Raw genomic sequence first — 91,465 nt, forward strand, 5'->3', positions numbered from 1 at the left:
AAGCATGTCAAAACCAGAGCGAACCATCAAACTTAATTTCTTTGTAAAATCATAGGTTGCCGACATGTTTGCAACAGTTTTATAATTATTAACAGCGTTAGTCATTTCATAAGCAATCAAAAATGGATTATCAATGAATGAACTAAAGGGATGTATTTGATCAATTTGCTCTAAACCAGGTCTCCAAATTGGTCTGTACCAATCAAGATTGACATTCGGATTTTGGAAGATCATGAAATAGGAGAGCGATTGATTATTATATCCTGTAGCGGGAAGGTTATCGCTAGTTTTATTTGTGAAATTAACTTTAGAGTTTATTCTCAATTTTGGAGAAAGTTTGAAATTTAAACTAAGAGCTGCTGTTAAACGTTCGTAACCTGTATTTGGCATAATCCATTCGTTTTTTGAATGTGTTATGGATGCCCTTGCGCTTGCATTTTCGTTTCCTCCATCAAAAGAAACACTATTTGTGAGGGTTGATCCTGTTCGCCAAAAACTTGATATGTTATCAGTGTAAGGTACCCATGGTAAACGCGTAGCTGATTGTCCGCCAGTTACTGGATCATATTGGAAGTAGGATTGACCATTGAATTTCGGTCCAAAAGCACTACTTGTATTTGATGTGCTCGCACCATCTGCCGAAGCTCCATAAGAATAGTACAATTCGCTATTAGGTCTAATCGCAGTACCTGTTCCCTGTCCATATTCATATTGAATATCTGGCAGTCTAAGAATGTCATTATAGCTGTAATTTGAATTTAGTGTTACTCCAATTCCTTTGCTTTTTTTGATCCCCGACTTAGTTGTTATGATTAAGGCTCCATTCGCTGCACGTGTACCATATAGAGCGGCTGCGCTAGCACCCTTAAGTACAGTTACACTCTCAATGTCGTCAGGGTTAAGGTCTGAGATTCCATTACCAAAATCTACCGGAACATCATTGCCAGAACCAGCACCGTATGCATTATTTACACCAGATGATGTTAATCCTCCACTAACAGGCACACCATCTAAAACTATCAAAGCACCATTATTATCCGAATTCATAGAAGTTTCACCTCGTAGTATAATCTTGGCAGAATTTACTGGTCCCGAACCTGGAGAAACAATGTTTAAGCCCGCAACTTTACCAGATAATGCTCCAACCCAGTTATTTGATCTAGCATCATTTAATGCGTTTTCTTTTAAGGTTTGTGTAGCAAATCCTAATGCTTTTTGCTCTCTTTTAATACCTAATGCAGTTACTACCACTTCATTTAAAGTGCTGGTAGATTGTGCTAAAAATATAATTAGATTATTTTCACTCTCATTGTAAACCTTGGTCAAAGTGGTATACCCAATCATAGAGAAACTTAAAGATGTTCCTCTTGGAACGTTTAGTGTAAAGCTTCCATCCATACCTGTTACCCCCAAAGATTTTTTGTTCGAGTCAGTAATGCTTATTCCTGCTAACCCCTCTCTATCTTTGCTATCTACAACCGTACCTTGCAAAATAATTGTTGATTGTTGTCCAATGCTTGAGCTAATCGATAATAGATTAAAACTTAATAATAAAAGACATTTGACAGCAATAAGCTTTTTTGAATTGAAATTCCAAATTGGGTTAAATTCTTCGAAAAAGCCTTCTATGGATTTTGTCGATTTTTGCAAAAGCTTACCGAAATGATCAGTAAAAATTTTCTTCATAATTTAAAGTTTAAGATTTTGACGTTTGTTTTTATTGATTTCGTTTTATTTCAAATAAAATCATTTATCTTCTTTTATTCTTTTAAAATATTTCGAATAATATTTATTTTATAATAAAACGAAACTATAAACAATTATTCAAAATATAAAAAAAACTTTTAATTATAATAATTACTTAATCCATGGCTAATATAAAGGCACTTTTTTATTGAAAACTTAACATTCTCGTAATATGGTTTATTTAAATAAAAGGATTTCATGTTTACCTTAATTAAACATTTTGCCAAATTGTTAAACTTTTATCCAGGATAATTACCTGATTTTTACCCCTAAAAAAGTATTTTTGTAGCATGAATGAAAACAGCGCTTTATTGCATGCAATTATTGAAAATGCGATAGATGGTATTATTACTATTAATGAGCGTGGACTTATCGAATCGATAAATCCGGCCGCATGCGCGCTATTTGGTTATTCACATGAGGAGGTAATAGGTAAGAATGTTTCAATTCTGATGCCTAAGCCAGATAAAGACCAGCATGATCAATATATCTCACGTTACCAACAAACAGGTGCTGCCAGTATTATTGGGAAAGGTCGTGATGTAAAAGGACAGAAAAAAGATGGAACTTTATTTCCTTTCCGCTTAGGTGTAAATAAAGTTAATTTTTCAGGAAGGACAATCTACGCAGGCTTTATTCATGATCTTTCGAAAGAAAAGGAAGCTGAGGCAAAAATTCTTCATTATGCATCTCAACTTGAGAAATTGGTTGAAGATCGAACACTTTCACTTCAAAAATCTGTAACTGAGCTTCAAGCTGCAAAAGAGACTGTCAGCAAATCTCTCGAAAAGGAAAAAGAGCTCAATCAGCTTAAAAGTCGCTTTGTTTCCATGGCTTCACACGAGTTTCGTACTCCTTTAAGTTCTATTACCTTGTCGGCCTCACTGATTGAAAAATATAAACTCCAATCAGATGATTTAAATGTGAGCAAACATGTCAGTAAAATAAAAAGTTCAGTAGCTAATTTAACCACTATTCTCGACGATTTCCTTTCATTAGAACGTTTGGAAGCGGGTAAAATTGAGACTAATCTTGCCAATTTTGATATCGTAAAACTTTCGGAAGAAATTACTGAAGAAATGCAGTTAATGGCCAAAAAGGATCAAAACATTATTTACCAACATACAGGTACTCATTGCATGGTTTTACTTGATCAAAACCTGCTTCGTAATTGCATCGTCAACTTGATTTCAAATGCTATAAAATATTCTGGCGAAAATACTTTTATTGAATTTAATACAGAATTGACTGATAATGAGTGTGTTGTAACAGTTCGCGACAATGGAATTGGTATTCCTGAAATTGATCATAAACATCTTTTTGAACCATTTTTTAGAGCAAATAATACAGGTAATATTCCAGGTACAGGTTTGGGTTTGAATATTGTTACTCGATATGTTAAACTAATGGGCGGTAAAGTCAATTTTAGTAGCCTAGTTAATCAGCAAACAGTTTTTACACTTAACTTCTCACAATAAATATTTATGAAGAAAAAAATTCTAATTATTGAGGATAACGAAGATATCAGAGAAAGTTCGATGGAGATTCTAGAACTTGCTGGTTATGAAGTGCTACAGGCTGATAATGGTAAAATAGGAGTGGAGCTTGCCCAACAACACCTTCCCGACATGATACTTTGTGATATTATGATGCCTGAGCTTGATGGTTACGGTGTTTTATATCTGCTTTCAAAAAATCAAAGTACTGAAAATATTCCCTTTATCTTTTTAACTGCCAAGGCTGAACGTGCCGACATGAGAAAGGGTATGGAAATGGGTGCGGATGATTATTTAACCAAGCCTTTTGACGATATAGAATTGCTCAATACCATTGAATCACGTTTCAATAAACATCAAAAATTGGAATCTTTTTACAGCCAAAATTTTGAAAATCTGAAACATTTGGCCAATCAGAATCATGGATTAGATGAGCTCAAAAAAATAGTTGCCGATAAAAAGGTTAAACATCTAAGGAAAAAGCAAATCATCTATTATGAAGGGGATAGCATTTCTGGCATTTACTTAATTTTAAGTGGAAAAGTAAAGGCAATTAAATTGAATGAGGATGGACGAGAATTTGTAACTGGAATGTATGGGCCGGAAGATTATATCGGTATCCAAGCCATGTTATCTGGAGATCAATATAATGAAACAGTAGAGGCCGTTGAAGATACCACCATTTGTTTCCTCCCCAAAGATACTGTTCATCAGTTATTAGATAATTATACCGATATCGGGCAAAAATTCATTAAGGTTCTTTCTAGTAATCTCGTTGAAAAGGAAGAACAATTATTGCAGCTTGCCTATCATTCTGTTAGAAAGCGCATGGCCGAAATACTTCTACGCCTAGCAAAAAGTACCTCGGATAGTGAAGATCAATTATCATTTCGTATTTCACGTGAAGACCTAGCTTCCATGGCGGGAATGGCTACTGAAACTGTAAGTCGTACCTTAAGTGATTTTAAGGATGAGGCCATTATTGAGAAAAAAGGGAGCGTTATTCAAATTCTTGATCAATCAAAACTCCAAAAAATGAAAAATTGATCTAGATCACTTTTCTGTGTGATGTTACTCATTAGAATTAGCTTTTCCATTCTTTAATTTTGGGAAATAGCTATAAATAATGAAAGTTGTTGCCTACAGTATTAAAGAATTTGAAAAGGAGTTTTTAGCTCGTGCTAATAATAAACAGCATGATATTACTTTGATTTCCAATTCATTAAGCCTTGAAACGGCTATGTATGCAGAAGGTAAGGAAGCTGTTTTAGTTTTTACCAACGACGATGTTTCTGAAGCTGTTATTAATAAATTAGCTGATCTTGGAATTAAATATATTGCTACCAGATCTTTAGAAACAGATCATATCGATCGGAAGGCAGCAAGTTTAAGGCAAATGAAAGTCGCAAATGTGCCTTCATTTTCGCCTGAATCTATCGCTGAATACTCAGTTATGCTCGCTTTATCTTTGAGCCGAAAAATAGTTCCAACGGTAAACAGTAGTAAGGAATTTGATTTCAGAATTGACCATCATATCGGGTTTAATTTCCATGGTAAAACTGTTGGGATTATCGGACTAGGAAATGTAGGTAAGGCCACAGCAGCAATTTATAAAGGGATGGGCTGTAGAGTATTAGGCTATGATATTAATTATCCCGAATTAATTCAAGGAGTAGAAAAAAGTACTTTAGATACTCTTCTAGAGGAATCTGACATTATTTCTCTTCATGTTCCAATCGGAACTGAAACAAAGCATCTCATTAATAATCAAAGTCTTAGTAAGATGAAGAATGGTGTGATGTTGATTAATACTTCTAGTGGCGAATTAATTAAATCAAGCGATGTTATCAACGCTCTAAAAAGTCGTAAAATAGCATATTTGGGGTTAGATGGTTATGAATTTGAAAAGAGTCTTTTCTTTACTGATCATCGAAATAGTCATAATAAAGACAATATTTTAGAGCAATTACTTGCCTTCCCTAATGTTATCATCTCTCCTCATCAGGCTTTTTTAACCAAGGAAGCTTTACAAGAAATTTCAAATCTTACCATAAAAAATCTAGATAATTGGCATGCAGGAAAATGCTCAGGAAAAGCTTGTGCTTGTTATGATGGATGCAGAAAAAGCACTCTCAAATTCTTCAATGATTAATTGAAATATGATTACCCAACAACTCATTAATAAGTATCATGTAGCAGCACCACGTTATACAAGTTATCCTACGGTTCCTTATTGGGATACAGCTGCCCCAGATTTAAATAAATGGAAAGAATCTGTCAAGTTTTCTTTTGATCAAAGCAATGCCAAGGATGGCATTAGTTTATACGTTCATCTACCTTTTTGCGAGAGTTTATGTACTTATTGTGGTTGTAATACCAGAATTACAAAAAATCATCAAGTTGAGAATCCCTATCTACAAGCAGTTTTAAAGGAATGGGAGCTATATCGTGATATCTTAGGTGGAAGACCACTAATCCGTGAAATTCATTTGGGAGGCGGCACGCCAACTTTTTTTAGTGCCGAAAATCTTTCTATTTTAATCAGTGGATTAATGGAGGGGGCTGATCTTCACAGCAATGCCGAGTTTAGCTTTGAAGCACATCCTAATAATACTACTGAAGCCCATCTAAAGACTTTATTTAATTTGGGATTTCGGCGTTTAAGCCTCGGGATTCAAGATTTTGATCCTAAAGTTCAATTGATTATTAATCGTGTACAAAGTTTTGAACAAGTTGAGGAAGTTACCATAAAAGCACGCCAAATTGGCTATACATCTATCAATTTTGATCTAATTTACGGTCTTCCACTTCAAACTCTTGAAGGTTTGAGAGATACACTCCTTCAAGTTAATAAATTAATGCCTGATCGTATTGCTTTTTATAGCTATGCACATGTGCCATGGATTAAACCAGGACAGAGAAGTTTTACTGAGAATGATCTTCCCAATGCAAGCCAGAAACAAAAACTGTATGAATTGGGACGTGAAATGTTTACCTCCATGGGTTATGAGGAAATTGGCATGGATCATTTTGCTTTAAAAACTGATAGCTTATTTAAAGCCGAATTTTTAAAGAAGCTACACCGTAATTTCATGGGATATACGCATCAATATACTCAGTTGATGATTGGCTTGGGTGTTTCTTCCATCAGTGATAGTTGGATTGCATTTGCTCAAAATGTAAAAAAAGTAGAAGATTACTACGATTTAATAGCCAAAGGCGAACTGCCAATTTTTAAAGGACATCATTTAACTGAAGAAGATCTTCTGATTAGAAAGCATATACTTAATCTAATGTGTCAGGGAAAAACATCTTGGGATCATACTTTTTCAATGAATAAAGTGCTAATTGATGGATTAGAGAGATTAAAGGTGTTGGAGGATGACGGTCTCGTAAAAATAGGAGACAACAGTATTTTAGTTACTCCTTTAGGTAAAAGATTCTTAAGAAATATTTGTATGACACTAGATGCTCGCTTGTGGGCTGATCAGCCTGAAGCACAATTGTTTAGTATGGCGGGATAGTTCCGGATCTTCGTCCGGAAAGACAGGGGGTAAATAAATGCTATCGTTTTCCGGATCTTCTTCCGGAATGACAGGTGTTTCTTAGATGTTTTTGCTGTCCTTCCGGAATGATCCGGAATGGAACAAACCTCAACACCACTCTCCACTTTTTTAGGACTTAAATAGGGGATGTCTAAGTTTAAACCTCTTAACACAAACCATAATCCCAATAACAACATCACAAAAGGAATTGCATTATTTATTCGCCTACGAAAGATAGGGCTTATGAAACTCGTACTTATCATTGCCGCAAACATCAATGGCATTGTCCCTAAGCCGAAAAATAGCATGTATTGGGCTGCAGAGACAGCATTTCCTGTATTTAATGCACCGACCATCGCCAAATAAACAAATCCACAAGGCAACAAGCCATTTAAGATTCCAGTAATCAAATGCCCAGATTTATGTTTTAAAGCATAGGATAGCATTCGATTAAAGGGCTGAATCATTCTTGTGGCCCACTTCCCATTTCCAATGGAAATATTAAAAATTCTGGAAAATGCTGCAAAAATGATTAAAATACCTGTTATAATACTTAAAGATTGCTGTACACCTGCTAGCCACAGTTGCTGCCCAACTAAGCCAATAATTAAACCTAAAAAAGTATAAGTTAAGGTGCGACCAATATTATAAACTAATTTATCGAATAAAATTAGCCAAGCTTGTTCGCGAAAACTTGGAATGGCAAAAGCCAGCGGACCGCACATGCCAACACAGTGAATGCTACCAAATAATCCGGTAAAAAATGCTAGCTCATTATAATTCATTTAGCTATTGCAATTTGCTTTTTATCAGTCAATTAGAATATCTTTTTCAAATAAATATTCCTTTCCTTCACTTTTCCATTCTAAAATAAGCTTCCAATGCCCTTTTGAAATCTCGTTTAGTGGGAAAACGAATTCATTGTTTTCACGAGTTTCCATATTTAGTGTGCGGTCATTCTTATTATCTGAAGGATGAAGAAAGCGGATGCTTCCTATTGCAGGCTTTTTGAATATAATTTTTAAGCTATCTCCAACATAAATAGATGGTTCCGATTTGTCTTGATAAACTCGATTTTTTTGCGTATATTCCTTATCATATTCAATCCCCTTTTGATAATAATCCTTATCTACTAGGTCATCCGAATCACTTCTCATCATAAATACCACTAGTGTGATTATGAAGGCCATAAATAAGCCCATGCCTATAACTAATTTTGTTCCCCAGTTCATCTTCATTAATTTGGTGGTGCTATAAAATTTGTTTTTATTTCGTCTATTTTCTTGCCGTTTGAATAGATGTCAATCTCAATCTCTGACTTATATTTTTTAATGTCTTTTTGAGGTATAATTACAAAGAAAGTGACTTTTACAGATCCTCCTTTTTTTATACTATCCTCCTTTCGGATGTATTGAATTATTACATTTTTATCTTCTGGCTTCATCTCAAAAACAACATTTTCGGTGGTTTTATTCACTAATTCTGCATTATAAAGATTACTTACAGTGCCATTATCTCGCATTTGGTATAAAGTCCCGCCCGCCCGTAAAACAGTAGTTTCTATTGCACTTCTACTAATTAATAGATAGCTTAACACACTTACTAAAATCAGGAATACAAGAGAGTAGGCATAAACTTTTTTACTCAACTTAAAGGCTGATTTTGATTTAATTTGATCTTCCGACATAAATCCGATGAGTCGTGTAGGGCGATGCGTTTTTTCCATCACCATATCACAAGCATCAATACATGCAGTACAGTTTATACATTCAAGCTGGGTGCCATTGCGAATATCAATGCCTGTAGGGCAAACATGAACACATAGTTTACAATCTATACAATCACCTAAATGTTGCTCAGCGTTTTTACTGATTTTGCCCCTAGGTTCGCCTCGTTCATAGTCATAGGCCACAATCATACTTTGATTATCTAAAAGCACGCCTTGGAGTCGGCCATAGGGACAAATAACCGTACAAACCAGTTCCCTAACGTATGAAAACACTAAATAAAACACAAAAGTGAAAATCCAAATTGAAATAAATCCGGATGTATGTTGTTCAATTGGCTCAGTCATAATTTTTATTAATGCATCCGAACCAATGATATATGCCAAAAAGACATTCGAGATAAAAAAGGATATTAAAATAAAAATAAAATGTTTCGCACCCTTTTTTAAGACTTTTTCAGGGCTCAAAGGAGCCGCATCCAGCTTTTGCTGTTGAATATAATCCCCCTCAATCCAATTCTCAACCTTCCTGAATACCATTTCCATAAATATGGTTTGCGGACAAGCCCAGCCGCACCAAACCCTTCCGAAAATTGCCGTAAACATCACAATAAATACCATGAATGTTAAAATGGCTAAAACAAAAAGGTAGAAATCTTGAGGCCAGAAAATAACCCCAAAAAACACGAATTTACGCTCAATAATATTAAGTAATATAAGCTGCTCTCCGTTAATTTTTATAAATGGACTTCCAAAAAGTATCAAAAGAAAGAAATAGCTCAAATTATCACGGTAATGATATAATTTACCTTTTATGATTTGAGGGTACATCCACTTCCTCTTATTTTCAGTATCACTGATTGAAGGAAGATGATCTCGGAAATTAGGTACGTCAGCCATTTAAATTATTCCAATTTTTATGTTATTTCCGCTTTTGCGATGAAATCTTATAAAGGTAATTTCTGTAAAAGTCCACATAAGAAAGATTTTATAACATGATCTATGTCATTTTAAAACATAATAAACATCATTTAATTCTGATTTAATTCAATGCATCTTCGTAACCAGGAATGATCTTTTTAAGCAATGATCAAAACCAATATGATTCTTAATAAATTAATTTTATGATAATCAAGGATTATGTTTTAAGGCTCAAGAACCTCAGCATCGCCGATTCGCCTGAAGTTGGAACAAAAAATGCTTTTTTAGGTGAGATTTTTACTCATCCCACGCTTCATAACATTAAGGTGCCAGATGGATTTGCCATTACTGCAACAGCCTTTCATCGATTTATTGAATACAATAAGTTAGATGGAGTTCACGAAAAACTAATGGCTTCTTTAGATAATGATAATTTATCCAGCATTGAAAAAGTTGGGAAAAAGGCTAGAGAATTAATACTCGGTGCCCGAATGCCAGGAGATATTGAAAATGCTATTATTGTAGCCTATCACGAACTTTGTTCTGAATCCTTAAGCAAAGTTGCTGTTCGAAGTAGTCCGATTAGTATCAATCCACTTCAAACATATTTCAAAGATGTTCATGATGCCTTCCTTAATGTGAAAGGTGAAATAGAATTAATAAATAATGTTAAAAAATGTTTTGCATCTCTGTATTCTGATGAAGCATTGAAGGTTTACTCAAGTTCTTCTCCAAAATCGATCTCCGTTTGTGTTCAAAAAATGGTGCGATCAGATAAGTCATGTTCTGGAATGGCCTTCACTTCAGATCCGGAAACTGGTTTTTTGGATGTGGTTCATATCAGCGGAGTGTATGGTGTTTTAGATAAAAATTATCAAAATGAACTCAATCCAGATGAATTTATCGTTTATAAACCCAATATTTCTCTGGGAATGAGTTCCATTATTAAGAAAAAAATGGGATTGAAAAATCAGATGCTCACTTTTAATAAAAAATCTGAATTATATCCTTCTGATACCCCAAAGCCATTGCGAAATCAATTTATTTTAATGGATGATGAAATACTTGATTTAGCTGAATGGGGCTTGACTCTTGAAGATTATTATGGAACAGCCATAAGATTTGAATGGGCAAAAGATGGTATTACAGAGGAGCTATATTTATTGCAGGCTAGGCCTCAAAATATTAAGAAATTTTAAAATTAATTTATAAAAATGACTAAATCTGAGATTAAATTTCTTAGCGGACCGCAATCACGACTCAAAGAATTTCTTTTTACAATCAGTATTGTTCGCCAATTTATCAAAGGATTTAGAGAACTACATTTTATCGGTCCATGTATTACTATTTTTGGATCTGCTCGATTTGATGAAGATCATGAATACTATAAATTAACTCGGAAGGCTGCCGGAGAGTTTGCCAAGCTTGGTTTTACAATTATGACTGGCGGTGGACCCGGAATTATGGAAGCTGCCAATCGTGGAGCTAAAGATGTTGGTGGCCGCTCAGTAGGATGTAATATTCAACTCCCTAGAGAGCAAAAACATAATCCATATCTAGATAAATGGGTAGAAATCAAACATTTCTTCGTCCGAAAGGTTCTACTTGTTAAATACTCTTTTGCTTTTGTGGTTATGCCTGGCGGTTTTGGTACTCTTGATGAATATTTTGAAGCAATTACTCTAATTCAAACAAATAAAATTGGTGATTTTCCAGTAATTATCTTTTGTAAGGATTTTCATCAGAAGTTAATTGAACATACCCATGTTATGAGAATGCAAGGGACTATAGCAGAAGCTGATTTAGGCCTTTTTCTTGTAACTGATTCAATTGAAGAAGCTATTGCATTAATTAAGGAAGAGGGTATTAAAAAACATGGATTAAAATTTGAAGAAAAGATGAAGCCCTTTAGATGGCTATTCGAATCGAAATTTAAATTCTAATTGCGAATTACATTTTTTACATGATGAAATTATCCAGAAGGATGATCGTTATATTAATATACGAATTTTTAAATGATTTTCCAAATACGATCTTTTTATTTAATTCTTGCTTATCTCTCGCTAAATAGCCTTTATGCACTGAGCCAGACTAGTAATCAATCTGCTATACTTGATAGGGATAGCTCCATAAATAAAAATCAAACTCATGTAAGTTGGGGTTTTGTACGTTTTTTTGGAAGTACTACAAAAGTTAGATTTGAGAACTACGAAATTGACAAATTCCTAAAACAATACCCCAAATTTTTACCATTTGAAGAGAATATCCAGATATTTTATAAGCAAAGGAAAATGGCTTATACTTGGTTTGATCAAAAAGGATTAATCGAACAAGCTGATAACCTATACAATAGGGTTTCTAATTTGGATCCTCAAAATTCGGAGGAGATACCTTACCAGAACTCTCTAGATTCTTTGATGAATCCTGATTTGCCCTCCAGATTTACAGGAGCTCAAAAAATTAAGCTTGAACTCATGCTTACCGCTCAATATTGTGTGCTTTCTGAAATCCTTGCTTCTGAAAAAAAACCAGATTTGCTTAATGATATTAACTGGAAGCCTAAAGGACAAAAATTGTCTTTCGAGGCTTACCTTGATCAAGTTTTAAATGCACCAATCCAACAGATAGGACTAGGAGAATCACCAATTAATAGACAGTATGAACTATTGAAAAAGTATCTCGAAAAATATCGTGAGCTTGATAAAAGAGGCGATTATTTTAAAATTAAGCTCGAAAAAATATCTTATAAACTAGGAGATAGCTCTGAAATTGTTAGGCAAATAAAATTACGTCTCAATGAGCTAGGAGATCTTCAAGATAAAAACCCTAATTCCATCTTCAATCTTCAACTAGAGAATGCGGTTAAACAATTTCAAATTAGACATGGACTTCTTGATGATGGTATTGTGGGCAAAGGAACTATAACAGAGCTAAACGTTCCCTACAAGCAGCGAATTAAGCAGCTTATTGTGAATATGGAACGATGTATGTGGGTTCCGGAAAATGTTAATACAGATTATATTGCAGTTAATATTCCTGAATTTAAACTACATGTTTTTAGCAATAATCAATTGCAGTGGAGTTGTAAGGTGGTGGTAGGAAAGGTCATGAATAAAACGGTGGTTTTTAATGCCGATTTAAAATATGTGGTTTTTAGTCCCTATTGGAATGTTCCTCAAAGTATTGTGAGAAATGAAATCCTCAAGGATATGCGTAAGGATAGAAATTATTTGAGCAAACATCACATGGAGATAACAGCTTATCGTAATGGTTTGCCCGAAATTAGACAAAGGCCAGGCCCTTTAAATGCCTTAGGTAAAGTGAAGTTTCTTTTTCCCAATAGCTATAATATTTATTTGCATGATACCCCCAGTAAATCTTTGTTCAATGAGCCTATTCGGGCATTTAGTCATGGTTGCATCCGCGTAAGCGAGCCCTTTAAACTTGCTCAATTCTTATTAAGAAACCAAGCTAATTGGGATGATGCAGCTATTCAGTTAGCAATGGATTCTGGCAAAGAAAAATATGTAAGCTTGACCGATAAAGTTTCGGTATTCATCGTATATTTTACCTCTTTTGTCGATGCTGAGGGGAAAATTAACTTCCGTAAAGATATTTATGGTCGGGATGAAAGATTAGCAGAAATGATCATGGATTTTTAGAAGCACTCTGCTTGTTTTCTATTTTTGAATGATAAATATTATTTATAAGCTTAATTTTTATCACTAAAGCTGAGTATCAATTTATAAATTTAAAAAGACCACTATTAAATAGCTTGAAATAAAAAACCCGGATTCATCTTCATAATCCGGGTTTACTTTATATAATTCTATTAGAGTTGAGTCCCCTGCGGTTCTTTCGGGTTTGCAGGTTTCGTGCCTTTTAAAGTGAGTATGAAGTTAGACAAATCAGCGGTTTGTTTTGCTGTAAGTGTTTTTTCCCATGAAATCATTCCCTTTTCAGGAACTCCGTATTTAATGGTTTTAAAGATACTATTGATTGTTCCTCCATGAATCCAATATTCGTCGGTTAAATTCGGACCAACAGATCCACCACCATCCGCAACATGACATGCTACACAATTTTGCATGTAGACTGCTTTGCCGGCGGCAATTACTGCGGGACTATTATCAACTTTTACACTGTTTTCATCAATTAGATTTCCTGCTTTTGCCAAGTAGGCTGCTTTTTCTACCTCAGCTGCCTTCATTTCTATAGCATATTCTTCATCTTGAAGCGGGCTCCACTTAAATACATGATAATTAAGCAGATAAACCGAGCCAAATAATATTGATCCATAAAACAATACATTAAACCATGCTGGAGTAGGATTATCTAATTCGGTAATTCCGTCAAAATCATGATCTAACATCATGTCTTTTTCTTCGGAAAGAGGTCTTAATCCCATTAATTTCGTCCAAATGCTTGGCTGAGTGCTTTTTGCAGACTTTTCAGCAGCTTCCCACTCATGATATTCCAACATTTTGGCTGGTTCTGCAGCTAGAATTTGTGTTGGTGATTTTATTTCGGCTGCCATTATGCGCACTGTTTTAAGCAAAACAAGTGCAACAATCAATAGGAGTAGCGCTACAAGAAACAAAATTACTATTGTTTCCATATAAAAATTACCTGTACTCCCTCCAGTATTTGCCTCTGCTGCCCAGCTGATATTGCCAGAAAACAATAGGGTGATTATAAAAATTAAGCGTTTCATAATTCTAAGCTTTATCGTCATTTAATGGTAGCTCACTCATATAGTTTACGTGTTTTTTTTTCATGGTAAATAGTAATACCGTAACAATAATGAAAAAAACCATAAATATTCCTAGCGAGGTGATCAGATAAACATCTGCACCAGATGTTTTATCTATAAATTGTCTAAACATAAATTCTTATTAATGGTTCAATGTATTATTTTGATGGTGTTAAAGCCACATTACCCACTTTGATGTCTGTTCCAAGGCGCTGTAAGTATGCTATAATTGCAATTATTTCTTTATCGCTGCTTATTTTAATATTGTCTTTAGCTAGGCTTGCAACAATTCCCTCAGCTTGTTTTTTAAGGTCGGAATTGGCTTGTTGCTCATATAGAGGCGCGTAGGGCACTCCAAGTGTTCGCATGGCATTTATCTTAGCCACGGTGGTAGTAGTGTCTAAGGTCTGTTCTCCAAGCCAATCATATGCAGGCATAATACTTCCTGGCGACATGCTTGTTGGGTCCATCAGGTGATTGTATTGCCATGCGTTTGAATATTTTCCACCTTCGCGATGTAAGTCGGGTCCCGTACGTTTCGAACCCCACAAAAATGGATGATCATAAACAAACTCTCCCGCCTTGCTGTATTCGCCATAACGCTCGGTTTCTGATCGAAATGGCCTAACCATTTGTGAATGACAATTTACACAGCCTTCTCGGATGTATAAATCGCGCCCCTGTAATTCAAGGGGTGTGTATGGTTTAACACTTGCAATGGTAGGTATGTTCGAAGAAATCATGAAGGTTGGCATCATCTCTACCATTCCACCAATTAAAATTACAATAAGGGATAGTACAAGAAAAGTCATTGGCTTGCGTTCTAATGAACGATGCCATGTTTTTTCGGATGAACTTGGTGCATATGCAGGTTCTAATGCCATAGCTTCTGCTGGTTCATCAGCCACTAGTTTACCGCTTTTTGCAGTTTTAATTAGGTTATAGGTCATTACGATAACACCAGTTAGGTATAATGTGCCTCCAATAGACCTAAAAATATGCATCGGCAAAAGTTGAAGTGTTGTTTCTAAGAAGTTTGGATATTTTAACAATCCTTCAGGAGTAAACTCTTTCCACATTAAGCCTTGTAAAAATCCAGATAAATACATCGGTATGGCATAGAAAAGTATTCCTAAAGTGCCTATCCAAAAGTGGAATGCTACAAGCTTTTTAGAGAAAATTTCGGTTTTATAAATTCTCGGGATTAACCAATATAAAATGGCGAAAGTTAAGAAACCATTCCATCCTAATGCGCCTACATGCACGTGTGCAACTATCCAGTCGGTAAAGTGGGCAATTGCATTTACTTGTTTTAAGGATAACATAGGCCCCTCGAAAGTTGACATACCATAGGCCGTGATACCTACAACCATAAACTTTAGGTTTGTATCTTCTCGTACTTTATCCCATGCACCTCTTAAAGTTAATAAACCGTTAATCATACCTCCCCAACTTGGTGCAATAAGCATAATTGAGAATGCAACGCCCAAAGATTGAGCCCAATCTGGAAGCGATGAATATAATAAGTGATGCGGACCAGCCCAGATATAGATAAAGATCAATGACCAGAAGTGTAGAATACTAAGTTTATAAGAATAAACGGGTCTCTGCGACATTTTAGGTAGGAAATAATACATCATTCCTAAATATGGTGTGGTTAAAAAGAACGCAACCGCATTATGCCCGTACCACCATTGTACAAGTGCATCCTGAACACCAGCGTATAAATAATAACTTTTAAATGCTGAAATTGGTAACTGAAATGAATTGACTATGTGCAGCACTGCAACAGTAACAAAGGTTGCAATGTAGAACCAAATAGCTACATACATGTGTCGCTCACGACGCTTAATAATTGTACCGAACATATTTATTCCGAATACCACCCAAATAAGGGTAATCGCAATATCAATTGGCCATTCTAACTCAGCATATTCATGTGAAGTTGTTAATCCCAATGGTAAAGTAATTGCTGCTGCTACAATAATCAGTTGCCAACCCCAAAAATGGATGCTGCTCAGCTTATCGCTAAACATTCTGGCTTTTAAAAGGCGCTGTAGCGAGTAGTAAACGCCCATGAATATTCCATTTCCCACAAATGCAAAAATTACTGCATTGGTGTGTAAAGGACGAATACGGCCGAATGTAGTGTATTGATTGCCTAAATTCATCTCCGGCTTAAAGAGTTGAAGGGCTACCAAAAGGCCGACAAGCATTCCCACAAGTCCCCATATGACTGTGGCAATGGCAAAATTCCTTACAATTTTATTGTCATAGTTAAATTTTTCAAGCATACTATCGGGTTTTTATTTATGGTGTAAATCTAATTTTCAGGCTGTGACAATCAAGTGACAGAACATCGAAAAAAAAGTGATTCTAGTCACTTTTCGGCTTCCTTTGGGATGTCATCATCGAATAAAATTCGAACACCTGGTGTATAGGTATCATCGTTTTGTCCATTTTTCATCGCCCAGAAAAAAGCGAATAAAAAAATCAGTGCTAAGAATACACTACAACCAATCAAAAAGTATAAGATGTTCATATTAATTTATTTTTTCTAGCAAACACATGTGTTGCAATGCTGGTGAATGAAATGATAGTTACCGTGCTTAGTGGCATTAAAATAGCTGCAAAAAGGGGTGATAATAAGCCTTGCACCGCAAAAAATAATCCCACCACATTATATACTAGGGATATGCTGAAACTGATGTGTATCACCTTTACAGCATCTTTAGCTTGCTGAATGAATTGGGGTAATTTTTCGAAACTTGCCCCATCAAGAATGGCATCACAACCGGGCGAAAAATTATTGATATTGTCGGTAACGGCTATGCCTAAATCACTTTGTTTTAGTGCTCCTGCATCATTTAAACCATCTCCAAGCATCATTACTTTATCGTTTTTTTTCTGAAGTGCTTTGATATAGTCTAACTTATTCTGCGGACTTTGAGAGAAGTGCATTTGACTTTCCCAAGGAAATGCAGGAAGGAGATACTCCCGTTCTGTATCTTGATCTCCTGATAGTAAATGCATGTTTAGTTTGCTTCCTAAATGCGAAAAAAGTTCTTTTAACCCCTTTCGCCAGCCTTGCCTGAAGCTGAAATATCCGGTATATCGCTCAGAAATCTGTATGTACACTGTTCCGGAGTCTTTTTTCTCGGATTTTATATTGATAAATGACGCACTGCCAATGCGTACCATTTTGCGATTTACAATACCCTCAATTCCTTTGCCTGGAATTTCTTTGTATTCACTTACCGTAAAATATTCATTGATTTTCATCCATTTAACAAGCTCTCTACTTAATGGGTGTCCCGAATTACGTGCTAATGAACTAATCATGCACTGTTCCTCATAACTGAGGTCGCCCTCAAAGCTAATTCTAAAACCCTCAGGAGCCGTAATTGTTCCAGTTTTGTCGAAAACAAGTGTATTTATTTTTGCCATCTGCTCCACAACAGCAGTATTTTTGAGATAGAATTTATTTTTATCGAAAATACTCAGCACCGCCGAAAGGGTAAATGGTGAACTTAATGCCAAGGCGCATGGGCAGGCAATAATTAATACAGCAGTAAATGCTTGCCATGCTTTAGCACTATCATCAAACATCCAAAATGCGGCAGATCCAAAGGCAATAGCTAGGAGAACTACACTAAAATATTTGCTTACAGTGTCACTAAAAGTGTCAATTTTCTTTCTTTTCTCATCAAAAATCTCATTATTCCAAAGGCTAGTTAAATAACTTTGCGATACAGGCTTAATTACCTCAAGCTCAATGGCTTCATTAATTTGTCGCCCACCCGCATAAACCACCTCACCTAAAACTTTTTGTATTGGCGCCGATTCTCCTGTAACGAAACTAAAGTCAATCACCGCATCACCCTTCATAAGTATGGTGTCTGCAGGGATAATTTCATTATTTCGAATTAAGATTCGATCACCAACCTGCAATTCATCCATCGGGATAGGTTTTTCACCTGCTTCACTAATTAAGGTAACTGCAACTGGGAAATAGGAACGATAGTCGCGTTCAAAAGATAGGTGATGGTAAGTACGTTGTTGCACCCATTTGCCTATCAATAAGAAAAATACAAGCCCGCAAAGTGTATCCACAAAGCCTGCTCCACTACCACTTAAAATTTCATAAAAGGAACGAATAAACATCACCGCAATTCCAAGTGCTAAAGGGAAATCTAGATTTAATACCTTGTTAGTCAGGTTCTTCCACGCAGAAATAAAATAGTCGCGGCCACTATAAAATACCACAGGAATGGCGAAAATCAAATTAAGCCAACCAAAAAATGTCTTGAATTGCTGCTCAAATGCGGCCATCCCAAAATATTCGGGGAAGCTTAAAAGCATGACATTCCCAAAACAGAAACCAGCAACTGCAATCTTTTTTATAATATCTCTATCCGAAACTTTGTTTTGCTCTTTTACTACATCTTGCAAACTGATAAGTGGCTCATAACCAATGGCGCCAAGCATTTTCACAAGTTCACGCAACGAAAACTCCTTGTGTTTAAAGCTAATCACCACCTGTTTTTTCAGGAAGTCAATTCTTGAATTAACGATTGATGGATTAATCTTATAGAGATGCTCTAATAACCATAAACATGAACTACAATGTATGGATGGAATGTAGAGGGTGATGATGCTAATATTCTCATCAGAATAGTCGAGAAGAGATGCAGCAATTTTAGGCTCGTCTAAATAATCATAATGAGATGAAATTACATCTTGCGTTGTTCCAGGAGTATTATTGTAACTATAATAATTGCAAAGTTGATTTTCTGACAGAATCGTATATACACTCTGACAACCTATGCAGCAAAAATCTTTCTCATCGTAATGGTAATCTTGATCTGGGCAGTCATTCCCACAATGATAACATTGTTTTAATTTCTCAGCTTGTTTTTGAGTATCGAGAGTATCCATAACTTCAAAAATCACTTGATTTTCAAAGTATTACAATGATTTGCATTATTAAAGAAAGTGATATCAATCACATTCTTTATGATAATTAGCTGTTTTATCTCTGTTTTCTCCGCATAATTTTGAAAATTTCAATCCACATCACACCGATAAAGGCTGCAACAAAGCAATAAACTAATTCTGTAAATGATAGTGGAACAAATTCAAAAATATTTTGAATCGGCTTAAAATAAATCGATAGTAGTAAAATGAGGATAGAAATGCTGAGCACTAAGGGAATTAATGCATTTTTATATCTGATTGTGGTAAATATGGAGTAATAAAATGACCTATTGGCAAGGGTTAAGAAAATATTGCTGAAAATGAGCGTGCTATAAATGATAGTACGTACCTCTGCAATTTCATAACCATTTTCCATGTAATAATAACCCATCCCCAAACATGAAGCTGTAATGATAAGTCCCTGAATAATACTTATTGATAACTCATTAAATGAGAAAAAAGTCGCGCTAAGTTTTCGCGGTGCTTTTTTCATTGAATTTGCTTCTATAGGCTCATTTTCGAAGATTATTGAGCAAGTGGGACCCATAATTAATTCTAAAAATATCACATGAACCGGTGAGAAAAAATTAGTGTATTTCCAGAAAAGGAGTAGGGGCACAGTAACAATTAAAATTATAGGAATGTGGATAGAAATAATGTACTGTATAGCTTTTTTAAGATTTTCATAGATTCTTCTGCCGAGAGCAATGGCTTCTACCATGTGGACTAAATTATCATCTATGAGGATGAGTGATGCGGCTTGACGCGCAACTTCAGAGCCTTTTTTACCCATTGCTATGCCGATGTGCGAAGATTTTAATGCCAAACTATCATTCACCCCATCGCCAGTCATGGCCACCACGTGGCTTTTTTGCTTTAAAATATTGATTATTCTAAGTTTTGCCTCCGGAAACATCCTTGTATAAATATTCACATCATCTACTATGCTTAAGAGTTTTTCATCACTCATTTGTATCAAGTCCTTTCCTTCTAAGGTTTTTTCAGCGCCTTTAAATCCGCATTGTTTTGCAATAGCTGAAGTTGTAATTGCATTATCGCCAGTAATGATTTTTACCCCAATTCCCGCTTGATAAAATTGCTTAAAAACCTTGTTTATATTTTCTTTTGGAGGATCGTAAAATGCAAGTAATCCTAAAAAAGTGAAGGAGAAATCCTGCTGCTTTTTAGGAAATTCATTACCCTTTAAATCAGTTTTCCCGACGCCTAATACCCGATACCCCTGTGATGCAAGACTTTGAATTTTTAAATTAATTTCAGTTTTTTCAGCATTGGTGAGCTCTGAAACATTCATTATTGCCTCGGGTGCGCCTTTTGCAGCAATATGGCGTTCTCCTTTTCCATTTTCAAAAATGTGGGTCATCATTGGTGGCTGACCGTCAAGAGGATATTCGTGTATCATCTTAAAATCCTTACGTTTATCCTTCGGAATTAGTTTTTTATAGTGGTCGTGAAGTGCAATCTCCATTGGATCGAAAGGAATTGGCTCACTCGCCCACATACCATATTCAGCCACTTCATTTAGGTTTTTTTGCTCCTTAATTTGCTCTTTATCAAATAATTCCTTGTTTTTGTGAAGGTAAATGGCTGCTAACTCCATTTTGTTCTCGGTAATGGTCCCTGTTTTATCAATACAAATAACTGTTGCCGCACCAAGAGTTTCAACCGTATTAAGTCCTTTGACAAGAATGCCTGTTTTTGAGAGTTTCCATGCCCCCAATGCCATAAATGTTGTGAACGCAACGGGAATCTCTTCTGGAAGGATAGACATGGCCAATGTTAAAGCCATTAGGAGACTATCCAAGAATTTATGTGTTTGGAAATAGTAAAATATTAAGACCAATAAAAAGCAAATTAGCCCCACAATGGTCATGGATTTTACGAAACTTAATATTTGTTTGTATAAAGGGGGTTTTTCTGTTTTAATTTCCTTGGCTAATTTGGCTAATTGCGCCGCTCTACTTTGGTCTCCGGTTGCAGTTACTCTATAAACGGCTAATCCTGAAACAGCTAAAGTGCCTTGAAATACATTATTTTGATCCTTAGCACTACTTTTGCTCTGCGAAAATGATTCACCAGTTAATACAGATTCATTTACGGCAAAGTCATTGCTATGTACTATCTCTCCGTCGGCTGCTATAACTGAACCTTCTTCTGAAATTAAAAAATCACCTAAAACAATTTCTTCAGAGGCAATTTCAATGATTTTATTATCTCGAATAACTTTAGTTTTTGAAGCAGTTAATACTTGCAGTAATGAAAGTGCTTTTCGTGTTCTAAAGCTTTGAAAAAAAGAAATGGTTGAGACTAAAAGCACTGCCGATAACAGGAATATTGCTTCCGAAAATTCACCCAATAAAAAATAAACAAGTGCCGAAGCAATTAAAAGTATAAAAATGGGTTCAAGAACCATTTCCTTCAGGATGATAATGAATTCGCTCTGCTCTTTCCCTGAAATTGAAACATCTTTTTTTCGTAACTCAACATCGGCATTACTTAAGCCATGAAAGGGGAATGGATTTTTTGTCATTGTATAAAATTTCACCATATAAACTTCTCTTAAATTAAGCATTTTGATTGGTTTATTAGTCATATTTATGAATATTGACGAGCGTCATATTTTTTGATTTTTGAAAAGTGTAAATTGCTGTCCATGACAATAATTCGAACATAATAGGTATTCGAATCTGGATAGTTAACGTACAATTTCACTCTTTAACCCAATAAATATGCTTAAAATTCTCGCCACAACCGATTTCTCCGTAAACTCAAAGGCAGGTATTCGCTTTGCCATTCAACTAGCATCCCAGCAAGCATGTGAAATTACTTTTTTTCACTCCTACCATATTATGAAGCCCAGTATTTGGGATGCAAAGAGATTTACTAGCTATGAAAAGAGTGAAACGGTAAAGATTAAAAACAAATTGGAAAAGTTTGTTGCTGCTATTTATAAAGCCTTAGATACCAAACCTGAAAAAGTACATTATGTAATTAGTAGTTCCTTTGTTACTGATAGTAATATCATTAAATATGCTACAGATCATCAATTTGACTTAATTTGTATCAGTAGAAGAGGAGAAGGGAAGCTGAAAAAAATATTCGGAACCAATACCACAAATTTAATTCAGCGTTCAACAGTGCCAGTTATGGCAATTCCACATAATTATAAAAGCATGAAGATTAATTCGGTGCTCTACGCCTCCGATTTAGCCAATTTAAAGCATGAAATGGATAAAGTTGTAGCTTTTGCAAAACCTCTTGGAGCAACAATCGAACTTCTTCATCTAAATTATCCTTCAGATACATCTGATAATATGAAAACCATTGAGGATGTGATTAAAGATTATCCAAAAACAAACATCACCTACCGATTAGAAAATATTGATCTTATTTATAATCTAGTTTCTAATTTGGAGCAAGTAATAAAAAAGACTAAACCATCTATTTTAGTCATGTTCACAGATCAAGATCTTGGTTTTTTTGAGAAATTATTTCTTTCAAGTAGTACCGCTGACTTTTCATTAAGTGCTTCTGTACCATTGCTTGTGTTCAAGAAATAGTGTGAAATGGATCAATTTTAATCCATCTCAATAATGACGAAGCTTTCTTTTTAAATAATAAAATCGATAAAGAATAGTATCGAAAATTAATGCAATAATTAAGCATAGCGAGGCAATAAGAATGGCAAGCATACCCAATATTTTATAGGAAAATCCACCAATTATACATCCCATAAAGAAAAATATGATGATTATCATTCTCAACTTAATACTTCTAAATAGTTTTTGAAGTTCATTTTCCTTTCTATAAAAAAACAATTGAGATAATTCAATTCCCAGATCAGTGAATAAACCAGTTAAATGAGTTGTTCTTACCAAAGAATTTGACACATTAGTAACCAGTGCATTTTGTAAACCCATGGCAAAAAGTAACATAAAAGCTATTGTTTGAGGAGCTAAACCTTCATTTAACCAATAAGTTGATCCGATACCTACCAAGCTAAGGATAATGATTTCGAGCCCCATTGGGATAGTATGCGCAATTAATGGGTTCTTTTTTAAACTGAGTTCAATCAGTATACTAGAAATAAATGCACCAAATAAAAATGCCAAAATGTATAGTAAAAAATTAAGGGCATTTAAATATCGATTGTTCACAATCTCTTCTGCAAAGAAAGCGAAATGACCTGTGACATTTGTTGTAAGTGTTTGGATAGATAAAACACCTATAATATTGACAATGCCAGCTGTAAATGAAAGTATGGCTGCTAAACGGCGATTGTGAATAAATGTTCTTCCTTTACCTTTGTGGCGAAACATAGTGTTTTTACCAATTTACTAATTTTTTAGGATACTTTGTTTAATTAGCTAATAAAAATGTTTGTAGCCCAAATCAAAATATTGGATCATCTAGGCTATTTAAATTCACTGAAAACTAATTTTACCATTTTCTAATTTTTATCTTTAACAATTATAAAATGAGCATATGGAGATTGGTACCTCTCAATTTTCTGATTTAAATTTAGATCATCTAGTCGGCCTGGCTAGTAGCATTGGCATTGGCTTCCTGATTGGGATGGAACGCCAGTTTTCAAAAGAGGCAATAGAGCATCAGGAGCAGTTTGCAGGTATCCGAACCTTCACCATGGTGTCTATGTTTGGTTTTATTTCTGCGCTTTTATCAACTTTGGTAGGGGATTGGGTATTCGGATTAACCTTAGCATGTGTTTTTGCTTTCGTAGTGGTATCCTATGTTCAAATGTCTAAAGTGCCAGGTAATAGAGGAGGAACTTCCGAATTTGCGCTATTAATTACCTTTACTTTGGGTGCATTAGTGTTTTATAAGATGATTCTTTTTGCGCTCATCATCATGGTCGTGATGTTGCTTTTATTGGCCTTTAAGCCATCTTTACACCTTTTTGTTGAGAAGCTAAAACGCCAAGAATTACTTGCAATTATTCTATTTGTGGTCATGTCGGCACTCGTAATTCCTTTCCTTCCCAATGATAATTTTGGACCCTACAAACTTTGGAATCTAAAAGAAATTTGGCAAATGGTCTTGCTTGTATCTGGAACTAGTTTGGTGGGATATATGATTGCTAAATTCATGGGGCAAAAAGGTACAGTCTTAGCTGGCTTAATTGGAGGCTTCGTTTCTAGCACCTCTGTAGCACTTGCATTTTCTAGAAAGAGCAAGGAATCAAAATCATCATCCTTTTTTTATGCCGTAGGAATTATAGTTGCTTGCACAATTATGTTCCCAAGGATACTTTTTGAAGTTTATATCGTTAACGCCAATTTGGCTAGTCAGCTGCATATACCTATTATAATAATTACTTGTGCAGGTTTTGGGACAGCAGTACTCATCTATAAAGTGGAAAATGGGAATCATAGCAGCAATGAAATTGCTTTAAAAAATCCATTAGACTTCCTAACTGCCCTAAAGTTTGCCTTATTGTTTGCTGCTGTACAATGGCTTGTGAAATATACAAGCATCCAATTTGGAGATAATGGCTTTTATCTTGCTGGTGCCATTTCTGGGATTACTGACGTGGATGCCATTACCCTGTCAATGGCCAAAATTGAAAAAGCTGGGGGCAGCACAAAACTAGCCATCCAAACCATACTCATTGCGGCGCTATCAAATACACTTGTAAAATTATTCATCGTTGTTGTTTTGGGAAGTATTGAATTGAGAAAAACTACTCTCTGGGGCTTTTTTGCCATATTTATTTCGGGATTTGCTTATTTTTTCGTATCTTATATCTATTAGATTGTTTTTCTTGATCTAACTCAACGTTATTTTTTATCCTATATCATGAATAATCATCTTTTTGAGGGTTAATTTTGTAAATCATCAAAAGAAAATATCATGTCTGGTTTAGGTACTTTCAAGAATTTTACTCAAAGTTTAACGGATAAAGGCTTTGTAATGCCCGCATTATTTATTGGTCATGGATCCCCAATGAATGGAATTCAAGACAATGAGTTTTCTCGTCGCTGGACTAAAATTGCTCAAGAAATTCCTGAACCTGCTGCTGTACTTGTTATTTCTGCACATTGGATAAGTAATGGGACCAAAGTAACTGCAATGGATTTTCCTAAGACTATTCACGATTTTGGTGGATTTCCACAAGAACTATTTGATGTTCAATATCCAGCACCAGGCAGTATAATCATCGCAAATGAAACAGTCAAACTTCTACATTCAGTGCATGCAGAACTTGATCATGATTGGGGACTTGATCATGGCGCTTGGACAGTGGTTAGAAATATGTATCCCAAAGCAAATATCCCCGTGCTTCAATTAAGTATTGATTATAATAAAGCACCGCAATATCACTATGAATTAGCCAAAGAACTTTTATCTCTTCGCAAAAAGGGTGTTTTAATTATAGGAAGTGGAAATATGGTGCATAATTTAGGAATGGTAGCTTGGGATAAACTAAGCGTTCCAGGTTTCGGATTTGATTGGGCTCATGAATTGAATACGAAATTCAAAAATCTTATCGCTAACGGTGATCATCAAGCACTCATCAATTACCAAAGTATTAGTTCCGATATTAATTTAGCTATTCCCACTCTAGAGCATTATCTGCCCTTGATTTATAACTTAGGGCTACAAGACAAAAATGAAGAAGTCTCCTTTTTTAATGATATGGCGGTGGGTGGCTCATTAACTATGACTTCGGTTAAATTTGGTTGATAGTAGCTAAACAAAACTGTATTTTCTTTTAAAGAACTATTGTGTTGATTTTAGAAATATTTAGAAAAATAAAAATCATTGAATTCTCTTGTTAATAAAACATTCTGAATTAGTATAATTGTATTATAATCCTTTAAATACATGATTATTTCATTTGATTTACATCATTTGAAAATGTAAAAAGGTAATTTTATTATCAATTGAAATTTAGAATCGTATGGCTAAAAACAAGTATTTCTTCCCCTTTATCATGGTTACTTCCCTGTTTTTTATGTGGGGATTTGTTCATAACCTCGACCCGATTCTAATTCCTCATCTTAAAAAATCATTTAGTTTAACTAATCTACAATCATCTTTAGTCGACTCCTCAGTATTTATAGCTTATTTTTTGATGGCTATCCCTGCCGGCTTGGCAGTTAAGAAATATGGCTATAAAAAAGGAATCATTTTTGGTTTATTGCTGTTCGCCATCGGCTCATTTTTATTTATTCCTGCAGCAGATACAGGAGAATATGTTTTCTTTTTAGGGGCATTATTTATAATTGCATGCGGATTAACCATTCTGGAGACCGTTGCCAATCCCTATGTTTCCTTGCTTGGTGATCCGGAAACGGCAACAAGTCGTTTGAATTTTGCTCAATCATTTAACGGACTAGCAGCAACATTGGCGCCCATAATTGGCGCTCGCATTATTTTAACGAAAGGTTCCTCAGATGAAGAATTAAATGCCATGAGCGAAAGTGCAAGGCAAATCGCACTTGCTGCTGAAGCCTCCAGCGTGAAAGGGCCTTATTTTGTTTTGGGGAGCATCATCCTACTAATTGCAGTCATTTTCTATTTTCTTCGTCTCCCAGAAATTGAGCAAAATGATAATCAAACTGAAAGTAAAAATGTGTTTCAAGCCTTGCGTCATAAACATTTATCTTGGGCAGTTATCGCTCAATTTTTTTATGTTGGTGCCCAGGTTTGTGTATTCAGTTTCTTTATTTTATATGCTGTAGAGGTTGCCCAAATTGATAGGGTGGTGGCTGCAGATTATTTAGGCTGGGGCTGCGGATTAGCATTTATGCTCGGCAGATTTATTGGTGTATTTTTTATGCGTTTTATCAAATCAGAACGCCTCCTAGCAATCTATTCAATCATTTGTATTTTATTGTGTATTCCTGCAATTTTCCTGCAAGGTATAATTGCAGTTTATTCTGTAATTGGAATCGCATTTTTTATGTCAATTATGTTCCCAACTATATTTTCTTTGGGTATCAAAGGACTAGGCAAAGATACGGAGTATGGAAGTAGCTTAATTGTGATGGCTATTGTAGGTGGTGCATTTTTACCTCTCGCTTTTGGATATATTTCTGACCTAAGTGGTACGCTTCAATTTGGCTATATTGTTACCTTAATCTGTTTTGTAGTTATTCTTGCTTTTGCTCTTAAAGGGCATAAAATCGAAAAAAAGGAATTGTCAAATGGATAGATTTTGCTTAACCCTCGACTTAAAAGATGATCCTGCCTTAATTGCAGAGTATGAAACTTGGCATAAAAATGTATGGCCAGAAATTATTGAAAGTATCCGTACGTCTGGGATCGAAAATATGCAGATTTATAGATTTTCAAATAGACTTTTCATGATTATGGAGGTTAATGAGACTTTCAGCTTTGACAAAAAAGGAACAGCCGATGCTGGAAACGAAAAAGTTCAAGAATGGGAAACACTCATGTGGAAATATCAACAGGGAGTCCCAGGTGCAAAACCTGGTGAAAAGTGGGTCTTGATGGATAAAATATTTGAATTATAATTGAACATGAATACTAAGGAAGAAGCTAAGGGGTATCGATTTTTGCAAATCCATCCGGATGATAATGTTCTGGTAGCCCTTCAAAATCTGAGCAAGGGGGAAGAGATTGTTTTTGAAGGTAAAAGCTTTCATTTAAGTACAGATGTATCGTCAAAACATAAGTTTAGTCTGCAAGCTTTAAATGTTGAAGATAAGATCTTTATGTATGGTGTTCTTGTAGGTAGGGCGAGCAAAGCTATTGCTCAAGGCGAATCTTTACGAGTTGATAATGTACACCATGATGCAAACGATTTTGTGCTTTCTGATCGAAAATTAGATTGGCAAAAGCCAGATGTTTCGGAATTTGCTGGAAAAACATTTAATGGTTTCCATCGTGCTGATGGTTCTGTTGGGACTTCAAACTATTGGTTGGTTATTCCGCTTGTTTTTTGCGAAAATCGTAATGTAACCGTACTAAAAGAGGCTTTGGATGAGAAATTGGGCTATAAAAAGGCAAAAAGTTATGAAAATGAGGTTGAAAGTTTAATTTCTCTGTATAAAACAGGAAAATCTACCCAAGAAATCCTTCATGCTGATCTCCAATCTACCCCCGAAGGTTTAAATCAAAGTAAGTTATTCCCAAATATTGATGGTATTAAATTCATTACTCATGATATGGGATGCGGCGGAACACGAATGGATTCGGATGCACTCTGCGGACTCATTGCTGGCTATATCACTCATCCAAATGTTGCTGGTGCCACTGTTTTAAGCCTTGGTTGTCAGCATTCCCAAATAAGTATTCTCCAAAATGAGATTCAAAAACGTGATCCTTCTTTTGCTAAACCTCTAGCAATTTTAGAACAACAGGATTTAGGAACTGAACAAATTTTGATGCAGGAGGCCTTAAAACGTACTTTCGCTGGTTTAATTGAAGCCAATAAAGTGAAACGTGAACCAGCTCCATTGTCTAAATTATGTATCGGATTAGAATGTGGTGGATCAGATGGTTTTTCAGGAATATCGGCTAACCCAGCTCTTGGATACCTTTCAGATATCTTGGTGAGCCTTGGTGGATCAGTTATTTTATCCGAATTTCCAGAATTATGCGGCGTTGAACAGGAGTTAAGTGATCGTTGTGTGGATGAGAAAACTGCTGATCGTTTTATGCATTTAATGCGTACTTATAATGCAAAGGCTGAAGCGGATGGCTCTGGTTTTTATGCAAATCCTTCACCCGGAAATATTAGAGATGGATTAATTACTGATGCCATGAAATCGGCTGGCGCAGCAAAAAAAGGGGGTACGTCCCCAGTAACAGCTGTGCTCGATTATCCTGAAAAAGTAACAAAAATGGGGCTAAACCTTCTTTGTACCCCAGGTTCTGATGTGGAAAGTACCACAGCAGAGGTGGCTTCAGGTGCTAATATTGTATTGTTTACTACGGGTTTAGGAACTCCAACAGGTAATCCCATAGCGCCAGTAATTAAGCTGAGTACCAATACCAATACTTTCCTCAAAATGCCTGATATCATTGATATTAATTGCGGAACTATTATCGATGGTTCAGAAACTATCCAAGAAAATGCGCATAGAATTCTTAACTATGTAATTAGCGTGGCAAATGGTGAGATTCAACCTAAAGCTGTTCAACTGGGACAAGATGATTTTATTCCCTGGAAACGTGGAGTTTCACTTTAAAATTGATTTAAATAATGAATATGTTTAGTTTAAAAGGGAAAATAGCAGTAATTACGGGTGGTGGTAGTGGTATCGGTAGAGGAATTGCTAATGTGTTTGCAAGTCAGGGTGCTTTTGTACATATTGTAGAGCTTAATCAGGATGCCGGTCTGACTGTTTGCGAAGAAATTGAAAAAAATGGGGGTCAAGCCGCCGTTCATGCTTGCGATGTTTCGAATCAAGAAAAAGTTGTTAGCTTATTTAATAGCATCAAACACATTGATATTTTAGTAAATAATGCTGGCATTGCGCATGTTGGAAAAGCGGATACAACTAGTGCCGCCGATTTTGACCGAATTTATAATGTGAACGTGAAGGGTGCCTACAACTGCCTATTTGCAGGTATTCCTCTAATGAAAGCACAGGGTGGTGGCGTAATTTTAAATCTAGCCTCCATTGCCGCTATCGTGGGCGTTGCCGATCGATTTGCCTATTCCATGAGTAAAGGTGCTATTTATGCCATGACGCTCTCGGTGGCCAAAGATTATCTTGCCGATAATATTCGCTGCAATAGCATTTCTCCTGCAAGAGTGCATACGCCTTTTGTGGATGGCTTTATCGCCAAAAATTATCCTGGTAAAGAAGCAGAAATGTTTGAAAAATTATCGAAATCTCAGCCAATAGGCAGAATGGCTAATCCTGATGATATTGCCGCATTAGCGCTCTATCTTTGCTCGGATGAAGCAAGTTTTATCACCGGAAATGATTATCCTATTGACGGTGGATACATTAAATTAAATAGTTAAAATCGAATATAAATTAATTTAAACAATAAAATTGTTCTTTTAAATAAAAATAAGCATACAATGAAATTAATTAGGTGGGGTAAAAACGGTCAAGAAAAAACAGGTGTACTTATCGACGATAAAAAATATGATACCTCGGCTTTTGGGGAAGATTATAATGAAGCTTTCTTCCAAAACAACGGTTTGGAGCGCTTGGCTACTTTTTTAGAGGCAAATCAAGGTAAACTACCTCTAATTGCTGACGATCAACGCCTAGGATCACCTATCGCTCGTCCCTCAAAAATATTATGCATTGGCCTAAATTATGCTAAGCATGCGGCTGAATCAAACATGGCGATTCCTGCAGAGCCAATTTTATTCATGAAGTCAACTACTTCTTTATCTGGCCCCTTTGATCCAATTATTATCCCTAAAGATTCAGTAAAATCGGATTGGGAAGTGGAGCTTGCATTCGTAATTGGTAAAAAAGCAAGTTATGTTTCAGAAGCTGATGCAATGGATTATGTGGCAGGGTATGTGCTTCACAATGATGTTTCGGAGCGTGAATGGCAGTTGGAACGTGGCGGCACCTGGGATAAGGGTAAAGGCTGCGATACTTTTGCTCCTCTTGGCCCCTTTTTAGCCACAAAAGATGAAATTGCAGATCCTCATAAATTGAGATTATGGTTAAAGCTTAATGGCAAAATATTGCAAGATAGTAATACCGACGATCTCATTTTCAACATTCCTTTCCTCATTTCTTATGTGAGCAAATTCATGACTCTTTTACCTGGAGATGTGGTTTCTACTGGTACTCCGGCGGGAGTGGGTTTGGGACTTAATCCGCCTCTCTTCCTAAAGCCTGGCGATGTAATGGAATTGGGTATCGATGGTTTAGGTATCTCGAAACAGGAAGCAATAGCTTATGAAAAAGCTTGATTCTCATCAACATTTTTGGAAGTTTGACCCGATAAGGGATCAATGGATAAATGATGAGATGGAAGTTATTAGACGTGATTTCCTGCCATCGGATCTTAAGCCTATTCTTGATGCAAATGGAATAGATGGATGTATTGCCGTTCAAGCTGATCAATCGGAACAGGAAACGGAGTTTTTACTAAATCTGGCAACCGAAAATGATTTTATTAAGGGGGTTGTGGGCTGGATTAATCTTTGTGCCGAGAATATTGATGAGCGCTTAGATTATTATTCTCAATTTCCATTATTAAAGGGTTTTAGGCATATTTTACAAGCTGAACCGCTCGAATTTATGCTCAAACCCGAATTTATACGTGGTTTAAGGGCTTTAAAGTCTTATGGATTTACCTATGATGTTTTGGTTTATCCGCAACATCTTCCCGCATTTCTCAAAATAATGGATGATCAAGCCTTTGTAATTGATCACTTGGCAAAACCTGATATAAAAAATGCTGTTTTTTCTCCTTGGGATAAAGATTTGAAAGAAATAGCCTCATTTCAAAATGTGTATTGTAAACTTTCAGGAATGGTAACGGAAGCTGATCTTAAAAATTGGAAGAAAGAGGATATTTATCCCTTTATGGATAAAGTTTTGGAGCTTTTTGGTCCCGAGCGACTCATGTTTGGCTCTGATTGGCCAGTCTGCTTGCTTGCAGCCGAATATTCGGTGCTTTGTGATCTAGTGGCTGATTATCTCGCTAAATTGACGCCTTTGGAGCAGGAATTAATATGGTCAAAAAATGCCTCAACTTTTTACAAACTGTAATAATGGAAATTTCGATTAAATGGATCGTATTTCTTATTCGATAATAATTGTAGATTTAATTCATGGATCTTAAACTAACAGATAAGGTAATTATTGTAACAGGTGGTGCTAAAGGCATTGGAGCTGGAATTGTTAAAGTTTTAGCCCAAGAGGGTGCAATACCGGTAATTGTTGGACGAAACGAAGCTGATAATCTGAAATTATTATCTGAAATTGAATCGCTTGGCGGTAAAGCATTCCAAGTTGTAGCTGAATTAACAGAACCAGAAGAATGCGAAAAGGTTGTTAAAATTACACTCCAAAATTTTGGTAAAATTGATGGATTAGTCAATAATGCTGGGGTAAATGATAGCGTCGGACTCGAATCAGGGAATTATCAGAAATTTGTAGATAGTCTCCATAAAAATGTGATTCATTATTATTTAATGGCTCATCATGCTCTGCCTGCATTGAAAGCCTCTAAAGGATCTATTGTAAATATTGGCTCAAAGGTTTCTGAAACAGGGCAGGGTGGGACTTCTGCCTACGCTGCTTCCAATGGTGCTAGAACTGCCTTAACCCGCGAATGGGCCGTAGAACTCCTAAAAGATGAAATTCGGGTAAATGCTGTCATTGTCGCCGAATGTTATACGCCCCTCTATGAAACTTGGATTAATAGTCTGCCCAATCCTGAAGAAAAACTTCAAGAAATAATCAGCAAAATTCCTCTTGGCAAACGCATGACCACAGCGAATGAAATCGCGGATGCTGTAGCATTTTTACTATCACAAAGATCTTCACATACAACAGGGCAATTGATTCATGTTGATGGAGGCTACGTGCATTTAGATCGATCGATAAATCAATAATTTATCTTATATAGAAACATTATTAATTTATAATTTAATTATTATCGATTTTTATTGCATTTATCTATAGAAATTGATTGTAGCAGTATCTCTTATCGCTCCATTATCATCTCTATAAATAAAATAAGCATCTAGTTTTTTATGCTTCTTAAGGAATTGGAAAGCTTTTTCAATGCCCATTCCAATTAATACATTATCATATCCATCAGCATTCATGGCATTTTTTGCTCTGACTGTTACGCTGATAATCTCATTTTGGAGTGGCTTACCGCTTTTTGAATCCATTAAATGGGATATTTTCTTCGATCCACTCTCTATAAATCTCCTATAATTTCCAGAGCTTGTTATAGCACCTTTCTTTAATTCTAAGACCTTTTGGATGATGCTTGTGTCATTAATATTTTGCGTGGCTTGCTCTATCCCAATACGCATGGCTTGTTTATTCGGTTGTTTGTAACCTTTTACTCTGATTTCTCCGCCAAGTTCAATCAGGTAATTTCTCACCCCTCTTTTTTCTAAATGTGCCGCTATTTGGTCTACACTATAACCTTGAGCAATACCGTTTACATCAATTTTTAGGCAAGCCTTTGTTTTTACAAGCATTCTGCCTTTAATTCGGATTTTATCAGAACCAGAACAATTAAGTGCTTGGGCTATTTCTAAATCATTGGGCTGTTTACTATGCTTTAAGGCTCCAAATCCCCAAAGATCTACTAAATTTAAAATGCTAATATCAAATACTCCTTCACTTTGTTTCCAGATTTTAATCGAACGTTTTACCACCGTTGATAGATGCTTATCCATCAATACACCCTGTTCTGAATGATTAAATTTATTGATTAGTGAATAGGGTTTATAAATAGAAAGTGAACTATCTAATTCGCTAAATAATTGATGGATAGATTTACTGCTAACGATCGGATTTTTAGCATAATATGTAATTTGATAACTTGTTCCTTGCGCAAAACCTTCAATGGTAAAAGCTCTTAATTCTACTTCCTTTTTTTTAGGAGTTGAAAATGAGCTTAGCGATAAAAAAAATAGCAATAAACCTAAAAATGAACGCATTGATTCATAACTTAATTAATTCAATATGTATTTCAATCTTCTGACTTTTTTTGATTTATAACATAGTCATAAATCATTTTTGAAATTTTGGCCATGCTTTTAATTGCAGCTTTATCATCTTCCAAATTTTTGGCATGGAAAACCAATACATATTTACGTCCATCAGGAAGAAAAACTATTCCTGCATCGTGGTTTACTCCTGTTATCCAGCCAGTTTTATGAGCTACTTTCACATTTTTGGGTAATTTGGCAGGTATTTTATCGTTGAATTCTTGATCGAGCAAAATTTTAATCATTTCATCAGAAGAAGCTTTATTTACAATTTCTCCTTGTGCCATTTTCGCGAAAATCAACATCTGATCATAAGCTGTACTCGTATTATTTAGGCCTTTTCTAAATGCTTTGCCATCTTCAACCCCACGTAAAACCTGAATATCCTTTGCTCCAATCTCACGCATGGTATTATTGGCATTTTGTGCTCCTACAAGATCAATGATGATATTTGTAGCCAAATTGCTACTTTTTATAATCATGAGGTAAAGAAGATCGTAAATTTTGACCTTGCTACCTATTTTTTCATAGAGTTCAGTATCGCTATCATCTTTGGGGTCTAAAGAGAAAATACTCCCATCTGCAATGCTCTTAAATTCATTTTTGACTGTTAAATAATCATCAATAGAGAACTTTTGCAATGCAGCTTGCTTATATGCTTCAATTAAAATGGGTGTTTTCATGGTACTCGCTGCATGGAAACTTTCCTTCTCATTGATTAAAATTTCTTCACCGCTTGTAAGATTTTTAAATGCTATGGCAAAGGTGCCCTTGTTTTTAGCTAATTCTTTCTGTATTTCCTTTTTTAGATCTTCACTATTGTGATATGTTTGACCACTTATCGGTGTTGTAAATAGCATGATTGATATCAGAAATGTGAACATTTTTCGTTTTTAATTGCTAATAAATTTAAACGAATATAGGAAATGTAAATTTTGTATTTTTATCAATTAATTATTCATTTATGGATTTCAAACGTATAATCTTCACGGCCTTTCTTTTTATTATCGTTCAATTTGGTTTTGCTCAGGATTCTTTAAAAGCAAAAACTGAGCTGGATCAGATTTGGGATAATTATGATCTTTTTCACGAGGCAACAATTCAAAATCGATTTATAAAGCATGCTGATGTGGTTCAATTGATACAGAAGCATGTTAATTCGGGACTTTTTATCAATGAGGAAATCGGTAAATCTGTTCGTGGAAGAAGTATTAATCATTTATCCTATGGTAGGGGTAAGACTAAGGTTTTACTGTGGTCGCAAATGCATGGAGATGAATCAACTGCCACCATGGCTTTGTTTGATTTATTTAATTTTTTATCAGGGAATGATGAATTCGATCCTCTACGTAGGTTGATTAAAAATAATCTGGAACTTCATTTTGTGCCAATGCTAAACCCTGATGGTGCTCAAGAATGGAAGAGAAGGAATGATCTTGAAATTGATATCAATCGTGATGCACGTTTATTAGTGACTCCTGAAGGAAGAACTTTAATGGATATCGCTAAGCGGATTGAACCTCAAATAGCCTTTAATTTACATGATCAGAGTACGCTTTATGCTGCTGGTCGCACCGATAAAACCGCCACAATCTCCTTTTTGGCTCCAGCTTATAACTATCCCAAAGATATGAATGAGAGTAGGAAAAGGGCCACACAATTGATTCTAGAGATGAATGATGTCTTGCAAAGTAAATCCCCAGGCAATGTTGCTAAATACGATGATGCTTTTGATCCTCGTTGTTTCGGCGATACTTTTCAGGCTATGGGTATTTCAACTATTTTAATTGAATCGGGTGGCTTTCGAGCTGATCCTGAGAAACAATTTATTCGCAAGCTCAATTTTTACGCTTTAATAAGGGCTTTAGAATCGATAGCAACTAATTCTTATCAAAGCCAAAGCCTTGCAAAATATGATGCCATTCCAGAAAATAGTCGCTCACTTTATGATCTTCTTATTCGTAATGTTAGCATCACAAAAGAGGGAATAGCATTTAGAACTAATCTTGGGATAAACCTAGCACAAATAAAGGGGCCAAATTTTGCCAGCATGACTTATAATGGTCGTGTGGAGGAGATTGGTGATATGGAACTTAGCTATGCTCATCAAGAAATTGAGGCTTCTACCATGAATCTTGTACCAGGGAAAGTTAAATTTTTAATGAAAGCTGAATGGGATAGCTTGAGTCGTGATGAAGAATTTGAACTTCTAAAAGAAGGTTATTTATATGTAAAACATACAGATTCTCAATCTTCTAGCGGATCAGTAAGCGGAAGAATATTACATCTCACTAATCAGGATAATAGCCCCGTACAAACCGCCACAATCGGTCAGCAGGCTCAATTTATTCTTATTGAAGGTTCAAAACCTCGATATGCCATTATCAAAGGTTTTGTAATTGATTTAACAAAGGAATTACAAGATTTAACATTCCCAGAATAGACCTGGGAATGTTAATTTTTTTTAGTTTGGATAAAATTCTCTAACTCTTTTTTCCTCTTGTAAGGCTTCATCAATTTTGCCTAATTTGTTTAAAATTTCAGCTCTGTATTTATGGCATTCTCCAGCAACATAAGAATCTGGAAATGATTTGGCAGATTGTGTAAATAGATCAAAGGCTTTTTGAAGGTTTTCTTTGTTCTTGCTTTTCATCAATTCTTTAGCATCAAGATAATCTTGGTACCAGCGTTTTGCAATAGGGCTCATGCGCTCTGCCTCTTGAAGTGTAGCAAATGGTGTTGGAAAATCTGATGAGATTTTGGGTTGAATAAGAGGGATACTTCCTGTAAAAAAGTCCTCAATTGCCACCGCAAAGGCAAATGCCTCATTATAATTATGCTCCTTCTGTTTTAAACGTGATTCTTCTTCTGGGTTAGTAAATAATGATGCCTCAGCTAAAACCCCCGGAATGCCATATGTGCCTCGTAGTACAGACGATCCTGCAGATGAAAACACGGTAAAATCTGAAACTATACTTACCGGTACTTTTGTTTTGTACATGTATTTTACCAAGTTTTTAGCTAATTCTTTACTAAAGTTCAGTCCGGCTTTATTTGAGGACGCTAATCCGTGATAATAGATGATCGGAAAATTGACACTAGAATCAGCAGTAGCATTATGATGAATCGAAACGAAGAAATCAGCTTTATTATCTACGGCTAATTTGGATCGAGCATCAAGTGGGACAAAAACATCGCTTGTGCGAGTCATTAAAACTTTAGCTCCCTTGGCCTCCAGAAGATCTTTTAGAATTAATCCTACTCTAAGGTCAATCCATTCTTCACGTTCTCCTGTTGGCCCCTGACGATAACTATCTGTTGCAGCCGTACCACCATGACCGGGGTCAATAACAATAACTTTTCCCTCTAATACAGATGGTTTTTGTGCAAATACTAAATTAAGCGACAAGATTAATGTCAATGCTGTGAAATATAGTTTGGAACTGCGCATGGGTTGAGGTATTATTTGAAATAGTAAATTTTCGATTTATTCGTTTTTTCTTTGATTTTTCATGTTTTTTTCGTATATTAAAATATACAGATGCAATATAAGTGTAAGGATTCAAAACTATTCATAAAAAGTATTAGTGTTAAAAATTTTACCATACGTTGAATCTATAATTTCCTCAGCCTTTATTAGTCATTGCTTTAAATAATTGTTTATTATTGTTTAGGCATTTTTCAGCCTTTATTTTAATGTATAATTTTTGAAATAATGAATAAACTTCATGTATGGCTTAATAATTCTTTAATTCTTGCAGATGAAGCCCAGTTAAGTATCACAGATCTTGCCATTCAGAGGGGCTATGGAATCTTTGATTTTCTCAAAACAATTGATAACAAGGCTATTTTTTTAGAGGATCACCTCGATCGTTTCTTTCATTCTGCAAAGTCAATGCGCTTGGACTTTAAAACAAGTAGAGATGAGCTTAGAAATAGGATCTTAAAGCTTATAGCTATTAATAATTTAGGTGATTCGGGCATTAAAATTATCCTAACAGGCGGTTTTTCTCCCGATGGTTTCACAATTGCTGAACCCAATCTAATTATTAGTCAGCAGAGTTTTCATATCCCAAATAAACTCAATGAAGAGGGGATAAGCCTTATTACTGATGAGTATCAAAGACAATTCTCTGGTGCAAAGACGCTCGATTATCTTCATGCTATTTGGTTACAGCCTGTATTGAAAGAGAAGAAGGCTGACGACGTTTTGTATCATAGCAAAGGATTTATTCGGGAATGTCCAAGGGCCAATATTTTTATTGTTAATAAGGATAATCAGGTATTAAGTCCCGAGTTTGAAATGCTGAAAGGAGTCAGCAGAAAACATGTTTTTCAGCTGTCACAAACTCTATTTAAAACAGAAGCTAGGGATATCAGCTTGGAAGAGCTTCACCAAGCCAAAGAGGTTTTTATTACAAGTACAACCAAAAATATTTTACCCGTAGTAAAAATTAATGGAAAATTGATTGGCGATGGCAAGCCAGGAGAAGTTACACGTACTCTTTCTGAGAAATACATGGAAAAAATTGCTAATTCTTGAATTGGGAATAAAAAAGGGATGTCTTGAGCAATCAAAATATCCCTTTTTTAATAATAATTGAATTAGACGCTTACTTTAACAATAAGCTTTTTAATAACATCATCTCCAATCATGGGTGCATGTACATCCTCAGGAAAGAAAATAGCAAATTGATTGTCAGTTAATTCAAAATACATGTCTGGACCATCATCGTAAAATAGTACATCCTTTTCTGAATTATATTCACCTCTTGGTGATTTGCAGGATTGCCGCGACTTCCAACCCATTTTTTCTTTACCGGTAATGCATAGTTGGATATCAATATTTTGATTATGACATTCAAATTTTGCAGTAGATTCCTCTGTTGTCATTCCTTCTTTTTCGGCAACAATTATTTTTAACCCTTCTTTGAGGTCGGTTTTGCCGATTTCAGCGTTTTTTAAATCGATCGACTTGATGTATTTGAAGGCTTCAGCAAAAAGGGGATGAATGCTGCTATATTTTTCAGCATTTTCTAAACTATCTATGATCATAATTCTATTTTAATTAAAAAAAATCCGCCCTTTTGAGGCGGATTTAAAATGAGTTTATTTATCTCTGAACGCGACCAGAGCCATCGCCACCAACCAGATCTTTAACTTCTGCTAATGTTGCATGGTTTAAATCGCCCGGAATAGTATGCTTAATAGCTGATGCGGCAACGCCAAATTCAGCTGCATCGCTCATCTTCATTCCAGTTACTAAGCCGTAAATGAAACCACTGGCAAATGAATCTCCACTTCCAACACGGTCAACAATTCTAACTTCATAAGATTTGGTATGATAGAAATCAGTACCATCATATACTAATGCTGACCAGCCATTATCAGAGGCACTATGGCTTTCTCTTAGAGTAGAAGCAATATATTTAAAGCCAAATTTTGCTTTCATCTGCTGAAAAACATCTTTGTAACCATCTAAATTAAGCTCACCTTTTGTAACATCTGTTCCTTTACTTGTAAAACCTAATGTAGTATCTGCATCTTCTTCATTACCAATGCAAACATCTACATACTGGCAAAGGCGAGTCATTACTTCTCTCGCTTTTTCCTTGCTCCATAATTTTTTACGGTAGTTAAGATCGATGCTAGTAGTAATTCCTCTAGCTTTAGCTGCTTTTAATGCTGCCTCAGTTAATGCTGCGGCCTTATCGCTCAAAGCAGGGGTAATTCCTGTTGTATGAAACCAATCAGCTCCTTCAAAAATTTTGTCGAAATCAAATTCAGACGCATCAACATCTGCAATAGATGCATCAGCACGGTCGTAAACTACTTGAGATGCGCGCATGGATGCACCAGTTTCAAGAAAGTAAATTCCTAATCTATTGCCACCTCTAGCCATAAATTGTGTATCAACACCATAGCGGCGTAAATGGTTAATTGCCGATTGCCCTAAAGGGTTATTAGGCACTTTTGAAACGAATGTTCCATTGAGTCCGTAATTACATAATGCAGCAGCAACATTCGCCTCGCCACCACCATAAGTAACATCAAAACTATCACTCTGTACAAATCTCTTGAAATCAGGAGTGGATAATCTCATCATTATTTCTCCAAGTGTTACGACTTTCTTAGCCATGATTTATTTTATATTTATATGAAAAAAAGCTTGTTAAAAATTCTTGTTCGTTATAACAAAAATACACTAATGAGCGACAATTAAAAGTCTTAAGCATCTTAAAATCGCATTTTCACTGTAAATTGTTACGAAAAGCTAAGCTTGTTAAGATTGTTTTAATTTATTAATTATTTAAATTAGAGGCGTACTTAGAATCTAATAATACAATAATGAGTAAAAAAACAGAACTTTTAAAATTAATCCCAGAGCAGGGTATATTGCCATTATACTTCAATAAAGATGAAGAAACAAGTATTGAATTATTAAAAGCTTTGTATTCGGCAGGAATTCGCGCCGTAGAATATACCAATCGGGGAGAAGCGGCGCTTGCTAATTTTAAAGCTATGCGTAAGGTAGTTGATTCAGAGCTTAAGGGAATGTATCTCGGAATTGGTACCATAAAAGATGGTAAAATGGCTCAAACATTTATTGATGCGGGTGCCGACTATATTATTTGTCCCGGTTTAGTAGAAAGCGTTGCTGATGTAGCTGATAAGTATGATTTATTATGGGTGCCGGGATGTATGACACCGAGTGAAATTATAAAAGCCGAGACATTGGGTGCCAAAATGGTTAAACTATTTCCTGGCAATATTCTTGGTCCAGGTTTTATGTCTGCAATAAAAGAATTGTTCCCAAATTTATTATTTATGCCTACAGGTGGTGTTGAGCTTGATAAAGCTAATATTGAAGCTTGGTTCAAATCAGGTGTTTGTGCCGTTGGAATGGGAAGTAAATTGGTGAGTAAAGATGTAATGGAAAATAAAAAATATGCCGAACTTATTGCTTCAACCAAAGAAGCCTTGGCGATAATTGATTCTATTAAAAAATAAACTGGTTTTATTATATTTTTTAAAGGCCTAGAGATTTTTCTTTAGGCTTTTTAATATTATAAAAAATTAATTATTTTTTAATTTTAAATTAATATAAAATATATAATTTATTGATTATATTTATAAAAATTAATTACAAAGAAATATTTTATTGATTTTGTCGTTAATTCTGTGTTTTTTTAAAAATATGTCGCTGAAACAAAAATATAATTCACATTGTTTTTATTAAACAAATTTGCTCTTTATATTATTTATTGAAACATTATTTACTACCTTAATCCTGAAATTTAAACCGCAAAGGTTAATATGACAGGGATGAGTAACAGACTCAAAAATTATAAGGATGAATAAAGCGGTAATAACAATATTCTGTATTTTTTTTGGCTTTGCAGCAAAGTCGCAGCAGAAACCACAGTACACACAATACATTCTAAATAATTTTGTCTTAAATCCAGCAATTGCAGGTATAGAGAATTACATTGATGTAAAAGCAGGCTATAGGAGTCAGTGGCAAGGCTTAAGTGGCGCTCCAGTTACTTCCTATGTATCTATACATGCTCCATTGGGTAATAATTTTCGTTATGGGACTTCCACTTCTGTTGCTCAGGGTGGGGGATCAAACCCCAATAACCGCTCATATCTTCAAAATTATATGGCTTCCGAGCCTCATCATGGAGTTGGATTTACTGCGGTTTCAGATAAAGCAGGTCCTATTTCACGTACTGATGTGAATTTAAATTACGCCTATCACATCGGAATAACGGAGCAGATTAATGTTTCTGTTGGACTTGCTGCAGGAGTCTCTAAAATATTCCTCGATAAAACACAGATTCAACTTGAAAACCCAACTGATCAGGCTATGGGTAAGGATAACTTTAATCAGTTTAAGCCTGATATGAGTGCTGGAATATGGTTATATGGTCCGCGTTTTTTTGCAGGTATTTCAGCTCAGCAATTATTAAAAAACCCCATTGGTTTTAGTGATGATCCTGTTAATTACAATCAAGGCAAGAATGTTCCTCACTTTTTTGCAAGCTTAGGGTATAAACTCTATTTGGGTGATGATTTTGCTGCGATGCCTTCAGCATTAATTAAATCAGTAAATCCTGTTCCTGTATCTGTTGATGTAAACCTTAAACTTGCTTACAAAGACCGATTATGGGTAGGAGGAAGTTTTCGTAAAGATGATGCATTTGCCGGAATGGCCGGATTTCATTTAGGTTCTTTTATGAATGTTGGTTATTCTTACGATTTTACAACTTCTGGTTTAAATCGAGTAAGTAATGGTAGCCATGAAGTTGTATTAGGAATATATCTAAACAATAGATATAAGGTTACTTGTCCTCAAAAAAGTTGGTAAGAAAAGCTCAATATTAAAGTTCTTTTCTCAACCTCGCTACAGGTATGTTCATGGCTTCACGGTATTTAGCTACCGTTCTTCTAGCAATATTATAACCTTGTTCTTTTAGAATTTCTGTCAGCTTTTCATCCGCTAATGGGCGTCTTTTATCTTCTTTTCCAATACATTCTTCAAGAATTTTTTTCACTTCTTTGTTAGAAACCTCTTCTCCGCTTTCCATTTGTATAGCTTCTGAGAAAAAAGATTTTAATAAGAATGTTCCAAATTCAGTTTGTACATATTTTGAATTCGCAACTCTCGAGACAGTAGAAATATCCATCCCTATTCGATCTGCGATGTCTTTCAAAATCATTGGCTTTAGATTTTTATCGTCGCCGGTTAAGAAATAATCATATTGATAATGCATGATGGCATTCATCGTTTTAAGTAAGGTTTGCTGACGTTGTTTGATAGCATCAATAAACCATTTCGCAGAATCTAATTTTTGCTTTACAAATTGTACCGCTTCCTTTAGTTTTTTATCTTTTTGAGCCGATTTATCATAATGCTCAAACATGTCTTGGTAAGATCTGCTAACACGTAATTCAGGAGCATTTTTTGAATTTAAGGTCAAAAATAATACGCCATCATTGTTGCTTATATGAAAATCTGGGATAATTTGAAGCTGCTTTGTGGTTACCGCATTCGAATCACCCGGCTTAGGATTTAGTTTAAGGATCTCATGAATTACTTCTTTAAGCTCCTCAGAATCCATATTTAAGGCTCTCTCAAGCTTGTCATAATGTTTTTTGGTGAACTCATCTAAGTAATCTTCAACCACTCTTATTGCTTTTACAACAGATTGTGTTTGCTCTCTTTTTTGAAGCTGTATCAATAAACATTCTTGCAAATCTCTTGCGCCAACTCCCGCTGGATCAAATGTTTGAATAACTTTTAATATTTCTAATACCTCCTCCTCCTCAGCAAATACATTTTGTGAAAAAGCAAGGTCATCAATTAGTGAGTTTATTGGCCTTCTTAAATAACCATCATCATCTAGGCTTCCTATAATCTGCTGACCAATTCTAAAGTCCTTGTCTGATAAGGGTTCTAGATCCAGCTGTGCTTGTAAACTTTCGAAAAATGAATTTTGTACCGCAATGGGAATTTCCTTTCGCTCATCATCATCATCACCGTTTTGTTCATATTTTGATCCAAAGTCATTAATGTTGTCGTCTTGTAAATAATCATCAACATTAAACTCATCCATGCTTTCTTGACCATCTTCCGAATTGAAAGTATCATCTGGATCGCGATCAGGATACTCTTCAATGGGTTCATTCATGTTCGCCAAACTTAAATCTTCAAGGGCAGGGTTTTCTTCAAGCTCCTCTTTAATTCTTGTGTCAAGTGATACAGTGGGTACTTGCAACAACTTGATGAACTGAATTTGTTGTGGAGAAAGTTTTTGAAGAAGCTTTTGCTGGAGATTTTGTCTTAACATGATAGAAATTCTAATACAAAATTACACAATTAATGGCGTATGGAATAGATAAATTGTAATTTTTGTAAACATCTTCACAGCAAATTGTTTTTGTTTAAGTTAAATAAAAAGTTTATAATTGTAGATTATAGTAAAAAATATTAAAATAATTATGGCAATTGTTAAAGAGTTTAAAGAATTTATATCTAGAGGTAATGTGGTTGATTTAGCTGTCGGGGTGATCATTGGAGCCGCATTTGGAAAAATTATTACCTCATTAGTTGATGATATTTTGATGCCACCATTAGGTTTTTTAATTGGTGGGGTTGATTTCTCTGAAAAGAAACTTGTTTTAGTTTCAGCAGACGCTATTAATAAGGTAGAAGAAGTTGCTATTCGTTATGGTAATTTTATTAATGCAGTTATTCAGTTCTTAATTGTTGCATTTTGTATTTTTGCGGTTATAAAAACCATTAATACGCTGAAACGTAAGGAAGAAGCCGCACCAGCAGCCGCTCCTGCACCTGGTCCAGAAGAAACACTTCTTGCAGAAATTAGAGATTTATTGAAACAACAAGCTAAATAATTAAGGGCTTTTGCTTAATAAAGCTTTTTTTAAAGAGCGAAAATTTAAAATGATGGATTTTTATTTCATTAAATCCATACAAATGCCTTTTTGAAAAAACATTTGCTTATTTTAAATCTTTGTTTGAATTGTGAAAAATCAAGCTTATATTTGCATTCCTGTTTTTTAGAGTAATAATAGATTAAAAAGTCATGAAAAGAACATTCCAGCCTTCTCAAAGAAAAAGAAGAAATAAGCACGGATTTAGAGAGCGTATGAGCAGTGCAAACGGAAGAAGGGTATTAGCTTCTAGAAGAGCTAAAGGTAGAAAGAGACTATCAGTATCTGACGAACGTCGCCATAAAGCATAATTTTGATTGTATTTTCGTAGTCTTTTACGATCTTGTAGATCATTATCTGCTTGATTATAGGCTAATTAAACAATCAAAATGAACAGTTTTAACAAAGAAGAACGATTATGTAACGTAAAGCTTATTGATAAGCTTTATCATAATGGTTCTTCTTTTTTAGTTTATCCTTTCCGTATTATTTGGTTAGTTGCCGATTCAGATCTGCAATTTCCAGCTCAAATACTGATTAGTATTCCCAAAAAAAGGTTTAAGAAGGCTGTAGATCGAAATTTACTCAAACGTCGAATTCGTGAAATTTATCGTTTAAATAAGTCTGAACTGCTTTATTCATTCCTCAATCAACGTTCAGAAAAAATAATTTTCGGTATTAATTATATTGGAAACGAAATAGCTGAATATCCATCTTTAGAAAAGAAATTTATCAGCGCTATTCAACGTTTAAAGAAGAATATTTCTGAATCAGTATGATAGGTAAATTAATAAATAAGTCTTTCTCTGCACTGTTCCTATTGCTGATTAAATTTTATCAGTATTTAATCTCTCCAATTCTTGGTCAATCCTGCCGATTTAATCCAACTTGCTCCCAATATGGTTTGGAAGCAATTAGGAAACATGGACCATTTAAGGGTGGCTGGTTAACTGTTAAACGTATCGCTCGCTGTCATCCTTGGGGCGCTCATGGCCATGATCCTGTACCTTGATGTTTTTTATCTGTTGATAATTTAGCTCCTTTGCAAATATGAAAAATCCTTTGATCTTACTTATCGAAACTGCTACAACTACTTGCTCAGTAGCATTAAGCGAAAATGGACATATAATTGCCCTTAAGGAGCTCAATGAATCTAATATTCATGCCGGTCAAATCACACTTTTTATCGAGGAAGTGATGTTAAACGCTGAGAAAAACTATTCTGATTTACAGGCTGTTGCGGTTAGTATGGGCCCAGGTTCTTATACCGGATTGAGAATTGGTGTTTCTACAGCTAAAGGACTTTGCTATGCTCTTGATATTCCCCTAATTGCAATTGATACCATAGAAGCAATGGCCTCTGGTTTGTTAAAATCTGTTGATTTTCCAGAAAATAGTCTTTTAATACCGATGATAGATGCCAGAAGGATGGAGGTTTATACAGGTATTTATCGAAAAGATTTGAGCCCTGTTGAAGCCGTAAGCGCCAAAATTATTGATGATAACTCATTCAGAGAATTTGATAATTATGAGCTATTCCTTTTTGGGAATGGTTCAGATAAATTTAAAACATTATTCTCAGGTCAAAAAAACATGCATTTTTTAGATTTTTCAACATCAGCAGCACATTTAAATGCCTTGGCATTGCAAAAATTTAACCAAGTACAATTTGAAGATGTAGCTTATTTCGAACCTTTTTATCTGAAGGATTTTCTAATTACAAGTCCTAAGAAAAGCAATATTTAATCTTTCTTCTTAACTAATCTCTTTAAAAATCCCCCATTAGGATTTTTTGTAAAGCCCGGAATTTGAGTCGCGTTGGCAGAATGCTCCATGACTCTTCCAAATTTTACAGCAAATCCTAAATAAAATGATACTCCAGTATAGCCACTAGGATAAGTGCTTTGATTTTTAAGGCTATTCTTGAAGAATTCAATTGATTTTATGAAATGATCACTGCCGCCATAGAATTCAACATTAGGCTTTTTAATCATAAACTGTCCGCCTAATTGTAAAAAACCATTCGTATTATAATTTGCCAAGCCTGTAAACACATACTGTTTTACATGGAAATTATTTACCAAGGCGATATCTCCTCCCTTGTAGTAAACGCTTTTCGATAGAATTAAATTCGGACGGTAATTGCCAAAATTTTTATTGATTAAAAGCTCTGCTTTACCATTTAATACACTCGCATATGATTTATTTTTAGATAGCGCACTTATATTTTTATCAATACTATCTGCAAGTCGCTCATCTGCACTTTCATTTGAAGCATTATTAATTATCATTTTTCCTGTGTCAAAATCATATTGATAGGAATCTTTATTCCACTTAATGAATCCCACATCTTTTAAATTTCCCATTATAAACCAGCCATCACGCAATTTATAGCTCGCACTTGCGGTGACTGATAATCCGGGATTTTTAAAGTTGGGTTTAAGCATTTCATTTTGAAACTTGTTAAACTTGAAACTTGATCTTAAGCTTCCAGCCAATGAAACCTCCATGATATCGGCTAATTCATCAATTTCAATATCTGATTTTGAAACTTTTAAATTACTATAACTAATACCACTTAAGACACTAAATTTTGCTCCAATAGCCAATCGTTTTGTAGGATTTTGTCGGTAGGATAAACTAAATTGATGATAGTTTTGATTATAAGCATTTACATTAAATAGGTCGTCTACAGAATTGCCATTGAATATCCGATAGTCATCAAATACAGCAAATACCTCATTTGTTACTTCGGCTCGTGTATCACTTCTAATTTGCCATGATACACCTATTTCTTGGTACTTCTTGACCGATTTTAATATTCGAAGCATCGCTATATAATTATTCGAATTTAAAGTAAGGGTGTTTTTTCTGTTTTGTCCTAAAACAAGATCTCGCCCATTAAATAAACCATTGTAAATTAATTTCTTAAACGCAGATTCTGCAGGACCAGAAAAGGTGGTGTTGAAACTAATCGTGGGAATAAAAAAATTGAAGGCTATTCGTTTACTGGTATCCACTTGATAGGCTCTTTGGGATGGGTTTTCGAAACTATCATAGAGCGTGCGACTATTATAAAGGGAAAATTGTTGTGCATTTGCCGTAATAGCTGACAATAAGATAAAGGTAGCTAAAGTGAAAAAAATTCTCAATAATTTCTGTTGGAATTGAGTTTTGCTCATTTAATTTTAATTAATGTCTAAACTATCTACGTTTAAAACAGATTCTTGTATTGTTGATGATTTGTACCCGGTATAAATATTAGTCAAAAAATGACTTTTATTACTTGTTAACTGGTAAGAAAAGGCATAAAGATCACTAATCCCACTTTTATTTGTTCCAAAATTTCCAGCATAATTCCTTTTCAATAAATCCTGCAACAAGCTTCCCGAATTACTGAAATGAAGTAAGAATGAAATATTACTTTGATCGCTGACATATTGGTCAAACTGCTTATGCGTATCCATATTTACAAGAAATCTATTAGAATTATAATCCTTTACATATCTCTGTAAGGTGCCAGGCGAATTTGAAAGTATCAGTAAATTGTCTTGAATCATGTAAAATGGCTTCACGTATTTTTTTAATGGTTCGCCCCAATAATAATAAAATATGTCGCCATAATTCATTTTTTTTATATTTTCAGAATAGGATGAACTTAAAATCTCCATGAAAAATTGCATTTGTGTGCCGTTTTTCAGTTTAATAATTGCTAAATTCTCAAATGTTGAAAGCTGAATAATTGAAAATTCATTGCCCCATAATTTTTGAATGTCTCGATCGGGATTTAAGCCTGTCTCCAATGTAATTTTTTTCATCTGCTCCCCTAGCTTTTCCAATTCTTTATTCTCTTTGAATAGTGCTCTTAGATCAGATTGATATGCTTTAAAATTGGATAAACCATAAATGATTGAGTTAGCAGTATTATAAGGTATAATCTGTTTTAGGCTATTCTTTACGGGCGATTGATTCAAAAATAACTTTATATATGCACCTTGATTAGGTTCAAGACGGCTTTCTCCATTGAACATTAAAGCATCTTTTTTATAGTTTAAAGTAAGACTCGAATAGCCTGAAAAACTCTCAAATAATGCGAAATTACCACTAATCGTTCTCTTTAAAAACGGACTTATTAAGGCCCTTTTATTATAATTTATAAAAAGATTTACTAATGCATTTTCATCTTTTTTAATGCCTTCATTAATAATTTTAATGAATTCGGAATTAATTTTAGTTGATTTTTTGTTAACACTTCTAAGTAGTAAATCCTTATTGGAGCTTCCTCTGGCAATCCCTTGATCAATTATGAAATAAAATGGATATTCAGGATACTGGGTTTCAATTCGAAAGATACTTAAGCCATTCTCTTTTAGTTCCTTAAGTTTGTATTCATTATTCAGGTTTAAAAGTTTGATTATGTCATCTTTTTTTTGTATATTAATGGTGTTGATTGACCATAAATAGTGTACGCCATTAGTGTTGGAGGGATGAAATGATAAGAATACCAATTGATTTTTGGTTAGGGGTTCTAAAAAGGTGTTTTTTGCAATAAATTTTCTTAAAAATCCTATCTCTGCCTTCTTTTGTGGACCTGCAATGGTATCGAAAAGTGTGTTCTCATTCAGTATATCGAATAAATCTTGCTCATGTTGGAATTGCAAAATTAAGCTTGCATCAGATGGTATTTCAGATAATAACCTAGTATTATTGCGGCTATCAACGTGCAAATTTGAGAAGTATAAATATGCAAAGACTCCCACAGTAATTAATAAAACCGTGATTAGTCCAATAATTTTTTTCATCGATGGTAATTTAAGCAAATTTAAATTTTTATGAATCAAATAAGAATTGCAAACATGTTTATTAAATTAGCAATCAAATTAATAACATGAATAAACGTATAATTATTGCCGCCTCCATCTTTGGAATGATTGCTGTGATTTTAGGAGCTTTTGGAGCTCATACCCTAAAAGGCCGTCTCAGCTCATCCGAGCTTGAAGTATGGAAAACAGCAGTTGATTATCATTTCTACCATACTTTTGCACTTTTGTTCTTATCTACTTTTTCAAAGAAAAATAGTCGTGCTATCAACTTATCTGCCTGGTTTTTTACTATAGGAATAGTCCTTTTTTCTGGTTCTTTATATTTAATATCTACGAAAGAAATTTTAAATATTTCTCAGATTAGTATTATTGGTCCGATTACACCCATCGGGGGACTCTTTTTTATTATGGGATGGGTAAGCCTTCTTGTTGCCACGCTAAAAAATAAATAATGCTTGAGTTTAATGAAAATGAAGGCATTGTTCGAAAGACAATTTTTATTGAGGTAATTCTACCATTAGCAATTTCCAAAACCTATACGTACCGTGTTCCACATGAATTAGTGGAAAATATTGCCATTGGAAAGCGCGTAGTTGTGCAATTTGGTCGTAGTAAAATTTATACTGCTATTATTTGCCTGATTACTGAAACACCACCGGCACTTTATGAAGCAAAATATATCATAGATGTTCTTGATAATGAGCCCATTGTTAATGAGTATCAGTTAAAATTATGGCAATGGATGTCGGATTATTACCTCTGCCATCTGGGTGAAGTGATGCAAGCTGCGCTTCCCTCTGCCTTAAAACTTGCCAGTGAAACTAGAATTGTCCTCAATACTTCTGAAGAAATTGACAAGAGTATCTTATCCGATAAGGAGTTCCTAATTGTTGATGCTCTTGAGCTTCATCCTGAGTTAAGTGTGAGCGATATCAGTAAGCTTCTAGGACAAAAGACGGTCTTTCCATTGCTTAGGGCACTTTTTGAGAAGAATGTAATCATCATCTCTGAAGAAATATCCGATAAATTTAAACCTAAAAAGAAGGCTTTTATCATTCTAAATCCTCAATACAAAGAAGCAGAAAATAGAAAGGCTTTATTTGAAGTATTAGAGCGTGCCCCAAAGCAATTAGAGGTCTTACTCGCATACTTCAAGCTTGAAAAACAACAAGATGAGATTTCTAAAGCAGATCTTATTGAGACATCTGGGACTTCTGCTTCTGTTATTAAAGCATTGATTGATAAGGAGATATTTATCCAAGAGGATAAGGTGGTTAGTCGTTTAAGTTCAGTTGATCTAGAAGATATCCGCAACTTTGAACTAAATGAGGCTCAGTCTTATGCTCTTCAAGAAACGGAGCAATTACTCAATGAAAAGGGGGTGGTTTTACTCTATGGTGAAACATCATCTGGCAAGACTCAAATTTACATTCGTTTGATTGAGCAAATGTTGCTTAAAGGGGATCAAACATTATACCTTCTTCCTGAAATTGCCTTAACTACCCAGGTTATAGAGCGCTTGAGAGAGCATTTTGGCGGACAAATTGGTGTTTATCATTCTAAATTTAATGATAATGAGCGTGCAGAGGTATGGCAAAAGGTTTTAAAAGGGGAGTATAAAATCGTTTTGGGTGCCCGCTCATCTATTTTCCTGCCTTTTAAGAATTTAGGTTTAATTGTAGTAGATGAAGAGCATGAATCTTCCTATAAGCAATATGATCCTGCTCCACGATATCATGCGAGAGATACCGCAATTTATCTAGCACATTTACATAAAGCTAAAATTGTTTTGGGATCAGCCACTCCAAGTATGGAGAGTTTTTATAATGCAAAAATCAAAAAATACGGTCTAGTTACTCTAAAGGGACGTTTTGGAGGGGTTAAATCTCCTTTAATTGAAGTGGTTAGTATTGCTGAAGAGACTAAGCGAAAAACCATGCAATCGCATTTTACGTCGGTTTTAATTAAAGAAATTAAAGAAGCTTTGGAGCGGAAAGAGCAAGTTATTTTATTTCAAAATCGCCGTGGTTATACTCCCGTTTTATTATGTACTACCTGCGGATATACTCCAAAATGTATTAATTGTGATGTGAGCTTAACTTTTCATAAAAGCAGTGCCAAGCTACATTGCCATTATTGCGGATATAAGCAGGATATCTTAAACGCTTGTCCCGCTTGTGGTTCTACACGAATAGAACAAAAGGGCTTCGGTACCGAAAAAATTGAGGATGAGCTGCAGCGGATATTTGAAAATGCGCGTATAGCACGTATGGATCTTGATTCAACACGTACTCGTAACAGTTTTCAAGTGCTTTTAAATGATTTTGAGGAAGGTAAGATTGATATTTTGGTCGGGACTCAAATGGTTGCAAAGGGCTTAGATTTTGGAAATGTGACTACCATTGGCATTATAAGTGCAGATAGCATGTTAAATTATCCTGATTTCAGGGCTTTTGAGCGAAGTTATCAGATGCTTGCACAAGTATCCGGTCGCGCAGGCAGACGTGCAAAGCAGGGTAAAGTGATTATTCAGGCTTATGATACATCCCACAGGATTATAAGTCAAGTGATTAAAAATAATTACGAAGAAATGTTCGATACAGAGATTTTGGAGCGTAGAAATTTCCATTATCCACCACTTTATCGCTTAATTCAGCTGGATGTGAAGCATAAGGATATCTCAAAACTTGTTGTAATTGCAAATTCATTGGCTAAAATATTAAGAGCGCAATTTGGGGATCGTGTTTTAGGTCCTGAAGCTCCAATGATTAGTAGAATTCGTAATTATTACATCCAAACTATTTTAATTAAGGTTGAAAGGGAAGGAGTGTCGATTCAAAAAATCAAAGAAGCGCTTCAACAAATTTTGATTCACTTTGATAGTCAGCCAGTTAATAAAGGCGTTTATATGCATATTGATGTTGATCCTTATTAAAAAACATTCTTATTTTTCTGACTAATTAATTTCCATAAACAAGCAATAAGCGTATTTTTGTGTACAGATGGCACATAAATTAGTTGATAGATACCGCGAGAAGGGGGCAAGGAAAAAGTTGGTGGAATATCTCAGAGAGCGGGGTATCGCCGATGAAAATGTGTTAAATGCCATTGGGAAAGTCCCGCGCCACTATTTCTTTGACGAAACCTTCTGGAATCAAGCATATAAGGATATCGCATTTCCAATCGGCGATGGACAGACTATCTCTCAGCCCTATACCGTGGCCTATCAAACAGAGCTATTGCACATCAAATCGGGTGATAAGGTATTGGAAATAGGAACGGGTTCTGGCTATCAAACCTGTATTTTAATCGAATTGGGAGCTAAAGTCTTCACCATTGAAAGGCAAGAAAATCTTTATAATCGTACACGTCAGGTTTTGCCTCATATAGGTTATCAAGCAGAGTTTTTTTATGGAGATGGATCTAAGGGAATCGCAGAACATGCACCTTATGATAAAATAATTGTTACGGCAGGAGCACCACTTGTCCCAGAAATACTCTTAAAACAATTAAAAATAGGCGGTATTTTGGTAATTCCTGTCGGGGATGAAAAATCACAGAAAATGATTACCGTTTTAAGAGTTGGTGAAAACGATTTTGAGCGATATGTTTTAGACACCTTCCGATTTGTACCGCTGGTGGGGGAGAAGGCTTGGTAAGTTATCAGTTGTAAGTTATCAGTTGTCAGTTATCGGTTATCAGTTGTCAGTTATCGGTTGTCAGTTGTCAGTTGACTGTTGTTAGTTGGCAGTTATCGGATTCTCGTTAATATAGACATTGATTCTTGATTATTAATAATTAGCAAAGAATAAAGACAAATTCAAATAACTGAATATGGTTATATTCATTGAGTTAGGCAAAGAATAAGGACTGAAAATGTCTAAAAATGTTTTTTGATTTCCTAGAAGAATACAGCTAGATTTGAATCGATTTTAATCGTCTCTTTTGCTTTGAAGGGCAAGGAGCTTAATGACAATGACACAGTTAATTGAGCACTACCTTAAAAAAAACCTAAACATTATTTTAATTAGTTTACTCTCCGCCCAGCCTGAAAACTGTCAACTGCTATCTCATATTGAATCAAAGTATATGAAATAATTCGACTAATCTTATTTTTCTTAGTAGTTCCACTCTCCGTCCAGCCTGACAACTGCTAACTGACAACTGCAAACTCACCTACCTCTTCATCGCCCTACTCATCTCCAATTTCGCATCTCTATCTTTAAGGGTTTCACGTTTATCATAAATTTTCTTACCCTGGGCTAGGCCAATTTCGAGTTTAGCAAAGCCTCTTTCGGAGGTGAATATCTTTAGTGGGATGATGGTAAAGCCTTTTTCCTCAATATTTGTTCTGAGTTTTGCTAATTCTTTCTTATTTAATAGAAGTATTCTGTCACGTTTTGCTTCATGATTATAAAATGACCCATGCGAATATTCAGCTATTTGCATGTTGCGCACATAAAGCTGTCCGTCAATAAAAGTGCAAAAAGCATCATTTATATCTGCCTTACCCTCACGAATCGACTTGATTTCTGTCCCGAGCAACTTAATACCCGCCGTATAAGTATCTAGAATATGATACTCAAAATAAGCTCTTTTGTTTTTTATACTGATTCCACTCCCCATAAGAATACAAATATCCGAAAGATTATCTACAAGAAGAACTCTTAATCTTTCGAATTGAAAACAAATTGAAAGCTTTTATGAATTGAACAGCAATATCAGTTTCATTAGTTTATCCAAAAGAGAAAAAATAATTCTTTTAAAGAAATTTTTAATCCAATTTTCAGTGTGTTTTAGTGATTTTTCTGTGAAATTCAGTTCCAAAAAATCAAATTTTCTGTTTTTCTTCGATGAATAGTAAAAAATACCCTAACAAAAAATAATCAATAATTTGGTTTTGAGGGTCTATTTGACACTTCGAGAATTGAAAATCAAACAAATGAGTTCACAAACTTAAAATTGGACAACTTTTAAGTATTTGTACTCATTTTTATTAACTATAATCCTCAAATTTGCAGGCGTTTGTGAAAAGCATGTGATTTAAAGGAGATCACAAATAAATTATCCTTTAAATTAATTTTTTATTGCTGTAATTATAATAAAGCTCTGGATTCGGGGTACAATATAGTAAAGTATTTTTAAATTAAAATTATTAATTAAAAAAATAATAAATGTATCAATTAAAAATTTATTTAACTTCATTATTGGTTTTAGTTATGTTTGGACTAGGTTTTGCTCAAACAATACCTGTTTCAAGTTTTACGGTAGATCCTTCTGTAAATGCAACTTGTCTTTCCAATGGTTCCATTAAAGTAAATATCCCAGCACCTACTAGTCCGAATACTTATGAGACTGGTTGGCTTGTAGAATTATGGAATTTGACTAATACAAACTCTACTGCCTCAAGTCAGGCTGTTCCTGCTAATGGAGGTGTCGTTACTTTTAGTAGTTTGTCTGCTGCAAACTATAGAGTTATTGTAAAAAATGCATCTTCTACCTCGCTTACACCAGTTGAAAGGACAATTACTACTTCTTATGTATTAATGGATGTTCCTAACGCTTCCATTATCGCCACTGCTCCAGGTTGTTCTGCTGGGACCGATGGGACTTTAAAACTTAGCGTAACGGGTGGGGTAGGTCCTTTTATCTATTCATTAAAATCTACGGATCCTATTACTAAGGCAGTGATAGCCGGTGGGACAAATATCGTTTCGGCGTCTACTAATGATAGGACATTTACATTTACTGGATTGAAAGATGGGGACCATGTGACTTATACCATCACAGATGCATGTGGAACACTTATTAAAGCGGACAGATTTTTAGCTAAGAATACTGCTGCTGATTTGAAGTTCGCTCTAATGGAATCTAACTTCTTTAGAGAATGTACTACACTTCCTGATGGTAGCACCACTGATTGTAACGCTATGAAGATGTTTATCAATCTGGATATCAGTACCATGACTGCTGATAGACTTGCGAGCATTCAGATCCCAGGTAATTCTACCATTAAAATTAATGGAACAGTTTATAATCTTACTTATGTAGGCCTTCTTCCAAGTCAAGCCTATAGGTTTACCTATGATGCCGCGGCTGTTGGTCGTCCGGCTTTAAACAATAATGATCTTATTGAGCTTTCTTTCAATTGGGGATGTAAAACTTTGAAGAAAACCATGAGTGTGCCTATGCCACTTAACGCTTTTGGTATCACTGCAACTCCACGAATAAGCCCGACAACCTGTCAAATTGAATATTCTATTTCTGTATTTGGATCTGGTGGTAACCCTGATCGTAGCATTTTTTATTGTCCGGCTACATCTAAGATAAAAATTGAGCGAGTTATTTCTGGTGGGAATGTACAAGTTTTTCCTACAAGTGGTGAATGGGGAAGTTTTCCTAGTGCTAACCAGAACGATATGTTCACTTCTATCTCTGTTGGTACTGCTGTACCAGATCCTGGGCTATACCGAATTACTGTTTCCGATGGTTGTCAAAATACTTTTAAGGATATAAACATTCAAGCGGCAGCTAATCCAGTTTCTGGAATTCAGATAGGTATCATCAATGGTGTTTCAGAAGGGACAGCTGGAATTAGCTTCGGCGGAATGTCAAATGGATTGGAGTATAAGGTTAAAATTACACCTAATGGTGCTACCCCCCCTACATCCATTACCGTACAATCAGGTACTGCACCTTTGGATTATACTGCTCCAGCAAAAACTATAACTTTCCCTTTTGAAGCATCTTTTACTGGTCCTATAGATATTATAGATCTTCCTATAGGGTCATACAAAGTTGAATTGTCTCCAATAATTACGGGTGGTCCTTCAGGTGTTGTTTGTTCTGGTGGAGTTGCCAAAACGCAAAACGTAAATCTGGTAAATGGAGCTTCCTATAATCCTACTTTTTCTGTTGTTGAAGCTTGTGCAAATAGTAATTTAATTAACTATGCTTTAAATCCTCAAAATGCATTAAACCCAACTGGAGTTGCATTATTCAAAATAAATTCGAACGGTACTGAAACACAAATTGCTACTAATAGTTCTCCTTCTGGTCAGTTCTCTAATCTAGCAAGTGGTGATTATTCTCTACGTTTTTCAAGGGGAGGAAATTCTTTTTATTCAGCGCTGCATAAAAGAAGAGGGACTTTTTCATATACCAAAAAACTCACAATCGCACCTTCTTCACCTATTAATCTAGGTATTACTACTGTTTTTTGTGATCCTGCAAGTACAAGTTCAAATTCAGGAAATATTAGTGTTACAGTTGCTTCAGGGACATTGATTTATCCGCTAACCATGACTTTATATGATGTCACTAGGACTAATGTTGTACGTGCCACTGTTACTTTGGCATCCCCAGTTAAAGAGCATGTATTCTCTGGACTTGCAGCAGGTAATTATATTGTTAATGTTGTGAGTGCTTGTTCTGGACTTGATTTTAATGTTGAACTAAGTACGGTTAACTCGCCACCAATGGCAACTGCTTCTAATTTGCCAATATGTAAGGGTGCTTCTACTAATTTGTCGGCAGATAATGCTACTAACTCACTTTATAATATTGAATGGTTTATTTTAAATTCAAATGGCACATTAGGTACAAAAGTTGGTGAGGGAATACCTATAACGGTTAGTCCCGCAGTTACAACAGAATATAGAGGAGTATTTACATTAAAATCAATTTTTAGTTGTCCAGTAGATGATAGTTTTAATTATACATCAGATATTAAAGTTGGCGTTCCTGAAGATCCAAAATTAGATCTTGCAGTTTCGGATATTGATCTTTGTCCTGGTTCAAGTAGATCTGTCACTATTTCAAATTCAGAAAAAGACTTCAGGTATGAAATACTAGACAAACTTGGTAATTCTTATAGCCCTAAGGTTGAATTTGATGGAGATTTAAATGGAGGTGATTTAACCTTTATTCTTCCTTCTCAAGTAATACTTACTCCTGGAGAATCCTTAATGGTTCGCAGTACTCGTATTTCCTTGGGTTGTACAGGTATTTTGACTGATAAAATAAATATTTCAAAAAGTGCACTGAGTGCAAGTCTTGATGTTGAAGGGTCGGCAAGCTGCTCAAATACAGCGGGTACTATTACCATCAAAGCTGCTCAAGCAGGGGTTACCTATACGGTTTTAAAAGCAGGACAGCCCTTATCTCCATCTCTTAGTGGCGTTGGAACTGGAGCTGATCTTAACTTAAGCGTTCCTGCTTCTAATTTAACTGCTGCAACAAACGAATTCTCTATTCGCGCTTCTGGTTCAGGATGTAATGATGTAGAATTAAGCGAAAAAGCAATTATTACCATTCTTCAAGTCCCAACAACTTCTGAATTAGTTCATGCTGTATGTGGCGAGAAAAAAGGTAAGATTGTGCTTAGCGCGACTGGTGGAAGTGGTAATTATGAATATAGTATTGATAATAGCACTTGGTTTGCCAGCAATACATTTACTGAATTAAATCCAGGTACTTACACAGTTTATGTAAAAGATTTAACACTTAATTGTACCGTTCAAAGTACTGTAGAGATATTAAACCACTGCATTGAAATAACAAAAACTAGTACAACAGATCCGAATAACTATCAAAAGGAAGGTGATGTATTAAGCTATTCAATAAGTGTTAAGAATAATGGTACGGCTGATTTAAGCAGTATTATTGTAAAAGATCCACTTACGGGAATGGATGAGACTATTGCTTCACTGGCGGTAGGTGCTGTTCAAAGCTTTACAACAAATTATACTATCACAGCAGCTGATGAGGGTAAAGAAAAAGTAGATAATACAGCCACGGCTACATTTAGTTATGAAAGTGTTGATTATGAGAAAAGTGCAAGTGCATCAGTTCCGAACGGATTTGTAATTGATGATTTAGACTGTTCTGCCAATTCATACAGTATTTCAGCAGGTATTGCTACTACACTAGACGTACTGATTCCATATACAGGTGGTACTGCTGCTTCCTACCCGGCTGGTCAGACAATAAATTTAGGAAATGGTACGCTCACTGCTACACTTCAGGCTGGAACAATCAATCCAAGTGGAGGTAATTTGGTTTACCGAGTAGAAGGAGTTTCAGCTACAAATAATAAAGTTATTTTACCTGTTGTATTTGGGGGTAAATCATGTACAGTAGAAATCTTAATCCTTGAGCCAAACGTTTCCTCAATCGATTTCACTGTAAATACTTATAACGATAAGAATAAAAATTGTGTTAGAGATGCAGGAGAATCGCAAAGCGATGTAAATACCAATGGATTATTTATAAAGATTTATGATCTAGATAATAAGTTAGTTTATTCTAATGCTGCCCTTTCTGGTCAGTTTGATGTTCAGAGTTTCAACGGACTAAGTGATGTGATTTATTATTACATTATTGATACGAACAATACTGAAGCTGATACAACACCAAATGTTTTAAAAGGCTGGACTACAGGTATGCCTGCTCCATCTTTGAAACGTTATTTCCACTTATCGGCGGGAACGATATACTTTAATACTACCCCAGTAAGTAATCTTTCGGCTTCTTCGTGGAGCGCTGATTTGCAAACTATTTGTATGAGTCAGGAAGAGGGTAGCATTACTTCTCTAGACTGTGCTAATGCAGTATTTTCAGCAGCAATAAGAAAAGATGAGGTAGCTTCAGGCACTTTATCTGTAAATTATACAGGAGCTAATGGGGGCTTTTATGGCGCTCAAACATTAAGTTCAACAGGAATTACGGGTTTAACAGCAACATTAAATGCCGGCTCTTTCAGTGCAGGCTCAGGTACGCTAAGTTTCACTTTAAGTGGCACTGCAACAGTTGGAGGGACTGGTAAATTTAGCTTGAGTATCGGCGGACAAAGCTGCGAGATTAATTTTACAGTTCAAGTGCCGGGTTTAAACATCAAGAAAGAAGCTAAGCAAAGTTCATTCAAGTTGCCAGGCGAAATCTTGGAATATGTTATCACAGTTGAAAATACTGGTACTGCAGACTTGTCAAATATTCAAGTTACAGATCCGCTAACAGGTATGAATGAAACGATTGTTAGCCTTGCTGCAGGTCAAAGTAAAGCACTTACAACCAATTATACTGTTAAGCAATCAGATTTAGATGCCGGCAAAATTGATAATACAGCAAAAGCAGCTTATACCTTTGCTGGAGAAGCGAAAGAGCTAACAGCTAATAAATTGCTTAATGCAATCTACCCAAGCATTACTATTGCTAAAGAGGCTACAAAAAGCTCTTACAAAGCGGTAGGTGATTTGTTGAACTATACCATTACCGTTAATAATACGGGTGCTATCGATTTAACAAATATTCAAGTAACAGATCCACTTACTGGTATGGATCAAACGATTTCTAGCCTTGCAGCAGGTGAAAGTAAAGTACTTACAACCACTTATACTGTTAAGAAATCAGATTTAGATGCAGGTAAAATTGATAATACGGCAAAAGCATCTTTCACTTATGGTGGCAAAGCCCAAGAGAAAACTGCTACTAAGACAGTGAATGCAGTTTACCCAACAGTTAGTATTATTAAAAAGGCTACTCAGGCAAGTTTTAGTCTTGTAGGCGATGTATTAGAATATACTATTACGGTTAAAAATACAGGAAATGTGGATTTAGTAAACATTAAAGTTAGCGATCCTCTTACAGGTATGAATCAAACAATTTCTAATCTTTCAATTGGAGAAAGTAAGATTTTTAACACTAGCTATACTGTAAAGCAAGCTGATATAGATGCCGGAAAAGTAGATAATACAGCCAAGCTTGACTATCCTTTTGATGGTACTAACTATAATCCATCAGTAATTGAAACTGTTAATTTTGTTAAGCCTAAATCTCTTATTGAAGCTTCAAATGATGATTATAGTAATAAGCCATTAAATATTCTTGAAAGTGGCAAATTAGGTAATGTGCTTATTAATGATAAGTTGAACGGTATTACTGTTAAAGCTTCGGAGGTTAATGCTACTATTTCTAGTACAGGAGGTTTAACTGGCTTGAGTATCGATGCGGATGGAAATATGAATATTCCAATTGGCTCAGCAGCTGGCACATACACAATTAAGTATAGCATTTGTGAAAAAAGTGATCCAAGTAATTGTTCGGAAGCTAGTGTTACATTGGAATTAATTCATGGTGTTAACCTACGTATTTTCAAGTCGATAGAATTTGCTTCATGGTTTGAAGGTAATGAGATGGAGTTTTTACTAAAGGTTGAAAATAATGGTACAACCAATGCTACTAATGTGGTGGCTGTTGATAATCTTCCAGATGGCTTACGTTATATTTCTTCGACTGTTATAGGTGCTACGGCATTAACTGCGGTTAGGGATCAACAGATTAGTTGGACATTCGCGGGATTAGCAGCTGGAGCCTCTGCAGAGATTAAGGTGCGTGTAAAGGCTGCTCCATTGACCAATGGATTGGGTAAAACTATTGTTAATACGGCAAAAGTATCCTCAAAAGATACTGAGCTTAGCCCGAGTGATAACAGTGCATCGGCTACTGTTAGAATTGATCCATTCTTCATTCCAAATACAATTACCCCGAATGGAGATTTAACCAATGATACTTTTGAAATTCCAGGTCTATCTAGATTTGTAAGCAATGAGTTAGTTATTTTCAATCGCTGGAATGATCAGGTATTTCAAACAAAAAATTACCAGAATAATTGGGCCGCAGCAGGCTTAGTTTCTGGAACGTATTTCTATATTTTGAAGACTGTAGATGAGGATGGGAAAGTTCAAGATTATAAAGGATTTATACAAGTAGTAAAGGAGAGTATTAAGTAATTAACTGATTTTTTTACATAGCCAGCGCTTGCTGGCTTTTTCTAATTAGAGTAATAAAAATAAAAAAATGATTAAAAGGAGTATTTTGAGGATATTTTGTATGATAGTAGTGTTGCATCTTTATACAGCAACACAAGCTCAGCAACTTCCTCAGTTCAGTCAATACATTTTTAATGGCTTGCATGTCAATCCAGGTTATGCAGGTTATAAAAATGAAGGCTATGTTCAGTCAACTTATCGCAGTCAGTGGGTAAATTTACCAGGCGCACCTAAAACAATGTCGGTTACAGCTGATTTAAGTGCCAATGAAGGCAAAATGGGTTTCGGTGTTTCTTATGTTAGCGATAAAATTGGTTTGACCGAAAGTAATTTAGGAATGCTAACCTATGCATACCGTATCAATACGGGCGATCAAGGTCGTTTATCTTTGGGTGTGAGTGCAGGTATTTCTCAAAATATTTTTGATCCATCAGGCATTGTAACAGTTGATCCAGATGATGCTTACCTTCCTGAGCAACGAATATCACGTATTTCTCCAAAGGTGAATACTGGTCTATTTTACCATAATGATTATTTTTATGCTGGTTTAGCTGCTTATAATTTAATAGGTAGTCGTTCAGCTAAATTGCAACAACAAGATTTTGCTACATCATTTAATGATACTCATTATTTTTTAACAATGGGTGGCTTGGTGCCAATTAATGATGATGTCAAAGTTAAGCCATCTGTACTAGTAAAACATGTAAAGGGTTCTCCAACAAATTATGATCTTAATGCCATGGTGTTATTTATGGATAAGGTTTGGTTAGGAGGATCATACCGATCTAATTTTCGTTTGTTAAATGACCAATTACAAAGTGATTTAAGTAAGCGAAATGCAGTTGCTTTTATTATGGAGTATTTTGTTACTTCAGGTGTTCGTGTAGGTTATGCCTATGATCATAATCTAAATACTTTGAGTAGCTACAAACACCAATCACATGAACTCTCTATTGGTTTTTATTTAAAGAGTAGGAAAGAAATTGTTTATAATCCAAGATGGTTTTAATGAAGAATATGAAAAAAATATTGGTGCTTTTATCGATTCTATTGGTATCAACTAGCGCTTTGGCACAACGTAACTTATTACGTTATGCAGATATAGAATTTAATTTAAAACGGTATGAACATGCCGGTTCTCAATATGCAAAGGCATATCAAACTAAGAAGACTTATTATGCAGCAAAGCGTGCAGCTCAAAGCTATGATTATATCCAGTCTTATGAGAAAGCATACGAATGGTGGTCTAAGGTTATAGATTTTGAGCAAACAGATCGTTCCGACTACATTTCTTATGCACGTGCAACCATTCTTTCTGGTAGAGATTTACAAAAATCTTCTATTGTTTTAAGTGAGCAAGAGCGTGCTTTAGTTTATGGAAATGCTTCTATTCCCATGAACAAGGGTATTGAATTTCGTCCTTTGGAACGATACAATCAGTTGGGATCGGATTACGGACTAAGTACTGTAAAGGATGGAGAATATTATTTTGTCTCAGATCGAGCAATAGAAGCTAAAACACAAAAGAAGTCTTTGCGTTTGGATGCTCGTAAGCGTATGTCAACACAAGAGCGCTACCGTTTGAACGATCGTGGTTACCATGGTATATTTCGTGATTCTGGGAATGGGTCTATTGCACCTGTATCTGTTGATTTAGATGGGGTTTATCATTTAAGTATGCCTTCGTTTTTTAAGCAACAAGATGTGAAAGAAAGTAAACAAGAGGTTATTTTTACTGCTGTTTTACGTCAAAAGCAATCCCGAAAATCGACCATCACGGAAGCTTATCCAGCTTTATATCGTGCTGAAGTTGACGAAGATGGGAGCTTTGTTAGAGTGAGTAGTCTCCCATTCAATCAGCCCAAAACATATGGTGTAATGCATGGTATTGTGCATGATAATAAACTTTATTTTAGTTCAAATATGCCCGGTGGTAGTGGTGGTTTTGACTTATACTATGCTGAACTTATAGGTGATGCTTATGGACCGGCCGTTAATTTAGGTTCGCAGATTAATGGACCAGCCAATGAGGTATTTCCATATATTCATCAGAATGAATTGTACTTCTCTTCTGATCGTTCAGAAAGTCTTGGAGGTTTAGATATTTATACCACAAACTTGAATTTGCAATCGCAAGTTAGAAATATGGGAATTCCTTATAATTCTAAACAAGATGATTTTGGTTATTTCGTGGATGGTGCAGGCGAAAAATACATAAGTTCAGATCGAGGTAAGAGCGAAAGTAGGGATGATATTTACAGCTTGGTAATGCTTTATGATCGCTATAAAATGCGCGTAATGACTGAGGGTGGAGGAATATTAGATGGGTCGCAGGATTTAGAATTGAAGATCCTAGGTGCAGATGGAAAGGAGTTGCTAATGAAAATTACCGATGGTAAGGTGTCAGAACTTGAAGCAGGAGATTATACAGTATCAATTAAAAAGAAAGGTTATTTCCCTGCTCGAATACCATTGAAAGTGCGTGGTGAGGGCAAGGAGCAAGAGGTTAACTATACTTTAATCCCTATTCCTTACAAACAAGTTATTGCAATTGATACCATTTATTATGAGTTAGATAAACATGCTATCCGTGAAGACGCTGCATTAAAACTTAATGTAGCATCAGATGTTTTAGGTTTGTTTAAGGACTTTGGTATGAATATCACTTCGCATACCGACTCTAGAGCATCAGATGCCTATAACGAACGATTATCAAAGAAAAGAGCACAGTCTGCTGCTAAATACCTGAAAAATAAGGGTGTTGATGAAAATGTTATGACTCTAGAATGGCGTGGTAGGAAAGAATTGGTAAATCCTTGTGGGGTAGGTGTAGATTGTCCTGAATTATTGCATGAGCAAAATAGACGTAGTATTCTTTCTTTGCAACTTTACCCGGATGTTAATAAGGATTATGAACTTCCTGAAGGACTCACATATATCACAAGTACTGAACAGCTTATAGAGTTCCTTCGCAAGAAGATTATAGCTGCAAAAGATAGTTTAAAAGCTGCTCAAAAAGTAGAAGACAAAGTAACTCAAAAACCAGTACAAAAGTTACAAGAAAAACCTGCTCAAAAAGTAGAAGAAAAAGTAACTCAAAAACCAGTGCAAAAGTTACAGGAAAAACCTAGTCAAAAAGTAGAAGAAAAAGTAACTCAAAAACCAGTACAAAAAGTAGAAGATAAATCAGCTCAAAAAGCAGAAAAATCTTCTGAAAATAAGTCTCAAGTGTTAGCACCTAAAGTAGAGCAAAAAACCAAAGAAGGACTTAAGCCAAATAGAGTTACTAAATATTCATCAGATACCACTAACGCCTCAGTAGCTTTGGTTAATGAGTCTAATCGTGGAGGCTACTATTTAGTACAAGAGAGCTGGGAAACAGAACAAGTTGCTGTAAAACGTGCTGATGAGCTATCTAAGGAGTTAAACACTCTTGTATATCTTATAGCACCATTACAAGATAAAAGTAAGCACTATAAATTAGCAATTGCTAAATATGAAAGCTATGAGGAGGTGCATAAAATCATCAATAAGATGAGAGAGAAATATAAAAACAAGAAGATGTGGATGCTTGATTATCAATAACGTTATTCCAATCTTAATTGTACAATAAAAGGGCAGATTCAAAACAATGAATCTGCCCTTTTTATTTGGCTTCAATTACTTCACAATTAAAACAGGTATTTTGACCTGGTGACGCACCTTTTCTACTGTAGTGCCAAATATTAAATCGCTAATACCTGAATGCCCGTGGACACCCATGACCAGAAGATCTAATTCTTTTGCTTTTACCACCTCACAAATAGCCTTTGCCGGACTTCCATAACCGATAGCTATCTCAATTTTATAACCTAAATCAACTAAGTTTGATTTATACTTTTCCAAATTCTCGGTATCACTTTGTGTCTCAAAATCTAATACCTTTTCACCATGAAATCTGGCACCTGCCGTTTCTACAATATGGATTAAATGATACTCTGCATCTTTACCGCCTTGTAAAAGCGCATGTCTTAATGTATTTCTATCATTCTTGGAAAAATCAACGGAAACACCAATTTTATTATAAGTAATAGGTTTTATTTCATCAATTTCTAAAGCTTCGCCATGTGGTACATTTGATGACAAGAGCTCAGGTTTCTTGAAAAATGGCATCAAAAACACATAAACTAGCAATGCGAAAACTAAGGAAATAACTGGTATAACTAATAAATAAATCCACCATATATTTATAGTTGTACTTTTTATCCAAGATCCAATCTCTTCAACAACTAATTGTACATTTAAACTAACTATAATTAATGCGGTTAGCCATGCGACTACCCTTACCCAAGGTTTAATCGCAAATTCTTTCATCTTTTCTTTGTCTGAATTGAAATGTATAAGGGGTATGACCGCAAATCCCAATTGTAAGCTTAATACTACCTGACTTAACACAAGGAGTCCGCCAAGTGCATCTTCCCCGAAATGAAGTATGGTATAGAATGCTGGCACAATAGCCATTAATCTTGTCAATAATCGTCTAATCCAGGGTTGGATTCTTAGTCTCAAATGTCCTTCCATCACAATTTGTCCTGCCAAAGTTCCTGTTATGGTAGAGCTTTGCCCCGACGCTATTAATGCAATGGCAAACATGGTTGGTGCTACAGATCCAAAAATATGGTCAAGTAGTTTATAGGCATCTTGAATCTCAGCCACCTCAAATAATCCGTTTTTATAAAAAGCAGTAGCAGCCAAAATCAAAATGGCAGCATTTACAAAAAAAGCTAGATTCAAGGCAACAGCAGTATCAATTAAATTATATTTTAATGAATCTTTGATGCCTTTTGTTGTCCGCTCAATTTTTCTTGTTTGAACTAGAGATGAATGTAAATACAAATTATGAGGCATCACAGTAGCACCAATAATCCCAATGGCTATATATAAAGCATTGCCCGATAAAATGGATGGCTTAAAGCCTGAAATAACTTCATCAATTGCAGGTTTAATAATAAACATTTCAGTTAGGAAGGAAATTCCCACAATAAATACCATTGAAACGATAAATACTTCCATCATTCTCATTCCTTTATTCATTAAAAAAAGTAAGAGAAAGGTGTCTAGAATAGTAATCGAAATTCCCCAAATTAAGGGTAAGCCAAATAAAAGATTTAAACCGATGGCCATACCTATGATTTCTGCTAAATCACAAGCAATAATGGCAATTTGTGCCAAAACATATAAAGGGTAATTGATATAATTGGGATAGGTATTTCTAGATGCCTGAGCTAAATCAAGTCCCCTAACAATGCCTAACCTAGCGCTCAATGATTGCAGTAAAAGCGCCATCAAATTCGACATAAGTAGCACCCAAATCAGTTTATACCCAAACTGACTTCCACCAGCTATGTCGGTAGCCCAATTCCCTGGATCCATATAACCTACACTGATTAAATAGGCAGGTCCAATGAATGCGAATAATTTTCTCCATCCTGTTTTTCCAGCAGTGTTTACTGAAGCATGAACTTCACTTAAGGACTCATCTTTATTACTCATAGCATAATTAAAATATTTTTGGCAAGCTCGCGACTAATTGTTTGATCAATTTGCTCGTTTATCTGTATGATGACTGAGCCATCAAATTCAATTTTTTCTCTAACTAAAACATGTGTTCCGAGTGTTAGGCCTAGTTTATCTAATAATTTCAAAAATATTGAGGAGTGCTCACTTACTCCTGAAATAATTCCACATTCACTCTGATTCATTTCCGATATCCGTATCATTTTTTTCTGCTGAATAGCACCCTTACGATCGGGAATAGGATCCCCATGAGGATCTGCAGATGGATTTCCTAAAAAATCGTCCAAACGATTTATTAGCATTTCTGAATTTATATGTTCCAACTCTTCTGCAATGTCATGTACTTCATCCCATTTAAAGCCAAGTTTCTCGACTAAAAACACTTCCCATAAACGATGTTTCCTGATAATATTTAAAGCGGCATTTTTGCCGTTTTCTGTTAATGTAACTCCTTGATAACGAATATAATTGATTAGCTTTTTGTCGGATAATTTCTTCAACATATCGGTTACAGAGGCTGCTTTGGTATTAGTTATCTCTGCAATTTGATTTGTGCTCACCACCAAGCTGTTAGTGGTACTTAAATGGTAAATCGTTTTTAAATAATTTTCTTCAGTGAATGAATGCATATAATTAGACTTAAACAAATCTAATTATTTTTTTAGACTAATCTAAAAATTTAAAACGAAAAATATATGCTAATTTTATGGGCTATTTTTAAAATTAAATTTGGCTTTATGCTTTAAAACTTTTATTTTTGTTTTATTATGGCAATCGAACTTGATAAAATAGATCTTAGAATTTTAAAAATTTTACAAGAGAATGGAAGGATAACTAATCTTCAACTTTCTCATGAAGTAGGTCTATCGCCAGCTCCAACGCTCGAGCGTGTAAGAAAATTGGAGCAATCAAATTATATTAAGAGTTATCATGCTCTTGTAGATGAAGAATTGCTCGGTTTAGGAATAAAAACCTTTATTCAAATTCAACTTGATTTTCATAAAAACAATACTATTCAGGTATTTCTTGAAGAAATTGCAGCTATTAAGGAAATTACGGAATGTCACCACGTTACCGGTCAATGTGATTTTTTACTTAAAGCTTATGTAAAGGATATTAAATCTTATGAACGTTTAATTATGGATAAGATTAGTAAAATATCGGTTGTAAAAACTTTCCAAACCATGATGATTATGTCGACCAATAAGAAGGAGCCGGCAGTCCCATTAGAATATTAATTATAATTTTTACACTTTACTCCTAAATTAGCTTAATTGCCAATTTATTGGTGTTATCCCAGCTTTTTTTAAGATTTCGTTGGTCTTGATGAAATGTTTGCATCCCAAAAATCCTTGATATACAGAAAGGGGAGAAGGATGTGGCGCAGTTAATATTACATGTTTTTTTGAATCAATTAGATGTGCTTTTGCTTGTGCATATTTTCCCCAAAGTAAAAAGATGATCCCTGTCCGTTTTTCTGATAAAACTTGAATCACTCTATCAGTAAATTGTTCCCAGCCTTGATTTTGATGCGATCCTGCTAAAGATTCTTCAACGGTAAGCGTTGCATTTAATAATAAGACACCTTGGTCTGCCCATGAGCTCAAATCTCCATGTGTGGGATATCTAAATTCTGGATATTCTGATTGAAGCTCCTTAAAAATATTTTTTAGTGAGGGCGGTATTGCAACTTCTTTATTGACTGAAAATGCTAATCCATTTGCTTGATTTAATCCATGATATGGATCTTGTCCAAGTATTACTACCTTTACTTTTTCAAATGGAGTGTGTTTAAAAGCATTGAATATCAGTTGTTTAGGAGGTGAAATTTGAATTTCTTTATCGTATTTCTCTTGGATAAAGTGTGCCAATTTTTTCATGTAATCTTTTTCAAATTCATCCTTCAGGATAAGCTTCCAGCTGCTTTCAATTTGAAATTCCATATTTTATTAGATAGATATTGGTTAAACGCTCAAATAAACGGATATTTGTGCTCAAATAAAAAGATAAAAAGATAATGCCTAATTACATCAGATTGATATTTGCAGCCATTGTGTTGGGTGCAGCAGTAGCTTTAATGGTTTTTGGATTTTGGGGTTGGGGAATTCTCTCAGTTTTCCTTTCTATTTTAATCGCAGTTACTTTCTTTTATAATGAATACATGCTTATCGCACAATATTATTTACGTAAAGATAATATGGATAAGGCTGCCATTTGGTTAAATCGCATTAAAAATGCTGAAACACAGTTATTTAGTGGACAGCAGGGTTATTATAATTTGCTTATCGGACTTATCGAATCGCGTAAAGCGCCTTTGCAGTCTGAAAAGTATTTTAAGAAAGCTTTAAGTTTAGGTATGACTATGGATCATAATATTGCACTTGCAAAATTAAGTCTAGCAGGTATTGCCATGGCTAAGAGAAATAAAAGAGAAGCAACTTTATACCTTCAGGAGGCTAAGAAAGCTGATAAGAATAAATTATTAGCTGATCAGATTAAAATGATGAAGGAGCAGATGGGTCAGATGGACCGTACAGTGCAGCAGCGTAATTATCGCCAGTTTTAATGGTTTATTTATCGCTTAGGCAATCAAAGCGAATAAATGAATTATAATTTAACTCCGAAAATTTAAGATCTTCTAGGTCACTGCTTGTATTATTCTTTATTTGATTCTGTTCAAAATTGATTTTCTTCACCAGATTCTTAATAAAGTTAAGATCAAATTCATCTTTATTTAATTTGATTAGATATTCTTGATCTGAAATTTCAATACTTGATTTTATCATTTTATTTTTTCTCAAAAATAAAGAAAGGCCATTTAATTTCAGTTAAATGGCCTTTATCTTAATATTATCTTTCTGTTAACTAAACCATTCTAAGACTGTCTCTTTTGCTGGCATAGTAATTTCAAGTTTCATCTTTTTGCGCATCCCGCCAAGGTCATTAAATACTTTATTAGGATTAGCTGCTTTTAGTTCCTCAAGAGTTTTAAATCCCATTTTGTTTAAAACAGGAATCCATTCTGCGGGAATTCCCTGTGCAATAAAATCTTCTGTTGAAGCTTGTTTAACCTTTTTCTCTGGCCTCATTTGCGGGAAGAATAAAACTTCTTGAATGGTGCTTTGATCGGTCATTAACATAACTAAACGGTCAATTCCAATTCCTAAACCAGATGTTGGCGGCATTCCATATTCCAAAGCTCTAAGGAAATCCTCATCCATAGCCATCGCTTCTTCATCGCCGCGTCCTGCAAGCAGTAATTGCTCTTCTAAGCGCTCACGTTGATCGATAGGGTCATTTAGCTCAGTATATGCATTGGCAATCTCCTTGCCCATTACAAATAGCTCAAAACGTTCTACAAGTCCTTCCTGACTACGATGTTTCTTTGCTAGGGGAGTCATTTCAATTGGATAATCGGTGATATAAGTTGGCTGAATTAAAAACTCCTCCACCTTTTCACTAAAGATCTCATCAATAAGTTTTCCTCTACCCATGCTTGGGTCAACTTCGATATTTAATTGCTTACAAGTAGCTCTTAAGGTATCCTCATCCATTGCCGAAACATCTATTCCTGTAAACTTCTTGATGGAGTCATACATGGATAGTTTTTCGTAAGGGCCAGCAAATTCAATTAGATGTTCACCAACTTTTACGCTTGATTTACCATGGATTGCAATGGCCACTTTTTCTAGACATTGTTCTACCATGCCCATCATCCAGATATAATCTTTGTATGCAACATAGATCTCCATGGAAGTGAATTCTGGATTATGTGTTCGGTCCATGCCTTCATTTCTGAACATCTTACCGAATTCATACACCCCATCAAAACCCGCAACAATGAGTCGCTTGAGGTACAATTCATTTGCAATACGCAAATAAAGAGGCATATCTAAGGTATTATGATGTGTATTAAATGGCCTTGCTGCAGCACCACCGTGTACAGGCTGTAGGATTGGGGTTTCTACTTCCATCCATCCTTGGTCATCAAAATACGATCTCATGGTGTTTATCACCTTCGACCGCTTCATGAAAATTTGTTTGAATTCAGGATTTACAGTTAGATCCACATAGCGTTGTCTGTAACGCATTTCAGGATCGGTAAAGCCATCGTATGTATTTCCTTCATCATCGCGTTTTACGATTGGAAGAGGTTTCAGCGACTTAGATAAAACTTTCATTTCACTTACGTGGATGGATATTTCACCAGTTTTAGTGGTAAAAACATATCCAGTGATGCCTACAAAATCACCAATATCTAAAAGTTTCTTAAAAACAGTATTGTAAAGAGTTTTATCATCTCCGGGACAGATTTCATCACGGTTAATATAGGCTTGAATTCTTCCTGTTGAGTCTTGTAGCTCTGCAAATGAGGCACTTCCCATTATCCTGCGGCTCATTATACGGCCAGCAAAACGGATGTTTTTATAGGATGTTTTATCGCGTTCGTAATTATCTAAAATATCCTTTGCAAATGCGTTTACTTCAAATGCTTCAGGTGGGTAGGGGTCAATACCAAGGTTGCGTAGTTCAACTAAGGCCTCACGGCGCATAATCTCCAATTCAGATAATCCGATGCTCATTTATTTAAAATTTTTGCAAAAATACAAAAAAGCACGTACAGATTCTATCTTTTACGTGCATGCTGTTGATGTTTGATTAAGAAAATTTTAGAAAATTCCATAAATCCTCTGTTTAAAGAGGTTTTTTATGGAATTTCTTGTCTAATCTGCTTCTGTTTCTTGTAAATAGAGAGAAGTAATGTCGTCAGCGTATTTTTTCTCAATTGCCTTTCTCTTGGCTTTCATTGTTGGCGTAATTTCTCCTTCTTCTATGCTAAATGGATTTCTTTTAACTAAAAAGGATTTCATACGCTCAAACTTAGCTAGCTCATTGGAATATTTTCGGATATCTTCATTCAACCAGTCTATGATTTTTTGGTCTCTGATAAAGTAATCTTGCTCCTGGAAAAACTCTTCCTTTAAGTTGAAAGTCTCTTGCAATACTTCCTTTGAAGGAATTACGATAGCTGTCACGTATTCACGCTTATCACCAATCAAAAATATTTGTTCGATTTTAGGACTTTTTAAATAAGTGTTTTCTACTGGTGTAGGATAAATATTTTTCCCGTAAGCATTTACCAACATATTTTTGATTCTATCGGTGATTTGAAGGTTGCCTTTAAAATAACGCCCTACATCACCGGTATGAAACCAGCCATCCGAATCAATCACTTCTGCAGTCTCTAATGGCTTATTCCAGTATCCTTTCATCACACAATGGCCTCTGACAATGATTTCACCCTCTCCGCACTCAAAATTCTCGTCAAAGCTTTCATGTGTTTGAATGCAAATAATTTTTTTGCTTTCAACATCTTGTATTGCGACTTCAATACCCGGAATAATTCGGCCTACAGTACCATAAACTTGACGGTGGTATTCGGTTACCGACATTACTGGTGATGTTTCAGTTAATCCGAATCCTTCTAGAACTTTAATTCCTAAGTTCCCGAAAAATTCACCCACATTTTTAGGTAGTGCAGCTCCACCAGAGAGCATGAATTTTAATCTTCCGCCAGTTTTTTCTTTTATTTTGCTGAAAACTAGCTTTTCTGCTAATGCTTTTTTCGTTTCTAAAATGAAATTCGCTTTTTTGCCTGCTTCATGAATCTCACGGTATTCTTTTCCAATTTGGATAGCCCATAAGAATATTTTAGCTTTTGCTCCGCCGGCAGATGTACCATTTTTCATCGCTTTATCGTGTATACGCTCCAATAAACGTGGAACACAACTCATAACGCTAGGCTTAACTTCAGCCATATTTTTTGCTAAAAGCTCAAGACTCTGTGCAAAGGCTATTTTGCTTCCTACAGCACAGCAAACATGGTAAGTAGCAGTACGTTCAAAAACATGAGATAATGGCAAGAATGAAAGGAAAAGGTCGTCTTTATTGATTACAGGAATCTGCTGCAAGCATACCTTCACATTCTGAACAAAATTAGAATGGGTTAGCATAACGCCTTTTGGAGTTCCAGTTGTTCCCGAAGTGTATATTAATGAGGTTAAATTTGTTGGGAGTATGGCTTCTCTAGCTATTTCTATTTGTTTTTTATTTTGCTCTAAAGTATTTTTTCCTTCTTCAATAAGGTTTTTGAAATTGATAACTCCAGCGTTCAAAGCATTATCGGGTAGATATTTTTGATAATCATCGAAAACAGGAATGATACGTTGTAGGTTTGGACAGTTATTTGCGATTTTTATAACTTTCCTGAGCAAAAAAGGACTCCCAACTAGAAGCGCTTTTGCTCCTGAATCATTTAAAATATATTCAATTTCAGTCTCAGAAAGGGTAGGGTAGATCGATACATTGACACCTCCAATTTGCTGTAATCCTTGGTCATAGTAAACCCAATCGACCGAGTTTTCAATAATTAGTGCTAAACGATCACCATTGTTAATTCCCATTTCAAGAAAATAGCTTGAAATAGCATCTGCTGTATCTAGTACTTGCTTATAGCTAAGTTCTACCCAGCTTTCTTTTACTTTATGAAGTAAAAAGGTAGTGTTTTCATCGTGAACATACCCGACTACATTTCTGATTAATTGCGGAACGGTAGTAGATTCTGTAATTGAATTCATTTTGAGTGTGTATGAAATTTATAATTAACAAGTATAACAGAATACCTCTAAAAAAACAAAAGACTCATAAATGAGTCTTTTGTTTTTTTATTTTGATCAATAAATAATATTAAGAACTGATTACTAGTGAATTACACAGAGAAACTTTCTCCGCATCCACAAGTTCTTGATGCATTTGGATTAATGAAGTTAAAGCCTTTACCGTTTAAACCGTCTGAAAAATCAAGTTCTGTACCAGCGAGGTATAAAAATGATTTCATATCGAGTGCTAAACGAATGCCTTGATCTTCAAAAAATTGATCTCCAGGCTTTTCTTCATTATCGAAATCCATTTTGTATGATAAACCAGAACAACCCCCACCTTGAACAGACACACGTAAGAAATAACTCTTATCGAGTTGGTTCTCAGCCATCAGTTGTTCAACTTTATTTTTCGCTTTTTCTGTTACAGTTACCATCTTAAATTTTATAAAGATTTCTGGATTTTAAGCCAAAAATTTTTAGTGATGAGATTTAGGCAATTCTAATGCTTCAAGACCGTTTTTTACGCGGTAATCATTAATTGCTGCCTTAATCGCATCTTCAGCTAATACTGAACAGTGAATTTTAACTGGAGGCAATGCTAATTCTTCAACAATATCCATATTGTCGATTTTCATTGCATCATCAATTGATTTACCTTTTAACCATTCAGTTGCTAAAGAAGAAGATGCAATTGCTGATCCGCAACCAAAGGTTTTGAATTTTGCATCAGTAATCATGTGATTTTCATCTACTTCAATTTGCAAACGCATCACGTCGCCACATTCAGGCGCTCCAACTAAACCAGTACCAACTTTTGTGCTGCTTTTATCAAGCGTTCCAACATTACGTGGGTGGGTGTAGTGATCTATTACTTTTTCTGAGTATGCCATTTTGTTTATATTTAATACCAGTTATCTGGTTTTGTGTTTAATTTATTTTTGTCAGTTATCGGTTGTCAGTTATCAGTTATCGGTTGTCAGTTACCAGTTGTCGGTTATCAGTTGTCGGTTATCAGTTGTCAGTTGTCAGTTGTCAGTTGTCAGTTGTCAGTTGTCAGGCTGGCGACATTTTTAGGAGTTCAAATTAGTAGGGAGTATTTAGTAGATAGTATTTAGAAATGTGTAAATCAAGACACTATATACTACATCACTATTAACTGTTTTTACTCCAAATTAGTATTTAGTAGATAGTATTTAGAAATGTATAATTAAAAATACTATATTTTACTTCACTATTACCTGTCTTTAATCTTTACTCCTTATTCCTTGCTCCAAATTAGTAGATAGTATTTAGAAATCTTTTATTAAAGATACTATATTCTAATTCACTACTACATTTCCTAATTCTTTACTCTTTATTCCTTACTCCTTACTCTTTAATCCTTATTCCTTGTTCCTTGCTCTTTATTCCTTGCTCCCTACTCCAGTCCTAGTGCTCTGCCCACTCAATTTTATCAAGGTCAACCCCTTCCTTAAACATTTCCCAAAGTGGTGAAAGATCGCGGAGGTGGTTTACAGCTTTTAAAGTTTGTTCGATCGCAAAATCAACCTCTGCTTCTGTAGTGAAGCGTCCTAAGCCAAAACGAATTGACGAGTGCGCTAAATCATCCGAAAGGCCTAAACTTTTAAGAACGTAAGAAGGTTCTAGAGAAGCTGATGTACAGGCAGATCCAGATGAAACGGCTAAATCTTTCATAGCCATCATTAATCCCTCTCCTTCAACATATTTGAAAGAAATATTAGCTACATGTGGTAAGCGGTGATCAACATTTCCATTTACATAACTTTCTTCAAGTACTGTAAGTCCAGCTTGTAATTTATCACGTAGTTTTGAAAGACGATTAGCTTCTTGTTCCATTTCTAAGCGACAAATTTCTGCGGCTTTTCCTAAACCTACAATTCCTGGAACATTTAAAGTACCAGAGCGCATTCCTCTTTCATGGCCTCCGCCATCCATCTGAGCAGTAACTTTAACTCTTGGATTTTTACGACGAACATAAAGTGCACCAACTCCTTTTGGTCCGTACATTTTATGACCAGTGAATGCCATTAAATCAATACCATCAGCATTTACATCAACAGGAATTTTACCAACAGCTTGTGTTGCATCCGACATGAATAATGCGCCATGTTTATGAGCAATAGCAGAAATATCTTTAATTGGCTGAATAACACCGATTTCATTATTCCCGTACATGATTGCAACTAGAATAGTTTGTGGAGTCATTGCTGCCTCTAATTCAGCGAGGTCAATCATGCCATCTGCTTTAACACCAAGGTAGGTAACTTCACCACCCAGTTTTTCAACATGCTTGCAAGCATCTATAACAGCTTTATGTTCTGTAACGCAGGTAATGATGTGATTTCCTTTGTCTTTGTACATCTCAAATACACCTTTAATAGCAAGATTATCTGATTCTGTAGCTCCTGAAGTAAAAATGATTTCCTTTTCATTCGCTCCAATAAGCTTTGCAACTTGCTCACGTGCATAGTCAACTCCTTCTTCTGCAGCCCATCCAAAAGCATGATTACGGCTTGCTGCATTTCCGAACTTTGAATTAAAATAAGGTAACATAGCCTCCAAAACACGTGGATCCATGGGAGTTGTAGAATTATTATCTAAATATATAGGAAGTTCCATTTTGAGTTTTTTATTGTCTTTTTAAATTTGATACAAAGATATGAAATATTTTTTTCAGTAATTATCAATTTTATCTATGTAGGTATAGATAAAATAGTCATTTTTATGCCATATTAATATGATTATGGATAAGATAGAGCACATCGGTATCGCAGTCAAAAGTCTAAAGGATTCTTCTTCAGTATATGAACGCCTCTTAGGTATCTCTAGCTATAAAAAAGAGGAAGTATTTTCCGAACAGGTGATTACTGAATTCTTTAAAGTTGGCGAAAGTAAAATAGAGTTGCTGGAAGCGAGCTCACCCGATAGTCCGATAAATAAATTTATCGAAAAACGTGGTGAAGGCATTCATCATATCGCTTTTGCCGTTGATGACATTATAAAAGAAATGGCTCGCTTGAAAGAGGAGGGTTTCCAGCTTTTAAATGATAGCCCTAAAAAAGGTGCTGATAATAAATTGGTATGTTTTGTACATCCAAAATCATCAAATGGCGTTTTAATAGAGCTTTGTCAGGAAATTAAATAGTTAAAATTTGTCTTGTTTTTTGGATTTAAAAGCCTAAAAAATCGTTTTTGAAGCAATTAATATCATTTAATTAAGATATTTTTCAAAAATCCTTTTTACTAAATGTATTTTTTGCTATATTTGCACCTCTTAAAAAGTATTGAAGATGAAAGCTGAATTGCATCCCAAAAATTATAGATTAGTTGTGTTCAAGGACATGTCTAACGAATATTCTTTCTTAACTAAATCTTGTATTGATACTAAAGAAAGTATTAAATGGGAAGATGGTAATGAATATCCACTAGTTAAATTAGAGATTTCTCATACCTCACACCCATTCTACACAGGTAAAATGAAACTAGTTGATACTGCAGGACGTATCGATAAGTTCCGTACCCGTTACGAAAAGAAATAATTATTTTATAATAATAATAGAGGTCCCGACTCATAAGGTCGGGACTTTTTTTATTTTTGTGCTATGGGTATCATTCTTTTCGACGATCAGTTTCGTGCCAATTTATTGCCTTTGGCATACACCAGGCCTATTTCTGAGTTTAGGGTTGGGATTTTGACTATCGCTGAAAAATGGAAGCGATATTTAAATTTGGAAATATCCTATCTCACAGTTGATTATCTTCAAGAGAAATATCCAATTTCAATAGGGAATGATAATCTTTTTATCAATTCTGCATTTTGCCCAGATCAAGATCTACTTTCGGCAATTAGTTCATTAAAGGATGGTGAGGCTCTGTTTTCTGATTCATTATTAATTGCTTTAAGATTGAATGAAACGGATGCTAAAGAATTCGATTTAAATTCACTAGCAGCTTTTCGTAAAATTGAATATCATTTACCCTACAATAGAATATCATTTCCTGAGCATGTATTTTCTTTCAATGGAGAGGAGATAAGAAAGGATTTTGATTTAATCACTAAAGGGCGTAGCTCTGCTTCTTTAAGTGGCACAAACACGATTCTTGGTGATAATATTTTTGTGGAGGACGGGGTAGATGCTGAATGTTCTACATTTAACACCAAAACAGGTCCGATTTATCTCGGGAAAAATACCATAGTTATGGAAGGCTGCCATATTCGAGGTTCCTTTGCACTATGTGATCATGCAATTTTAAAAATGGGTGCCAAAATTTATGGCATGACTACTATCGGACCTCATTCAAAAGCTGGTGGTGAAATAAATAATTCGGTCATTTTTGCCAATTCAGCCAAAGGTCATGAGGGTTATTTGGGAAATTCAGTCCTAGGCGAATGGTGTAATATTGGGGCTGATAGCAATAATTCCAATATGAAAAATAATTATGCTGAGGTTAGATTGTGGGATTATACAAGTGAAAGGTTTCGTAAAACAGGATTACAGTTTTGTGGATTAATAATGGCTGATCATGCTAAATGTGCCATAAATACCATGTTTAATACTGGTACGGTGGTAGGAGTGAGCACTAATTTATTTGGATCGGGTTTCCCTAGAAATTTTGTGGCAGATTTCTCATGGGGTGGAAATCAGGGCTTTGAAGTTTATCCTTTAAAGCGTGTTTTTGAAACGGCAACTCAAGCCTATAAACGAAGGGGAGCTGATTTTAACGAAATAGAACAAAAAATATTAAGTCATATTTTCGGACTTACTGAAAAATATAGAAGATTTTAAACAGAAATAAATAATGAGGAAAAACATAGTTGCCGGCAACTGGAAAATGAATTTGGATTTAAATCAAGGAATTCAACTATTTAATGAAATACAGGAACTTCTTAAGGTAGAACTTAGTGGAGAACAAGAAGTAATTGTTTGTGCACCAAGTATTCATTTAAGTAGCCTCGCCAAATCTTTAGAGGGAAGTTCTAAATTATCTATTGGTGCTCAAAACTGTCATCAGGCAGATAGTGGAGCCTATACTGGTGAAATATCAGCTTCCATGATAGCTTCAAGTGGTGCCGAGTATGTTATTATTGGTCATTCGGAGCGTAGACTGTATTTCTCAGAATCAAATGAACTGCTTGCTCAAAAATTAGATGTGGTTTTAAAGAACGGCCTATTTCCAATATTTTGTATTGGAGAAACCTTGGAGCAGAGAAATGGCGGGACTTATTTTGATGTGATTAAAGAACAGATTTCTGAAGCTTCATTTCACCTTGATGGAGCTAACTACAGCAAATTAATACTTGCCTATGAGCCTGTTTGGGCAATAGGCACGGGTTTAACTGCTAGTCCGGAGCAAGCTCAAGAAATCCATTTATTCATTCGTACTTTATTAGCTGAAAAATATGGACAGACATTAGCTGACAATACAACTATTTTATACGGTGGTAGTTGTAACCCTAAAAATGCTGCTGAGCTTTTTGCGCAAGCAGACATTGATGGTGGTTTAATTGGCGGGGCTTCTTTAAAGGCTAGAGATTTTGTAGATATTATTAAAGCGCTAAACTAGGCATGGTTTATAATGAAGTATTAGTTCTTCTAAATTCAAAAGAGGAGTTTCATAAAGATTTGTTAATCAATGCATTATCTGAAATAGGTTTTGATACTTTCGAGGATATTGAGAATGGTTTTAAGGCATATATTCCTTTAACAGATTTTAATAAAGAGTCTATTGAGCACTTAAAAGAAACTTTTAAGGAGATGTTCTCTTTTACATTTGAATCTACAAGTATAGCACACCAAAATTGGAATGAGATCTGGGAAAGTAATTTTGAGCCAATTGAGGTTGCAAATCGTTGTTATATTCGAGCTACTTTTCATGAGCCAAAAGCACAATTTGACTATGAAATTGTGATTGATCCTAAGATGGCCTTTGGAACTGGTCATCATCAAACTACAGCGTTGATGATTGAATTTATGCTGGACGAAAATTTTGCAGGTCAAAAGGTGCTTGATATGGGCTGTGGGACAGGCATTTTGGCGATTTTGGCATCCAAGATGGGTGCAAAAGAGGTCTTGGCAATTGATTATGATGATATTTGCTATGATAGCACCCTTGAAAATTCTGTCCTTAATGAAATTACAAATATCGAAGCTTTATGTGGTTCTAAAGAGGTTATTCCAGATTATAAATTTGATACCATCATAGCAAACATTAACAGAAATATATTATTGGATCAACTAGATACCTATGCAAAAGTGTCTAAGGATGGAACAGTACTTTTTTTAAGTGGTTTTTATGAAAATCCTGATTTAGAGATAATAAAACAAAAATGTGAATCTATTGGATTTGAATATTCTGAACACAAAATGCTTAATACCTGGGTCTCAGCTAAATTCATTTTTTCGAATGAGTAGATTTACTCATTTTACTTAAATTATCATTCTTTTTGTTGATTCAATATATATTGTTGCAGAATAATTAAATTATTTTGTTGTAATTTTATGCCTTTAGTTATCTTTTTGAATACCTAGTGAAACAATTTATTTATATTTTTAAAGCGAAATTTCAAAAATTAAACACCTAAGAAAATATTTTAATTTTTTCAAAACTTTAATGCTTGAATTTCGTTTAACATTATATTCTAATTATTGGTTAATTTTTAAAAATTAACTAAAACAATATTGCTTTTGCCTTGTTATTCAATTAGAAAGAAATAAAATTTCAATTCAGTGCCTTGTAAAATGCGCTGAAAGGTTATTAAAATGTATTACCATAAAAATTATTCTACCAAGAAAAAAACAAACACATGAAAACGTTAGGAAAAAAAATTCGCCTACTAAGACATCAGAAAAGCTGGAGCCAAGAGGATGTAGCTAAACAATTAGAAATTTCGATACCAGCCTTTTCGAAAATTGAAACTGGCATTACTGATATTAATTTATCAAGACTTGAGCAAATTTCGAAATTATTCGAAATGTCTGTTGTTCAACTTCTTACATTTAATGATCAGGAAGGTTTAGAAAGCTACAACACAGAGGTTGAAAACCTTACTCAAAAGCTTCATGAGCGTGAGGTTGAGCTAATTGATCTTCAGAAGAAGATTATTGAGTTATATGAAGAGCTTCGTGCCTACAAAAAGTAATAGTTAATATTATTAGATAGGTGGATTTTGTTTTTAAAATAAAATTCACCTATCAAATAAATTCCTCTATTTAGTAGTCCAACTCTTTCTAATCTTTATTTTAATTGAGGTTTTCATCTCAAGGTTGGATTTTACTGCCTAAAAATCCAAATTACACTAAATTTTCTTTATCCTAATTTTATTAACACAATATTTAATTTATGTAATTTTGCATAAATTAAATATCGATTTGATTTATATCAAAAAAATGTTTTTTTGGAATTTGAGTTCCGGAATTTGAAATCAGGTTTTTTGGACTAGTTTAATGATTAAAATGAGCGATTTGAGGCAGATTTAAATTTTCTCAATCTTTCATTTCTATCTGAATTTCTCCTTTTCAGAATATTTTTCTTAGCGTAGCATGCTTTTTGCCAAATTCTGCGCCCGTAGCTTCATGAATTGAAAGCATTTTATCATTAAAATCTCCTACCCATGATAGCTCCAATTCTTCATATTGGTTTTTGGGAATTACATATTCTTTTAACTTAATAAATAATGCTGACTCTAAGCCTAGTTTTTGAAAGGCAGTTTTTGTTCCCATTACTACGGCCCTCATTCTATTAACTCCTTTCCAACGATAATACAGAAACTTTAATTTTTCAATGATGCCTAGTTTACCATTAAAGCTTTTAATCATTTGATTTGCATCTGGTATTATAACTACAACCGAAGCAGGCTCATTATTAATGTATGCGAACCAAATTAGCTTTTCGTCCATTATAGTTTTCATCTTGTTAAAACTTTCTAATATGCCCTTGGTTTCGAGTGGGACAAAATTTTCGAAATTTTGCCAAGCATCATTATATATTTCAACAAAGTCTTTTGCAAAGGACTCCAATTTACTAACTTCTAAATATTTGAATGTATATCCAGGTTTATTGGCAACCCAATTTGCGATTTTAGTAAAACGTTCTGGAAAAGGCTTTCTTAATTCTAAATGATTTGTTATCTGCTCATAAAGGACTGTAAATCCATAATCAGTAAATAATTTTTGATAATAGGAGTGATTATAATTCATTCCATAGGATGGAGTAGTAAAGCCTTCAATTAATAAGCCCCAAAAACTATCATTTTCCCCAAAGTTAATTGGTCCATCCATCGCCTTCATGCCCCGCTCAGATAGCCAGTTTTTTGCTGTATCAAAAAGCAAATTGGCAGCTTTTGTATCATTAATGCATTCGAAAAAACCTATACCACCGGTCGCTTGTGCCGGTTGATACGCCTTATTTTCATTAATAAATGCTGCAATACGCCCAATAAGTTCGCCATTTTCTGATTTTAATACCCATCTTGTACATATTCCATGTGAATGGAAATTGTTTTTTTTGGGGTCAAACACTGCCTCAATATCTTTATCAAGTGGGCAAACCCAAAACTGATCAGTTTTATATAGTTCGCGTGCTACATTTAGGAATTCTGTGGCTGTAATTGAATTATTGACTTCTTTTAAAATCATTTTGCTTTGGAATTAATTAAAAAAAGCATCCAGTAAACTGGATGCCTGAATACGTAATGATGGCTTTATAATTAAAAGTCGTCGTCGTCATCATCGAAACTGTCGAAATCCTGAATATCATCATCGAGTGGGATGTCAAAATCATCGTCCTCATCCAGTATTGGGCGATTTAATTCTTTAGGATCTGTCAAATTGTTTTGCTCCTTCACTGGACCTTTACCAGCTTTTTTGCTTGGTCCTTCGCTTTTTGTTGTTTTTTTTGGCGACTTCATCTTTAGAAATTTACACTTTATTCGTGGTTTATTATGATTATAAAATTAAGAAGAATTTGAATTTCAAAAGCTATTTTTTAACTTTTTTTTCAATTGTTTTTTTACTCTGTTTGCTCGCCAATTGTATTTGTTTCAGACTTTAATTCATTGATCTGTGGAAGATCTTTTGTTGAATTTATTCCGAAATAATCCATAAATAAACTGCTCGTACTATATAAAAGCGGCTTTCCTACACTATCCGCTTTCCCTGAAATGCTAATTAATTCTTTCTCAAGAAGTTTTTGTACTGTATAATCGCAATTAACACCTCTAATTTGCTCTACTTCCAACTTTGTAATTGGCTGTTTATAGGCAATTATAGAAAGGGTTTCGAGTGCCGCCTGACTTAATTTTTTCTTCGACCTTTGTATCTGCAATTGGTTTACAACTTGATAATAGTCTTTTTTAGTGAGGAATTGAAAACCCCCATTAATTTGAACTAATTCTATTGCAAGATCTAATTCTTGATACTTATTTCTGATACCCTCAATGTGTTCTCTAATACCTTCAATCTTTAAAGGCTCCTCCATGATATCAGACAAGACCTGAAAAATTTCGTCTTCAGTTATACTTTTGTCTGACGCAAAGATTAATGCTTCAATAAAAATTTGTGGCTTCTCAAAACTCATGGACAAACATAACACAATGATTTTTATTCAAAAAGATGTTTTTTAAAAAAAATAAAATCATTGAATTATTTTTATGCTTTGGTATAATAATAAGTTCATTTTATCGTTAATGTTTTAAATTTTATCTTCTTTTCTTTATAAGAATAATTTGATATTTAGTTTTGGTTTATGTTAAAGGAAGCAGAGATGCTTCCTTTTTTATATTGGTATAATTATCGAAATCTGTGTTCCTATTTTTACCGTCTCTATATTGCTAATAACAATTTTCTTATTGCTTAGTTTATTTAAAAGTTTTACTCTTTCTTGGATTAGTTCTAAACCGCGACTAATATGATTGCTTGATTTATTGCTTTTTGAATTTTTAGTCCCAACTCCATCATCTATAATTTTTATCTCAAGTTGATTGTTTTGAAAATTAAAATTAAGATTTACTAATCCTTTACTTTCTTTGGGTATAATACCGTGCCAAATTGCATTTTCTACAAAAGGCTGAATTAGAAGAGGAGGTAAGATTATCTCTTCTGGATTGATGTTTTCTGAAATATTTACTTCATAATCCATTTTTTCTGCGAATCTAATTTTTTCGATAGATAGGTATAAAGAAAGATATTCTATTTCCTCTTCTAGCGTGATAGAACTTTTTAGGCAAATTTCAAGGTGCTTTCGCATTAATCTTGCAAATAAGGTTAGTATTCTATTGGCCTCTTTTGAATCATCCTGATTAATAAAATACTGAATCGTATTTAAAACATTAAAGATAAAATGTGGATTCATCATGCCTTGGAGCGTTTTTTGCTCAAGCATTGTAATTCTATTTTCTATTTCAATATCTTTTCTTCTTCTTATTTTTCGAAGTACAAAATATGTGCCCATACCAATTAAAAAAGTAAAAAGTATCAATAAATGTATGATGGTAATAGTCCACCAAAACAATGTTTCTATTTGACTCGCCCTTTCAATTATTACTTCATTTTCTCGAATTTTTTGTTCTTGAAGATGATTTCTTGTGGTTTTTCCAAGATTATCAATTTGATTTTTTGATAATTGGAGACTATCGTATTTATGTATTTGGACTAAGTATTTTAGTGCATTTTTAAAGTTGTTTCTTGCTCCTTCAAGCTGATAAGCAGCATGTAATAAATTGTATGAAAAACCTTTATTTTCGTTTATTTCTGAATATTTGAAGCCTTTTTGAATGTTTATTTCTGCTTCATAAAATCTGCCTTGTTCTATATAAATTTTAGATAAACAGGTATAAGAATCAACCAGTGTTGGGTATAATTTCTTTGTTTTTGCCCCTTCTATAGCTTTTTTAATTCTCCATTCTGCTTCTTTATAATTTTTCAATTGGTGATAAACTGTCCCAGTAAAAAGGTAGTTTATAATCATGTTAATAGTATCTTTTCTCGATTCAAATATTTTATTGCTGCGGTTATAATATAAAAGCGCCTGTTTAAATTTTGATTGAGATTGTAATATGTTGGCAATGTTAAAACATAGGCCTGAATTTAATTCTTGATCACCTAGTTTACTCGCTATTTTTAGTGATTTTGTATAATAATCCAGTGATTTATAAGGATCATATGCTCCATAAAGTCGGCCTATGTTATTATAAACCCTCGCTTGTTTGTTGAGGTCATTTATTGATGTAAATTGCTTTAATGCCTCTAAATAATTGCGAATAGCTTTCTCATTATCACTTAAATAGTAATATCCAATTCCCTTTACTCTAAACGATTCCCCAATTCCTCTCACATAATTTGCTGATTTTGATAATTTCAATGCATCATTGGCTAGACTGATTGTTTTTTGAGGGTTTGTAAATCGAAAGTTTAATGCCGATTCATTTATTTTTATAATGTTGAGGGTGTCAATTTTGTTTATATCTGCCGCCGAATTTCCTAGCATAAGCTTTATCGGGTTTTTAAATTGCCTTTCTAGTTTATATGAATAGAATAAAAAAAAGAAAGTGGCTAATAAAATGGTAATTAAAGTGGCTGGAATGAATAATTTATTTTTCAATTCTTATTTGATTTTAAAAATTTTGTCAATAATTAATAAGCAGGATATTTAAACAATAAAGGCGGCGAAACGCCCCAAACGCTCCAACCGCCTTTCCTAATACCAATGATTCAATTATATTATGATAAATAATTTATCCTGATAATTTTTAACATTGGCTTTGTGTTTTAAAAATCATTTTATTTTAACTAAAGAGAAAAATAAATGAGTGAGTGGTATGTTTTAATTAGTTAACGGTTCCGGATCAGGTGCGGAAGGACAAATAATCTATAGAAACAAATCAGAAATTAATTATCTTTTAAAATAATGCCTTACAGTATCCAAAAATTCGGATGAACGTCGTCTGGATACTACATGCTCCGAATTATCCGACAGCTTTACAATCAAGCCATTTTTATTGGTATAATCACTCAAGTGTTTTAAGTTTATTATAGTTGATTTATGAATCCGGCTAAAACCAGATTTTTCCAAGAGCTCCTGGTATTCTTTGAGATGCCTTGAAACGATTATACTTTCCTTGTTATCAAGGTAAAAAATAGAATAATTACTATCTGCCGATACATAAACTATCTGATTTACATTTAAGATTTGAAATCCATTTGAATTGGGCAGATTTATTTTATTGATCTTTTTAAGATCATTTAAGTTTTCCTCCAGATTCTGTAATTTAGTATTTCTACTTTCGCTACCTCTAAGGTTGTTTAGTGTTAGTTTTCTTAAATAAATAGCCTTTTCTACTGCTTGCTTTAATTCTTCAATATCAATTGGTTTTAAAATATAATCAATGGCATTGGCTTTCAGTGCTTTTAGTCCGTATTGATCATAAGCCGTTGTGAAAATTACAGAGGAGTTAACCTTTTGAATATCTGGTAATAAATAGAAACCATCTTCAATTGGCATGGCAATGTCTAAGAATACTAGATCAATATTTCCTGCTAAAAGCATCCCTTTCGCTTCCGAAACAGATTTAGCAATGCCTTTAATTTTTACATTAGGACAATGTACCTCCAATAGGAAATACAATGATTTGCGTGAATATTCTTCATCGTCAACTATAATCGCATTTATTGTCATATTTAATCAATTACGTTTATACCTAAAGTATTTTTAATAAATTGAATTTAACAATAAAATTGAGTAAACGGTATATTTTTTTGAGTATTAGTACTCAATTATTTGTTGCTCAGTCATTTTGGGCAATTCTCTGAACTCGTATTGCTGCGTTCTTAGCTGTGGTTCAAAGCCTGCTTCCCGAATTGAATCCTGTATCCCCTGCGAGGTAAAACGATGTGGAGCACCTGCCGCAGATACCACATTCTCCTCAATCATGATTGATCCAAAATCATTAGCACCGGCATGTAAACATATCTGCGCAACTTGTTTACCAACTGTTAACCAAGATGCCTGTATGTTTTTTACATTCGGTAACATAATCCTACTTAAAGCAATCATTCGAATGTATTCGTCGGCACTAACTTGATTGGTAATGCCTCTAACTTTCTTTAAAAGAGTGCCATCATCTTGAAATGGCCATGGTATAAAAGCAATAAAGCCCTTGGCATCTGCAGGCTTTTCTGCCTGAACTTCTCGCAACCAAACCAAATGCTCAAAACGCTCTTCCAAAGTTTCTACATGACCAAACATCATCGTTGCAGAACTTGTTAATCCCAATTGATGGGCTGCACGCATCACATCCAACCATTCTTGACCGCCACATTTACCCTTTGAAATCAATCTTCTAACGCGATCATTTAATATTTCGGCGCCAGCACCGGGTAATGAATCTAAACCTGCATCCATCAAGGCTTTTAGGACTTCGGTATGGCTTAGGCCTTCAAGTTTTGCTATGTGGGCAATTTCTGGGGGACCTAAAGAGTGTAATTTAAGGGTAGGATATAATTCTTTAAGTTGCTTAAATAAATCGACATAAAATTGTAAACCAAGGTCGGGATGATGCCCTCCTTGTAATAAAAGCTGATCGCCTCCATAGCGAAAAGTCTCCTCAATTTTAACTTTATAGGTCTCAATATCAGTGATATAACTTTCATCATGACCAGGTCGTCTGAAGAAATTACAGAACTTACAATTCGCAATACAAACATTGGTAGTGTTTACATTTCGGTCTATAATCCAGGTGACTTTATTATGCGGGACTTGCTTTTTTCGAAGCTCATTTGCAGTGTACATCAAATCGGATGTGCTTGCATTCTTAAAAAGAAATAATCCCTCTTCAGCAGTGAGGAAATCAAAATTTAGTGCTCGAATTAGCAGTTCAGAAGTATCCATAGGCAAATATAATATAGATTTCACAAAGGAATGTAATTGTGAATTGGCAAATCAAAGAATATGACAATCAGAAAATTATTTCCCACCCTAAATATTTGAAAATGCTCTTTATTAGCTATGATTATCCTTCAAAATCGCTAAAATTTCCGTAAATTTGCCTTCTTAATTTTCTCCAATTTATGGTTTCTTTCGAACGTTTTACGCTTTCAAATGGTCTTAAAGTACTGGTTCATGAAGATCCAACTACTCCCATGGCGGTTGTTAATATTTTGTATGATGTAGGTGCTCGTGATGAACATCCAGATCAAACAGGTTTTGCCCATTTATTTGAACATTTAATGTTTGGAGGCTCGGTTAATATTCCTTCTTATGATGAGCCTTTACAGCGAGTAGGAGGTGAGAACAATGCTTTTACAAGTAATGATATCACTAATTATTATATCACACTTCCTTCAGTAAACTTAGAAACGGCCTTTTGGTTGGAAAGCGACAGAATGTTGAGTCTCGCATTTTCCGAAAAGAGTTTGGAAGTACAAAGAAATGTGGTTTGCGAAGAGTTTAAACAGCGTTATCTTAATCAGCCTTATGGCGATGTTTGGCTAAAGTTAAGGCCAATGGCTTACAAACAACACCCATATCAATGGGCAACCATTGGGAAGTCGCTCAATCATATTGAAAACGCCAATATTGATGATGTAAAAGCCTTTTTTGCCCGTCATTATAATCCCAGCAATGCCATAATGGTTGTTGGTGGTGATGTTAAAGTGGCAGAAGTAAAGCATTTAGCTGAAAAGTGGTTTGGAAATATTCCTTCTGGCGAGAAATTGGCTAGAATGTTGCCTATGGAAGATGATCAAAATGAAGAACGTAAGGAAACTATTCATGCCAATGTCCCTTTAAATGCTATTTACAAGGTTTTTCACATGCCGGCACGTACAGAAGCCGGTTATTATGCTGCTGATTTAGTTTCAGATATTTTATCGAGAGGAAACTCATCGAGATTGTTTCGTAACCTATTAAAAGACAGGAAGTTATTTAGTGAAATAAATGCCTATCTCACAGGAAGTTTGGATGCTGGATTATTTGTTGTAGAAGGTAAACCATTGCCAGGTGTCTCCATGGAGCAGGCCGAAGCCGCAATTTGGGAAGAACTAAATCGCATCAGTACCGAATTAGTGCCCGAGACTGAGCTCACCAAAGTCAAAAATAAAATGGAATCTACCATGGTATTTTCTGAAATGAGCTTATTAGATAAAGCTATGAATCTTGCTTATTTTGAACTACTTGGCGATGCTAATCAATTGAATGTGGAAACACAAAAGTACTTGAATGTAAGTGCCGAGGATATTCGTAATCAGGCAAAGCATATCTTCCGCAAAGAAAATTCTTCCACTTTATACTATTTAGCTAATTAATATGATAGACAGAGCACTTGCACCTGAATTTAAGGAAGTTGAACAAATTGAGCTGTTAAAAGCAAAGCCTTTGGTTTTAGCCAACGGACTTAAAGTTTTTAGTATTGATGGAGGTGAGCAGGACCTTGTACGAATCGAATTCATCTTCTCCAATATAAATTACGATCCTAAAAAGCCATTGCAAACATTTGCTACGAATACCATGTTAAATGATGGGACATCGGAGCTTAGTTCAACAGAAATTGCTGATAAAATTGATTATTATGGCGCATTTCTTCAAACGGAATATGCTAATGATCATTCCTCAGTAACACTTTTTACTTTAAACAAGCATTTGGCTAATACTTTACCTATTGTTAGGGCAATTATTACCGACTCTATATTTCCGCAGGTTGAATTAGATACCTTAATTCGTAACCAAAAGCAAAAGTTGAGTGTGAGCCTCGAAAAAAATGATTTTTTGAGTCGTAAAACATTCAGTAATGTTTTGTTTGGTGACACACTTTATGGTTATGATATTTCGGCAAGCGATTATGATCAATTAGATCGCGCGCAATTATTGAACTATTTTAAACAAGCTTATCAAGCTAAAAATTGTACTGTAATTGTCTCTGGAAAGGTAAAAGATAGTACCATTTCATTTATTGATCAATATTTTGGTAAGGAATGGGATAATGCTTTTGATGTGCTTGATAATAAATTCGATTTTGAAAAGGGATTAGGCAAAGAACATTATCTGGAACGAGAAGATGCCTTGCAGTCGGCAATACGTATCGGACAGGTTTCTATTAACAGAACACATCCAGATTTTCCAGCTTTACAGGTTGTAAATACTATTTTTGGAGGCTATTTTGGCTCTCGTTTGATGGCTAATATCCGTGAGGATAAGGGCTTTACCTACGGAATAGGTTCCGCTTTGGTTTCTATGAAGAATGCTGGTTATTTCTTTATTGCCTCGGAAGTTGGAGCTGATGTTTGTAGTGCTGCCCTCACCGAAATTGAAAAGGAAATTAATATTTTAAAAGAGCAGCCCGTAACCGAAACAGAATTGTCTTTGGTAAGAAATTATATGCTCGGGTCAATGCTTGGAAGTCTAGAAAACTCCCTTTCGCATGCTGATAAATTCAAAAATGTTTATTTCTCTGGGCTCGATTATGATTATTATAGCAAATATATTCAGACTGTTCGAAATATAGGCGCCGAAGAAGTTCAGGCTATTGCTAATAAATACTTAAACTATAATTCCTTCGAAAAGGTAATTGTGGGTAAAAAGTAGTCTGAAAACACCTGATTTGTTTGCAATCTTAAGCATTCAAATCAGGTGTTTTATTCCTGTTTTTATAGAGATATTTCGCATTTTCATTATTTTTTTCTATCTTTGCCTGGCAAATAATAACCCCTCAATTATTTGCTATGCACTTAGATCCAGAAAAATTCGTCTCAGAAGGTCTTACCTACGACGATGTACTATTAATCCCAGCTTATTCAGAAGTTTTACCTCGTGACGTAGATACAAGTACGTATTTTACTCGTAAAATCAAATTGAATGTTCCCATTGTTTCGGCGGCTATGGATACGGTTACTGAGTCGGGACTTGCCATTGCCATTGCTCAGGCAGGAGGAATTGGTATGCTCCATAAAAACATGAGTATTGCCCAGCAAGCTGATGAGGTGCGTAAGGTTAAGCGATCGGAGAGTGGTATTATTCAAGATCCAGTTACATTGGATGAAAGTGCATTGGTTTCGGATGCCTTTTTAATCATGAAGGATTATAAAATTGGTGGGATTCCAGTTATTTCTGCAGATCGTAAATTGGTAGGAATCATTACCAATCGCGATTTACGCTTTCAAAAAGATATGAAACGCCCTGTGCGCGATGTAATGACTAGCGGTAATTTAATTACTGCTCCTGCAGGAACTACCTTAAAGCAGGCAGAAGAAATTCTTCAGGATCATAAAATTGAAAAGCTTCCAGTTGTTGATAAGGATGGGGTATTAACTGGATTGATCACTTTCAAAGACATACAAAAATTCAAAAACTTCCCAAATGCTTGTAAAGATGAACACGGTCGTTTGAGGGTTGGTGCTGCAGTTGGTGTAACACCTGATACTTTGGATCGTGTGGATGCTTTAGTAAAGGCGGGTGTTGATGTTATTACCATTGATACGGCACATGGTCATTCAAAGGGAGTTATTTTTAAATTAAAAGAAGTAAAAGCTAAATATCCTGATCTTCAGGTTGTTGTAGGTAATATTGCGACTGGTGAAGCTGCCATCGCTCTTGCGGATGCGGGTGCAGATGCGGTTAAGGTGGGTATCGGACCAGGATCAATATGTACCACACGAATTATTGCAGGTGTTGGTGTTCCTCAATTATATGCTGTTTACGAGTGCGCTAAGGCTCTAAAAGGTAGGGGAGTGCCAGTTATCGCAGATGGGGGTATTAAGCAGACTGGTGATATCGCTAAGGCCATTGCAGCAGGTGCGAGTACCATCATGGCAGGATCTTTATTTGCCGGTGTGGAAGAATCTCCAGGTGAAACAATCATTTACGAAAGCAGAAAGTTTAAATCTTATCGCGGAATGGGCTCCATCGAAGCCATGGAACAAGGTTCAAAAGATCGCTATTTCCAAGATGTTGAAGATGATATAAAGAAATTAGTCCCGGAAGGTATTGTTGGTCGCGTACCATTTAAAGGCACATTAGCAGAGGTGATGTATCAATTAATCGGCGGACTAAGAGCGAGTATGGGATATTGTGGTGCAGCAACCATTAGCGATCTTCAAGATGCTCGTTTCGTAAAAATTACTGCTGCTGGAATGCGTGAAAGTCACCCGCATGATATTACGATTACTAAGGAGGCACCTAACTATAGTAGATAGTATTTAGTAGGTAGTATTTAGTAGGTAGTTAGTTATCAGTTATCAGTTGTCAGTTATCAGGCTGGGCGGAATAGTAATACAGGAATTTGTTGGTGAG

General features: G+C 35.0%; 78 protein-coding genes (1 of these 78 running past the window's edge). 43 read left to right on the top strand and 35 right to left on the bottom strand.

What is annotated here, in order from left to right:
• Positions 1–1,686, bottom strand: partial view of a SusC/RagA family TonB-linked outer membrane protein gene (locus tag QZ136_RS05385; RefSeq protein WP_291401161.1) — the 5' portion only. It extends 1,605 nt beyond the left edge of the window; the window shows 1,686 of its 3,291 coding nt (coding positions 1–1,686); it begins with the start codon at positions 1,684–1,686; its stop codon lies beyond the left edge, outside the window.
• A gap of 350 nt (positions 1,687–2,036) precedes the next feature.
• Here QZ136_RS05385 and QZ136_RS05390 point away from each other — a divergent pair, with 350 nt between their 5' ends.
• The 4 genes from QZ136_RS05390 (at position 2,037) to hemN (ending at position 6,766) form a co-directional block, all read left to right on the top strand.
• Complete coding sequence (locus tag QZ136_RS05390) at positions 2,037–3,224, top strand: PAS domain-containing sensor histidine kinase (RefSeq protein WP_291401163.1); 1,188 nt, start codon at positions 2,037–2,039, stop codon at positions 3,222–3,224.
• A 6-nt stretch (positions 3,225–3,230) separates the two neighbouring features.
• Positions 3,231–4,289, top strand: a complete 1,059-nt coding sequence (locus QZ136_RS05395; RefSeq protein WP_291401166.1) for a response regulator — start codon at positions 3,231–3,233, stop codon at positions 4,287–4,289.
• Positions 4,290–4,368: 79 nt separating this feature from the next.
• Complete coding sequence (locus tag QZ136_RS05400) at positions 4,369–5,394, top strand: 2-hydroxyacid dehydrogenase (RefSeq protein WP_291401196.1); 1,026 nt, start codon at positions 4,369–4,371, stop codon at positions 5,392–5,394.
• A 7-nt stretch (positions 5,395–5,401) separates the two neighbouring features.
• Positions 5,402–6,766 (top strand): oxygen-independent coproporphyrinogen III oxidase, encoded by a 1,365-nt coding sequence (gene hemN, locus QZ136_RS05405; RefSeq protein WP_291401198.1) that lies wholly within the window; start codon positions 5,402–5,404, stop codon positions 6,764–6,766.
• Here hemN and QZ136_RS05410 read toward each other — a convergent pair.
• Genes QZ136_RS05410 through ccoG form a run of 3 tightly spaced genes read right to left on the bottom strand, consistent with a single transcriptional unit; the run spans position 6,730 to position 9,413 of the window.
• Entirely contained in the window at positions 6,730–7,572 is an 843-nt protein-coding gene (locus QZ136_RS05410; RefSeq protein WP_291401200.1) for a sulfite exporter TauE/SafE family protein, read from the bottom strand. The two genes, hemN and QZ136_RS05410, sit on opposite strands and share 37 nt — an antisense overlap.
• A 24-nt stretch (positions 7,573–7,596) precedes the next feature.
• The gene (locus QZ136_RS05415; protein WP_291401202.1) at positions 7,597–8,025 is read right to left on the bottom strand and encodes a FixH family protein; all 429 of its coding nucleotides are present in this window, start codon (positions 8,023–8,025) and stop codon (positions 7,597–7,599) included.
• Positions 8,025–9,413: a cytochrome c oxidase accessory protein CcoG gene (ccoG, locus tag QZ136_RS05420; RefSeq protein ID WP_291401204.1), complete on the bottom strand. Its 1,389-nt coding sequence runs from the start codon at positions 9,411–9,413 to the stop codon at positions 8,025–8,027. Before ccoG ends, QZ136_RS05415 begins: the two co-directional genes overlap by 1 nt.
• A gap of 224 nt (positions 9,414–9,637) precedes the next feature.
• Between ccoG and QZ136_RS05425 the strand changes: the two genes are divergently transcribed.
• The 3 genes from QZ136_RS05425 (at position 9,638) to QZ136_RS05435 (ending at position 13,096) form a co-directional block, all read left to right on the top strand.
• Positions 9,638–10,633: a PEP/pyruvate-binding domain-containing protein gene (locus tag QZ136_RS05425; RefSeq protein WP_291401206.1), complete on the top strand. Its 996-nt coding sequence runs from the start codon at positions 9,638–9,640 to the stop codon at positions 10,631–10,633.
• Between the two features lie 15 nt (positions 10,634–10,648).
• On the top strand, positions 10,649–11,377 hold the full coding sequence (locus QZ136_RS05430) for a TIGR00730 family Rossman fold protein (RefSeq protein WP_291401208.1): 729 nt from the start codon (positions 10,649–10,651) through the stop codon (positions 11,375–11,377).
• Positions 11,378–11,449: 72 nt separating this feature from the next.
• Complete coding sequence (locus QZ136_RS05435) at positions 11,450–13,096, top strand: L,D-transpeptidase family protein (RefSeq protein WP_291401209.1); 1,647 nt, start codon at positions 11,450–11,452, stop codon at positions 13,094–13,096.
• Positions 13,097–13,266: 170 nt separating this feature from the next.
• On the opposite strand, the gene QZ136_RS05440 is transcribed toward QZ136_RS05435, so the two are convergent.
• From QZ136_RS05440 to QZ136_RS05465, 6 genes are all read right to left on the bottom strand, one after another.
• Positions 13,267–14,148, bottom strand: a complete 882-nt coding sequence (locus QZ136_RS05440; protein ID WP_291401212.1) for a cbb3-type cytochrome c oxidase N-terminal domain-containing protein — start codon at positions 14,146–14,148, stop codon at positions 13,267–13,269.
• A 4-nt stretch (positions 14,149–14,152) separates the two neighbouring features.
• Positions 14,153–14,320 (bottom strand): hypothetical protein, encoded by a 168-nt coding sequence (locus tag QZ136_RS05445; RefSeq protein WP_291401214.1) that lies wholly within the window; start codon positions 14,318–14,320, stop codon positions 14,153–14,155.
• Positions 14,321–14,345: 25 nt separating this feature from the next.
• Complete coding sequence (gene ccoN, locus QZ136_RS05450) at positions 14,346–16,481, bottom strand: cytochrome-c oxidase, cbb3-type subunit I (RefSeq protein ID WP_291401216.1); 2,136 nt, start codon at positions 16,479–16,481, stop codon at positions 14,346–14,348.
• Positions 16,482–16,567: 86 nt separating this feature from the next.
• A complete protein-coding gene (ccoS, locus tag QZ136_RS05455; protein WP_291401218.1) occupies positions 16,568–16,729 on the bottom strand; it encodes a cbb3-type cytochrome oxidase assembly protein CcoS in 162 nt (53 codons plus the stop codon).
• Positions 16,726–19,125: a heavy metal translocating P-type ATPase metal-binding domain-containing protein gene (locus QZ136_RS05460; RefSeq protein ID WP_291401220.1), complete on the bottom strand. Its 2,400-nt coding sequence runs from the start codon at positions 19,123–19,125 to the stop codon at positions 16,726–16,728. Before QZ136_RS05460 ends, ccoS begins: the two co-directional genes overlap by 4 nt.
• A 94-nt stretch (positions 19,126–19,219) precedes the next feature.
• Positions 19,220–21,712 (bottom strand): cation-translocating P-type ATPase, encoded by a 2,493-nt coding sequence (locus tag QZ136_RS05465; RefSeq protein ID WP_291401222.1) that lies wholly within the window; start codon positions 21,710–21,712, stop codon positions 19,220–19,222.
• Positions 21,713–21,911: 199 nt separating this feature from the next.
• Between QZ136_RS05465 and QZ136_RS05470 the strand changes: the two genes are divergently transcribed.
• Entirely contained in the window at positions 21,912–22,742 is an 831-nt protein-coding gene (locus QZ136_RS05470) for a universal stress protein (protein WP_291401224.1), read from the top strand.
• 27 nt (positions 22,743–22,769) lie between these two features.
• Here the strand turns inward: QZ136_RS05470 and QZ136_RS05475 are convergent, their stop codons facing one another.
• On the bottom strand, positions 22,770–23,501 hold the full coding sequence (locus QZ136_RS05475) for a YoaK family protein (protein ID WP_291401226.1): 732 nt from the start codon (positions 23,499–23,501) through the stop codon (positions 22,770–22,772).
• Between the two features lie 166 nt (positions 23,502–23,667).
• Between QZ136_RS05475 and QZ136_RS05480 the strand changes: the two genes are divergently transcribed.
• From QZ136_RS05480 to QZ136_RS05520, 9 genes are all read left to right on the top strand, one after another.
• Positions 23,668–24,954 carry an MgtC/SapB family protein gene (locus tag QZ136_RS05480; RefSeq protein ID WP_291401228.1) on the top strand — a complete coding sequence of 429 codons (1,287 nt, stop codon included), beginning with the start codon at positions 23,668–23,670 and terminating at the stop codon, positions 24,952–24,954.
• A gap of 99 nt (positions 24,955–25,053) precedes the next feature.
• Positions 25,054–25,887: a 4,5-DOPA dioxygenase extradiol gene (gene ygiD / locus QZ136_RS05485; protein ID WP_291401230.1), complete on the top strand. Its 834-nt coding sequence runs from the start codon at positions 25,054–25,056 to the stop codon at positions 25,885–25,887.
• Between the two features lie 217 nt (positions 25,888–26,104).
• Positions 26,105–27,361, top strand: coding sequence for an L-fucose:H+ symporter permease (gene fucP / locus QZ136_RS05490; RefSeq protein ID WP_291401232.1), 1,257 nt, complete (start codon positions 26,105–26,107; stop codon positions 27,359–27,361).
• On the top strand, positions 27,354–27,683 hold the full coding sequence (locus QZ136_RS05495; RefSeq protein ID WP_291401234.1) for an L-rhamnose mutarotase: 330 nt from the start codon (positions 27,354–27,356) through the stop codon (positions 27,681–27,683). Before fucP ends, QZ136_RS05495 begins: the two co-directional genes overlap by 8 nt.
• A gap of 6 nt (positions 27,684–27,689) precedes the next feature.
• A complete protein-coding gene (locus QZ136_RS05500; protein WP_291401236.1) occupies positions 27,690–29,363 on the top strand; it encodes an altronate dehydratase family protein in 1,674 nt (557 codons plus the stop codon).
• Between the two features lie 20 nt (positions 29,364–29,383).
• The gene (locus QZ136_RS05505; protein ID WP_291401346.1) at positions 29,384–30,148 is read left to right on the top strand and encodes an SDR family oxidoreductase; all 765 of its coding nucleotides are present in this window, start codon (positions 29,384–29,386) and stop codon (positions 30,146–30,148) included.
• A 60-nt stretch (positions 30,149–30,208) separates the two neighbouring features.
• A complete protein-coding gene (locus QZ136_RS05510; RefSeq protein ID WP_291401238.1) occupies positions 30,209–31,066 on the top strand; it encodes a fumarylacetoacetate hydrolase family protein in 858 nt (285 codons plus the stop codon).
• Positions 31,053–31,871: an amidohydrolase family protein gene (locus tag QZ136_RS05515; RefSeq protein WP_291401240.1), complete on the top strand. Its 819-nt coding sequence runs from the start codon at positions 31,053–31,055 to the stop codon at positions 31,869–31,871. Before QZ136_RS05510 ends, QZ136_RS05515 begins: the two co-directional genes overlap by 14 nt.
• Before the next feature lie 62 nt (positions 31,872–31,933).
• Positions 31,934–32,719: an SDR family oxidoreductase gene (locus tag QZ136_RS05520; RefSeq protein WP_291401242.1), complete on the top strand. Its 786-nt coding sequence runs from the start codon at positions 31,934–31,936 to the stop codon at positions 32,717–32,719.
• Positions 32,720–32,779: 60 nt separating this feature from the next.
• Here the strand turns inward: QZ136_RS05520 and QZ136_RS05525 are convergent, their stop codons facing one another.
• On the bottom strand, positions 32,780–33,787 hold the full coding sequence (locus tag QZ136_RS05525; RefSeq protein WP_291401244.1) for an FAD:protein FMN transferase: 1,008 nt from the start codon (positions 33,785–33,787) through the stop codon (positions 32,780–32,782).
• A gap of 32 nt (positions 33,788–33,819) precedes the next feature.
• Complete coding sequence (locus QZ136_RS05530; protein WP_291401246.1) at positions 33,820–34,722, bottom strand: serine hydrolase; 903 nt, start codon at positions 34,720–34,722, stop codon at positions 33,820–33,822.
• An 80-nt stretch (positions 34,723–34,802) separates the two neighbouring features.
• Here QZ136_RS05530 and QZ136_RS05535 point away from each other — a divergent pair, with 80 nt between their 5' ends.
• Positions 34,803–36,281 (top strand): M14 family zinc carboxypeptidase, encoded by a 1,479-nt coding sequence (locus tag QZ136_RS05535; protein WP_291401248.1) that lies wholly within the window; start codon positions 34,803–34,805, stop codon positions 36,279–36,281.
• 21 nt (positions 36,282–36,302) lie between these two features.
• Here QZ136_RS05535 and QZ136_RS05540 read toward each other — a convergent pair whose 3' ends face one another.
• Complete coding sequence (locus tag QZ136_RS05540; protein WP_291401250.1) at positions 36,303–37,289, bottom strand: N-acetylmuramoyl-L-alanine amidase; 987 nt, start codon at positions 37,287–37,289, stop codon at positions 36,303–36,305.
• A 264-nt stretch (positions 37,290–37,553) separates the two neighbouring features.
• Between QZ136_RS05540 and QZ136_RS05545 the strand changes: the two genes are divergently transcribed.
• Positions 37,554–38,381: an aminotransferase class IV gene (locus QZ136_RS05545; RefSeq protein WP_291401252.1), complete on the top strand. Its 828-nt coding sequence runs from the start codon at positions 37,554–37,556 to the stop codon at positions 38,379–38,381.
• Positions 38,382–38,443: 62 nt separating this feature from the next.
• On the opposite strand, the gene QZ136_RS05550 is transcribed toward QZ136_RS05545, so the two are convergent.
• A complete protein-coding gene (locus tag QZ136_RS05550) occupies positions 38,444–38,893 on the bottom strand; it encodes a YhcH/YjgK/YiaL family protein (RefSeq protein ID WP_291401254.1) in 450 nt (149 codons plus the stop codon).
• Positions 38,894–38,951: 58 nt separating this feature from the next.
• Positions 38,952–39,977 (bottom strand): sugar kinase, encoded by a 1,026-nt coding sequence (locus QZ136_RS05555; protein ID WP_291401256.1) that lies wholly within the window; start codon positions 39,975–39,977, stop codon positions 38,952–38,954.
• A gap of 209 nt (positions 39,978–40,186) precedes the next feature.
• Between QZ136_RS05555 and QZ136_RS05560 the strand changes: the two genes are divergently transcribed.
• The gene (locus QZ136_RS05560; RefSeq protein WP_291401258.1) at positions 40,187–40,849 is read left to right on the top strand and encodes a bifunctional 4-hydroxy-2-oxoglutarate aldolase/2-dehydro-3-deoxy-phosphogluconate aldolase; all 663 of its coding nucleotides are present in this window, start codon (positions 40,187–40,189) and stop codon (positions 40,847–40,849) included.
• 343 nt (positions 40,850–41,192) lie between these two features.
• Positions 41,193–42,209, top strand: a complete 1,017-nt coding sequence (locus QZ136_RS05565) for a type IX secretion system membrane protein PorP/SprF (RefSeq protein ID WP_291401260.1) — start codon at positions 41,193–41,195, stop codon at positions 42,207–42,209.
• Between the two features lie 13 nt (positions 42,210–42,222).
• On the opposite strand, the gene rpoN is transcribed toward QZ136_RS05565, so the two are convergent.
• Complete coding sequence (gene rpoN, locus QZ136_RS05570) at positions 42,223–43,692, bottom strand: RNA polymerase factor sigma-54 (protein ID WP_291401262.1); 1,470 nt, start codon at positions 43,690–43,692, stop codon at positions 42,223–42,225.
• Between the two features lie 151 nt (positions 43,693–43,843).
• On the opposite strand from rpoN, the gene mscL reads away from it, so the two are divergent.
• From mscL to tsaB, 5 genes are all read left to right on the top strand, one after another.
• Entirely contained in the window at positions 43,844–44,257 is a 414-nt protein-coding gene (mscL, locus tag QZ136_RS05575) for a large-conductance mechanosensitive channel protein MscL (protein ID WP_291401264.1), read from the top strand.
• A 191-nt stretch (positions 44,258–44,448) separates the two neighbouring features.
• Positions 44,449–44,607, top strand: coding sequence for a 50S ribosomal protein L34 (gene rpmH, locus QZ136_RS05580; protein WP_079701901.1), 159 nt, complete (start codon positions 44,449–44,451; stop codon positions 44,605–44,607).
• A 78-nt stretch (positions 44,608–44,685) separates the two neighbouring features.
• Positions 44,686–45,075, top strand: coding sequence for a ribonuclease P protein component (gene rnpA, locus QZ136_RS05585; RefSeq protein ID WP_291401267.1), 390 nt, complete (start codon positions 44,686–44,688; stop codon positions 45,073–45,075).
• Positions 45,072–45,308 (top strand): membrane protein insertion efficiency factor YidD, encoded by a 237-nt coding sequence (gene yidD / locus QZ136_RS05590; protein ID WP_291401269.1) that lies wholly within the window; start codon positions 45,072–45,074, stop codon positions 45,306–45,308. The genes rnpA and yidD overlap by 4 nt, the downstream gene beginning before the upstream one ends.
• Before the next feature lie 38 nt (positions 45,309–45,346).
• Complete coding sequence (tsaB, locus tag QZ136_RS05595; protein ID WP_291401271.1) at positions 45,347–46,042, top strand: tRNA (adenosine(37)-N6)-threonylcarbamoyltransferase complex dimerization subunit type 1 TsaB; 696 nt, start codon at positions 45,347–45,349, stop codon at positions 46,040–46,042.
• Here the strand turns inward: tsaB and QZ136_RS05600 are convergent.
• Positions 46,039–47,478, bottom strand: a complete 1,440-nt coding sequence (locus QZ136_RS05600) for a DUF5723 family protein (protein ID WP_291401273.1) — start codon at positions 47,476–47,478, stop codon at positions 46,039–46,041. The two genes, tsaB and QZ136_RS05600, sit on opposite strands and share 4 nt — an antisense overlap.
• 6 nt (positions 47,479–47,484) lie before the next feature.
• Entirely contained in the window at positions 47,485–49,098 is a 1,614-nt protein-coding gene (locus QZ136_RS05605; RefSeq protein ID WP_291401275.1) for a hypothetical protein, read from the bottom strand.
• 86 nt (positions 49,099–49,184) lie between these two features.
• On the opposite strand from QZ136_RS05605, the gene QZ136_RS05610 reads away from it, so the two are divergent.
• The 3 genes from QZ136_RS05610 (at position 49,185) to QZ136_RS05620 (ending at position 52,778) form a co-directional block, all read left to right on the top strand.
• Complete coding sequence (locus tag QZ136_RS05610; protein ID WP_291401278.1) at positions 49,185–49,571, top strand: DUF423 domain-containing protein; 387 nt, start codon at positions 49,185–49,187, stop codon at positions 49,569–49,571.
• Positions 49,571–52,054, top strand: coding sequence for a primosomal protein N' (gene priA, locus QZ136_RS05615; RefSeq protein WP_291401280.1), 2,484 nt, complete (start codon positions 49,571–49,573; stop codon positions 52,052–52,054). Before QZ136_RS05610 ends, priA begins: the two co-directional genes overlap by 1 nt.
• Positions 52,055–52,121: 67 nt before the next feature.
• Positions 52,122–52,778 (top strand): protein-L-isoaspartate(D-aspartate) O-methyltransferase, encoded by a 657-nt coding sequence (locus QZ136_RS05620; RefSeq protein ID WP_291401282.1) that lies wholly within the window; start codon positions 52,122–52,124, stop codon positions 52,776–52,778.
• Between the two features lie 517 nt (positions 52,779–53,295).
• On the opposite strand, the gene smpB is transcribed toward QZ136_RS05620, so the two are convergent.
• Positions 53,296–53,745 (bottom strand): SsrA-binding protein SmpB, encoded by a 450-nt coding sequence (gene smpB, locus QZ136_RS05625; RefSeq protein WP_090698302.1) that lies wholly within the window; start codon positions 53,743–53,745, stop codon positions 53,296–53,298.
• Positions 53,746–54,293: 548 nt separating this feature from the next.
• Here smpB and QZ136_RS05630 point away from each other — a divergent pair.
• The 3 genes from QZ136_RS05630 to QZ136_RS05640 all read left to right on the top strand — a co-directional run bounded on the left by QZ136_RS05630 (position 54,294) and on the right by QZ136_RS05640 (position 64,532).
• Positions 54,294–60,908: a gliding motility-associated C-terminal domain-containing protein gene (locus tag QZ136_RS05630; protein ID WP_291401287.1), complete on the top strand. Its 6,615-nt coding sequence runs from the start codon at positions 54,294–54,296 to the stop codon at positions 60,906–60,908.
• A 67-nt stretch (positions 60,909–60,975) separates the two neighbouring features.
• Entirely contained in the window at positions 60,976–61,956 is a 981-nt protein-coding gene (locus tag QZ136_RS05635) for a type IX secretion system membrane protein PorP/SprF (RefSeq protein WP_291401289.1), read from the top strand.
• 8 nt (positions 61,957–61,964) lie between these two features.
• Positions 61,965–64,532 (top strand): OmpA family protein, encoded by a 2,568-nt coding sequence (locus QZ136_RS05640; protein WP_291401291.1) that lies wholly within the window; start codon positions 61,965–61,967, stop codon positions 64,530–64,532.
• 75 nt (positions 64,533–64,607) lie between these two features.
• Here QZ136_RS05640 and QZ136_RS05645 read toward each other — a convergent pair whose 3' ends face one another.
• Complete coding sequence (locus tag QZ136_RS05645) at positions 64,608–66,479, bottom strand: Nramp family divalent metal transporter (RefSeq protein WP_291401293.1); 1,872 nt, start codon at positions 66,477–66,479, stop codon at positions 64,608–64,610.
• On the bottom strand, positions 66,476–67,132 hold the full coding sequence (locus QZ136_RS05650) for a metal-dependent transcriptional regulator (protein ID WP_291401295.1): 657 nt from the start codon (positions 67,130–67,132) through the stop codon (positions 66,476–66,478). The genes QZ136_RS05645 and QZ136_RS05650 overlap by 4 nt, the downstream gene beginning before the upstream one ends.
• Before the next feature lie 138 nt (positions 67,133–67,270).
• On the opposite strand from QZ136_RS05650, the gene QZ136_RS05655 reads away from it, so the two are divergent.
• A complete protein-coding gene (locus QZ136_RS05655) occupies positions 67,271–67,741 on the top strand; it encodes an Lrp/AsnC family transcriptional regulator (protein WP_291401297.1) in 471 nt (156 codons plus the stop codon).
• Positions 67,742–67,768: 27 nt separating this feature from the next.
• Here the strand turns inward: QZ136_RS05655 and ung are convergent, their stop codons facing one another.
• Entirely contained in the window at positions 67,769–68,446 is a 678-nt protein-coding gene (gene ung / locus QZ136_RS05660; RefSeq protein ID WP_291401299.1) for a uracil-DNA glycosylase, read from the bottom strand.
• A gap of 74 nt (positions 68,447–68,520) precedes the next feature.
• On the opposite strand from ung, the gene QZ136_RS05665 reads away from it, so the two are divergent.
• Positions 68,521–69,069, top strand: a complete 549-nt coding sequence (locus QZ136_RS05665; protein ID WP_291401301.1) for a DUF2892 domain-containing protein — start codon at positions 68,521–68,523, stop codon at positions 69,067–69,069.
• Between the two features lie 4 nt (positions 69,070–69,073).
• Here the strand turns inward: QZ136_RS05665 and QZ136_RS05670 are convergent, their stop codons facing one another.
• The 6 genes from QZ136_RS05670 to QZ136_RS05695 form a co-directional block, all read right to left on the bottom strand.
• The gene (locus QZ136_RS05670) at positions 69,074–69,289 is read right to left on the bottom strand and encodes a hypothetical protein (protein ID WP_291401303.1); all 216 of its coding nucleotides are present in this window, start codon (positions 69,287–69,289) and stop codon (positions 69,074–69,076) included.
• Positions 69,290–69,364: 75 nt separating this feature from the next.
• A complete protein-coding gene (lysS, locus tag QZ136_RS05675) occupies positions 69,365–71,086 on the bottom strand; it encodes a lysine--tRNA ligase (protein ID WP_291401306.1) in 1,722 nt (573 codons plus the stop codon).
• 141 nt (positions 71,087–71,227) lie between these two features.
• A complete protein-coding gene (locus tag QZ136_RS05680; RefSeq protein ID WP_291401308.1) occupies positions 71,228–73,141 on the bottom strand; it encodes a long-chain fatty acid--CoA ligase in 1,914 nt (637 codons plus the stop codon).
• Positions 73,142–73,272: 131 nt separating this feature from the next.
• The gene (locus tag QZ136_RS05685; RefSeq protein ID WP_291401310.1) at positions 73,273–73,599 is read right to left on the bottom strand and encodes an iron-sulfur cluster assembly accessory protein; all 327 of its coding nucleotides are present in this window, start codon (positions 73,597–73,599) and stop codon (positions 73,273–73,275) included.
• Between the two features lie 42 nt (positions 73,600–73,641).
• Positions 73,642–74,055 carry a Fe-S cluster assembly scaffold IscU gene (iscU, locus tag QZ136_RS05690; protein ID WP_291401312.1) on the bottom strand — a complete coding sequence of 138 codons (414 nt, stop codon included), beginning with the start codon at positions 74,053–74,055 and terminating at the stop codon, positions 73,642–73,644.
• A gap of 538 nt (positions 74,056–74,593) precedes the next feature.
• A complete protein-coding gene (locus QZ136_RS05695) occupies positions 74,594–75,805 on the bottom strand; it encodes an IscS subfamily cysteine desulfurase (RefSeq protein ID WP_291401314.1) in 1,212 nt (403 codons plus the stop codon).
• A 124-nt stretch (positions 75,806–75,929) separates the two neighbouring features.
• On the opposite strand from QZ136_RS05695, the gene mce reads away from it, so the two are divergent.
• From mce to QZ136_RS05725, 6 genes are all read left to right on the top strand, one after another.
• The gene (gene mce, locus QZ136_RS05700; RefSeq protein ID WP_291401316.1) at positions 75,930–76,331 is read left to right on the top strand and encodes a methylmalonyl-CoA epimerase; all 402 of its coding nucleotides are present in this window, start codon (positions 75,930–75,932) and stop codon (positions 76,329–76,331) included.
• Between the two features lie 145 nt (positions 76,332–76,476).
• Complete coding sequence (locus QZ136_RS05705; protein WP_291401318.1) at positions 76,477–76,725, top strand: type B 50S ribosomal protein L31; 249 nt, start codon at positions 76,477–76,479, stop codon at positions 76,723–76,725.
• A gap of 63 nt (positions 76,726–76,788) precedes the next feature.
• A complete protein-coding gene (locus QZ136_RS05710; RefSeq protein WP_291401321.1) occupies positions 76,789–77,973 on the top strand; it encodes a putative sugar nucleotidyl transferase in 1,185 nt (394 codons plus the stop codon).
• 13 nt (positions 77,974–77,986) lie between these two features.
• A complete protein-coding gene (gene tpiA / locus QZ136_RS05715) occupies positions 77,987–78,751 on the top strand; it encodes a triose-phosphate isomerase (protein ID WP_291401323.1) in 765 nt (254 codons plus the stop codon).
• Between the two features lie 2 nt (positions 78,752–78,753).
• On the top strand, positions 78,754–79,599 hold the full coding sequence (prmA, locus tag QZ136_RS05720) for a 50S ribosomal protein L11 methyltransferase (RefSeq protein ID WP_291401325.1): 846 nt from the start codon (positions 78,754–78,756) through the stop codon (positions 79,597–79,599).
• A gap of 392 nt (positions 79,600–79,991) precedes the next feature.
• Positions 79,992–80,327: a helix-turn-helix transcriptional regulator gene (locus tag QZ136_RS05725; protein WP_291401327.1), complete on the top strand. Its 336-nt coding sequence runs from the start codon at positions 79,992–79,994 to the stop codon at positions 80,325–80,327.
• A gap of 376 nt (positions 80,328–80,703) precedes the next feature.
• Here the strand turns inward: QZ136_RS05725 and QZ136_RS05730 are convergent, their stop codons facing one another.
• The 6 genes from QZ136_RS05730 to mqnC all read right to left on the bottom strand — a co-directional run bounded on the left by QZ136_RS05730 (position 80,704) and on the right by mqnC (position 87,070).
• The gene (locus QZ136_RS05730) at positions 80,704–81,822 is read right to left on the bottom strand and encodes a GNAT family N-acetyltransferase (RefSeq protein ID WP_291401329.1); all 1,119 of its coding nucleotides are present in this window, start codon (positions 81,820–81,822) and stop codon (positions 80,704–80,706) included.
• Positions 81,823–81,893: 71 nt separating this feature from the next.
• Complete coding sequence (locus tag QZ136_RS05735) at positions 81,894–82,094, bottom strand: hypothetical protein (protein ID WP_291401331.1); 201 nt, start codon at positions 82,092–82,094, stop codon at positions 81,894–81,896.
• Between the two features lie 101 nt (positions 82,095–82,195).
• Positions 82,196–82,762, bottom strand: coding sequence for an SMC-Scp complex subunit ScpB (gene scpB / locus QZ136_RS05740; RefSeq protein ID WP_291401333.1), 567 nt, complete (start codon positions 82,760–82,762; stop codon positions 82,196–82,198).
• 198 nt (positions 82,763–82,960) lie between these two features.
• Complete coding sequence (locus tag QZ136_RS05745; protein WP_291401336.1) at positions 82,961–84,784, bottom strand: histidine kinase; 1,824 nt, start codon at positions 84,782–84,784, stop codon at positions 82,961–82,963.
• 291 nt (positions 84,785–85,075) lie between these two features.
• A complete protein-coding gene (locus tag QZ136_RS05750; RefSeq protein WP_291401338.1) occupies positions 85,076–85,858 on the bottom strand; it encodes a LytTR family DNA-binding domain-containing protein in 783 nt (260 codons plus the stop codon).
• A gap of 87 nt (positions 85,859–85,945) precedes the next feature.
• Complete coding sequence (gene mqnC, locus QZ136_RS05755; RefSeq protein WP_291401348.1) at positions 85,946–87,070, bottom strand: cyclic dehypoxanthinyl futalosine synthase; 1,125 nt, start codon at positions 87,068–87,070, stop codon at positions 85,946–85,948.
• Positions 87,071–87,249: 179 nt separating this feature from the next.
• Between mqnC and QZ136_RS05760 the strand changes: the two genes are divergently transcribed.
• The 3 genes from QZ136_RS05760 to guaB all read left to right on the top strand — a co-directional run bounded on the left by QZ136_RS05760 (position 87,250) and on the right by guaB (position 91,368).
• The gene (locus tag QZ136_RS05760) at positions 87,250–88,485 is read left to right on the top strand and encodes a pitrilysin family protein (RefSeq protein ID WP_291401340.1); all 1,236 of its coding nucleotides are present in this window, start codon (positions 87,250–87,252) and stop codon (positions 88,483–88,485) included.
• A 1-nt stretch (position 88,486) separates the two neighbouring features.
• Positions 88,487–89,761 (top strand): pitrilysin family protein, encoded by a 1,275-nt coding sequence (locus QZ136_RS05765; protein ID WP_291401342.1) that lies wholly within the window; start codon positions 88,487–88,489, stop codon positions 89,759–89,761.
• Positions 89,762–89,898: 137 nt separating this feature from the next.
• Positions 89,899–91,368: an IMP dehydrogenase gene (gene guaB / locus QZ136_RS05770; protein WP_291401344.1), complete on the top strand. Its 1,470-nt coding sequence runs from the start codon at positions 89,899–89,901 to the stop codon at positions 91,366–91,368.
• Positions 91,369–91,465: the final 97 nt, after the last annotated feature.

It is taken from the genome of Daejeonella sp., assembly GCF_017495225.1.
Classification (GTDB): Bacteria; Bacteroidota; Bacteroidia; order Sphingobacteriales; family Sphingobacteriaceae; genus Daejeonella.

Bases quoted from the DNA above. Each gene is read 5' to 3' on its own strand.
- QZ136_RS05475 (WP_291401226.1), bottom strand. From the start codon at position 23,501: ATGTTTCGCCACAAAGGTAAAGGAAGAACATTTATTCACAATCGCCGT.
- QZ136_RS05515 (WP_291401240.1), top strand. From the start codon at position 31,053: ATGAAAAAGCTTGATTCTCATCAACATTTTTGGAAGTTTGACCCGATA.
- yidD (WP_291401269.1), top strand. From the start codon at position 45,072: ATGATAGGTAAATTAATAAATAAGTCTTTCTCTGCACTGTTCCTATTG.
- QZ136_RS05505 (WP_291401346.1), top strand. From the start codon at position 29,384: ATGTTTAGTTTAAAAGGGAAAATAGCAGTAATTACGGGTGGTGGTAGT.
- QZ136_RS05415 (WP_291401202.1), bottom strand. From the start codon at position 8,025: ATGAAGATGAACTGGGGAACAAAATTAGTTATAGGCATGGGCTTATTT.
- QZ136_RS05550 (WP_291401254.1), bottom strand. From the start codon at position 38,893: ATGATCATAGATAGTTTAGAAAATGCTGAAAAATATAGCAGCATTCAT.
- QZ136_RS05445 (WP_291401214.1), bottom strand. From the start codon at position 14,320: ATGTTTAGACAATTTATAGATAAAACATCTGGTGCAGATGTTTATCTG.
- QZ136_RS05605 (WP_291401275.1), bottom strand. From the start codon at position 49,098: ATGAAAAAAATTATTGGACTAATCACGGTTTTATTAATTACTGTGGGA.
- QZ136_RS05390 (WP_291401163.1), top strand. From the start codon at position 2,037: ATGAATGAAAACAGCGCTTTATTGCATGCAATTATTGAAAATGCGATA.
- QZ136_RS05765 (WP_291401342.1), top strand. From the start codon at position 88,487: ATGATAGACAGAGCACTTGCACCTGAATTTAAGGAAGTTGAACAAATT.
- QZ136_RS05685 (WP_291401310.1), bottom strand. From the start codon at position 73,599: ATGGTAACTGTAACAGAAAAAGCGAAAAATAAAGTTGAACAACTGATG.
- QZ136_RS05535 (WP_291401248.1), top strand. From the start codon at position 34,803: ATGGATTTCAAACGTATAATCTTCACGGCCTTTCTTTTTATTATCGTT.
- QZ136_RS05525 (WP_291401244.1), bottom strand. From the start codon at position 33,787: ATGCGTTCATTTTTAGGTTTATTGCTATTTTTTTTATCGCTAAGCTCA.
- QZ136_RS05425 (WP_291401206.1), top strand. From the start codon at position 9,638: ATGATAATCAAGGATTATGTTTTAAGGCTCAAGAACCTCAGCATCGCC.
- QZ136_RS05460 (WP_291401220.1), bottom strand. From the start codon at position 19,125: ATGGATACTCTCGATACTCAAAAACAAGCTGAGAAATTAAAACAATGT.
- QZ136_RS05650 (WP_291401295.1), bottom strand. From the start codon at position 67,132: ATGCATTCATTCACTGAAGAAAATTATTTAAAAACGATTTACCATTTA.
- QZ136_RS05670 (WP_291401303.1), bottom strand. From the start codon at position 69,289: ATGATAAAATCAAGTATTGAAATTTCAGATCAAGAATATCTAATCAAA.
- ccoS (WP_291401218.1), bottom strand. From the start codon at position 16,729: ATGAACATCTTATACTTTTTGATTGGTTGTAGTGTATTCTTAGCACTG.
- QZ136_RS05395 (WP_291401166.1), top strand. From the start codon at position 3,231: ATGAAGAAAAAAATTCTAATTATTGAGGATAACGAAGATATCAGAGAA.
- tsaB (WP_291401271.1), top strand. From the start codon at position 45,347: ATGAAAAATCCTTTGATCTTACTTATCGAAACTGCTACAACTACTTGC.
- QZ136_RS05665 (WP_291401301.1), top strand. From the start codon at position 68,521: ATGCCTAATTACATCAGATTGATATTTGCAGCCATTGTGTTGGGTGCA.
- lysS (WP_291401306.1), bottom strand. From the start codon at position 71,086: ATGAGCATCGGATTATCTGAATTGGAGATTATGCGCCGTGAGGCCTTA.
- QZ136_RS05555 (WP_291401256.1), bottom strand. From the start codon at position 39,977: ATGGCTAAGAAAGTCGTAACACTTGGAGAAATAATGATGAGATTATCC.
- QZ136_RS05655 (WP_291401297.1), top strand. From the start codon at position 67,271: ATGGCAATCGAACTTGATAAAATAGATCTTAGAATTTTAAAAATTTTA.
- QZ136_RS05705 (WP_291401318.1), top strand. From the start codon at position 76,477: ATGAAAGCTGAATTGCATCCCAAAAATTATAGATTAGTTGTGTTCAAG.
- scpB (WP_291401333.1), bottom strand. From the start codon at position 82,762: ATGAGTTTTGAGAAGCCACAAATTTTTATTGAAGCATTAATCTTTGCG.
- QZ136_RS05600 (WP_291401273.1), bottom strand. From the start codon at position 47,478: ATGAGCAAAACTCAATTCCAACAGAAATTATTGAGAATTTTTTTCACT.
- QZ136_RS05465 (WP_291401222.1), bottom strand. From the start codon at position 21,712: ATGACAAAAAATCCATTCCCCTTTCATGGCTTAAGTAATGCCGATGTT.
- QZ136_RS05500 (WP_291401236.1), top strand. From the start codon at position 27,690: ATGAATACTAAGGAAGAAGCTAAGGGGTATCGATTTTTGCAAATCCAT.
- iscU (WP_291401312.1), bottom strand. From the start codon at position 74,055: ATGGCATACTCAGAAAAAGTAATAGATCACTACACCCACCCACGTAAT.
- mscL (WP_291401264.1), top strand. From the start codon at position 43,844: ATGGCAATTGTTAAAGAGTTTAAAGAATTTATATCTAGAGGTAATGTG.
- QZ136_RS05530 (WP_291401246.1), bottom strand. From the start codon at position 34,722: ATGTTCACATTTCTGATATCAATCATGCTATTTACAACACCGATAAGT.
- ung (WP_291401299.1), bottom strand. From the start codon at position 68,446: ATGGAATTTCAAATTGAAAGCAGCTGGAAGCTTATCCTGAAGGATGAA.
- QZ136_RS05430 (WP_291401208.1), top strand. From the start codon at position 10,649: ATGACTAAATCTGAGATTAAATTTCTTAGCGGACCGCAATCACGACTC.
- QZ136_RS05565 (WP_291401260.1), top strand. From the start codon at position 41,193: ATGAATAAAGCGGTAATAACAATATTCTGTATTTTTTTTGGCTTTGCA.
- QZ136_RS05730 (WP_291401329.1), bottom strand. From the start codon at position 81,822: ATGATTTTAAAAGAAGTCAATAATTCAATTACAGCCACAGAATTCCTA.
- rnpA (WP_291401267.1), top strand. From the start codon at position 44,686: ATGAACAGTTTTAACAAAGAAGAACGATTATGTAACGTAAAGCTTATT.
- priA (WP_291401280.1), top strand. From the start codon at position 49,571: ATGCTTGAGTTTAATGAAAATGAAGGCATTGTTCGAAAGACAATTTTT.
- QZ136_RS05610 (WP_291401278.1), top strand. From the start codon at position 49,185: ATGAATAAACGTATAATTATTGCCGCCTCCATCTTTGGAATGATTGCT.
- prmA (WP_291401325.1), top strand. From the start codon at position 78,754: ATGGTTTATAATGAAGTATTAGTTCTTCTAAATTCAAAAGAGGAGTTT.
- smpB (WP_090698302.1), bottom strand. From the start codon at position 53,745: ATGGGGAGTGGAATCAGTATAAAAAACAAAAGAGCTTATTTTGAGTAT.
- QZ136_RS05630 (WP_291401287.1), top strand. From the start codon at position 54,294: ATGTATCAATTAAAAATTTATTTAACTTCATTATTGGTTTTAGTTATG.
- ccoG (WP_291401204.1), bottom strand. From the start codon at position 9,413: ATGGCTGACGTACCTAATTTCCGAGATCATCTTCCTTCAATCAGTGAT.
- QZ136_RS05635 (WP_291401289.1), top strand. From the start codon at position 60,976: ATGATTAAAAGGAGTATTTTGAGGATATTTTGTATGATAGTAGTGTTG.
- QZ136_RS05510 (WP_291401238.1), top strand. From the start codon at position 30,209: ATGAAATTAATTAGGTGGGGTAAAAACGGTCAAGAAAAAACAGGTGTA.
- QZ136_RS05435 (WP_291401209.1), top strand. From the start codon at position 11,450: ATGATTTTCCAAATACGATCTTTTTATTTAATTCTTGCTTATCTCTCG.
- tpiA (WP_291401323.1), top strand. From the start codon at position 77,987: ATGAGGAAAAACATAGTTGCCGGCAACTGGAAAATGAATTTGGATTTA.
- QZ136_RS05470 (WP_291401224.1), top strand. From the start codon at position 21,912: ATGCTTAAAATTCTCGCCACAACCGATTTCTCCGTAAACTCAAAGGCA.
- QZ136_RS05480 (WP_291401228.1), top strand. From the start codon at position 23,668: ATGGAGATTGGTACCTCTCAATTTTCTGATTTAAATTTAGATCATCTA.
- QZ136_RS05680 (WP_291401308.1), bottom strand. From the start codon at position 73,141: ATGAATTCAATTACAGAATCTACTACCGTTCCGCAATTAATCAGAAAT.
- ygiD (WP_291401230.1), top strand. From the start codon at position 25,054: ATGTCTGGTTTAGGTACTTTCAAGAATTTTACTCAAAGTTTAACGGAT.
- guaB (WP_291401344.1), top strand. From the start codon at position 89,899: ATGCACTTAGATCCAGAAAAATTCGTCTCAGAAGGTCTTACCTACGAC.
- QZ136_RS05750 (WP_291401338.1), bottom strand. From the start codon at position 85,858: ATGACAATAAATGCGATTATAGTTGACGATGAAGAATATTCACGCAAA.
- QZ136_RS05400 (WP_291401196.1), top strand. From the start codon at position 4,369: ATGAAAGTTGTTGCCTACAGTATTAAAGAATTTGAAAAGGAGTTTTTA.
- QZ136_RS05520 (WP_291401242.1), top strand. From the start codon at position 31,934: ATGGATCTTAAACTAACAGATAAGGTAATTATTGTAACAGGTGGTGCT.
- fucP (WP_291401232.1), top strand. From the start codon at position 26,105: ATGGCTAAAAACAAGTATTTCTTCCCCTTTATCATGGTTACTTCCCTG.
- QZ136_RS05695 (WP_291401314.1), bottom strand. From the start codon at position 75,805: ATGGAACTTCCTATATATTTAGATAATAATTCTACAACTCCCATGGAT.
- QZ136_RS05440 (WP_291401212.1), bottom strand. From the start codon at position 14,148: ATGAAACGCTTAATTTTTATAATCACCCTATTGTTTTCTGGCAATATC.
- rpoN (WP_291401262.1), bottom strand. From the start codon at position 43,692: ATGTTAAGACAAAATCTCCAGCAAAAGCTTCTTCAAAAACTTTCTCCA.
- QZ136_RS05620 (WP_291401282.1), top strand. From the start codon at position 52,122: ATGGCACATAAATTAGTTGATAGATACCGCGAGAAGGGGGCAAGGAAA.
- QZ136_RS05725 (WP_291401327.1), top strand. From the start codon at position 79,992: ATGAAAACGTTAGGAAAAAAAATTCGCCTACTAAGACATCAGAAAAGC.
- hemN (WP_291401198.1), top strand. From the start codon at position 5,402: ATGATTACCCAACAACTCATTAATAAGTATCATGTAGCAGCACCACGT.
- QZ136_RS05410 (WP_291401200.1), bottom strand. From the start codon at position 7,572: ATGAATTATAATGAGCTAGCATTTTTTACCGGATTATTTGGTAGCATT.
- QZ136_RS05735 (WP_291401331.1), bottom strand. From the start codon at position 82,094: ATGAAGTCGCCAAAAAAAACAACAAAAAGCGAAGGACCAAGCAAAAAA.
- QZ136_RS05545 (WP_291401252.1), top strand. From the start codon at position 37,554: ATGAATAAACTTCATGTATGGCTTAATAATTCTTTAATTCTTGCAGAT.
- ccoN (WP_291401216.1), bottom strand. From the start codon at position 16,481: ATGCTTGAAAAATTTAACTATGACAATAAAATTGTAAGGAATTTTGCC.
- QZ136_RS05645 (WP_291401293.1), bottom strand. From the start codon at position 66,479: ATGAGTAATAAAGATGAGTCCTTAAGTGAAGTTCATGCTTCAGTAAAC.
- QZ136_RS05560 (WP_291401258.1), top strand. From the start codon at position 40,187: ATGAGTAAAAAAACAGAACTTTTAAAATTAATCCCAGAGCAGGGTATA.
- QZ136_RS05760 (WP_291401340.1), top strand. From the start codon at position 87,250: ATGGTTTCTTTCGAACGTTTTACGCTTTCAAATGGTCTTAAAGTACTG.
- mce (WP_291401316.1), top strand. From the start codon at position 75,930: ATGGATAAGATAGAGCACATCGGTATCGCAGTCAAAAGTCTAAAGGAT.
- QZ136_RS05495 (WP_291401234.1), top strand. From the start codon at position 27,354: ATGGATAGATTTTGCTTAACCCTCGACTTAAAAGATGATCCTGCCTTA.
- QZ136_RS05540 (WP_291401250.1), bottom strand. From the start codon at position 37,289: ATGCGCAGTTCCAAACTATATTTCACAGCATTGACATTAATCTTGTCG.
- QZ136_RS05710 (WP_291401321.1), top strand. From the start codon at position 76,789: ATGGGTATCATTCTTTTCGACGATCAGTTTCGTGCCAATTTATTGCCT.
- mqnC (WP_291401348.1), bottom strand. From the start codon at position 87,070: ATGGATACTTCTGAACTGCTAATTCGAGCACTAAATTTTGATTTCCTC.
- rpmH (WP_079701901.1), top strand. From the start codon at position 44,449: ATGAAAAGAACATTCCAGCCTTCTCAAAGAAAAAGAAGAAATAAGCAC.
- QZ136_RS05640 (WP_291401291.1), top strand. From the start codon at position 61,965: ATGAAAAAAATATTGGTGCTTTTATCGATTCTATTGGTATCAACTAGC.